Source organism: Acinetobacter sp. NBRC 100985 (assembly GCF_000241225.1).
Taxonomy (GTDB): domain Bacteria; phylum Pseudomonadota; class Gammaproteobacteria; order Pseudomonadales; family Moraxellaceae; genus Acinetobacter; species Acinetobacter venetianus.
In genome coordinates this window covers 56,941-151,941 of the sequence record NZ_BAEB01000025.1, presented here as the reverse complement: position 1 = coordinate 151,941, position 95,001 = coordinate 56,941, and the positions used below count along the sequence as shown (strand labels likewise).

The 95,001-nt window shown below is 38.1% G+C and carries 82 protein-coding genes, 1 tRNA gene, 4 pseudogenes, 1 CRISPR repeat array and 1 riboswitch (1 of these 89 only partly in view); of the genes and pseudogenes, 51 read left to right on the top strand and 36 right to left on the bottom strand.

Annotation, left to right across the window (positions count from 1 at the left end):
- The 5 genes and pseudogenes from ACT4_RS10580 to ACT4_RS10560 all read right to left on the bottom strand — a co-directional run.
- A pseudogene (locus ACT4_RS10580) lies at nucleotides 1-245 on the bottom strand (rod shape-determining protein RodA); the annotation flags it as partial.
- 165 nt (nucleotides 246-410) lie between these two features.
- Nucleotides 411-1,070 (bottom strand): hypothetical protein, encoded by a 660-nt coding sequence (locus ACT4_RS10575; RefSeq protein ID WP_004880138.1) that lies wholly within the window; start codon nucleotides 1,068-1,070, stop codon nucleotides 411-413.
- A 33-nt stretch (nucleotides 1,071-1,103) separates the two neighbouring features.
- Nucleotides 1,104-1,919 carry an NADPH-dependent 7-cyano-7-deazaguanine reductase QueF gene (gene queF / locus ACT4_RS10570; RefSeq protein ID WP_007482101.1) on the bottom strand — a complete coding sequence of 272 codons (816 nt, stop codon included), beginning with the start codon at nucleotides 1,917-1,919 and terminating at the stop codon, nucleotides 1,104-1,106.
- A complete protein-coding gene (locus tag ACT4_RS10565) occupies nucleotides 1,916-2,689 on the bottom strand; it encodes an ABC transporter permease (protein ID WP_007482100.1) in 774 nt (257 codons plus the stop codon). The genes queF and ACT4_RS10565 overlap by 4 nt, the downstream gene beginning before the upstream one ends.
- A complete protein-coding gene (locus ACT4_RS10560) occupies nucleotides 2,686-3,621 on the bottom strand; it encodes an ABC transporter ATP-binding protein (RefSeq protein WP_007482099.1) in 936 nt (311 codons plus the stop codon). The genes ACT4_RS10565 and ACT4_RS10560 overlap by 4 nt, the downstream gene beginning before the upstream one ends.
- Nucleotides 3,622-3,999: 378 nt before the next feature.
- Here ACT4_RS10560 and ACT4_RS10555 point away from each other — a divergent pair, with 378 nt between their 5' ends.
- Nucleotides 4,000-4,272, top strand: coding sequence for a hypothetical protein (locus ACT4_RS10555; RefSeq protein WP_004880128.1), 273 nt, complete (start codon nucleotides 4,000-4,002; stop codon nucleotides 4,270-4,272).
- A 48-nt stretch (nucleotides 4,273-4,320) separates the two neighbouring features.
- A CRISPR array of direct repeats spans nucleotides 4,321-4,828; the repeat unit is 28 nt; unit sequence TTTCTAAATCATCTAAACGATGACAAAC.
- Between the two features lie 409 nt (nucleotides 4,829-5,237).
- Here the strand turns inward: ACT4_RS10555 and ACT4_RS10550 are convergent.
- The 3 genes from ACT4_RS10550 to ACT4_RS10540 all read right to left on the bottom strand — a co-directional run bounded on the left by ACT4_RS10550 (nucleotide 5,238) and on the right by ACT4_RS10540 (nucleotide 6,850).
- Nucleotides 5,238-5,313 (bottom strand) — tRNA-Arg (locus ACT4_RS10550).
- Between the two features lie 125 nt (nucleotides 5,314-5,438).
- Nucleotides 5,439-6,017: a hypothetical protein gene (locus tag ACT4_RS10545; RefSeq protein ID WP_007482098.1), complete on the bottom strand. Its 579-nt coding sequence runs from the start codon at nucleotides 6,015-6,017 to the stop codon at nucleotides 5,439-5,441.
- Between the two features lie 140 nt (nucleotides 6,018-6,157).
- Nucleotides 6,158-6,850, bottom strand: coding sequence for a 3'-5' exonuclease (locus ACT4_RS10540; protein WP_007482097.1), 693 nt, complete (start codon nucleotides 6,848-6,850; stop codon nucleotides 6,158-6,160).
- A gap of 252 nt (nucleotides 6,851-7,102) precedes the next feature.
- Between ACT4_RS10540 and ACT4_RS10535 the strand changes: the two genes are divergently transcribed.
- From ACT4_RS10535 to ACT4_RS10505, 7 genes are all read left to right on the top strand, one after another.
- The gene (locus ACT4_RS10535; protein WP_007482096.1) at nucleotides 7,103-8,338 is read left to right on the top strand and encodes an alpha/beta fold hydrolase; all 1,236 of its coding nucleotides are present in this window, start codon (nucleotides 7,103-7,105) and stop codon (nucleotides 8,336-8,338) included.
- A gap of 253 nt (nucleotides 8,339-8,591) precedes the next feature.
- Nucleotides 8,592-9,845, top strand: coding sequence for a serine hydroxymethyltransferase (gene glyA, locus ACT4_RS10530; RefSeq protein ID WP_004880112.1), 1,254 nt, complete (start codon nucleotides 8,592-8,594; stop codon nucleotides 9,843-9,845).
- A 207-nt stretch (nucleotides 9,846-10,052) separates the two neighbouring features.
- A riboswitch (guanidine-I (ykkC/yxkD leader) is annotated at nucleotides 10,053-10,148 on the top strand.
- 48 nt (nucleotides 10,149-10,196) lie between these two features.
- Nucleotides 10,197-10,934, top strand: coding sequence for an urea amidolyase associated protein UAAP1 (locus ACT4_RS10525; protein ID WP_007482095.1), 738 nt, complete (start codon nucleotides 10,197-10,199; stop codon nucleotides 10,932-10,934).
- An 18-nt stretch (nucleotides 10,935-10,952) separates the two neighbouring features.
- On the top strand, nucleotides 10,953-11,597 hold the full coding sequence (locus tag ACT4_RS10520; RefSeq protein WP_007482094.1) for an urea amidolyase associated protein UAAP2: 645 nt from the start codon (nucleotides 10,953-10,955) through the stop codon (nucleotides 11,595-11,597).
- Between the two features lie 12 nt (nucleotides 11,598-11,609).
- Nucleotides 11,610-15,212, top strand: coding sequence for an urea carboxylase (gene uca / locus ACT4_RS10515; protein ID WP_007482091.1), 3,603 nt, complete (start codon nucleotides 11,610-11,612; stop codon nucleotides 15,210-15,212).
- A 301-nt stretch (nucleotides 15,213-15,513) separates the two neighbouring features.
- A complete protein-coding gene (locus ACT4_RS10510) occupies nucleotides 15,514-15,951 on the top strand; it encodes a CopG family ribbon-helix-helix protein (protein ID WP_034604949.1) in 438 nt (145 codons plus the stop codon).
- A gap of 81 nt (nucleotides 15,952-16,032) precedes the next feature.
- Nucleotides 16,033-17,064: an ABC transporter substrate-binding protein gene (locus ACT4_RS10505; RefSeq protein ID WP_007482089.1), complete on the top strand. Its 1,032-nt coding sequence runs from the start codon at nucleotides 16,033-16,035 to the stop codon at nucleotides 17,062-17,064.
- A 49-nt stretch (nucleotides 17,065-17,113) separates the two neighbouring features.
- On the opposite strand, the gene ACT4_RS10500 is transcribed toward ACT4_RS10505, so the two are convergent.
- From ACT4_RS10500 to ACT4_RS10465, 8 genes are all read right to left on the bottom strand, one after another.
- Nucleotides 17,114-17,443, bottom strand: coding sequence for a multidrug efflux SMR transporter (locus tag ACT4_RS10500; RefSeq protein ID WP_007482087.1), 330 nt, complete (start codon nucleotides 17,441-17,443; stop codon nucleotides 17,114-17,116).
- A gap of 18 nt (nucleotides 17,444-17,461) precedes the next feature.
- Nucleotides 17,462-18,337 carry a hypothetical protein gene (locus ACT4_RS10495; RefSeq protein ID WP_007482086.1) on the bottom strand — a complete coding sequence of 292 codons (876 nt, stop codon included), beginning with the start codon at nucleotides 18,335-18,337 and terminating at the stop codon, nucleotides 17,462-17,464.
- A complete protein-coding gene (locus ACT4_RS10490; protein ID WP_034604943.1) occupies nucleotides 18,334-19,350 on the bottom strand; it encodes an isopenicillin N synthase family oxygenase in 1,017 nt (338 codons plus the stop codon). Before ACT4_RS10490 ends, ACT4_RS10495 begins: the two co-directional genes overlap by 4 nt.
- A gap of 54 nt (nucleotides 19,351-19,404) precedes the next feature.
- Nucleotides 19,405-20,283, bottom strand: a complete 879-nt coding sequence (locus tag ACT4_RS10485; RefSeq protein WP_007482083.1) for an ABC transporter ATP-binding protein — start codon at nucleotides 20,281-20,283, stop codon at nucleotides 19,405-19,407.
- A gap of 2 nt (nucleotides 20,284-20,285) precedes the next feature.
- Nucleotides 20,286-21,221, bottom strand: coding sequence for an ABC transporter permease (locus tag ACT4_RS10480; protein ID WP_007482081.1), 936 nt, complete (start codon nucleotides 21,219-21,221; stop codon nucleotides 20,286-20,288).
- 174 nt (nucleotides 21,222-21,395) lie between these two features.
- On the bottom strand, nucleotides 21,396-21,650 hold the full coding sequence (locus ACT4_RS10475) for a YfhL family 4Fe-4S dicluster ferredoxin (RefSeq protein WP_007482079.1): 255 nt from the start codon (nucleotides 21,648-21,650) through the stop codon (nucleotides 21,396-21,398).
- Between the two features lie 3 nt (nucleotides 21,651-21,653).
- Nucleotides 21,654-23,018: a tRNA 5-hydroxyuridine modification protein YegQ gene (gene yegQ / locus ACT4_RS10470; RefSeq protein ID WP_007482077.1), complete on the bottom strand. Its 1,365-nt coding sequence runs from the start codon at nucleotides 23,016-23,018 to the stop codon at nucleotides 21,654-21,656.
- A 201-nt stretch (nucleotides 23,019-23,219) separates the two neighbouring features.
- On the bottom strand, nucleotides 23,220-23,645 hold the full coding sequence (locus tag ACT4_RS10465) for a hypothetical protein (protein ID WP_004880080.1): 426 nt from the start codon (nucleotides 23,643-23,645) through the stop codon (nucleotides 23,220-23,222).
- 466 nt (nucleotides 23,646-24,111) lie between these two features.
- Between ACT4_RS10465 and prfA the strand changes: the two genes are divergently transcribed.
- Together prfA and prmC are read left to right on the top strand one after the other, a co-directional pair.
- Nucleotides 24,112-25,200 (top strand): peptide chain release factor 1, encoded by a 1,089-nt coding sequence (gene prfA, locus ACT4_RS10460; RefSeq protein ID WP_007482075.1) that lies wholly within the window; start codon nucleotides 24,112-24,114, stop codon nucleotides 25,198-25,200.
- Nucleotides 25,200-26,018: a peptide chain release factor N(5)-glutamine methyltransferase gene (gene prmC, locus ACT4_RS10455; RefSeq protein ID WP_007482073.1), complete on the top strand. Its 819-nt coding sequence runs from the start codon at nucleotides 25,200-25,202 to the stop codon at nucleotides 26,016-26,018. Before prfA ends, prmC begins: the two co-directional genes overlap by 1 nt.
- A gap of 11 nt (nucleotides 26,019-26,029) precedes the next feature.
- Here the strand turns inward: prmC and ACT4_RS10450 are convergent, their stop codons facing one another.
- Both ACT4_RS10450 and ACT4_RS10445 read right to left on the bottom strand, forming a co-directional pair.
- Nucleotides 26,030-26,647: an FMN-binding negative transcriptional regulator gene (locus tag ACT4_RS10450; RefSeq protein ID WP_007482072.1), complete on the bottom strand. Its 618-nt coding sequence runs from the start codon at nucleotides 26,645-26,647 to the stop codon at nucleotides 26,030-26,032.
- A gap of 33 nt (nucleotides 26,648-26,680) precedes the next feature.
- Nucleotides 26,681-27,724 (bottom strand): AraC family transcriptional regulator, encoded by a 1,044-nt coding sequence (locus tag ACT4_RS10445; RefSeq protein ID WP_007482071.1) that lies wholly within the window; start codon nucleotides 27,722-27,724, stop codon nucleotides 26,681-26,683.
- A gap of 144 nt (nucleotides 27,725-27,868) precedes the next feature.
- Here ACT4_RS10445 and ACT4_RS10440 point away from each other — a divergent pair, with 144 nt between their 5' ends.
- Nucleotides 27,869-28,639: a 3-hydroxyacyl-CoA dehydrogenase gene (locus ACT4_RS10440; protein ID WP_007482069.1), complete on the top strand. Its 771-nt coding sequence runs from the start codon at nucleotides 27,869-27,871 to the stop codon at nucleotides 28,637-28,639.
- Between the two features lie 180 nt (nucleotides 28,640-28,819).
- A complete protein-coding gene (locus ACT4_RS10435) occupies nucleotides 28,820-29,395 on the top strand; it encodes a hypothetical protein (RefSeq protein WP_007482067.1) in 576 nt (191 codons plus the stop codon).
- 90 nt (nucleotides 29,396-29,485) lie between these two features.
- On the opposite strand, the gene ACT4_RS10430 is transcribed toward ACT4_RS10435, so the two are convergent.
- Together ACT4_RS10430 and ACT4_RS10425 are read right to left on the bottom strand one after the other, a co-directional pair.
- Entirely contained in the window at nucleotides 29,486-30,064 is a 579-nt protein-coding gene (locus ACT4_RS10430) for a flavin reductase family protein (protein ID WP_007482065.1), read from the bottom strand.
- Nucleotides 30,065-30,118: 54 nt separating this feature from the next.
- Nucleotides 30,119-31,138 (bottom strand): AraC family transcriptional regulator, encoded by a 1,020-nt coding sequence (locus ACT4_RS10425; protein WP_007482063.1) that lies wholly within the window; start codon nucleotides 31,136-31,138, stop codon nucleotides 30,119-30,121.
- Between the two features lie 277 nt (nucleotides 31,139-31,415).
- Between ACT4_RS10425 and ACT4_RS10420 the strand changes: the two genes are divergently transcribed.
- The 8 genes from ACT4_RS10420 (at nucleotide 31,416) to ACT4_RS10385 (ending at nucleotide 37,871) form a co-directional block, all read left to right on the top strand.
- A complete protein-coding gene (locus tag ACT4_RS10420; RefSeq protein WP_004880063.1) occupies nucleotides 31,416-32,432 on the top strand; it encodes a triacylglycerol lipase in 1,017 nt (338 codons plus the stop codon).
- A gap of 83 nt (nucleotides 32,433-32,515) precedes the next feature.
- Nucleotides 32,516-33,556 (top strand): lipase secretion chaperone, encoded by a 1,041-nt coding sequence (locus tag ACT4_RS10415; RefSeq protein WP_007482062.1) that lies wholly within the window; start codon nucleotides 32,516-32,518, stop codon nucleotides 33,554-33,556.
- Nucleotides 33,557-33,790: 234 nt separating this feature from the next.
- Nucleotides 33,791-34,519, top strand: a complete 729-nt coding sequence (locus tag ACT4_RS10410) for a HesA/MoeB/ThiF family protein (protein ID WP_171054803.1) — start codon at nucleotides 33,791-33,793, stop codon at nucleotides 34,517-34,519.
- Nucleotides 34,520-34,576: 57 nt separating this feature from the next.
- Nucleotides 34,577-35,875 carry an AarF/ABC1/UbiB kinase family protein gene (locus ACT4_RS10405; protein WP_007482058.1) on the top strand — a complete coding sequence of 433 codons (1,299 nt, stop codon included), beginning with the start codon at nucleotides 34,577-34,579 and terminating at the stop codon, nucleotides 35,873-35,875.
- A 56-nt stretch (nucleotides 35,876-35,931) separates the two neighbouring features.
- On the top strand, nucleotides 35,932-36,312 hold the full coding sequence (gene folB, locus ACT4_RS10400; protein WP_007482056.1) for a dihydroneopterin aldolase: 381 nt from the start codon (nucleotides 35,932-35,934) through the stop codon (nucleotides 36,310-36,312).
- The gene (locus tag ACT4_RS10395) at nucleotides 36,269-36,703 is read left to right on the top strand and encodes a 2-amino-4-hydroxy-6-hydroxymethyldihydropteridine diphosphokinase (protein ID WP_007482054.1); all 435 of its coding nucleotides are present in this window, start codon (nucleotides 36,269-36,271) and stop codon (nucleotides 36,701-36,703) included. The genes folB and ACT4_RS10395 overlap by 44 nt, the downstream gene beginning before the upstream one ends.
- Before the next feature lie 39 nt (nucleotides 36,704-36,742).
- Entirely contained in the window at nucleotides 36,743-37,294 is a 552-nt protein-coding gene (locus ACT4_RS10390) for a DUF2799 domain-containing protein (protein ID WP_007482053.1), read from the top strand.
- Between the two features lie 118 nt (nucleotides 37,295-37,412).
- Nucleotides 37,413-37,871, top strand: coding sequence for a hypothetical protein (locus ACT4_RS10385; protein ID WP_007482051.1), 459 nt, complete (start codon nucleotides 37,413-37,415; stop codon nucleotides 37,869-37,871).
- A gap of 50 nt (nucleotides 37,872-37,921) precedes the next feature.
- On the opposite strand, the gene coq7 is transcribed toward ACT4_RS10385, so the two are convergent.
- A complete protein-coding gene (coq7, locus tag ACT4_RS10380) occupies nucleotides 37,922-38,557 on the bottom strand; it encodes a 2-polyprenyl-3-methyl-6-methoxy-1,4-benzoquinone monooxygenase (protein ID WP_007482050.1) in 636 nt (211 codons plus the stop codon).
- A gap of 3 nt (nucleotides 38,558-38,560) precedes the next feature.
- The gene (locus ACT4_RS10375) at nucleotides 38,561-39,880 is read right to left on the bottom strand and encodes an MFS transporter (RefSeq protein WP_007482048.1); all 1,320 of its coding nucleotides are present in this window, start codon (nucleotides 39,878-39,880) and stop codon (nucleotides 38,561-38,563) included.
- Between the two features lie 165 nt (nucleotides 39,881-40,045).
- Between ACT4_RS10375 and ACT4_RS10370 the strand changes: the two genes are divergently transcribed.
- From ACT4_RS10370 to ACT4_RS10335, 8 genes and pseudogenes are all read left to right on the top strand, one after another.
- Entirely contained in the window at nucleotides 40,046-42,766 is a 2,721-nt protein-coding gene (locus ACT4_RS10370; RefSeq protein ID WP_007482047.1) for an autotransporter assembly complex family protein, read from the top strand.
- 48 nt (nucleotides 42,767-42,814) lie between these two features.
- The gene (locus tag ACT4_RS10365; RefSeq protein ID WP_007482045.1) at nucleotides 42,815-47,320 is read left to right on the top strand and encodes a translocation/assembly module TamB domain-containing protein; all 4,506 of its coding nucleotides are present in this window, start codon (nucleotides 42,815-42,817) and stop codon (nucleotides 47,318-47,320) included.
- 134 nt (nucleotides 47,321-47,454) lie between these two features.
- Nucleotides 47,455-47,919 (top strand): DUF4124 domain-containing protein, encoded by a 465-nt coding sequence (locus ACT4_RS10360; protein WP_007482044.1) that lies wholly within the window; start codon nucleotides 47,455-47,457, stop codon nucleotides 47,917-47,919.
- Between the two features lie 97 nt (nucleotides 47,920-48,016).
- Complete coding sequence (locus tag ACT4_RS10355) at nucleotides 48,017-48,382, top strand: hypothetical protein (RefSeq protein WP_004880036.1); 366 nt, start codon at nucleotides 48,017-48,019, stop codon at nucleotides 48,380-48,382.
- Nucleotides 48,383-48,639: 257 nt separating this feature from the next.
- Entirely contained in the window at nucleotides 48,640-51,279 is a 2,640-nt protein-coding gene (locus ACT4_RS10350) for a bifunctional aconitate hydratase 2/2-methylisocitrate dehydratase (protein WP_007482040.1), read from the top strand.
- Nucleotides 51,280-51,347: 68 nt separating this feature from the next.
- Nucleotides 51,348-52,346 carry a hypothetical protein gene (locus ACT4_RS10345; protein ID WP_007482038.1) on the top strand — a complete coding sequence of 333 codons (999 nt, stop codon included), beginning with the start codon at nucleotides 51,348-51,350 and terminating at the stop codon, nucleotides 52,344-52,346.
- A 32-nt stretch (nucleotides 52,347-52,378) separates the two neighbouring features.
- Nucleotides 52,379-52,630 (top strand): annotated as a pseudogene (locus tag ACT4_RS10340) (AAA family ATPase); the annotation flags it as partial.
- The gene (locus ACT4_RS10335) at nucleotides 52,630-53,499 is read left to right on the top strand and encodes a DUF4435 domain-containing protein (protein ID WP_007482033.1); all 870 of its coding nucleotides are present in this window, start codon (nucleotides 52,630-52,632) and stop codon (nucleotides 53,497-53,499) included. The pseudogene ACT4_RS10340 and the gene ACT4_RS10335, both read left to right, overlap by 1 nt.
- Nucleotides 53,500-53,625: 126 nt before the next feature.
- On the opposite strand, the gene ACT4_RS10330 is transcribed toward ACT4_RS10335, so the two are convergent.
- Nucleotides 53,626-55,083: a DASS family sodium-coupled anion symporter gene (locus ACT4_RS10330; RefSeq protein ID WP_007482031.1), complete on the bottom strand. Its 1,458-nt coding sequence runs from the start codon at nucleotides 55,081-55,083 to the stop codon at nucleotides 53,626-53,628.
- Nucleotides 55,084-55,307: 224 nt separating this feature from the next.
- On the opposite strand from ACT4_RS10330, the gene ACT4_RS10325 reads away from it, so the two are divergent.
- The 6 genes from ACT4_RS10325 to ACT4_RS10300 all read left to right on the top strand — a co-directional run bounded on the left by ACT4_RS10325 (nucleotide 55,308) and on the right by ACT4_RS10300 (nucleotide 60,894).
- Nucleotides 55,308-56,291: an ion transporter gene (locus ACT4_RS10325; protein ID WP_007482029.1), complete on the top strand. Its 984-nt coding sequence runs from the start codon at nucleotides 55,308-55,310 to the stop codon at nucleotides 56,289-56,291.
- 269 nt (nucleotides 56,292-56,560) lie between these two features.
- Nucleotides 56,561-57,517, top strand: coding sequence for an ABC transporter permease (locus tag ACT4_RS10320; RefSeq protein ID WP_007482027.1), 957 nt, complete (start codon nucleotides 56,561-56,563; stop codon nucleotides 57,515-57,517).
- Nucleotides 57,507-58,463 carry an iron chelate uptake ABC transporter family permease subunit gene (locus ACT4_RS10315; RefSeq protein ID WP_007482025.1) on the top strand — a complete coding sequence of 319 codons (957 nt, stop codon included), beginning with the start codon at nucleotides 57,507-57,509 and terminating at the stop codon, nucleotides 58,461-58,463. The genes ACT4_RS10320 and ACT4_RS10315 overlap by 11 nt, the downstream gene beginning before the upstream one ends.
- Nucleotides 58,454-59,218, top strand: a complete 765-nt coding sequence (locus ACT4_RS10310; RefSeq protein WP_007482023.1) for an ABC transporter ATP-binding protein — start codon at nucleotides 58,454-58,456, stop codon at nucleotides 59,216-59,218. The genes ACT4_RS10315 and ACT4_RS10310 overlap by 10 nt, the downstream gene beginning before the upstream one ends.
- 9 nt (nucleotides 59,219-59,227) lie before the next feature.
- Entirely contained in the window at nucleotides 59,228-60,181 is a 954-nt protein-coding gene (locus tag ACT4_RS10305; protein WP_007482021.1) for a siderophore ABC transporter substrate-binding protein, read from the top strand.
- Nucleotides 60,182-60,276: 95 nt separating this feature from the next.
- The gene (locus ACT4_RS10300) at nucleotides 60,277-60,894 is read left to right on the top strand and encodes a DUF2238 domain-containing protein (RefSeq protein WP_007482019.1); all 618 of its coding nucleotides are present in this window, start codon (nucleotides 60,277-60,279) and stop codon (nucleotides 60,892-60,894) included.
- 87 nt (nucleotides 60,895-60,981) lie between these two features.
- On the opposite strand, the gene ACT4_RS10295 is transcribed toward ACT4_RS10300, so the two are convergent.
- The gene (locus ACT4_RS10295; RefSeq protein WP_007482017.1) at nucleotides 60,982-62,190 is read right to left on the bottom strand and encodes an MFS transporter; all 1,209 of its coding nucleotides are present in this window, start codon (nucleotides 62,188-62,190) and stop codon (nucleotides 60,982-60,984) included.
- 195 nt (nucleotides 62,191-62,385) lie between these two features.
- Here ACT4_RS10295 and ACT4_RS10290 point away from each other — a divergent pair.
- Nucleotides 62,386-63,176, top strand: a pseudogene (locus ACT4_RS10290) (DUF4198 domain-containing protein).
- A gap of 59 nt (nucleotides 63,177-63,235) precedes the next feature.
- On the opposite strand, the gene ACT4_RS10285 reads toward ACT4_RS10290, so the two are convergent.
- Nucleotides 63,236-63,931: an epoxyqueuosine reductase QueH gene (locus tag ACT4_RS10285; protein ID WP_034604937.1), complete on the bottom strand. Its 696-nt coding sequence runs from the start codon at nucleotides 63,929-63,931 to the stop codon at nucleotides 63,236-63,238.
- 371 nt (nucleotides 63,932-64,302) lie between these two features.
- Between ACT4_RS10285 and ACT4_RS10280 the strand changes: the two genes are divergently transcribed.
- Nucleotides 64,303-65,223: a LysR family transcriptional regulator gene (locus ACT4_RS10280; protein WP_004880015.1), complete on the top strand. Its 921-nt coding sequence runs from the start codon at nucleotides 64,303-64,305 to the stop codon at nucleotides 65,221-65,223.
- An 11-nt stretch (nucleotides 65,224-65,234) separates the two neighbouring features.
- Here the strand turns inward: ACT4_RS10280 and ACT4_RS10275 are convergent, their stop codons facing one another.
- Both ACT4_RS10275 and ACT4_RS10270 read right to left on the bottom strand, forming a co-directional pair.
- A complete protein-coding gene (locus ACT4_RS10275) occupies nucleotides 65,235-65,690 on the bottom strand; it encodes a DUF441 domain-containing protein (protein WP_004880012.1) in 456 nt (151 codons plus the stop codon).
- A gap of 125 nt (nucleotides 65,691-65,815) precedes the next feature.
- Nucleotides 65,816-66,253: an Rrf2 family transcriptional regulator gene (locus ACT4_RS10270; protein WP_034604932.1), complete on the bottom strand. Its 438-nt coding sequence runs from the start codon at nucleotides 66,251-66,253 to the stop codon at nucleotides 65,816-65,818.
- A 105-nt stretch (nucleotides 66,254-66,358) separates the two neighbouring features.
- On the opposite strand from ACT4_RS10270, the gene ACT4_RS10265 reads away from it, so the two are divergent.
- Nucleotides 66,359-67,237 carry an NAD(P)/FAD-dependent oxidoreductase gene (locus tag ACT4_RS10265; RefSeq protein WP_007482005.1) on the top strand — a complete coding sequence of 293 codons (879 nt, stop codon included), beginning with the start codon at nucleotides 66,359-66,361 and terminating at the stop codon, nucleotides 67,235-67,237.
- A gap of 49 nt (nucleotides 67,238-67,286) precedes the next feature.
- On the opposite strand, the gene ACT4_RS10260 is transcribed toward ACT4_RS10265, so the two are convergent.
- A complete protein-coding gene (locus ACT4_RS10260; RefSeq protein ID WP_007482004.1) occupies nucleotides 67,287-68,147 on the bottom strand; it encodes a hypothetical protein in 861 nt (286 codons plus the stop codon).
- Between the two features lie 446 nt (nucleotides 68,148-68,593).
- Between ACT4_RS10260 and ACT4_RS10255 the strand changes: the two genes are divergently transcribed.
- Nucleotides 68,594-69,154, top strand: a complete 561-nt coding sequence (locus tag ACT4_RS10255) for a TetR/AcrR family transcriptional regulator (protein ID WP_007482003.1) — start codon at nucleotides 68,594-68,596, stop codon at nucleotides 69,152-69,154.
- 121 nt (nucleotides 69,155-69,275) lie between these two features.
- Here ACT4_RS10255 and ACT4_RS10250 read toward each other — a convergent pair whose 3' ends face one another.
- Entirely contained in the window at nucleotides 69,276-70,055 is a 780-nt protein-coding gene (locus ACT4_RS10250) for a ferredoxin--NADP reductase (RefSeq protein ID WP_004880003.1), read from the bottom strand.
- A 118-nt stretch (nucleotides 70,056-70,173) separates the two neighbouring features.
- On the opposite strand from ACT4_RS10250, the gene tsaA reads away from it, so the two are divergent.
- Entirely contained in the window at nucleotides 70,174-70,878 is a 705-nt protein-coding gene (gene tsaA / locus ACT4_RS10245) for a tRNA (N6-threonylcarbamoyladenosine(37)-N6)-methyltransferase TrmO (RefSeq protein ID WP_171054802.1), read from the top strand.
- A gap of 10 nt (nucleotides 70,879-70,888) precedes the next feature.
- Here tsaA and ACT4_RS10240 read toward each other — a convergent pair whose 3' ends face one another.
- Nucleotides 70,889-72,151, bottom strand: a complete 1,263-nt coding sequence (locus tag ACT4_RS10240) for a DUF4010 domain-containing protein (RefSeq protein ID WP_007482000.1) — start codon at nucleotides 72,149-72,151, stop codon at nucleotides 70,889-70,891.
- 225 nt (nucleotides 72,152-72,376) lie between these two features.
- Between ACT4_RS10240 and ACT4_RS10235 the strand changes: the two genes are divergently transcribed.
- Complete coding sequence (locus tag ACT4_RS10235; RefSeq protein ID WP_004879999.1) at nucleotides 72,377-74,134, top strand: GspE/PulE family protein; 1,758 nt, start codon at nucleotides 72,377-72,379, stop codon at nucleotides 74,132-74,134.
- Between the two features lie 132 nt (nucleotides 74,135-74,266).
- Here ACT4_RS10235 and hemP read toward each other — a convergent pair whose 3' ends face one another.
- Nucleotides 74,267-74,437, bottom strand: a complete 171-nt coding sequence (hemP, locus tag ACT4_RS10230) for a hemin uptake protein HemP (RefSeq protein ID WP_004661888.1) — start codon at nucleotides 74,435-74,437, stop codon at nucleotides 74,267-74,269.
- A gap of 177 nt (nucleotides 74,438-74,614) precedes the next feature.
- On the opposite strand from hemP, the gene ACT4_RS10225 reads away from it, so the two are divergent.
- Nucleotides 74,615-75,529 (top strand): NUDIX domain-containing protein, encoded by a 915-nt coding sequence (locus ACT4_RS10225; RefSeq protein ID WP_007481996.1) that lies wholly within the window; start codon nucleotides 74,615-74,617, stop codon nucleotides 75,527-75,529.
- A gap of 1 nt (nucleotide 75,530) precedes the next feature.
- Here the strand turns inward: ACT4_RS10225 and ACT4_RS10220 are convergent, their stop codons facing one another.
- Nucleotides 75,531-76,088: a tetratricopeptide repeat protein gene (locus ACT4_RS10220; RefSeq protein ID WP_007481994.1), complete on the bottom strand. Its 558-nt coding sequence runs from the start codon at nucleotides 76,086-76,088 to the stop codon at nucleotides 75,531-75,533.
- A 21-nt stretch (nucleotides 76,089-76,109) separates the two neighbouring features.
- Entirely contained in the window at nucleotides 76,110-78,521 is a 2,412-nt protein-coding gene (gene mrcB, locus ACT4_RS10215) for a penicillin-binding protein 1B (RefSeq protein ID WP_007481992.1), read from the bottom strand.
- A 234-nt stretch (nucleotides 78,522-78,755) separates the two neighbouring features.
- Between mrcB and ACT4_RS10205 the strand changes: the two genes are divergently transcribed.
- The 5 genes and pseudogenes from ACT4_RS10205 (at nucleotide 78,756) to ACT4_RS10185 (ending at nucleotide 84,861) form a co-directional block, all read left to right on the top strand.
- Nucleotides 78,756-79,664, top strand: a complete 909-nt coding sequence (locus ACT4_RS10205; RefSeq protein WP_004879991.1) for an NAD(+) kinase — start codon at nucleotides 78,756-78,758, stop codon at nucleotides 79,662-79,664.
- Nucleotides 79,661-79,933 carry a YeaC family protein gene (locus ACT4_RS10200; RefSeq protein ID WP_007481989.1) on the top strand — a complete coding sequence of 91 codons (273 nt, stop codon included), beginning with the start codon at nucleotides 79,661-79,663 and terminating at the stop codon, nucleotides 79,931-79,933. The genes ACT4_RS10205 and ACT4_RS10200 overlap by 4 nt, the downstream gene beginning before the upstream one ends.
- 168 nt (nucleotides 79,934-80,101) lie before the next feature.
- A complete protein-coding gene (locus ACT4_RS10195) occupies nucleotides 80,102-82,876 on the top strand; it encodes a type VI secretion system Vgr family protein (protein ID WP_007481987.1) in 2,775 nt (924 codons plus the stop codon).
- A gap of 2 nt (nucleotides 82,877-82,878) precedes the next feature.
- Nucleotides 82,879-83,987: pseudogene (locus ACT4_RS10190) on the top strand (DUF2515 family protein).
- Entirely contained in the window at nucleotides 83,971-84,861 is an 891-nt protein-coding gene (locus tag ACT4_RS10185) for a hypothetical protein (RefSeq protein ID WP_007481981.1), read from the top strand. Before ACT4_RS10190 ends, ACT4_RS10185 begins: the two are co-directional and overlap by 17 nt.
- Nucleotides 84,862-84,981: 120 nt before the next feature.
- On the opposite strand, the gene ACT4_RS10180 is transcribed toward ACT4_RS10185, so the two are convergent.
- Entirely contained in the window at nucleotides 84,982-85,977 is a 996-nt protein-coding gene (locus ACT4_RS10180) for a glycosyl transferase family protein (protein ID WP_007481980.1), read from the bottom strand.
- Nucleotides 85,978-86,224: 247 nt separating this feature from the next.
- On the opposite strand from ACT4_RS10180, the gene ACT4_RS10175 reads away from it, so the two are divergent.
- Nucleotides 86,225-87,370: an acyl-CoA dehydrogenase family protein gene (locus ACT4_RS10175; RefSeq protein ID WP_004879976.1), complete on the top strand. Its 1,146-nt coding sequence runs from the start codon at nucleotides 86,225-86,227 to the stop codon at nucleotides 87,368-87,370.
- A 42-nt stretch (nucleotides 87,371-87,412) separates the two neighbouring features.
- Here ACT4_RS10175 and ACT4_RS10170 read toward each other — a convergent pair whose 3' ends face one another.
- Nucleotides 87,413-88,036, bottom strand: coding sequence for a hypothetical protein (locus ACT4_RS10170; RefSeq protein ID WP_034604927.1), 624 nt, complete (start codon nucleotides 88,034-88,036; stop codon nucleotides 87,413-87,415).
- A 265-nt stretch (nucleotides 88,037-88,301) separates the two neighbouring features.
- Entirely contained in the window at nucleotides 88,302-89,249 is a 948-nt protein-coding gene (locus ACT4_RS10165) for an alpha/beta hydrolase (RefSeq protein ID WP_034604925.1), read from the bottom strand.
- 194 nt (nucleotides 89,250-89,443) lie between these two features.
- Between ACT4_RS10165 and pheA the strand changes: the two genes are divergently transcribed.
- From pheA to ACT4_RS10145, 4 genes are all read left to right on the top strand, one after another.
- Nucleotides 89,444-90,553, top strand: a complete 1,110-nt coding sequence (gene pheA / locus ACT4_RS10160; RefSeq protein WP_007481976.1) for a prephenate dehydratase — start codon at nucleotides 89,444-89,446, stop codon at nucleotides 90,551-90,553.
- A 75-nt stretch (nucleotides 90,554-90,628) separates the two neighbouring features.
- Nucleotides 90,629-92,878: a bifunctional prephenate dehydrogenase/3-phosphoshikimate 1-carboxyvinyltransferase gene (locus ACT4_RS10155; RefSeq protein WP_007481974.1), complete on the top strand. Its 2,250-nt coding sequence runs from the start codon at nucleotides 90,629-90,631 to the stop codon at nucleotides 92,876-92,878.
- Nucleotides 92,879-93,155: 277 nt separating this feature from the next.
- Nucleotides 93,156-93,539 (top strand): hypothetical protein, encoded by a 384-nt coding sequence (locus ACT4_RS10150; protein ID WP_004879966.1) that lies wholly within the window; start codon nucleotides 93,156-93,158, stop codon nucleotides 93,537-93,539.
- 237 nt (nucleotides 93,540-93,776) lie between these two features.
- A protein-coding gene (locus ACT4_RS10145) for a formylglycine-generating enzyme family protein (RefSeq protein ID WP_007481973.1) crosses the window boundary here: on the top strand, nucleotides 93,777-95,001 show its 5' portion. Its footprint extends 206 nt past the window's final position; the window shows 1,225 of its 1,431 coding nt (coding positions 1-1,225); its start codon is at nucleotides 93,777-93,779; its stop codon lies off the right edge, out of view.

Genomic DNA, 95,001 nt, shown 5'->3' with positions numbered 1-95,001 from the left:
ATCTGAGCCAAACTGAACATCACGACAAAGCCAATAGCGAAACTAATTGCTTGTTTAGTGACTAGTCCAACGTCTTGAGCGGAAGCACTGTATAAAACAGTTAAACCAAGCATTGCATTTAGAATCAAAAATAGACAAAGCCAAGGATCAATATGTAGCTGTTGCCATCGGGAAGGCTGGGTGGCTGTACTTAAACCATCACGAGGGGCTTGACGTAAAAATTTGTATTGTGAACTTGGTGCCATGCGATTCTAAATCTAGTCAATCAACGCTTCGCGAATGCTAACATAAACGCTGATTTAGACAATGCAAATTTAGAAATTGTGACATTTATATTGACTTTATTCTTATAAAAATTGGTACAAAAAAGGCGGCCATTTTACAATGACCGCCTTTTTATAAATCACAGCTTATTTTTGAACCAATAACTGATCAAAGTGCTTGGTGAATACATCAAGTTCAGCTTGGCTGAGGCTTGGAATTAATTTCTTAATCACAATATGAACAGCTGTTTCAACACCACTTGTTGCAACGCTTGCTACACCACGTTTTACCATGCCGAGACCCAATGTTTTATTGAAGTCTGTCATAAAGTGTTGAATTAAAGCATCAGCAAAAGCTTTAAACTGCTTTGTTAAAGCTTCACGTTGTTCTTTGCCATTTCCAGCTGCGACTTCCGCAAAACTTTTCTTCATGTCTGCCACAAGGCTATCAGGAAGAACTGCACCGATACGTTGCTGACCTTCATTGTCAACGAACAAGCTTTTTTCCATGAATGCTAATGATTCTAAAACTTGCTCATTTGATGCTTTGCCTAAAAGCTGTTTCATCAAAGTTTCAACAATGCCGCGAATTTTAATCGCAAGTCCTTCAGTCGTATCTCGTTTTTCACTTGGTGGAAATTGTTGCACCAAATGAACGAGCATCGTGTCAATTAACTCATCTGTAAGTTGAAGAGAAATTTTGTCACGTAAAGGGTATTGTGGCTCTTTACTATCACGATTTGCTTGCGCAAGTTGAATATCCTGACTCAAACTTGCTGACGGAAGAATACCGAAATAACTGGTCATTGAAGAACGTCCTCTATATCAAATTTATTCGTTTTATTGTCGCGCCAAGCGAATTGGCTTGGGCATCCATGACAAATCTGATACTCGACAAGGATTAATATCTAAACCACCACGTCGAGTATAAGTTGCATAGACCATAAGCTTTTCAGGTTTCAAAAGTTGCCAAATATCAGAGAATATTTGTTCAACACATTGCTCGTGGAAACCATTATGCTGACGGTACGAGATAATATAAGCTAAAATGCTGCGATAACAAGGTTTTTTACCTTGAAAACGAATAAAAACAGTCCCCCAGTCGGGTTGACCAGTGACTGGACAGTTACTTCTTAACAGATGTGAATATAGCTCAATTTCAACATGATCATCAGTTGTTTGATCAAGTTGTAACAATGTTGAATCTGGATACTCAGATAAACGCTCAGGAATCAAATCATCAATACAAATACCTTTAGGTTTAGAAATTTCTAAATCATCGACTTGAAATAAATCTAATTTGATTTGAGCACCGGCAGCATTGGATAAATCACGTTCAACTGTTTCGATGAATACTTGCTTTGACTCGAATTGAGTGAAGTTCAAACTGTTAAAATACAGCTTAAGTGATTTAGATTCGATTAAATTGGGTGAGCTTGCAGGTAGTGTTATCCGACCAATCGCAACGTGAGGTAGTCCAAGTTGATTGAGCCATGAAATTTCAAAAACATGCCACCAGTCTTTACCTTGGGTGATACCCTCAATATGTGCATATTGCTTGCGCGATTCTGCACGTGCGATTGGAAATAAAACCTCTGGCTGATATTGAGTAGGGTATTGGGTGTCTTTCCCCAATAAAGAATGTTCAACACTCATTCACGCATTCCTGAACCACGAGCTAATAAATGATATGCAATTGCATAGAGGACAACGCAACAAAGGGTCACAACACCTAGAGAGAATGCAACATTCACGTCACTGTGACCTAGAATGCCGAAACGGAAGGCATTGACCATATACACAATTGGATTAACTAAAGAGACATTTTGCCAAAAAGGACTTAAAGCACTGATGGCATAAAAAACTCCACCTAAATAGGTAAGTGGTGTCAATACGAATGTCGGGATAATCGAAATATCATCAAACGATTTCGCATAAACAGCATTAATAAAGCCACCAAGCGAAAATAATAATGAAGTAATAATGACTGTATATATAGTCACAAAGAGGTTGTAAATTTCTAAATGAGTAAAGAATAGACTCATGATGGTTACGATCAAGCCAACCAACACACCTCGACAAACACCACCTATAACATAACCCCAAAGAATTAAATGTAATGGTACGGGGCTCATGATCAATTCTTCAATGCTCTTTTGAAATTTTGCACTAAAGAAGCTGGAAGAAACATTGGCATAACTATTGGTAATCACTGCCATCATAATTAAGCCAGGTACAATGAATTGCATGTAGCTAAAGCCACCCATTTCACCGATGCGAGAACCAACTAAATTACCAAAGATCACAAAGTACAAACTCATCGTGATCGCTGGTGGAAGTAAGGTTTGAGGCCAGATTCGCATAAAGCGACGAATTTCTTTAACAACTAAAGTCCACAGTGCTGTTTTTAATTGATTGAAGTTCATTGATCTGCTCCAGCAAGATTTTTCTCAACCATTTTTACGAACAATTCTTCTAAACGGTTCGACTTATTACGCATACTACTGACTTGGATGTTTTGCGATTGAAGTAATAAGAATAAGTCATTCATGCTATGAGCCTTATCCATTGTAACTTCTAATGTCACTGGGTCGATGAGATTAAATTTAAAACCAATAATGTTGAAATTGATGGATGTAATCGGCTCTGCTAGGTCAAATATAAATGTTTCTTCATTGAGCTGATTGAGGAAACCTTTCATAGTGGTATCTTCTTTAATGACGCCACGATCAATGATCGCAATACGGCGACACAACATTTCAGCTTCTTCTAGATAATGCGTTGTGAGAATGATTGATGTCCCTTTTTCATTCATTTCGATGAGGAAATCCCACATTGAACGACGTAACTCAATATCTACACCAGCGGTAGGCTCGTCAAGAATAAGAAGTTTTGGTTCATGCATCATTGCGCGTGCAATCATCAGACGGCGTTTCATACCACCAGATAACATACGTGATTGGATATTACGCTTATCCCATAAACCTAATTTTTCTAAGTATAGTTCAGCACGTTGTTCTGCTAACTTTTTAGGAATTCCGTAATATCCAGCTTGGGTCACTAAAATATCGAATGTTTTTTCGAATTGACCAAAGTTAAATTCCTGAGGAACAACACCAAGACATTGTTTTGCATGAGAGGGGTGGGTATCTAAGTTATGACCAAAAATCTCAACTGAACCAGATGTTTTTTTAGTTAAAGAACTGATGATACTAATCGTAGTCGACTTTCCTGCACCATTGGGTCCCAATAAGGCATAAAACTCACCTTCAGGTACAGTTAGATCAATACCTTTTAACGCCTGAAAACCATTACGATAAGTTTTGGACAAATCACTCAATACCAAAGCATCAGTCATGAACGTCTCACGTTGTTAAATATGATGGGTATTTTGAGTGATATAAAAAAATAAACCAAGTAGAAAAATAGGTTTATGGCGTGTTAAAAACAGAACGATTACAGAGGTGGGCAAACTATCTATTTTATTTATCTTAGTTGACCAAATCTGGATAGTCATCTGTGGTAAGCACTTTGAAAGAGAAGTTTAGATATTTAGCCTAAGCAATTATTAATAATCAACAGTGTGACATTTTTTTGCCAGATCGAGACTTGTGTGGTTATTTATGTTTTAAATGTGGTTTAACTTATTAATAATCATAGAAAATTAATTGAAATCACATCAATTATCTATAATGATAAATATTGATCATTTATTATTCATTCTAGGGGGTAGATCATGATTGATGTGCAATATTCTGAAAATGTCTCGATTCACCAGTTATCTGATAACACATTCTTATTAAAAATTAATGATGTAAAGGTTTATCAGTATTTACTGATGCAATGCGGAAAGGAATTTGGTTGGGAACGTTCGATACAGAAATCACAAAGTTTTTTAAATGGTGATATTGAATATCAAATTAATGTTTCGGAAATTCCTTTAGAAAATTTTGGGAAAGATTTTTTTATGCTAGAGCCAGAGTTTCTTAATAATATTGCTAAAAGCTAACTACTTGTTTTAAAAGTACTTAGCTAAAACATTTGATATTAGACAAGTCAGATGAATCATCTAAACGATGACAAACCGGTTGTTGAAATAGTCAAAAGGTCTACTGGATTTCTAAATCATCTAAACGATGACAAACTTCTAAAGATGATGAAGGCAAAACGACAACAGTTTCTAAATCATCTAAACGATGACAAACTTTTATTGGAACATCACAAACGGTTTTGATTTTTTCTAAATCATCTAAACGATGACAAACCTACTCCCACGGCTAAAGATTTTGCAATGGGTTTTCTAAATCATCTAAACGATGACAAACGGATCAACATTAATTGAAGGAAAAACCATATTTTTCTAAATCATCTAAACGATGACAAACGCTAGACAGTTAGTCTGGTCACGTGGATTAAATTTCTAAATCATCTAAACGATGACAAACAAGTAGCAGGTGTTTCAGCGGATGGGATAATTTTTCTAAATCATCTAAACGATGACAAACAATTGAATTACAAGATCGGTTCTACCGTTCTCTTTCTAAATCATCTAAACGATGACAAACTAGAGTTAAGTATAAACAAAACTTCTAAAATCAACTAGATAAGTTTTTAATGAATGAAAATACTTCAAAAAGAGCATGTGCTATTAATTAATTGATTTTATTGTTTTTTTTATGAGTTAGTCAAAAATAAAACTAGACATGTGATCTAAAAGTAAATGCTTAGGTAGATTGTTGATAAATTATATATGAACATTTTGGCGTTATTTTTATAAGAATGTAATTAAGCAAAGAGCATTTTCAATCGGAAGCTGAATTTTTTATATTGATTCATAAATAATTTTGGTATCACAATTTCGCTAAATTTGGATTGCCATAAAAATTGATAACTTAAAACAGGTTTAGGTTGCTGGGCGGATTCTTATCTTAGTCATAATTTTTATCATGAATTGGATTAAGTAAAATAAGAAGATGGTGCGCTCAGCGGGACTCGAACCCACGCCACAGGCTTCGGAGACCTGTACTCTATCCAGTTGAGCTATGAGCGCATGCGTGCCACATCATAGGCAAAAAATACATGCAGGTAAATATATAGCATGAAACAAAGATGCTTCTTGTTTATTAAAACATCAATTTTATTCTCAACTTATCGAGATGTTTAAGAATATCTCAATCATAAATGCTGAACTGAATAATTAATGAGTTTAAGAGTCTGATTCAGTTGTGCGGGTGGAATACGAGATTCTTGCAAAGAAGTAATCCACTGCATTTGACATGCTTTTAATTGCTGTACGGTTTTTATGGACTGAATTTTTTGTATTAGCGGACGTGCCATTAGTCCACAAAACGTTGTTAGTGTTTGGATCATAACTTGCTGAATTTCGATAAATGGTAATTTTTCTAATTCAATGGTTGTTTCAGAAGCTGGTGTTTTAACTTCTGAAATTTCTTTTGTTTGTTCTTTATCAATGGCCTCCGTATTTTCAGCTTCGATAATTTCTTCTTGTACGAAAGAGTGGTTTTCTTTAGCTTCAACTTTATTTGAACGAGTCTCTTGCTCAGCTAAAAGTCCCATGTCAATGAGTTGCTTTACTAGCTCAGAGGGTGCAATTCTTTCTTTGTAGTCTTTATCAAGATCTTTGAAATCATCATGGTCAATCAAAAGTAATAAACGGCGTTGACGTGCTGTCAAAGCGATATTGCGTTGTTGCAAGGCACTTTGCCCGAGTTCAGTTTTGAAAAAATGTGACATTTCTTAATCTCCCCCAACCAAGATTTAGATGGAGATTAAGATAAGGTTAAAAAATGACAATAATGTTAACAAATTATTAAATATCATTGTCTTGAATAGATTGTTTGGAAAACAGTTCCAAATGTTCTATGAGCAGGAGGTTATTTAATCAATTTTGCTTCAAGAGCTTTACGTAAATAGGGATCAAGATCATCCTGACGTAAAAGCCATTGAATGTAATCGGCAGGTAGATCTTGAATAGCTGTACCTTTGTGTTTTCCAAAAGTAATACTTTTAGGTACACGCGCTTCTTCTGAAGCAATATAGAGTTCTTCTATATTTTGAATATCTAATTGATGAATGATATGCATCAAAATATTGGCCGTTAAAATAATGTCAGCATCCGCACGATGTGCACCTTTTAACATTTCCCGCGCTTTGTCACTGCCTTTTGAAATTAAATAAATCAAAGACGAAATGTTATGAGCTTCTGCATTTTCCCATACGCGACGAGCCAAAGCCAAAGTACAAATAGGTTTTAGAGTTGATGTATCTACACCGCATCTAGCAATTGCAGCAATATCATAATCAACGTTGTGACCAATAATATATTGAGTCTCTGATGGAAGTTGAAATTCATTATAAAAAGGCTGATCGATTAAATCAGATTCTAAAATGTGATGTACCGCCATTGCAGCAAATGAGATCGGTTGTCCAACTTGGTAGAGTTGGTCAAAGATTTGTGACTTATCTAAACTTAATTTGCCAGCTTGAATTTCAATAGGCGCGTAAGCAATTTCAATAGGCAAACCATTTAATGTATGTGTTTCTGTATCTAAAATAATGGCTTGCATAAAAAATGGCTCGAGTTGAATTTAGAATTTTATTATCTTACAAGAAATTTACATAAGACAATCACTAAGAGAATGCATAACGATATTTTATATGTTCTAGTGTGCTTTCTGCCTAAATAAAAGTCAAAAAATGATGAAAATGAAAAAAGTACTTGAACCAAAGCAATATTGAGCGTAATTGTTATAAAGGTTAATGCCTTAGGAATTCAAACCTAAGGAAAACAATAAATAAAAGAGTTAAGGAAAAACTTCATGAAGATGAAATTACTTACGGCGGTTATGCTGAGTTCTAGCTTATTGCTTACAGCATGTGGTGGCGATGGTGATACATACTATTATTCTTCAAAACCTGATGTACCTGAAAATAATATTGCTGATCCAGTCGTTGGTATTCCCGTCCCTTATGTAAAGTCGGATTTCAGTGCAGTTGCTTCTGAAAGTTCAGTCATGACTTATAAAATGTTAGGACAGGATGGAAAAGTAACAACGGCTACGAGCTTAGTATTTGTTCCTGGTGGTCCTATGCCAGCTGGAGGATGGAAAATTGTTGTGTGGGCACATGGTACAACTGGTGTGGCAGATCAGTGTGCACCAAGTCGTAACGAAACGAATCCATATATTAAAGCAATGATTAGTCAATTTCTTGCGGAGGGTTATGTAGTTGTTGCACCAGACTATGAAGGTTTAGGCGAGCCAAGCGGACGAGAATTACATCCATTCTTAAATGTGAAAAGCGAGGCATATTCTATTACTGATGCTGTTGTTGCAGCACGTTCTTATTTAGCAGGACAAGGGAAAGTTATATCACGTCAATGGATGGCTGTAGGTCATTCTCAAGGTGGTCAGGCAGCGTTGGGTGCAGCTCAATATGCAAGTCGTGCAAAGTTGGACTATAAGGGGACTGTTGCTGTCGCTCCGGCATCAAATTTAGGTACGATTTTATATGGTGGAGAGTTATCTGTTAAAGATGCACCAGTTGCTCAGCAAATACCTGTTTATGCACAATTGGATACTTTTACAGCTTTGATTACAGCTGGTTTGAGAAATCTTCAACCAACATTTAACTATTCAAATGTCTTTAAATCACCAACAGATTTAATTGCGAGCAATGCAGAGTCAGATTGTTATGATGTTCTGGGAGGTAAATTTGCTGCTGCGATGCAAACCTATGCAGGTCAAAATGGTAATTTAACAAACTACCCGCGGACACAAGAAAATTTCATGTTATTACCGTTGGTGAAAACTTTCTTGGAGAGCGATTCGCAACCTGCACAGGTTAAGTTAGATCAACCTGTTACGATCTATCAAGGTGCTAAAGATACAACTGTGCCGATGGTTGCGACAAATGCGCTAGTTTCAGCTGCAACGCTGAAGGGTTCTCAGGTGCAATATATAACGAATGCTGATTGGGATCACGGTACAGCTTATGCCCTAAATATTCAAAACATCGTGAATGATGTGAAAACAGCTATGCCACCAATGAACTAATAAATTTCATGGTAGGGGAAGCCCAGTTTTCTATTGTCTTAGATAACTGGGCTTTAATGATTCAATAATTAAAAAATAGAATTGTATAAAAAAGAAATAATTGGTTTCTCAAAAAAGAAATAAATAGCCATGCATGAATAAAATTCACCAATAATTAAATAAATATCAAGCTCTGTAACAGCAAACTTCATGCTATAATTCGCACCAATCTTTAGCACGGCTTAAAAGCCCTAATTTATAGGACCCTCCGCTAATGTTTGCCAATATCTCTATTGCTGAATTTGATCCAGAATTAGCTCAAGCGATCGCTTCTGAAGGTGAACGCCAAGAAGCTCATATCGAGTTAATTGCTTCTGAAAACTATTGCTCTAAAGCTGTAATGGAAGCTCAAGGCTCAAAACTTACGAATAAATATGCAGAAGGTTATCCTGGCAAACGCTATTACGGCGGTTGTGAATATGTTGACGTCATCGAACAACTTGCCATTGATCGTGCAAAAGCGTTGTTTGGTGCTGACTATGCAAACGTTCAACCACATGCTGGTTCACAAGCAAACTCTGCTGTTTATTTAGCGCTTCTTAACCCGGGCGATACAGTTTTGGGAATGAGCTTAGCTCACGGTGGTCACTTGACGCACGGTGCTAAAGTAAGCTTCTCTGGTAAAACTTATAATGCGATTCAGTACGGCTTAAACCCTGAAACTGGCGAAATCGATTATGAAGAAGTAGAACGTTTAGCTTTAGAACATAAGCCACGCATGATCGTTGCTGGTTTCTCTGCTTATAGCCAAGTTGTTGATTGGCAGCGTTTCCGTGACATCGCGGATAAAGTAGGTGCTTATCTTTTTGTTGATATGGCTCACGTTGCAGGCTTGGTTGCTGCTGGTGTTTATCCTAACCCAGTTCAAATTGCTGATGTAACAACAACGACGACTCATAAAACACTTCGTGGTCCTCGTTCTGGTTTAATCCTTGCGAAAGCAAACGAAGAAATCGAGAAAAAACTTCAATCAGCTGTATTCCCTGGTAACCAAGGCGGTCCTTTGATGCATGCAATTGCTGCTAAAGCAATTTGCTTCAAAGAGGCGATGTCTGATGAGTTCAAAACTTACCAACAACAAGTTGTGAAAAATGCTCAAGCAATGGCTGAAGTGTTAATTTCGCGTGGTTATGATGTTGTATCTGGTGGTACAGAAAACCATTTATTCTTATTGTCTTTAATCAAGCAAGACGTAACGGGTAAAGATGCTGATGCTTGGTTAGGTGCAGCACATATCACTGTAAACAAAAACGCGGTTCCAAATGATCCACGTTCACCATTTGTCACTTCTGGTATCCGTATTGGTACGCCAGCAGTTACAACACGTGGTTTCGGTGAGTCGGAAGTACGTGAACTTGCTGGTTGGATCGCTGATGTGATCGACAGCAAAGGTGACGAAAAAGTTATCGCTGATGTGAAAGCAAAAGTTGAAGCTGTTTGTGCAAAATTCCCAGTATATGCAAACTAATGTGTATATCTAAAAAAGCGCCGTAAGGCGCTTTTTTTATGTCTAAAAACTTGGAAATAGAAGAATCAACCTTTCTCATTAAGCATCATCTTGGTGCCCATTTTTAATTAAACGCTCAAATTCTCACTAAAATTGATCATTTTGGTATTACTAAATATAAAAAACGTAATACTTATTTGGCATGTCTTTTGCTTCGTCTTATGAGAGATAAAAGTTGTCTAGGGTTCCGATGCTGATTGGCGTGACTGGTCCGAGAGATGACGGTTCGACAGAACTACACGGAGGGATAAAAGCCCGGGAGGTCAGGCATTTTGCCATAACGAGGTTTAAATTATCCACAAGAGGTTTGTTATGAGTCAATCGATCTATCACGACAATAAGACACTTTGGAGTGAAACATTACTGGGTGGGCATCATTGGTCTGGTCGAATTCAAAAAGGTACTGTTTTACAACTTGAAGCCCTAAATCAGAATGCAAATGTTTCATTATTCTGTGTAAATGCTGATGAGAAATTAGAGCGCTTTAATATGCCTGATAGTTTGAAAGCTCAACATACGGCATTTTTATCGACAGGGCATGTATTGTACTCTGATCTCGGACGAGTCATGGTATCAATAGTGAAAGATGATCATGGCTGGAATGATGTGTTTTGTGGACCAAGCACAGCTGAACAAATTGCTAAAAACTTCGGTAAAAAGAGCTTCCAAGATGCACGTAATGATATGCATCAAAATGGTTTAGAGAGTTTGTTGATTGAGCTAACTAAGTTCGGTTTATCCCAAGCTGATTTAACAGCAACCGTGAATTTATTTTCGAAAGTACAGCCTGATGACGGTGGAAAACTGTCTTATGTGCAAAATAACAATCTGAATCAAATCATTAAATTGAGATTTGATATGGATTGTTTAGTCTTTCTTTCTGCTGCACCACATCCATTAGATCAATCTGATCATTATAACCCCGCTGATATTCAGCTTCGTTTATTTAAAGCCAATCCCTTAACTGAGCATGATATTTGCCGAGACTCATGTCCGCAAAACCAACGTGGTTTTGCCAACAATCAACGTTATTACGCATTATCAAATTAAGTTTTGGGGGAATAGACAATGACAGCATTACAACAATTTGAAAAAACAGTTTTAGATCAAGTTTGTCCAGCAGGCGAGGCTTGGATGTGTGAGGTAAAACAAGGTCAATATTTCCGAATTATTGATTTAGAAGGAAATCAAGCCGTTGATACTTTGTTTATCAGTGCCGAAAATGCTGATGAGCGATATAGCGCGACAGATACGCTTGCGCAGAATCAGCAACTGTATTTGGAAAAAGGTACAACGCTCTATAGTAACTATGCACGCCCAATTGCCGTGATCGTCGATGATAATTGTGGTCGACATGACACCTTAGGCGGCGCATGTTCATGTGAAAGTAATACGGTTCGTTATGCACATGATAAATACCCGATGCATAGTTGCCGTAATAATTTTATGTATGCTTTGGCACAGCATCCTATTGCAAAAAAACATCAGCTCAATGTTCGTCATATAGGCCCGAATATTAATTTTTTTATGAATGTTCCTGTTACGGCTGATGGACATCTAAAGTTCGATGATGGTGTTTCTGCACCGGGTAAATATGTGGAAATTAGAGCCGAAATGGATTTAATCGTACTTATTTCTAATTGCCCTCAATTAAATAATCCTTGCAATGCCTATAACCCAACAAAAATTCAACTCGTCGTACGTGAAGCTTGAGGGGAATAGCATATGTTTAAAAAAGTACTTATTGCCAATCGCGGCGCTATTGCTTGTCGAGTAATTCGTACACTGCGTAAATTGGGCATTCAATCGGTTGCTGTTTATTCAGAAGCAGATCGTGATTCTTCACATGTTTCTATGGCAGATGAAGCGATTTTTATTGGTGATTCTGCTGCACAACAAAGCTATTTAAATATTGAGAAAATCCTTTCGGCAGCACTTGAGTCTGGTGCAGAAGCGATTCATCCTGGATATGGTTTCTTATCTGAAAACGCTGCATTTTGTGATTTATGTGAGCAACAAGGCATTGCATTTATTGGCCCAACATCACAACAAATGCGTGATTTTGGCCTAAAGCATACAGCACGTGAATTAGCAATTCAGAATCAAGTTCCTTTATTACCGGGCAGCCAATTACTTATTGATGAACAGGATGCAATTGTTCAAGCCGCTCAGATTGGCTATCCCGTGATGCTGAAAAGTACTGCGGGTGGTGGTGGAATTGGGATGCGTTTGGTTTGGAATGAAGTCGAGCTCAGAGATGCCTACCAGACGGTTTCCTATCTTGCGCAAGCAAACTTTAAAGACGCAGGATTATATTTAGAAAAATTTGTTCAAAATGCGCGTCATATCGAAGTACAAATTTTTGGTGATGGCAAAGGTCAAGTGCTAGCGTTAGGTGAGCGTGATTGTTCGGTTCAGCGCCGTAATCAAAAGGTGATAGAGGAAACACCAGCACCACATTTAAATCATCAACAACGTGAATATATTCAACAAATTGCCATTCAATTGATGCAGTCTGTACAGTATCGCTCTGCTGGTACAGTTGAATTTGTGATGGATACGGACACGCAAGAATTCTATTTTCTTGAGGTCAATACGAGACTTCAAGTGGAACATGGCGTAACTGAGCAAGTGTATGGCGTTGATCTTGTTGAATGGATGGTGACTTTAGCGAGTGGTGATTGGTTTGAACCAACGCACCAACTAGAATCAAAAGGGCACTCAATTCAAGTCCGTTTATATGCAGAAGATCCGATTAAGAATTTCCAGCCAAGTGCGGGTCTATTAACTAGCGTAAAGTTTGATGCATCGTCACGTGTTGAGACGTGGGTTGAAACAGGATCAAATGTTTCTTCATTCTATGATCCGATGATTGCCAAAATTATTGTGACTGCAAATGATCGAGATCATGCAATTCACGCAATGCAAAATAGCCTAAGTAATACTGAAATTGCAGGCATTGAAACTAATTTAGAATATTTACAAGAAATTATCCGTTGTGAGGTGTTCAATCAAGGAACTCAAACGACTCGCTTTTTAAATACATTTGAGTGGAAAACGCAAAAGATAGAGGTTCTACAATCTGGCATACAAACCGCTGTACAAGATGTGACGGGACGTTTGGGCTACTGGGATGTCGGTGTTCCGCCATCTGGGGCAATGGATGCATTAAGCTTAAATGTTGCAAACCAATTGCTGGATAATCCTTTTAATACAGCAGGCTTGGAATGTACTTTACAAGGTCCTACGCTTAAGTTTCATTGTGATAGCCAAATCGTTTTAACTGGCGGAGATATGGAAGCCAGTTTAGATGGTCAGATCATTCCAATGTGGTCAACCATCAATGTTCGCAAAGGGCAAGTTTTGAAATGCGGACGAATTTCCACGGGTTGTCGAAGCTATATTGGTATTAAAGGTGGTTTAAATGTTCCTGCTTATTTAGGGAGTTTAGCGACGTTTACTTTAGGGCAATTTGGTGGTCACGCAGGAAGAAATTTGCTGATCGGTGATATGTTGCCTGTCTTTGAAAGCAGTTTAGAAAATACGCATTCGCTAGATGCGGCTCAAATTCCTAGTTTTGGAACAAGTTGGGAAATTGCAGTGATGTACGGGCCACACGGTGCGCCAGACTTCTTTACGAAAAATGATATTTCCATGTTTTTTGAAAAAGAATGGGAAATTCACTTTAATTCGAGCCGTACAGGGATTCGCTTAGTTGGTCCTAAACCTGAATGGGCGCGTATCGATGGTGGTGAAGCTGGGTTACATCCATCGAATATCCATGATAATGCTTATGCAATTGGAGCGATTGATTTTACAGGTGATATGCCGATTATCTTAGGGCCTGATGGTCCGAGTTTAGGTGGCTTTGTTTGCCCAGCCGTTGTGATTAATGCTGAACTATGGAAATTGGGGCAGCTAAAAGCAGGGGATAAAGTGAAGTTTATTCCTGTAAGTTACCAGCAAGCTCAACAACTAGAACAGCAATATCAAACAGCATTGCAACATAAAACAACAGCGAATGTGAATTTCTCACCAGTTATTCAGGCAGAAGAAATCACTTTAGAAAATGCTGTTTTAGCAACATTGGCACAAGGTGAAGACAAACCTACTGTAACGTATCGACCTGCTGGTAATCATTATTTATTGGTCGAGTATGGGGATCTGGTCTTAGACCTCAATTTAAGATTCCGTATTCACGCTTTAATGCAGTGGGTAAAACAGCAAAATATTCAAGGTATTATTGATCTCACGCCGGGGATTCGTTCACTACAAATTCACTATAATTCGAGTATCTTAGATCAATCAGATTTACTGAAATTATTACAATCTGCTGAAGCCGAACTGCCTGATATTGAGAATATGCAAGTTGCTTCTCGAACGGTGTATTTACCATTGGCTTGGGAGGATTCACAAACTCAAATGGCGACTGAAAAATATACGCAACTCGTTCGACCAGATGCGCCTTGGTGTCCAGATAATATTGAGTTTATTCGCCGTATTAATGGTTTGGAGTCAAAACAAGCTGTTAAGGATGTCGTCTATAACACTTCTTATTTAGTGATGGGATTGGGTGATGTTTATCTCGGTGCGCCAGTTGCAACGCCACTTGATCCAAGACATCGATTAGTTACAACCAAATATAATCCTGCGAGAACATGGACACCTGAAAATGCTGTAGGTATCGGTGGTGCGTATATGTGTGTTTACGGCATGGAAGGGCCGGGTGGTTATCAATTTGTTGGGCGTACCACGCAAGTCTGGAGTCGTTATCGTCAAAATCCTAATTTTGAATTAGATAAGCCGTGGTTACTGAGATTCTTCGATCAAATTCGTTTTTATGAAGTGTCTGAAACTGAACTATTGGAGATGCGTGAAGATTTTAAAGCGGGACGTTTAAAGCTTAGAATTGAAGATGGTGTTTTAAATCTTAAGGAATACAATGCTTTTCTTAAAGAAAATCAGGCAAGTATTCAAGAGTTTAAGCAGGTTCAACAAGAAAATTTTGAAGCAGAACGCCGTAGATGGCATGAAGCAGGTTTAGCTGAATATGTTTCCGAAAGCATGGATGTTGTGCTTGATGATACTGAAATCAATATACCTACAGGTGGAATGGTTGTTGAATCACACATGCCGGGTTCAGTCTGGAAAATTGAATGTGCGGTTGGCGATATCATTGAGGAGGGTGAAACCCTTGCGGTGATAGAGGCGATGAAAATTGAAATTCCAATCATTGCACCAGCGAAAATGAAAGTCGATACCATCTTGATTGATAAAGCGCAAACGGTCAAAACAGGTCAAGCTTTGTTTACTTTAGCACCCGCATAATATTTGAAAAATATAATGATGCATGAAAAGCCCTATCATGAAACATAGGGCTTTTTTTTGCACATTTTTTAAACTTGATAAGTGCTTTTGAGCGTAAAAAATCCCATAAAAACTGGCATAGATACTGCATTAAATAATACGAATTAGAAAATTAGTATTACTGAGGTGGCGATGGATACCAAGCGAATCATGATTCAGTATTGCAAACTCGTTATGCATGTTTTGGTTGATCTTTTAGCAGTGAGAGCAAGTTTATATGTCAAACAAGAAAGACCAAGTGCAAAAAAGTAACTCAAGCAAACTGAAGGATAAACCGAAACTGACACGCATCAGTATTACGGTGCCTGAAAAGACCGTTGAAGCTTTGGATCAGAAGATCGTAGAAGAACATTACGAAAGTCGTTCTCAAGCAATCGTAGATATGATCAATCGCCATTTGATTCATCAATACACCACCGAGAACTCAGTCATGGTGGGAACTTTAACGTTGTTATATCAGCGCAATACAGCCAACATCCGCGTGCAACTCGCTGATTTACAACATGAGTTTCTTGAGCAAGTGATTAGTTCTTTGAGTATTCAGTTAGATGATCAAAAAATCTTAGAGGTTATGCTCTTGCAAGGAAAAAGTAATGATCTTAAACAAATTAGTCAGCAATTTATTGCATTAAAAGGTGTGATTAAAGGCCATCTTGAGCTGATGGATGCTGTTATGCCGCCACTGCAACAAAACGATTAACAGTGCGTTTGCTACGCATTATTTTTTAGTTAAAGGTTTTACGTATCAATGTCATAAAACATTCTCTAATGGGGTCACATTATGAAGCAAGCAATTACAACATTATCCATCTCTGTATTATTGGGTTTGGCTGTTACAGGATGCGATAATTCAGCCAAAGTACCTACGGCCGATAAAGCTGCTGATTCAACAAGTAGCAATGCAAATACACCGATTACTATTGGTTATAGTGATTGGCCGGGCTTTGTCGCATGGCAAGTAGCAATCGAAAAAGGCTGGTTAAAAGAAGTGGGCTTAAATGTAGATTTTAAATGGTTTGATTATTCAGCGTCTCTTTCTGCTTTTGCGGCTAATCAATTAGACGCAGTGTTGGTTACAAATGGCGATAATTTAGTGAATGCTTCTGGTGGAACCAAGGGCATGATGATCATGGTGACGGATTATTCTGCTGGTAATGATGTCATTATTGCCAAAGAAGGTATTAACTCAATTAGTGATCTAAACGGTAAGTCCGTTGCAACGGAAAAAGGTTTAGTAGATCACTTACTCCTTTCAACAGCTTTAGATGATTCTAAAATTCCTGCAACAGATGTGAAACTTGTTAATTCAGTCACCAACGAACTCCCGCAAGTATTCACCAGTAAGGATATTTCTGCGATTGCAGTTTGGCAGCCTGTTGCCAATCAAGCTTTAAAAGCAGTGGCTGGTTCAAAGATTATTTATACATCTAAAGACAAACCAGGTTTGATTTACGATACGCTTTCAGTGAATGCGAGCCATTTATCTGCTCATAAAGAGGATTGGAAGAAACTGATTCAAGTTTGGGATAAGACTGTAAAATATATTCAAGATCCTGCAACACATGCCGATGCGGTAAAAATTATGGCAAATCGTGTAGGTGTTGACCCTGCACAGTATGAACAATTTATTGATGGTACACATTTACTTGATCTTGCTGCGAATAAACAAGTATTTGCAAAAGGAGACGGTTTTGATTCAATCTATGGCTCTACTTACCATGTCAATAAATTCAATGTGAGCAATGGCATATATAAAGCAGAAGTGGATGCGGATGGATTAATTTATCCATCACTTGTGGAAGAATTAAAATAACAATATGCATAAAAAACCGTTCACGCAGAACGGTTTTTTTATAACTTTTTTAGATATGCGTACTTTTAGAAAATACATTAATCACAATAATTCCTGTGATCATCAAGCCTAGACCAATAAATGCAGCGGTGTCTAAGTGTTGTTTGAAAAAAATCCAACCTACGGCAGAAATAAGCACAATACCTGCACCTGACCAAATTGCATACGCAATGCCTACAGGTATCGTTTTCAGTGTAAGGGATAAAAAGAACAAGGCAACGGTATAACCTAGAATGGTAATGATCGAGGGAGCTAAAACGCTGAATCCTTGGGAAGCTTTAAGCGCTGAGGTTGCGATTACCTCAGCAACAATTGCTATAGCTAAAAATAGATAAGACATAAACCTCCAAAGCTCCACTCAAATTGTCGTTTTTGCATGTTTCAGTAAATGATTTTGCTCTTGAGCTAACCATTGTTGCCCTGAATTGGAACAAGCAGAGATATGATCAAAAACAAAATCAGGCTGATAAACATCAAGTTTAAAATATAGAAGATATTTGTCATCACCAATCATTTTTAATTGTGTAATGGTTTGATCTTCTAATAATTCAAAATGATCAAGTAAAATAGTTTGACCAATTTGAGTGGACTGCGTACTCCAGCAGATATTCGAACCATTCAATGTGATCGAAACTTCATAGCTTTCAATTTCACTGTTCAGATCATTCACCTCAGTTAAAGTAGCATATTGGTTTATTTGCTGTTGAATCTGAGGGAAACGTGATTGAGCATAAGCAATATGTTGATCTGTGATGATAAGTCCACCATCAACAGGATATATTTGCTCGGTTTTTAAACATTGCATTTGAAATAGTCGCAACCCGAAAAATAATCCTTTATTTGCTTGTTGACGCCAGTCTTCTACATAAGCATTAGACGGTGCAAACTCTAAGATAGAATTTCCAATCGGATAGAGTTTTGCTGGTTCAGGCCATTGAATATGATTCTGATAACTTTGCTGAATTTCCCAAGATAATAATGCTGTTTGGCTGTCCCATATTGTATCGCCAATCCAACCCTGACGTTCATGTAGTGCAGTTTGATTGCCGTCAGGAAGTCGGAGGTCAATGCTAAATGATTTTGATTGGAACCAATAAACAATCGTATTTTCATCCGTTAAACCATTGTAGAAGCTGATACTTTTACGTCTGAAACTTCCAAATAAATATCGGGGTAAGGTTAAGTCTGCGATGGGTGTTGGCTTTAATCGCTTTAATAATTGCACAAGGTTCATGACATTTCTCCTTGTTCATTCAAGCCAAAGGAGTAAAGCGGTCGTGCATTTTCTAAAACCAGCTCACCTGAAGCAATGCGTTGTTTTAGATATCTAAAAGTTTGCGCTGTTTGATTAAATAAATGCTCACCACCTTTCATGGGTGGATAATGAGGAACTTCATTTTTGATAATGGGTTGGATGATATAGTCGTAATTACAAGAGAAAAACAAAGGGAAAGAATAGCGTTCTTGTTTGACGCGTTTCACACGGTGTTTGGTTGCTAGGTAACGACCATTCGATAAGATTTCCATCATATCGCCGATATTCATCACCATCGTATTTTCAATCAGTGGAATATCAATCCATTCACCTTGTTTATCTAATACCTGTAGTCCTTCTGCCGTTGGAAAAAGCAGAGTAAAGCACTCGTAATCTGTATGAGCACCAATCCCAAACTGATCTTCGGCATTTGGATTGAAAGGATAGTGGATCAGTCTTAATTGACTCGGTGCATGCTTTAAATGCGCATCAAAATAGTCTTCTTCTAACTCCAAAGCCAGCGCAAATGCTTTAAAAAGTTGATGGCCAATTGCTTTGATATGTTGGTAGTAAGCTAAAACTTGTTCTTTAAATTGAGGATCATTAGGCCATTGTGTAGGACCGAGTAAAGGGCGGCGATTTTCAATTTCCTGATAGTCATAATTGATGTCATATGCTTCTTTTAAGTCATATACATTGGCTTTGAATTGTTCCTCTCCAATCGGCACATAACCACTGTGGTTTTTTGAAAGCCCGATATAATTTTGCATTTTTTGATTTTCATCTTGAGCAAAGTAACTTTCAGCGATTTCTTTGAGTTTATCAAAAAGTTCAGGCTGAAATTGTTCGCCTTGAATATACAGAAAACCGACCTCTTTGCACGCTCGATCCAGTGCTTGAACGACTTGCATCCGATCTTCTAAGCAATCGCTGTTTAGAAGAGAAATATCGATAAGTGGCAGGACATATTCATGGTTCATGATCTTCACCATAGGCTGGTCGTCCAGCAATAAATGAAGCGAATTGGGTCGTCCCAATTGCTATTTTTATTTCTGTGTACTGACTTGAGTCATGCGTGGAATTTTAGGTAAATCCTCTAAGGATGGATCAAGTTCTTCTTCTTGACTATGTACAAGTTGATTCACGCGATCACGTAATTGTTTGAACTCCGTTGAGTGAATTAAGTCGAAAGATCGAGGTCGAGGCAAATTAACTTCGATAACTTCTTTTATTTCACCGGGGTTGGCTTTTAATGCCACGATACGATCGGCCAATAAAATCGCCTCATCCATGTCATGCGTAACAAACATAATGGTGAGGTCAATGTTTTTCCATAAATCCATCAAATGTTTTTGCATCTTTTGGCGGGTGTAAGGATCAAGTGCGCCAAAGGGCTCATCCATTAATAATATTTTAGGTTCATTGACCAATGCTCTAGCAATCGCAACACGTTGTTTCATGCCACCTGAAAGCTCATGTGGAAATTGATTTTCATACTTATCTAAGCCAATGATGTTAATCCATTCTCGTGCCATTTCTTCTGCGCGAGTTCGGCTGATGCCTTTCATCATTGGGCCGAACATGACATTTTCTTTGACTGTTTTCCATGGGAAAAGGGTATAGCCTTGAAACACCATGCCACGTTCAGAGCTAGGCCCTTTGATTTTTTGACCTTCAACCAAAACTTCACCACTATGGAAATCATCTAATCCAGCGACAACACGACTCAGGGTGGACTTACCACAACCTGATGGGCCGATCACACAGATAAACTCTCTCTTATGAATGGTTAAATCAATTTTATTTAGGACAAGACGTTCACCATCGCCGTGATTGAATATTTGGCTCAGATTTTTGGTTTCTAGCATCACAGGACGAGTATAAATACTTTGGAAATATGCTTTTGAATCAAAATGCTCAGTCATATTTATACTCCTTTTTTCCATTTAAATAGACGCATTCCTAATTTCATTAAAATTAGATCGCAGACTAGACCAATCACGCCAATAATGAGGATTGCAGCATAGACGTTATCAAAGTTTTGATAGCGCGCTTGTTGTGTAATAAACCAAGTGATGCCAGAGGTTGCACCAATTAACTCTGAAACAATCAAGTATGTCCAAGCCCAACCGAGTAAGACACGTTGATCTCGATAGATATCTGGCAATGCGGCTGGAATCACCACATAGAATAGACTTTTGACTTTGTTTGTTCCAAGGGTATAACCCGCCTCAATTAAGCCGCGATCAACCATTCTTGTGGTATTGGCAATAATCAAGATCTGTTGAAATAAAGTCCCAATCACAATGATGGCAATTTTAGGTGCATCGTTAATCCCTAAAATAGCAACTGCAAGTGCGCCAAAAGCAGGGGCAGGGAGGTAGCGAAAGAACTCAACAAAAGGCTCTGTTAACTTGGAAATCGTGTTAGAAAATCCGCATAAGATTCCGAGTGGTACACCAATCAACGATGAAATGAAGAATGCAGTAAATACGATTTTGATACTGTGCCACAGACTTTGATGTAGCCAAGGTGCGTCTGCTTGCTGTGGTGGTGTCGTAAATGATGTAAATAATGCTTTTGCAACTTCATGTGGAGCAGGTAAATATATTGGGTTGACTAAAATCCCTGTTGGAGGTGTTTTAGCTTGATCAACCGCTTGTTGTGCTTCTGCATAGTAAGCACTTTTCTCAAGACGTGTTCCTACCTGTAAATAAGGAACACTTCCTGAATCAGTGATTTGAACTTGAGGATGCCAAATAAAAGGTAAATAACTGACACAGCTCCAAATAAGAAGTGGGATGATAAAAGATCCCAATCCTAAGAAAAGCTTTTTCCTTTTTGACAATACTGAATGATGCATAGGCAAACACCCGTAGTAATACTAATTTTAAAAAACGTAATACTATTTAGCAATTTTGATGCCAGTGTCTTGTGTTTAAATAGAAATTTAGCAGGGGAAAATATCAGAACTTAAAAAGAAGTGGTACTTTCAACCATGATGGAGGGAAAGCACCACAAAATTAATTTTAACTACTTAATTATTATATAAATTTAGGCTTTTAAATTTAATGAGAAGCGCATCTTTTGATTCTAAAAAGTTAGGGTCTGGATCGATACAGTTAATCGGACACACAGCAATGCATGTAGGCGATTCATAAAAGCCTACACATTCAGTGCAACGTTGTGGGTCGATTTCGTAAACTTTTGCACCTTCATAAATCGCTTCATTGGGGCATTCTGGGAGGCACATATCGCAATTGATACATGCCGTCGTGATTATGAGTGCCATGTCTTAGTTCGCTGCATAAGCCAAAGCAGAAGATTGTAATTGCTCTTTTGCATGAGGCAGGTTGCGAATTAATAAAGCATAAGCAATATCTATATCTTGTGACAGTGGAATCTCTACGATATGACCTGAGCCTTTAGCATTGTCGATTGAATTACCTTTTAGGTCACGCATATGCTCAAGCACAAAAGAAATATTGCCTTTTGGTGTCATCAATTCGAGCGAATCCCCCACGAGGAAACGATTTTTAACTTCAATACGAACATAGTCGCCGTGACGTTCCAAAACTTCACCGCAGAATTGTTGATAATCAAAATGTGATGAACCATCTTCATAGTTCTGATAGTCGCTGTGAATATGTCGACGTAAGAAACCTTCGGTATAACCTCGATTTGCCAAGCCTTCGAGTTGATGCATTAAGCTCTGATCAAAAGCTTTGCCTGATAAAGCATCATCAATTGCTTTACGATAAATCTGTGCAGTACGAGCACAATAAAAATAGGATTTCGTTCTCCCTTCAATTTTAAGCGATGCAATCCCCATATGCGTCAGACGATCTACATGTTGTACTGCACGGAGATCTTTTGAGTTCATAAAGTAAGTTCCATGTTCATCTTCTTCTGCGGCAAACATTTCTTCTTCATTGCGTTGAACTAAAACTGTTTGTGTAGTGTCTTCTGAACCCGAGTTTGAACAACATTGTTTAGGTTCGTCTAATTGCTGAACAGGGATGACATCACCATTGGCATCTTCTTTTGCATCATGGATTCTATATTCCCAACGACATGCATTGGTGCAAGCACCTTGATTGGCATCTCGCTTATTCATATAACCTGAAAGAAGGCAACGACCTGAATAGGCCATGCATAAAGCACCATGTACAAATACTTCTAATTCGATTTCAGGGACATGTTTTTGGATTTCTTCAATTTCCTCAAGTGATAACTCACGAGAAAGGATGACACGACTTAGTCCATAGTCTTTCCAAAATTTTACGGTTGCCCAGTTAATCGCGTTTGCTTGTACTGAAAGATGTATTTGCACGTCAGGGAAATGTTCACGCACCATCATAATCAAACCTGGATCAGACATAATCAAGGCATCAGGTTGCATCGCAATAATCGGTTCAATATCTCGAATAAAATTTTTCAGCTTACTGTTATGTGGTTGAATGTTGACAACAACATAGAATTTTTTACCTAAGGCATGTGCTTCATCAATACCGATTTTTAAATTGTCATGATCAAACTCATTATTACGAACGCGTAAACTATAACGAGGTTGACCTGCATAGACTGCATCTGCTCCGTAAGCAAAGGCATAGCGCATATTTTTAAGAGAACCAGCAGGCGAGAGTAATTCGGTATTCATGTAAAAACACAAAGGCATATAAAAAATAGGGGATTATTCTAGGAAGAACAAGAAAAGGATTCAACCAAGTATTTAAGTCAGGATTTTTAGCATTACATCCTTATTTGCCAATGCCAGTCTCACCTTTAAACAAGTCTAAATTTATAGAATCTCCAGAAATCTTGCTTAGATAATAAAAAAGCACCCGAAGGTGCTTTTGAATTAGTGATGACGGTGTTTACGTTTTTTCTTATATTTTTTAGATTGGTGATTGTCATAATAACGATCTTGACCAACTTGACGACCTAAAGCTGCACCACCAGCCGCACCCGCTGCTGCACCGATGTAACCACCTGTTGTTCCACCTAGATTTTTACCAACTGTATAGCCACCGACACCACCTAAACCGCCACCGATAGCAGCTTCGGTACGTGTACGTTTACTACTTGCAGCCGCTGCACCACCAGCACCACCAATCGCAGAACCAATCATAGCGCCGCTGTTTCCACCAACTTCTTTACCAATTGCAGTACCGACAACACTACCAAGCGCAGATGTTGCTGCTACACGTGTACCATTATCTGCATGAGCAACGGTCATCAGAGAGGTACTTGCTAAAATCGCACATAACCAAGCATTGGCTTTCATTTTTAACTCCACGTTCCTATTGAATAGGACATCTTTTGTAATGGGAGCAAATGTAACAAAGTTTGAGATGGAAAATGTGGAGATGCTTTCCTGAATTATTACGGTTTAGTGATTGGATTGTAGTGTTTTGTTGCTTTCGATGAGAAATAGAGCGATAAATCAATTCAAAACCCGAAGTAGATAACGATTTAATCTCGTTTGAAAATACAGAATTATAAAAATAGTAGGCAATGTTCTAACTTGGATATGTTATTTCAAATTTTACACTTCGCTTCAATAAATAAAACTGCTCAGAACAGATAAAACCAAGTGATTTGTGATGAAATGATGGTGGAATAGTAAGTTAGCAAACTTCTCTATGTTATTTAATCAGGAGAATCTGTAAACTATGCGCAATTTTTTGATTTTGCTCGTGCTTCCGCTGGTTTTGTTGCATAGAGTCTTTAGATTTTGAGATATTCCACCCATGAAAGCATCACTCCGTTTAAGATTAGATCAATTATGTGATCGTCATGAAGAGCTGACTGCATTGCTCGCAGATGTAGAAGTTATTTCGGACAATAAACGTTTTCGTAAACTGTCACGTGAACATAATGATTTAACAGAAATTACTGAGGTTTGGGCTAAATATCGTCAAGCTGAAGAAGACATCGAAACTGCTGAAATGATGAAGTCTGATCCAGACTTTAAAGATATGGCAGAAGAAGAAATAAAAGAAAATAAGTCGCTTTTAGTTGATCTCGAAGATCAATTGAATGTATTGATGATTCCTAAAGATCCAAACGATGCCAATGCTGCTTATCTTGAGATTCGTGCAGGAACGGGTGGTGATGAAGCTGCGATCTTTTCTGGTGACTTATTCCGTATGTATAGTAAATATGCTGAAACTCAAGGTTGGCGTATTGAAGTGCTTTCTGAAAATGAAGGTGAGCATGGCGGTTATAAAGAAGTGATTTGTCGTGTAGATGGTGAGGGCGTATACGGTCGCTTGAAATTTGAAAGTGGTGCACATCGTGTACAACGAGTACCTGCCACTGAGTCACAAGGCCGTGTTCATACCTCTGCATGTACAGTTGCGATTCTTCCAGAAGTAGATGTAGACACAACAGTGGATATTAACCCTGCTGATTTACGTATCGATACCTACCGTGCATCAGGTGCGGGTGGTCAGCACATTAACAAAACCGATTCAGCGGTGCGTATTACCCATATTCCGTCAGGTGTTGTGGTTGAATGTCAAGAAGAACGTTCACAGCACAAAAATAAAGCTAAAGCGATGGCACTACTCGTATCACGTTTAGAAAATGCAAAACGTGCTGCGGCTGATGCAGCAACTTCAGAAATGCGCCGTGACTTAGTGGGTTCAGGTGACCGTTCTGAACGTATCCGTACTTATAACTACCCACAAGGCCGTATGACGGATCACCGTATCAATCTAACTTTATATAAATTAGATGCGATTATGGAAGGTGATTTAACAGAATTGTTGGATAGCCTGCATCGTGAATATCAAGCGGATCAGTTAGCTCTGCTTGCACAGGAAAATGGCGGCTAATGAATATTGCTCAAGCATTAGAAATCAAAGGCGAAATTGATAGCTACGAACGCCAAGAAGCAGCATGGCTACTTGAGCATATCGTAGGAATCGGTGCTTTGGAGCTAAAGTTAAGGCTTGAGCAAGAGTTGACTAAAATACAAGAACAAGCTTATTTAGATGGGCTTGCGCGTATTGAACAGGGCGAGCCATTGGCTTATGTTACGGGTTCTCAGCCATTTTGGACGCTAGATTTAAAAGTAACCCACGATACTTTAGTTCCACGTCCTGATACTGAAATTTTGGTTGAAACGGTGCTGAAACTTCCAATCAGTACGAATGCCAATATTGTCGATTTAGGTACAGGAACAGGCGCAATCGCTTTGTCGTTGGCAAGTGAGCGTCCGCAATGGCAGGTTACAGCAACTGATGTTTATCTACCGACCTTAGACGTTGCAAAAGAAAATGCGACTCGACATGGTTTAACGCAAGTTAACTTTGCCTGTGGAGCTTGGTTTGAGGCTTTAGAATCGCAAACATTTGATTTGATTGTATCTAATCCACCTTATATCGATCCAGAAGATGTGCATATGCAAAAGCTTAAGTCTGAACCTGAGCGAGCATTAATTGCAGATAATCACGGACTAGCGGATATTGAAATCATTATTACTCAAGGTAAAGACTGGTTAAAGCCAAACGGTTGGATTGTGCTTGAACATGGTTATGATCAAGGACAGGCGGTACGTAATATCTTTGAGCAACATGGATTTAGTCAAATCCAAACCATTCAAGATTATGGCGCAAATGATCGCGTTAGTTTAGGGCAGAAATCAGATTAATCTTCAATATATTATTGAATTGCTTGCGCCAATTTAGCTTTACCTTGTTGCTCTAAACCATCCACAACACCGACTGCATCAACTTTATCGCGATTTTGACTGAGTTTAAATTTTCCAGTCATTTGCTGGATTTTAATTTCTATTCCAATGATGCCTTTGAGTTCTTCAGCGATATAGTCGCTTGGTGCATCAGACATTTTCCAAGGTTTCGGTTGTTTCGCCTCATGTGTTCGAGTCAGTTTTGCGAGAATACCGCGTAAGGATTTTTCATCTTCTAAAAAGCGAATAGCGCCATTGACGTGAACCACTTGATAGTTCCAAGTCGGTACGTGTTGATGGTGTTGTTGCTTGCTTGGATACCAGTTCGGTGAAATATAGCCTTGTTCACCTTGAAAAATGACAAGCACCTCTGTTCCATTTCTGATTTGGGTGTGTAGAGGATTATTTCTTGCAATATGTGCAACGAGAATAGCACGATGATGTTCAGGTTCACGGAGCAGCTTAAATGGTAAATGATTAGCCTCTAAGCCATTGGAGCTTTGGCTAACTAATGTCGCAAAGGGATAATTTTCAATGAGTTGGTAAAGCTTTTCATGATCTTTCTCTTCAAAAATCTCAGGAAGATACATTTTTAACCTCCATTTATTACGAATCCAAATTGCTTAAAAACTCTTTTTGTTGGGGGATGACTTACGGTAAGTACCTGGGCTTACTCCACTCCATTTTTTAAAAGCGCGATGAAATGCACTTGGATCATGGAAGTTCAGCTCATCACTAATACTTTGAATGGAATCATTGGTTTTGCTGAGGCGTTCAATTGCAATATCGCAGCGGATGTCATTTTTAAGCTGTTGATAGCTAACACCTTCTTGTTTCAAGCGCCGTTGAATCGTTGCCGTCGACATATTTAATTGTTGTGCGATATCTTTTAATTCAGCCCATAGTGAAGGCGGTTGCAACAGTAATTGACGACGAATCTGCAAGCTTAAAGAATTTTCATTTTTAAAACGTACAATTAGGTTATAAGGTGTCTGACTCAGAAAATCTTTTAATGCCTGTTTATCTTTCTTAATTTTATGTTTGAGATAATGTGCATCAAATTCGATTTTATTCTGTTCCCCATTGAACTGAATGTCTTCGCAGAAACGAACACGATAATCTTGTATTTCTACAGGTGGATGGCATCGAAAAGTCATACTTTGAAATGCGATACGTTGATCGCTCAACCAACACATCAAACTGTGCACTAACATTAAAAAAGTTGAATAGGTGAACATACGTTTAGGCTGTTCGTGATCGTGCAAAATCAAATAGGCTTTGTCACCTTGTTTAACAAGTTCACCATGAATATCATCTAAGATTAGACTGAGAAATCTTAGAATTTCTTTTATCGCTTGTTCTAATGTTTCAGCATTGAATGCGAGTTGAGCCAAAAGCTTATAACTGCCACGCCGCATGGGGTGTTGATCCATTCCCAAGAATTCATCATTCATGGTTTCTGCAAGTTCTATCCATAATTGTGCGCATTGAGTTACAGGAACACGCGCTTTGGTCGAGGTTAGCAATTCTGCTGAGATACCTGCACGATTGGCAATACTCACGATATTTAAACCACGACTTGCGGCAACACTTAACGCTTCACGGATTAAAGCATTAGAAATAGTATCTTTGGCCGAATTTATATCTAAAGGTAAGTTTTTGCTCATACAACAATGAAATACAGGAGAAAAAAATAGATTAAATGCTCAAAAGTTGCATTAAATTTGCTACTTTTTGGAATTGTATCGGAAAAAACTTCGCTTTACTCTGACTTATAAAAATTTATATCTTTAATTTGATAGGAAACGTAAATGAAAATTCAAGGAAAACATTTTGTCATTACTGGCGGTGGTTCAGGATTAGGTGCAGCTACAGCAGAATATCTAGTAGAAAAGGGCGCATCGGTAACGTTGGTGGACATGAATGCTGAAGTTGGAGAACAACAAGCTAAAGCACTAGGCGATCAAGCTGAATTCGTAAAATTAGATGTAACGGATGAGCAAGCCGCTGAACAATTTTTTAAAGATGTTGTAGAAAAGCATGGTGCACTACATGGTTTAGTCAATTGTGCGGGCATTGGCCCATCGGCGAAAGTTGTGGGGAAAGAAGGGGTTCACGATCTTGCGATGTTCTCTAAAACTTTACAGATCAATGTGACTGGTACATTCAATATGCTTCGCTTTGCTGCTGATGCTATGAGTAAAAACACTCTAGCTGAAGGTGATGAAGACCGTGGTGTGATTGTGAATACGGCATCTGTAGCTGCTTTTGATGGTCAGATTGGACAGGCAGCATATTCAGCTTCAAAAGGTGCAGTTGTTGCGATGACTTTACCGATCGCAAGAGAACTAGCACGTCATGCGATTCGTATTATGGTGATTGCACCAGGTATTATGGAAACGCCAATGTTGAAAGGATTACCGCAAAACGTACAAGATGCATTAGGGCAAATGGTTCCATATCCTTCTCGTTTAGGTCGCCCTGAAGAGTTTGCTCGTTTGGTTGCCCATATTGCCGAAAATTCTTACTTAAATGGTGAAGTGATTCGTTTGGATGGTGCTATTCGCATGGCAGCAAAGTGATAATTTCTATTTAAGTTTTACAAGCAGGTTTTGCTGATAGACCGTTGTAAAAAGAAATTTTACAACGGTCTCTATTTTAGGTTCCAGTGCTTAGACTTGCCCATTTGATTATTTCATTTTAATGTTAGGTAAAAGATTTTATGTAGCACAATAAAAATAATCGAGTTTTGGAGCTTATTAATGCAATCTATAAAAACTTTATCAGTCGCATTTACATTACTTTTAACAGGCTGCGTTGGTAATATGAATCCAACGGGTAATATGACTCGACCAAACTATCCATACTATACGACACAACAACCGATAGCCGTTAAAAATATACGTGTACCCGCTGGCACGACACTTGTGTATGAGAAATATGCGTTTAAAAAGGGTAAGCAAGAGCATCTATTACCTGAAGATAAGCTCACAGATATAAAATTACCAGAAGGAAAAACAATTGTTTGGGGAGGTGTACCTGTCACTCAAATTTCTCGATTTTTTAATACAGAAATGCGGGGTTACTCAGTATATGCAGATTTCAATCAGCTTGAACTCAAGCAGCGGACGCAATTTTCTAAGTTGTGGCAAAGTTGCAATGATGACTTAGGAATTACGGTCAAAGATATCCGCGATTGGTCGTTTAATAAAAATAATATCGCTGATGTAGAAAGTTGTAGCGTAAATTATCAACGATATTTCAAAGATGATGCTCAACAAAAGCAGTTTTTAGATACATTGTATTCTGAGTTAATGAAAGTTGATTCGCCATCATAACCGATGGTTTTACTAGGCTATTGCTTGAGATGAAATACTATTTCAGTGTTGGTATATAAAAGGGAAATGGAACTGCATTTCCCTTTTGAATTAGAGCTGAGCTTTTACTTCTTCACCAATCAAATAAAACGTTCCGCCAGCAATGTAATGCAGACTTCTTAAAGACTTATCGACATCTTCAAAATGCCAGTGTCCATCACGGAAAACGCGTGAATCTGCCCAAGCTGCAATGACTGAACCAATAAATAGATCATGGTTTTGTTGATTATGTGGTTCAGGGATTACTTTACAGACTAGCCATGCTATGCAGCCATCAACTAATGGAACTTCTAGATCATCTTTATAAAATAGCTCAGTTTTGCAGTCTGCTAACTTATGAGGATGATTAAACTTACTGATAGTGCCCAACTGATGCACCATATCAAGTTGAGCAAAACAAGGAACTTGAAGTGCAAAGTATCCACTTTGTTCAACCAACTGGCGCGTTTTGGTACTTTTATCCAATACCACAGTGACCTTCGCAGGTGTTAGCTCTAAAGCACATGCCCAAGCTGCCGCCATAACATCAGTGTCTTGCTTATGTTGAGCTGAAACTAGCACCGTAGGGCCATGATTTAAAAGACGATAAGCTTTAGGTAACTCAACCGCTAATAGATTTTGAGTGCTCATACACTTTCCGAATATTTCTGAACAAAACCATTGTTGCATAAAGATCGTTGAATTTTACTCAATTTCCCAACGTTTGTAGGCACGATTAAAACTTGAGGTAGATGAGTAGCCGAGTTTTTTTGCAACTTCTTCTTTCGTGATTAACGGATTTAATAATAACTTACGCGCTTTTTGTTTACGTACGTCGTCATATAGACTTTGAAAGCTGACCCCTTTCTCTTGTAGCATCCGCTGTAATGTTCTTTTGGTTAAATTCAACTTTTGAGCCACTTGATCAATGCTGAGCAATCCTTCTATTGGATCATCAATCAACCGTTTAACTCGATAAAGAATATCTTGTGTCGTAACTAACTCATCAAGTTCTTTTTGACAGAGCAATTTAAACTTTTCAGAGGTAAGAGGGTCAGACATACTCAAAGGTCGATCTAAAAATTCGGCAGGTGCTATTAAACGAGTATGTGGTTGTTCGTAACGTATTTCTTCAAAAGTAGTATTCAGAATTTTATTAAAACGAGAAAAGTAGGGCGGATATTTACATTGTAAATCAATGCTTGGTTTAAAATCAGGAATGAAAAATCTAACTAAGTGAACGAAGCCAGTTAAGAAAAAAATACAACTAAATTCATATGATCGAGTATCTGAAACATCAGTGAAGTTCAATAGAGATGGATCATAAATAATCGTATAGTAGGCTAGATGTTGTTCGATTTTGAAATCAAATTCTACAAACGAACATTGTAAGCTAACGAACTGATTAATCGTTTGAATTGCATCATAAGCATTTTTGGATATTGCGACAGTAAATCCAAGTAAGCCATGAGAACTGATTTTAATCTGTGTTCCTGCGTAAAATCCGATGCCTTCTTCTTGTGTCAGCTCGATTGTACGCTCAATAACTTTTTTAAACGAAGCGAGACTAATTTTATAACTTAGATCATTCAGCTTATCAATTTCTACACCAGTTCCCCAAAAAAGGGTTTCAACAGAAATATCCCATTGAGCCACGACCTCACTTAGTAAATGTGCATAAGAGCTACTTATAAAATGATGTTTATGATGACGAGGAAGACTCATGATAGTAACTAAATTCCATTTTTAAACTGATCCTGCGACTTTGAAAATAATCTAGCAATGTGAATTTGAAAATGTACATTCATCGGAATTTTCGGATTCGAGCATAATTTTGGCGTCTATTGTTATGAATTTGGCGCAGTTTGTTTTAGTCTAAAATTCACGCAATATTTGTAGGGAGTATAATTTTGCAGTTCATTTGTATGTTTGGAATGAATCCGCGTACAAATCGCACGGACTATATAGCTGTAATAAAAACGAAAAATGCTAGGAGCAAAACGTGAAGAAAAAATATTTAAGCGCTATGACGTTGATGGCGGGTATGCTGATGAGCAGTGGATCTGTAGTACATGCAGGTTTGTTCGACTTCTTATCACCAAAGGCATCATGGCAAAATTGTAATGTGGACTCATGTTCAGTCGGCGGTAGTACTTATGTTACCTCTAGTTATGCCAAAACAAAGTATCCAATCTTATTAGCACATGGTATGGCTGGTTTCTCTGCTGTTGGGCCTTTACAGTATTGGAATGGTATTACAGAGGACTTGGTTGGTAATGGTGCAAATGTGTTTGTCGCTCAACAAGCATCATTTAACTCATCAGAGGTACGTGGAGAACAATTACTTTTACAAGCAAAACAAGTTCTGGCAATTACAGGCGCTCAAAAGGTCAATTTGATCGGACATAGTCATGGCTCACAATCAGTTCGTTATGTAGCGAGCCTTATGCCAACTAAAGTTGCCTCAGTAACTGCTGTAGGTGGACCAACTAAAGGTTCTGATGTTGCTGATGTGGTTTATTCCATCACTCAATCACCAGTCGGACCGATAGCAGCACCTGTTGTTGCAGCCGCAGTGGATGCTTTCTTTTCTTTAGTGGGTATTGGGTCTGGTCATTATTATGATCAAGATGCAATCGCAGGACTGAATTCACTTACAACTGCTGGCTCAGCAAATTTCAATAGTCGTTTCCCAGCAGGTGTTCCAACGACTGCTTGTGGTTCGGGTACTGAACTTGTCAATGGTGTTCGCTATTATTCATGGGGTGGTACAGGGGTGTTAACTAATGTATTAGATCCTCTAGACTATGCTTTAGTTGCAACATCATTACTCATAAGTGGTGAGAATGATGGCTTGGTGCCACGTTGTTCAAATCACTTAGGCACGGTCATTCGTGATAATTATAATTTTAACCATTTGGATGAAGTGAATCAGGTGTTAGGCTTGGTTGGTTTCTTACAAAATCCAGTCACTCCTTATCGAACTCAAGCAAACCGTTTGAAGAATCAAGGTCTATAACTACTCAAATATAAGGGAGTATGGTTTTACTCCCTTTACCATATAACGGTTCACACAATTAATTATAAATAGAGCAAGGGATTATGAGCGGTAAATTTATAAATCATAAGACAATTGTATTTGGTGTTATCACGAGTGTATTGCTCTTGCTACTGCTGATTTACTATGCATTTAAACCAGAAGCTCAAACTCAAAACCAAAATATAAATACGCAGACAATACAGCCAAAAAACACAGTTTTAGAAAGTGCAACTGTAAACAATAAACAAGGAAAACTGCCAACCCTAGCAGCATCATTACAAGGTACAGAGATTGACTGTCCAATTCAGGTCGATGCAAATGGGAAACTCATTTTAACGGTTGGTATTCGTAGCTGTTTCGATTATTTCTTTTCTAGCTTAGGTGAAAAAACTGAAACAGAGCTTGTCGCAGATATACGACAATACTTACTCGCTACATTGCCTGAATCCGCTTCAAACTATGCAATTTATTTACTTGATCAATATGTTGCTTATATGCATGCACTACAAAACTTAAAACCAAATGCAGGCTTTAAATCTAATAATGTTGATGCTTTGCAAAAAGTCGTAGATCAAATGGCAAAAGTGCAACAACAGTTTTTTAATGCGGCTGAAATTAATGCTTTGTTTGGTAATGAAAGAAATCTAAATCAATTTAATCTTGAGCAAATGCGTATCCATGCCAATAAAAATCTAACGACACAAGAAAAGGCTACAGAGCTTGCGAAGTTGATTGATGAATTACCTCCAGCGTTGGCCGACGGAGTACGGGTTTCGATGCAATTCGCTGAATTGCAGCAACTTACGAAAGAAATCCAAGCAAAAGGCGGATCAGCTCAAGATTTAAGAAGTATGAGGGAAAGTTTACTTGGGCCTGAAGCAGCTGATCGTTTGGAAAAAGTTGATCAAGAAGAAGCAGTGTGGCAAACGCAAGTTAATCAGTATTTATCTGCGCGGGATCAAATTTTAAAAAGTGATGCAAATGATGCCAGTAAACAACAATCTATTGCCGAATTACGTAATAGTTCATTTGGGACGAAAGAGGATTTATTAAGAGCTCAATCCTATGAAGTGATGCATGATCAAAAAAGTAAAGGATCATAATCAATCATTATTTCTAGCTGTAAGTGCTCTCCATTATATTTCCCTGAAATGAGTTGTAGAAATGGAGGGTAACTCACTTCAATAAAAAATATGAATTTGCTGTTTATTCGTATTTTATGCAATTTAACTTTCATAAAAATGCGCTGACACTTAGAATCTAATCTGTTCGGAACAGGCTAGAGAATTGTTGTGTCAAACCATTTAGAAAACGAATTTGAGCTAAGTAATGATGAAATGCATCTTTATAGTCGTCAGATTTTATTAGATGGTTGGGACATTGAAGCACAAGAAAAACTCAAACTCGCCAATGTTTTGATTATCGGTGCAGGTGGCATAGGTTGTACAAGTGCTGAGCTTTTGGCACGAGCGGGTGTGGGTAAAATTACGATTGTTGATGCTGATACCATTGAGATGAGTAATCTTCAGCGACAGATTGCATTTACATTGAATGATCTAGGCCGTTACAAAGCAGAGATTTTGGCTAAGCATCTACAAACAATTAATCCGCATATACAAGTGAACTATCAAAATATACGTTTTGACCCAACGAATGCTGATGATTTAGTACAGCATCAAGATGTAGTTTTAGATGGTTGCGATAATTTTAGTACGCGTTATTTGGTCAATTCGATTTGTCGAAAATATCAAATCCCATTAATTAGTGCTTCAGCGATTGGTTTCGAAGGGCAGTTATTTATGGTTGATGCTGAGACCGCATGCTATGAGTGTCTATTTCCTAAAGAAAATCATGCAAATGAAGGATTAAGCTGTGCAGAGTCAGGTGTGCTGGCTACCACCCCTGTCATTATGGCGTCATTACAAGCACATCACACTTTATTGTTCTTAGGGCGTGGATTAACGCCACTTAAACAGAAACTTTTGCTTTGGAATGGTTTAAATCTTTCACAGCGTATTTTGCAATTTGAAAAAGATGCAAATTGTCCGGTTTGTCAGGCAACTTAATCGGTAAATGCCGTGAAATTTGATAAACTAAAACCATCTATGAGGCAATGAAAGATTATGAAAAGAAATATTTTATTCGATGGATTGCGTTCTGTTGCACGTATCGGTGAAACAGTGATGGTTGCAGCACAGGCAGGTGTAAAATACGCAACTGAAAAACCAAGTAACGCAAAACTTATGCGTGAGACTTTTGAATCATTGGGTTCTACTTATATTAAACTTGGTCAATTCATCGCAAGTACACCATCTTTATTTCCTCGTGAATATGTTGAAGAGTTCCAAGGCTGTTTAGATCAAACACCAACTTTGCCTTTTAGCTATATTCAACAAGTTTTAGCTGAAGAATTTGAAGGTAAGAATCTAAATGAAATCTTTAGCTTTATTGATGAAAAGCCTTTAGCATCAGCATCAATTGCACAAGTACATGCTGCTCGATTAGTTACAGGTGAAGATGTTGTATTAAAAGTACAAAAACCTGGTGTGGAAACGATTCTATACACAGATTTAAATGTAGTTCATTGGGCAACAAAACTCCTTGAAAAGGCAGTTCCTAAAATCAAATTTGCCTCTTTGTCTGAAATCGTTGATGAAATCAAAACACGTATGGTACGTGAAGTTGATTTTATCGAAGAAGCACAAAATCTTGATGATTTTGTACAGTACCTAAATGTTTCAGGTAATCAAGCTGCAACTGCGCCAAAGGTTTATCACCAATTCTCTACGCGCCGTGTTTTAACGATGCAACGATTGTATGGTGTGTCTTTAACTGATTTTGACGTCGTAAAGAAATATGCAAAAGATCCAACACAAGTATTGATTACAGCCATGAATACATGGTTTGGTAGTTTAATGTTATGTAAGAGTTTCCATGCAGATTTACATGCAGGGAATCTAATGTTGCTTGAAGATGGTCGCATTGGTTTTATTGATTTCGGTATTGTTGGTCAATTAAAGCCAGAAGTTTGGACTGCATGTATGGCATTTATGGATGCTTTGCAGCATACCAATTACACGACTATGGCTGAAAATATGCTCAAAATGGGGATGACGCATCAGAAAATTGATACCCAAGTTTTAGCTGATGATCTCGAGCGTTTATTTAGTGGTGTACTTTTAGCCGATCCTCAAGAGATTCTGACTTCAAATCCAGCTGATCTTAATGACATTATGATGGATATGATTGGGGTTGGTGAACGTCACGGTATTAAATTCCCGCGTGACTTTGCGCTATTATTCAAGCAAATGCTATATTTTGATCGTTTCATGCGTGTTCTCGCACCATACACCGATATTTATGCTGACCAACGTTTGAAAATGGTTCACAATATCGAACCTGCTTCATTCTTGAAGCACTAAAAATTCTTTTAAATCCCCCTTGTTTTAAGGGGGAAACTTTATGTGATGCTGAGTTAATGGACGCCATTATTATAGAAGGGCTAAAAGTTGATACGGTTGTTGGTTGTTTTAATTGGGAACGCCAAATCATTCAGCCTTTGATGTTGGATTTAACGATTCATAATGACTTGAGTCAGGCTGCTCAGTCTGATGAGTTGGAAGATACGCTGAATTATGCTCAAATTTGTGAGTTAGCTGCACAAGTGATCCAACAAGCACAACCCAAGTTAATTGAGCATGCTGCTCAACTGGTTCTAGAGAGTTTATTTAAGACTTTTTCTTCGATTGAATCTATTATTATCACTATTCGTAAACCTGCAATTATTGCTCAAGCAACTGCAGTAGGAATTCGCCTTGAACGCAACAGAAACGATTTTTGCGCTCGCACTGGCGAGTAATGTCCAACAACAACATCATTTCAGTTTTGCTTATGCTCAAATTAAGCAATTGGGTGATGTGAAATTTTCTTCTATTTATCAGATTCCATGTCGTGATGGTGTAGGTGCTGATTATTGGAACTCCGCTTGTTTATTAACAAGTACCTTGTCTGTTGAGGACATGATTGAGGCATTAAAAAAATTAGAATTAGAATCTGGGCGTATTCGGCCCTCGCATCATATTAGCTTAGACATCGATGTTATTGCTTGGGGCAAAGATTTGAACCATATGCAATTTAATCCAAAGAAGCTACCATTGGCAGTAGATGTGAAAATTCCTTTAGTTGAATTATGGCAAGATGATGCGCTGGAATATAATTCAGAGCTGCAATATCCTGTCATTACAATGTAATTTTATTGTTTGTAACACCATAATAATAGGAATAATTTTATGAAAATTATTTTTCAAATTTCATTTTTAAGTCTTTTACTGTCTGGTTGTGCAGCCATGAGTGTTGATCAATGTCAAACGGCAAACTGGGCAAGTGTTGGTGAAAAAGACGGTTCTGCAGGACGAGAGTCAAGATTAGATAAATACTATTCATCGTGTCAGAAAGCGAATATTGTTCCGAATCAAGCGCTTTATGAAAAAGGTTATAAGCAAGGTTTAAGTTATTATTGTCGTCCTGAATCAATCTTCTATGAAGCGATGGAAGGACGCGGTAATTATCAAGTTTGCCCAGTTGAAAAACGTGATGCGTTACGAGCATATTATCAAGTTGCTAATGAATACTACCAAGCAAATTCTGAATTTGATCGCTCACAAAATGATGTCAGTTATTATTTGAGCGAATTAGAACGTAAAGATTTATCATCAAAGCTTAGAGATGACTATAAAAAGCGTTTATACGATTTACGCTCAAATAGCAGCAGAGTTCAATATCGTTATCAAGATGCTGTAAGGAACCTTGAACGATTTAAAGCAGAACATGGATTGAATTAATCCAATCATAAAACCTATGGTGCTGCCATAGGTTTTTTTATAAATAGAACAATTGAAACACATACTAAAAGCTTAAGCAGTGTTTGAATATTCACATGAATTATTTAAAAGGAACGGCATGAAAATTAAATATCTGATATTGGGCTTAGTTACGTGTAGCGCGATGAACTCGGCGTATGCGATTGATGCCAAATATCGAGAATTACTAATCCAATCAGGTTGTACACAAGTGAGTGAAATGCAAGGTTGTGATATTTATAAAAGCAAAGAACAGAATGCAAAGGCGGGTTTCGTCACTCAACAACCTCAACAAACGATATCAAATCAAAGCACTCATCAAACAGATTGGGTTGCTCAAAAAGCTGATGGTTCAAAACTGGCAACCATCAAAACTGATGATGCAAAACGTGTATGGGTGAATAGCAAACGAGTGTTCTTTGTTAAAAAGGGCAAAGATCAGTTACAGTTCAAAAAAGATAAAATAACCTATGTGATTTTTACTGAGCAAAATAGATATTCGCAAAGTTATTGGCATAATCAAAAAGCAAACATGAATGGTAAGATTATTGTTAAATGATCTGTGATTGATTATAAAAAAGGGCGTTGTGTTGAAACGCCCTTTATCTTTTATAAATAGTAACTGGTTTTAGTCATGAGTTTAGAAATGGCTGTCATGGTGATACGAACAGGTACAGGTAAATCAACACCACCCGCATTGAGTGCTGTATCTCGATGATGAAGCTCATCTTCATTCATTTGTACTAAGATTTTACGTGAACGCTCATCATGTTCGGGTAATTGTTGAATATGATCTTGTAAATGTTGGCTGACTTGACGCTCTGTTTCTGCGACAAAACCTAAGCTATATTTGTCACCCGCGATTCCTGCAATTGCACCCATACCATAAGACAAACCATACCAAATCGGGTTAAGTAGGCTGGTGTGGCTGTCTAACTCTTTTAAACGATCTTCACACCAAGCAAGATGGTCTTGTTCTTCGATGGCTGCTTGTTGCATTTCTTCACGAACATGAGGGAGTTTTGCTGTCAATGCTTGTCCGTGATAAAGCGCTTGAGCACAGACTTCGCCACTATGATTAACACGCATTAAACCTGCAACATGACGAGCATCACTAACGCACAGTTGTGATGGTTCATGATCTGCTGGATTACCGCGTTGAGCACTCGTTGCACCAGGAACTAAGCTGCGTAATGCTTGGTCAAATGAGTTAATCAGCTTATCTAGACCTGTATACTGACGCATAAGTTAATCCTCTAAAGTGTTTGGAACATTTGCAATAAGTGGTTTTAGTCGTTTCAACAACCAAATGGAGAAAAATGCACTTAAAACAGCCGTAATAATAAATAAGATTTTAATATCAATTTTTAAAATGCTTAAGACTAAAATTGAGAAAATTGCAGATGAAACCATAAATACAGCATTTAAAATATTATTTGCTGCCACAACACGCGCACGATGAGAGCGCGGAGAATAAGCCTGCATCATGGCGTACAGTGGCACGATATAAAAACCACCACTAATACCCAGTAGAGTGACTGCTAACATCACGTGATAATAGACTAAACCTTGAGTAAAAATGTCGCCAAGATTGAGAAGCTCACCCGTGCGTTCAGGAACAAAAGCAAGGCTTGCAGCTAAATAAAGTGCAAATACAGTCAGACCAACAGCACCGTATGGCACCATCTTGATATTGATATCACTACCGCCAATCTTTCTGCATAGTAGTGAACCAACACCAATTCCTACAGAGAAAAAGGTCAGTAATAAGCTCACGACATTTTCAGAAGCATGTAAGTTTTGTTGAGTGAGTTGAGGAATTTGGGTGAGGTACGTAGCGCCATAAAACCAATACCAAGAATTACCCAGCAAAATAATAAAAACAACTGGAATGCCTTTGACGTATTTTAATGTCTGAAAGCTAGTACGGACAAAGTTCCAATCAATCTTTAAGTCTGGTTCAGCAACTTTTTGAGGTAAAATAAATCGGCTACATAAATAGCCTAAGCAGGCAATTGTGAAAACTGTGATACTAATCCACAATAAGTTTCCTTCAGACGAGGCGATGACAGCGCCACCTAAAATCATACCGAGTAAAATTGCAATAGAAGTACCCGACTGAAATAATGCATTACCAGACATTAATTCCTGAGGTTTTAGAATTTCAGGCAAGATGGCGTACTTAATTGGACCAAAGCAGGTCGAATGTGTACCCATAAGAAATAAAGCAAACAATAACAGCCACAAATTACCAAGTAAAAAGCCTGCTGTTCCGATGAGCATGATGACAATTTCTAATATTTTAATAAATCGAATAAGCTGAGATCTTTCATATTTATCAGCGATTTGACCTGCTGTCGCTGAAAAGAAAAAGTAAGGTAGAATAAAAAGAAGTGCAGCAAGATTATTTAAAGTGCTAATTGGGGCGCTTTGTTGCTGAATCCAACCATAGGTAATGACTAAGAGTAAAGCTTGTTTATAAACGTTGTCATTCAGTGCCCCAAAAAATTGTGTGAAAAACATCGGAACAAACCGACGTGATGTCATTAAGTGGTCATCTTGTTTCATCGTGTGTTCACTTCATTGTGTTTTATAAAAAAATGTGACTTACTGTAAAAATACTACAAAATGCATGTATGATACTTTCAATGTTTGATTGGATGAAAATCAACGATTTGAAGAACTTTTCACCCATCAAAAAAAGATAAATTAAAAATAAGTTTAGAGTTTCACATGCCATCTAAAGCTAAGTTTAAACAGTCAACACTGGTTCATTCTATGCATTTAATATTTAAAATGCAGGGCTTTCCTAAACTTATTTGTAGTAGTTTTTTAATTAGTTCTTGTATATCAGTTGCTTGTGCTCAAGAGCAGGTTTCTGATCTGTCGAAAAATGAAACAATTGAACAACCTACAACAACAGTTGATTCAGACACTGTACAAGAAACAACGACGTTTAATACCCAATTGGTCAATGCTTTACCAAGTTCGAATATCAATGTGCAAGACAGTTTGGACGCGTTAAAACAGCAAGAACAATCCGTAAATCAAATTAACGAATTGAAACCAATTCAGTTAGACGACAACTTAGAAGATTTACCAACGGTCACAGTTGATCAAAATATGGCAGACGAAATTTTTCGTGTTGCTGAAGAAGCAAAAAATGATGCGAAAAATTATCGTGATAATCCAACTAAAACATCCGATGTATTGGTGAATGATGCTTCGCAGGCGGAATTGACAGAGATTACCAAAGCACCTGTGAATATTGATCAATTGATGCAGGAAATCCAAACAGACAGCAAGATTGTTGTTGAAGCAAATGAATCAGGGCGAACACTACCTGAATTGCAAGTCAATGATGACAAGAAAGATGAAAAAGTTGGCTTCTTTAAAAGAATTTGGAATCGTTTACATCCTGATAATCTACTCAATGCTGAGAAAATACCCCGTATTTCAGCAGATGTTTCAGGTGCGCCAGCGATATTGGCAACGAATATCAAGGCTAAGCTTTCTACTTTTACTCAGGAGTCGTTTGAAGATTTTAACGTTGCATTACCACAATTAAGATCACTTACAAATCAAGCTGCACAAGCAGTAGGTTATTACAATGCTGAATTTAAATTTGAAAAAGTCAGTGATAGCAAGGTTAAAGTCAACGTCACGCCAAATGAACCAGTTAAAGTCAAAGAACAAAATATTGAGTTTTCTGGAGCAGGTGAGAATTTACCACAACTCCAAGTTCTTCGCTTAATTCCTGAGCAAGATGAAGGTGATATCTTCAATCACGGTAAATATGAAGAGACTAAAACTAAAATCGTCAGCGCTGCAACCGACAATGGTTTCTTTGATGCTTATTGGCGATTACACGATGTAAAAATTACTCAACCAGATAAGACAGCGGAAATTAACCTGAAATATGAGACTGGCGACCGCTATAAGCTTAAAAAAGTTGAATATCGGATGAGTGATCCGAGTAAGCCTTTACCACTAACACAAAAAGTATTGGATAGCTTAGCTCCTTGGAAAGAAGATGATGACTATGCTTTCTGGCGTGTTAACGCATTAGCAAACAACCTCACTAATACCCGTTATTTTAACTACACCTTGGTTGATACGATCAAGCCAGACCCGATTCAACCGCCTTTAGAATTAGCACCCGATTTACAGGCATTGGTTGATCAACAAAATATTCAGCAATCACAGCTGATGAGTAGCCAACAGAAAGCTGATTTGGCTCGGCAAAAAGTCGTTTCTGCTGAAGAAGTGACTCAAGATGTTGTGGATGAATCACAGTTCTCTGGTGGTGAGTCACAACAATACGCAATTGCACGTGCAATGCCACTCTCGCATGATCACGATGATGAGGAAGAGGAAAGACAAAAACTAGAAGAGCAAACGCGAATCGAGAAAAAAATCCCAGTTGTTGTGACATTGAACGCAGATCGTTTAAACAGCTTAGAAACAGGTCTGGGGTATGGTACGGATACAGGGGCACGTATTCGTAGCCAATATCGACGTGCGATTGTAAATAAGTATGGACATGCATTTGATGCCAATATTGAGGTTTCACAAATTCGTCAATCAATTGATGGACGCTATAGCATTCCTTACAAACATCCATTAAATGATTATTTTAACCTTGTTGGTGGTTATGAGCGTGAAGAGCGTGACGATATTGGTCCAGATGTCAATCTTCTTGTTGAATCTGCGGTATTGGGTGGTGAGCGTGTAATTAAAAACCCGCTCGGTGATTGGCAACATACGATGGGTGTTCGTTATCGTCTAGATCGACTCACTAAAAAAGGTGATGTTGATGTAAATGAGTTACCTGATGCATTTAAAGTATCAGGAATGGATTCAGAACAAGAATCTCTATTGTTTGGTTATGAACTATCTAAAACCAATGCCAATTCTCGTTTAAATCCAACCAAAGGCTTTAAACAGACCTACAAAGTTGAACTGGGAACTGAATCATTACTTTCTGATGCAAACATGGCGATCTTAACTGCTGGTTGGAGATTTATTTATTCACTAGGTGAAAACGATGACCATCAGTTTGTTGGTCGTGGTGATGCAAGTTATATTTTCACTGATGATTTTAATAAAGTACCTTATAACTTGCGTTTCTTCACAGGTGGGGATCAGTCATTACGTGGATTTGACTACAAGAGTTTATCGCCTGAAGAAGATGGTTATAAGATTGGTGGTCAGGCGTTAGGGGTTGGTTCCCTAGAATATAACTATCAGTTTAAAGATGGCTGGCGAGCAGCAATTTTTTCTGATTTTGGTAATGCTTATGATAAAGATTTTAATAATCCGACAGAATATAGTATTGGTGTTGGTATTCGTTGGAGATCGCCAATTGGCCCAATTCGATTAGATGTTGCATCAGGTATTTCAAATGATAACAATCCTATTCGATTACATTTCTTTATTGGCCCACAGCTTTAATAAACTTTAAAAAATCCTTTAAAAGGTCAAATAATTTTCAGGTTGATTATGACGGAAGTAGAACAGCAATTAACGCCTCCAATTGGACCTAAATCAGAACGGCATATTTTCCGTAGTATTGTGCTGATTATATTTATCACGCTTTTATTATTGGTAAGTTCAGTGCTAGTAATGATGTCTACAGATAAAGGTAGCCGCTTTCTGCTAGATCGTGTACTTCAGACTCAACAAATTATTAAGTATGAATATGAGGGTGGTAATTTACTTTCAGGCATTATTCTAAAAAATGTACTTGTACAACTGAAAGCAGTAAATGTCTCAATAGATCGTGCAGATGTATCACTTGGTTGGCGTGCGATTTTAAACAAAGAAATACACTTGAGTCATGCTGATATCAAGAATCTGGTCATTATTAATAAAAATCCACCATCAGGTAAGCCGTTTGCTTTTGATGCAATTAAATTACCTTTCGTTCTGCGTGTAGATGAAGCGACCTTAGATCGTTTAGAAATCAAAACAACAACATCAACTGTTGATTTTAATGATATTTATTTAAAAGATGCATTATGGTCAGGTACAAAGCTGAATTTTGAAGATTCACGTATGGATATGGGCTACTTAGCTCTACAAAATGCCACAGGTGAAATGGACTTTAGTGGTAAATATCCACTGAATGCCAAAGCTGATGTGATCATTCCTGCACTCAATAGTCTAGATATTAAAACCATTAAGCTTGTTGCGACGGGTACATTGGATACCTTAAAGGCAGGCATTGCAACACAAACGCCTGATATGTTGACAGGTTGGGTTGTCGTTCATCCTGTACGTGATCATGTGCCTATGAATGGTGAACTATTATTTAAAAACTATCATTTACCATTACTGAAAGAGCAAAAGCTATTTGCTAAAGATGGTGTTGCACGTTTTCGTGGTGATATTCAGAAATTAGTCATTAATTTAGATACTGATCTAAAGGGCGAGCAAATTCCAGAAGGTAAATATAATGCGCTCATGGATACAGACCTAAAAAATCAACTGAATATACGAGATTTTAATGGGCAACTCATGGATGGATCTGTTGCTTTAAATGGTTTGGTCAATTGGCATGAGCATGTTTCTTGGGATATTAAAGGCCGTTTAAGCCATTTGAATCCAAAAAATGAAACCGTACCCCAAGTTGCTCAAGACTTTTTACCACCGAATTTAGATGCGAATATTAGTTCATCGGGAACAATGGAAAAAGGTTTGGCATTAGTTGCTGAATTGGCTTTTGATAAATATGAAACATGGAATGTAAAGCTTAACCAAGCTGAAGCGAAGGACAAAAAGCCTCAACCGATGCTATTAGATGTTTCTTGGAAAAATATCGACCGTGCTGTTCCCTATATTGGTTGGTTAAGCAGTGATGAAGGTCAAACCAATATTGCCTTGAAAGAGGGTCAACAAGATATTTATCTATCGACAACTGTACGCCCGCATGAGCAAACAATATTACCAACAGGTAAGTACAATGCACGTCTTGATGTAAAAGGCAGTCTGTTAGATGTTGAAAACTTTAGTTATCAAGCTGCCAAAGGTAGCTTAGTTGGTCAAGCAAAAGTAAAACTCCCATCTGAAAAGCAACAACTTTCATGGCAAGCTCAACTCAAAGCAGAAGATTTTAATCCACAAACAGTTTCGGCTTCAGCACCCGTTAATTTGCTAAACGGTGAAATTAAAGCGACAGGATTTGCCAAGCCAAATCGACAAATTATTCAGTTAGAGCAGATTGATTTAAAAGGTCAGCTTGCTCAAGCGGGTAGTAATGAAACGATTGCTTTAAAAGGTAAAAGTACAGCCGCACTCATTTTCCACGATCAAAAAGCAGGTGGTGGTTTTAAAAGCTTTGCTGTGAAATACGATGGTTCATTAAATGCTTTAAATCAGGGTAATGGTTTATTAAAAATTGATATTGCTGGAACACCAGAATTTATTAAAGTGAATGAACTCAAACATGATGGCGTAGCAGGTAAACTGTTTGCTACAGGTTCAGTAAATCTAAAAGATAAATTAGGCTGGGATATTGATGCTTCATTAGTACGATTTAAACCACAGTACTTTGTTTCTAGTGTCAAAGGTGAAATTTCGGGTCATGTAAAATCACAAGGCGTTTGGTCAGATCAATTGAAACGTATTGATATTCGTCAGTTAAATGCAGCAGGTTTTATTAATAACAAACCTGTACGTGGTCGTGGAAATCTTACTTTATTACTTGATTCAAACCAAAAAGGCTTCTTGCCGCAACAGTTTGAAGCAAATGATCTGTTCCTTGCGTATGCTCAAAATCAATTGCAAGCAACAGGCAATGCTCAAAGCTTAAAAATCAAATTAAATGCACCTGCACTATATGAGCTATATCCAGGTTTGCAAGGACGTGCATACGGTAGTTTAAATATCCAATCGCAACCGCGTTTGAAAGCTACAGCAAATATTGCAGTTGATGATTTTGCATTCAATGATTTGGTAAGTACTAAGTCTTTGCGCATTCAAGGTGAATTACCGACATCTGAAACAACGCCTACTTTATTGACTGCAAAAATTGATAATTTGCGTAGTGGAAATAAAGAAATTGAAAATGCAGTTGTCAGTCTTGCTGGAACTCGAAAAGCACATCTATTAAAAGTTGAAAGTAAAAATCGCCAGTCAAATTTCTATGTTCAACTTGCTGGTGGCTTCAATGCAAATAATGATTGGTTAGGGCAATTGCAAAAAGGCAACTTTAGCTCACGTCGTGTCAACTTAGTGCAAAGTCAAAATGTGCCAATCATTTATACAACCTCATTGTCTGAACTGTATATCGGTCAGCATTGTTGGCAGAGTTCAAATAGTCAGTTGTGTTTAGATCAGGCAGCACGATTAAGTAAAGCCAAAGGCCATTTCTCTGTTGTCACGAAAAATCTTGAACTCAATGACTTTGCAGCATTTATGCCCGAAGGCTTAGCCGTTACTGGCCAGTTAAATGGTTATGCACGTGGCTCATGGGTAAATGGTAGTCGACCAAAACTTGATGCTAGTCTGGTCACACGTAAAGGTGAGATTGGTTTAGCTGCGGCTGATCCACAAGATATTGCAACGACAGTAACATATGACGAGTTAAGTCTGATTGCGAAAAGTGTGAATGATGGTTTGTTGTTCCGTGTTGATATGAAAACACCTGATATTGGCACAGGTTATGCCAATGTGATTATCAATCCATATCAAAATAATATGCCGATGCGAGGTGAAGTTGCATTTGATGATGTTCAACTAAAAGTATTCAAACCGTTCATTAAAGATGTTCGTTCAATGTCAGGTACATTGGCACTCGCTGGTAAGGTCAATGGAACACTGACTCAGCCTCAGATTACGGGTGAGATGCGATTAAAAAATGGTGCGATCAGTATGATTTCGTTACCTGTGAATCTTAGCAATATTCAGCTTTATTCATCGATTCGCCAAGACTCAGCAAGTATCGATGGTGCATTTAACAGTGGTCGTGGTGTAGGGCGTCTCAAAGGTAGCTTTGATTGGAAAAATGATCCGCATTTAGCCTTAACATTAAAAGGTGACAATTTACTGGTACGACAAGCACCAATGATCACTGCAATTGTGCAACCTGATTTAAGTTTGGATGTTTATCCATTCCAACAAAAATTAAGTTTAAAAGGTTCAATTGATGTGCCGCGTGCTCGTATCTCGATGCCAGAAAGTTCTGCGACTGTAGTTAATGTTTCACCAGATGTTCGCGTCGTACAGCAAGGTCAAGATTTATTAGCAACTTTGAAAGCAGCTAAACCTTGGGAAATCCGTGCAGATATGACAGTGACTTTAGGAAATCAAGTCATCTTCCAAGGCTTTGAAAGTAATATTCCTTTAGTCGGTCGTCTACATTTATCTCAACGTGGTTTAGAAACTGCAATGCGTGCCAATGGTGCAATTGGTGTAAGTCAAAAAGTTAAAATTGAAGCTTATGGTCAAAGCTTAGATCTTAATCGAGCAATTGCACGTTTTAATGGGCCATTAGCAAACCCAACTCTTGATATAGATGCGAATAAACCTGTCCAAGGCAGCATGGTAGGCGTACGTGTGACTGGTACAGCAACCGTTCCGAATGTACAGGTTTATAACGATGCAGGTTTATCTGAACAAGAAGCACTAAATGCATTGTTAACTGGTCGAATCAATGAGGGTAATACAGGCTTGAGTAATACCGAAGGCTTTAAGTCAGATGTAAATAATACGATTGCCGCTGCGGGTATTAGTATGGGGCTTGGTGGAACACGAGCGTTAACCAATCAAATTGGACGTACTTTCGGATTGAGTGGTTTAGCGCTTGATGCACAAGGAACAGGTGATGATACACAAGTGAGTTTAACGGGATATATCACACCTGATCTATTCATTCGTTATGGCATTGGTGTGTTCACACCAGTGAATAAACTAACATTGCGTTATCAAATGAATCGACGATTGTATTTGGAAGCAAGTCAGTCTTTAGAAAGAGCGATCGATATATTCTATAATTGGCGTTTCTAATCCATTTCAGTCAAACCTGCTTTATTTCGATAAAGCAGGTTTTTTGTTTGTGGTTATTTTTGCAAATAAATGTGATACAATTAATATAAGTAGTTGAAAATTAAAGAATAAATGACATTTTTTGGAGAAATGAGATGAAATCTGTCACTTTTAGTCAGGTTTTGGCAACTGTAAGTATTTGTATGCTGAGTAGTGTATTTCATGTGAATGCGAAAGAATATTACAAGTGGGTTGATGCACATGGTGTAACAACATACTCAGCAACGCCACCGCCAGCTAAAAAACAAGAACCTCAACTTGATCCTACACAGAAAAAAATAAATGCTGTGACATCTCCGACGACTGCTGTAATTCCACCTCAATCCAATAATGAGGTTAAAACCAACTCAACTACAGTGAAATCAACAGTAAATGCTCCAGCAAAAAATACCACTGTGAGTGCAAAAATAGAGGTGAATATTCCTTTAAAAAGCTGTAATGGGGTGAGATGTTGGGATACGAAAGGGAAGAATTACAACTTAGTTCAAGGCAATACTTATCTGTCATCGACTGGTGGTAAATGTCAAAAAACAGGCAACAATATGCATTGTAGTAAATAATTTGTATGCTTTTATTAATGGAAGCCATGTTTTAAAAACATCTTTTTTGCAAAATGACTGAGTTTCAGTATGATGTGTGCATTCGATTAGCCGCAGTATGATGATGAAAAAAGTTCTATTGATTGCATTGGGTTTAGCTTTGGTTGGTTGTGCTGAAAAAAAGCCGTTAACACCTGAAGAAAAATGGCATGGCTATTGCGTCAGTGTGGGGAATGCAGCACGTTCGATTACTTTAGATCGCCAAAATGGAATTGAACAGAAACAAGCAACAGAACATGCGGGTAAAATCGAAGATGAAACGACACGTAAATTCATTTTTGAAATTATTGAAAATGTGTATGCAATTCCAGCAGATCAATTGAAATCTGATCCAGAAGCATTACGTGAAAAGTTAAAGCAAGAATACACTGATAAATGTTTGGCAACACCACATGATAAATTGCCAAACTATAAATTATTCTAATGTTAAAATAGAAAGACAACGTTGTTGTCTTTTTTTATGCATTTAATTCATTGTTTTATTGGACTTTAAGCTACTACCAAAGCGGTATTTAAAACAGATGAACATTTCGCTATAAAATAATGGGCATCACGTAGAAATACGGTAGTTGCATTAACTTTTAACGCGAAGTCTAGTAAAATTTTGCTGTCCATATTACTTGTAAAGCTTGTATAAAGCTGGAACTTACAAGTAATTTTTTAAAGAAGAGGAATAACACCGTGCTAGAAGCTTACCGCCAACACGTTGCAGAACGTGCCGCACTCGGAGTCCCACCGAAGCCGCTTGATGACGCTCAAACTGCTGAATTAGTAGCATTATTAAAAAATCCACCAGCAGGCGAAGAAGCATATTTAGTTGATTTGCTTGAAAACCGTGTTCCAGCAGGTGTTGACCAAGCTGCTTACGTAAAAGCTGCTTTCTTAGCTGCGATTGCAAAAGGCGAAGCAACTTCTCCACTTGTTACTAAAGAGCGTGCTGTTTACTTACTCGGTACTATGCTTGGTGGTTACAACGTAGCACCACTTGTTGAACTTCTAGACAATGCTGAACTTGCAGAATTAGCCGCTGAAGCATTGAAAAAGACTTTACTTGTATTTGATGCGTTCCATGACGTTGCTGATAAAGCAAAAGCGGGCAATGCAAATGCAAAAGCAGTTTTACAATCTTGGGCTGATGCTGAGTGGTTCACTAGCCGTCCTGACGTAGCTGAAGAAATCAAAATCACTGTGTTCAAAGTAACTGGTGAGACAAACACAGATGACTTATCTCCAGCGCAAGACGCTTGGAGCCGTCCAGACATCCCATTGCACGCAACTGCAATGTTGAAAAACGAACGTGATGGTATCAACCCTGAAAAACCAGGTGAAGTTGGTCCTACAACTCAAATCAACGATTTGATCGCGAAAGGCAACCAAGTTGCTTACGTAGGTGACGTTGTTGGTACAGGTTCAAGCCGTAAATCAGCGACTAACTCTGTACTTTGGTTCTTCGGTGACGAACTTCCACACATTCCAAACAAAAAAGATGGCGGTGTGTGTTTAGGTGGTAAAATTGCTCCGATCTTCTTCAACACAATGGAAGATGCTGGTGCGTTACCTGTAGAAATCGATGTTTCTGACATGAACATGGGTGACGAAGTTACACTCAAGATCAATAAAGAAGCAGCGACAGTTACTGCATTCAAAAACGGCGCTCAAATCGCTGAATCAGAACTTAAAACACCTGTACTTTTAGATGAAGTACGTGCTGGTGGTCGTATTAACTTGATCATTGGTCGTGGTTTAACAGCTAAAGCACGTGAAGAGTTAGGTCTTCCTGCTTCTGACTTGTTCCGTCAACCAAAACAACCTGCTGACACTGGCAAAGGCTTCACTCAAGCTCAGAAGATGGTAGGTCGTGCATGTGGTCTTGCTGAAGGTCAAGGTATCCGTCCGGGTACTTACTGTGAACCTAAGATGACAACTGTTGGTTCTCAAGATACAACTGGTCCTATGACTCGTGATGAGTTAAAAGATTTAGCTTGCTTGGGCTTCTCAGCTGACTTAGTGATGCAGTCTTTCTGTCACACTGCTGCGTATCCAAAACCAGTAGACGTAACAACTCACCACACATTACCTGACTTCATCATGAACCGTGGTGGTGTATCTTTACGTCCAGGTGACGGTATTATCCACTCTTGGTTAAACCGTATGTTACTTCCAGATACAGTAGGTACTGGTGGTGACTCACATACTCGTTTCCCAATCGGTATTTCATTCCCAGCGGGTTCTGGTCTTGTAGCGTTTGCTGCTGCAACTGGCGTTATGCCACTGGATATGCCTGAATCTGTACTTGTTAAGTTCAAAGGTAAAATGCAGCCTGGTATCACTTTACGTGACCTTGTACATGCAATTCCTTACTACGCGATTCAAGCAGGTGACTTAACTGTAGAGAAGAAAGGTAAGAAAAACATCTTCTCTGGTCGTATCCTTGAGATCGACTTGTCAGAAATGGAAAATGACTTAACAGTTGAGCAAGCATTCGAGCTTTCTGATGCATCTGCTGAACGTTCGGCTGCTGGTTGTTCAATCACACTTTCTGAAGGCAAAGTTGCTGAATACCTACGTTCTAACATCACAATGTTGAAGTGGATGATCGCTGAAGGTTATGGCGATGCACGTACACTTGCACGTCGTGCTGAAAACATGCAGAAGTGGTTAGACAACCCAAGCTTGTTAAAAGCTGATGCTGATGCGGAATACTTAAAAGTTTACGAAATCGATCTTGCTGACATCAAAGAACCAATTCTTTGCTGCCCGAACGATCCAGACGATGCAAAACTTCTTTCTGACGTTCAAGGAGACAAAATTGATGAAGTATTCATCGGTTCTTGTATGACGAACATCGGTCACTTCCGTGCGGCTGGTCAATTGTTAGATAAAGTGCCAAGTGGTTCATTATCTACTCGTTTATGGTTGGCTCCACCAACTCGTATGGACGAGCATCAATTGATGGAAGAAGGTATGTACAACATCTACGGTCGTGCTGGTGCGCGTACTGAGATGCCGGGCTGTTCATTGTGTATGGGTAACCAAGCACGTGTAGCACCGAACACAACATGTGTATCGACTTCTACTCGTAACTTCCCGAACCGTTTAGGTCAAGGTGCAAACGTTTACTTGGCTTCTGCTGAGCTTGCATCTGTAGCTGCGGTTCTTGGTAAATTACCAAGCCCAGAAGAATATCAACAGTACGCGTCGCAAATCGACAGCGCTTCTGCTGACATCTATAAATACTTGAACTTCGATCAAATGGGTGAATATACCAAAGAAGCTGATCAAGTAGATACTAAGAAAATCCAAGCTGCTCAGTTAACTTAATTTGTTGAAAAATAAGTTTAATTGATACAAAATACTCTGCATAAGCAGAGTATTTTTTTGAGAGTCAAATGCATATTATAGATAAAATAGATATTAAAAATTTATGGGGAACTAATAATTTAATAATTAGTTGTTTCCAAGACTATAATTTTTTAATTGGTGAAAATGGAACAGGGAAAACGACAGTTATCAATCTCGTTGCTGCTGCTTTAAGAGCTGATTTTAAAAAATTAGATCAAATTGAATTTGAAAGTATAGAAATATCTTTAAAAACTAATTCCAGTAGGAAAAAACCATCAATTAAAGTAATGAAATCTAAAAAGAAAGATTTACCATTTTCAGATATAACTTATGAAATTAAACAATCACAAAGTGAGGATCCCGAGATATTTGATTTAGATGAACTGGAGTCAGAACGAATATATAGAGGTTTTAGCGTAAGAATGTTGCGTGAGATGAAATATAATCATTATTCGTCTTCTGTATATAATGCTATTGAAAAGCTGGTAAATGTAAATTGGCTTTCTGTTCATCGTAATGATGAAATTTATAATAAGGAAAATGATAATAGACCACCAATTGATGTTAAAGTTGATAATCTTAATGATAGTTTAGTAAAATTTTTCTCCAGTTTGTCAAAGAAATTTTCAGAAAAAATTATTGATTTTCAGAAAGAAATATTGTTATCTATTTTGACACCTGAAACTGAAGATAAAATTCTTAAATTTGGTAATGATATTAATGTTGATAAAGAAAAGAAAGCTTTAGAAGCTATTTTTGAAGTTCTAGGCGTAAAAGAAGTTAAAATTAAAGCAAAAATTCAGCAGCATTTTGATAGGTTTAATAAAGCAAATGAATATTTGCATGATCCTACTAATTCAGCAATAACTCCAAAACATTTTGCATCTTTACTAAATGTATGGAGAAGCCATGCATTGGTTGTGGAATATGAAGCATTGCAAGATATAAAGCATGAGATTTTTTCACAACAAAATAAATTTATTGATTTATTAAACCAATTGTTTGAGAAAAAAAAACTGTCAAGTTATCAGATAGAAATGAATTAGTATTTTATACATCAAATACTCTTAGAGAATTAAAATTGAATGAATTGTCATCTGGTGAGAAACAATTATTAATTATTTTGGGACAAGCATTGCTGCAAGAACAAAAGCAAACTATATATATAGCTGATGAGCCTGAACTAAGTTTACATCTAAAATGGCAGACTTCTTTGACAAATGCTATTACTACTTTAAATCCTAAAGCACAAATTATTTTTGCTACGCATTCTCCTGATATTGTCGCTGCGCAGCAAAATAAAGTAATTCGTATGGAGAATATACTGTAATGTTGTTCTCAAGAAGTAGCGAAGGATTGAGCAATATACATCTTTTTTATGGTGTAAAAGTAATGGTTTATATAGAAGGAGAAAATAACTCAGAGAAATATGATAAAACTTTTTATGAAATATTATTAAATAAATTAATAGGTATAGATTTAAATAAGTTTGAAATAGTTCCTTTGGGGTGTTGCTTAAATGTAAAAGAAAGATATGAGGAGATTTTATTAAATAATATTTCCAATTCTGTTTGTGTGTTGGATAGAGATTATAATTTTCTTAAGGAAAGTTTTATTTACAACCCTGATCTTTTAAAATTTACTTATGGGTACAGTTGGGAAAATGACTTTTGGTCAGATAAACTAATATATAAAGTCGCTGAAATTCTTTCAGGAATTAAGTTTTATAAGTTAGTGAACTTTAATGAGTTACTGGATAATACAAAGAAATGTGCAAAGAAGATTAGTTGTTATGATTTAATTTCTCAATTAAATTCTGAATGTGTTTTAGATAAATCTAAATCTTCTTTTGGGGTGAGGTTAGAATATGATTCATCTACCATGTCTATTATATCTATTGATGAGATAAGAAGAGTTCGTAGTAAGATCTCCCCAGATGTATTATCATGCTTGACTTCTAAAGGGATTCTAAAAGAAGCTTTAAAGATGTCTTCTAATAAGATTGTTCAAGGGCATTTTTGGCAAAAAATATCATTAGTAACCATAATTCAAGTATTAAAAATAATTGGAGTAACTTCAACAAATATTTCTGATCAATTAATATTTAATATTGCTCAGAGTGTATTTAATGGTGATGTTAATAATTTTATTGAGGTGGAAGCTAGGGATTATTATTTATCTAATTTTCAACTTTGTTAGTTGTTTTAGTAGCTAAATTTATTCCAAATTTTAATGTCCTGCAATAGCAGGACATTTTATATAATGACTATTATGTTTTATAGTATTTTTAAATCTTTCAATTGAATGAAATTAAGATCTCAAAAATCACCAATAACCCAACACTTTCCACCAGATACCGCCAATCACCACAAAGATCACAATATTGATGACACTCATGACAAAACCAGCTTTCCACCATTCACCAAGTGTGGTGTAGCCTGAGCCAAAAACCACAGGTGATGTACCCGTTGCATAATGGGTTAAGGTCATCATAATACTAGAAGCCGCTGCCATCATTAAGGCAAATAACATTGGTGGTGCACCCAATGCCAGTCCTGCCGTATAAAATGCAGCAAACATGGCGGTGATATGTGCCGTAGTACTGGCAAACATATAATGTGCATATAAATAGGCGAGCATTAACAATAAACAGGCAGGCATCCAACTTAGCCCCAATGAGCCGATACTACTTTCAAGTAAACCCGAAAACCAAGTGATCAAACCAAGCTTATTTAAATAAGTCGCCATCATCACCAAAGCAGCGAACCAAGTAATCGTATCCCACGCGCTTTTTTGCGTCAGAATATCATCCCAAGTCAAAACACCTGTAAGTAGTAATAATGCTAAACCGATGAAAGCAGTTGCTGTTGGATCAACAGTCCAAGCTGAACCCAATATCATGGCAGGAATACCTGCCCATAACAGCAACAAGATTCCAAAAACACCAAGCATAATGATTTCATCTTTACTCACTGAACCCATTTCTTTGAGTTTGGTTTTCGCAAATTGAGCTGCATTAGGTGTTTCTTTGACTTCAGGTGGATACATCCAATATATAATCAATGGCATGATAATTAAAGCAATCAGACCCGGAACTAACATTGCGATTGCCCATGTGCTCCAGCTTAATGAAATTTCGCTATTTGTCGCTTTAGCAACAAGATCAACCACCAATGGGTTTGGGGCTGTAGCTGTAATAAACATTGCAGAGGTAATTGTATTGGCTTGATAATTGACGAGAGATAAAAATTTCCCCATACGACCCTCAGTGCCTTTGGCTGGATCAGAGTCATAACTGGTAGAAATTGCACGTACAATTGGATGGATAATTCCACCACCGCGTGCTGTATTACTTGGCGTTACAGGAGCAAGGATCAATTCAGACAGTACCATACTGTATCCGATACCGATGGTTTTTTTACCCCAAACAGCGATAAATAAATAACCTAAACGTGCACCAAGACCAGTTTTCTGCAAGCCTTTCGAGATCATGATTGAAATACCAATCAACCAGATCAATGGATTTGCAAAGCTACTCAATGCATCTTTTATTGCGCCAGATGGGCTATCATTCGTTACGCCAGTGACGGCAACTAAGGTGATTGCAATGATTGCAATAGCACCAATCGGCATGGCTTTTCCGATAATGGCAGCAATCACACCAACAAACATTGCCAATAAATGCCAAGCATTTGGATCAACACCAGCTGGTACAGGAATGGCAAACCAAATAATCAATGTAAGAAATAAAGAAATAAGTGTAGGGATAGGTTTGAATCCCATTTGTTTTCCCCTTGTTATCATGGGTTTAATAAAATTTATAGTTCTTTATGAAAGTATCGTTAAAGAAGCAACCGTTAAGTTTCTATTATCAAAGCATAGGCTAGATCGATTCAAACAGAGTTTTGTTTATTGAGCGTTATAAATCAATCAATGCATAAATCACTTATCAAACAACCAAGCAACGTGTTACATTTTTAAAGGCTTGAGATAACTATAAGTAGGATATGACTAATTTTTCGTTACAACGATTACGCCTTTTTGTTTATAACAATTTGCACAATGATGACTATCAAACCACTTTTAGTCGATGTGTGAACTATTTCCTTATTTTTCTGATCGTTGGAAATGTCGCTGCGGTTATATTGGAGTCGATTACAGAAGTCTATATTGCTTATAGAAACTATTTTGATTTGTTTGAGATTACCTCGATCGTGATCTTTTCTGCTGAGTATTTCTTGCGATTTTGGAGCGTAGCGGAAAATGATCCTACGGATTCTGCATGGAGCCAACGCTGGAAATGGGCAAAAAGTGGTGGAGCAATCATTGATTTGATCGCCATTCTACCTGCGTACTTTAACTTCTTTGTACATATCGACTTACGTGTATTGCGTATCCTTCGATTATTAAGGCTGCTGAAACTTACGCGTTATTTTGTTTCTTTGCAAATCTTACTGAGAGTCATAAAACGTGAAAAAGGCTCGTTTCAAGCGGTCATTTTCATTTTAGTGATTATGATCGTCATGGCTGCATCTGGAATTTATGTGGTCGAAAATAAAGCTCAGCCTGAAGCGTTTAGCTCTATTCCAAAAGCCATGTGGTGGGCGGTTGTTACCTTAACAACGGTAGGCTATGGAGATGTAACACCTGTTACCAGTATGGGTAAGTTTCTCGGTGCTTTGATCACTATTCTCGGGGTTGGTATAGCGGCATTGCCAGCTGGTATTTTGGCTTCTGGTTTGGCAAATGAGTTGAATCAAAGAAATCAAAAATTAGAACAAGAATTTAGGGAGCTTTTACAAGCACAGGGGAATGATGTATTACATAATCAAGCTGAGCTTGAAAAACTAAGGCAGCGTGTAGGTTTACCTAAAGAGCAGATGCACGAGATTATTGTACAACTCATGCGTGAACATTTGCTTGAAGAGCAAGACAAAAAACAGGGAAAGAAACATTACTGTCCTTATTGCGGTGAAAATCTTGCTGAATAATTCAAAGATTTATCATAGAAATTTAGATCAGAATTAAGCTTAAAACTCTTAATCATTTTTATAGTTTATCAAGTTAAAAATTAGGCATTGCAGATGCTTAGAGCTTTTTATATTCAAAATAAAAGCTTTGAAAATTAAGTTTTACTTAATAGAAATTAAGATCCATTTAAAAAAGTTAACAATAATCTTTATCATTTGTGATAGTTTCTTATTATCTATCTTTTTTTAAGCTTATTTTAAGTTTACGCATCCTATGAAGTTCTCCCAACATGATTAAGCGGCGTTACCTGATTTTATTATTACTTCCACTGGCATTTATTTCTTTATTTGTCGGTGTGGGTGAGATGAGTCTTGCTGGTCTTTGGACTGGCAATCCTCAAGAGTGGCAGTTGTTTTGGACCAGTCGTTTACCCCGTTTGATGGCGATTATTGTGGCGGGTGCAGGTCTAAGTGTCTGTGGTTTGATTATGCAGTCGCTAAGTCGTAACCGCTTTGTCTCACCAACCACCGCAGGTTTATATGACTGTGCACGTTTAGGTGTACTGGTTTCGATTATTTTACTCCCAAGTGCTTCAATCTTTATTAAAACTGGTTTTGCGATAGTCGTAACGCTCATTGGTGCGATGGCCTTTATGAGTATTCTGGCGACTTTAAAGCATCGTGATACCGTTTTTGTTCCACTGGTGGGGATGATTTTTGGCAGTATCATTTCTGCATTTACCACCTTTATTGCGCTGCAACTGGATTTATTGCAGAACTTGGCAGGTTGGTTGCAAGGGGACTTTTCCACCATTTTAAATGGTCAATATGAGCTGATCTATCTCAGTGTGCCCATTCTGATTCTGATTTATATCTTTGCCAATCGTTTTGTTTTGGCTGGATTGGGACAGGATTTTGCGACGAATCTTGGACTGAATTATAAGCAGACCCTTTTTATTGGCCTACTACTGGTTTCGGTCATTACGGGTGTGGTGATTGTCACTGTGGGTGCGATTCCATTTCTTGGATTGATTGTACCTAATCTGGTGAGTCTATATCTGGGCGACAATATCCGTAGAACGCTTTCGCATACAGCATTGTTAGGTGCTTTGCTGGTTCTGATTTGTGATGTATTTGGTAGGGTGGTGATTTTCCCTTATGAAGTCTCTGTGAGTCTGATTATGGGTGTGGTGGGAAGCGTGATTTTCCTGTGGTTGCTACTCAGGAGATATCGTTATGCCTCATAAAACCAAGTTGATTGTTTTGACTGTATTGGTGGTTGCAACGATTGCACTGTACCTTGGCTGGAATTTAGGCGTGGCATGGCAATATGCCTTGAATCTACGTTTAAAAACAGTTGCTGCCATTATCGTGGCGGGTGTGGCGGTCGGTGTTTCGACTTTGGTTTTCCATACTATTGTGAATAATCGGGTAGTGACACCACAGGCGCTAGGATTAGATAAGTTATATGAACTTTCCAAGACTGCGATTATCTATTTCTTTGGTGCCGGTACGTTATTGTCATTGAACTTTGTCACCGATTATCTGATCAGTTTGCTGTTAATGGTGACCTTTGCCTTGCTGCTATATCGGTTCATTTTCCAGAAAGTTGCACAGCAAAATATCTATTTCCTCCTGCTCGTTGGTCTGATCTGCTCGACTTTATTCGACAACATGACCACGTTCTTTCAGGTTTTGCTGGATCCCGATGAATTTCAGATTGCAGCCTACGCTGGTTTTGCCAGTTTTAATGTGGTGAAAATGGAAACAGTGGGGCTATCCTTGCTGACCATTGTGCCAATTTTATTTTACAGCCTGAAGCATTATCACAAGCTCGATGTGATGGCATTGGGACGTGATCATGCGCTGAATTTAGGGCTGGATTATGACAAGACCAGCCGCTTGCTGTTGATCCTCGTGGTATTGGCATTGGCTTCTGCAACAGCGTTAGCTGGCCCAATGATGTTCCTCGGTTTATTGGTACTCAACATCACTCTGGAACTGTTCAAGACTCATCAACATCATATCTTACTGCTTGGCATTATTCTGGTCAGCATTCTTTGTCTGATGCTTGGGCAATTCATGGTTCTGCATGTACTGAATTTCAAAACAACGCTCAGTGTGATTATTAATTTTGTCGGTGGAATTTATTTCTTCTGGATCTTATTGAAGGAAAATAAAAAATGGCAATAGAGCTTAAGAGTTTAAGTAAAAGCTATCAACAGCAGCGTGTGGTAAATGCGCTTTCCCTGACGATTGCCAAAGGACAGTTTACGGCGTTTATTGGTCCAAACGGTGCAGGTAAAAGTACTGTACTTTCGATGATGAGTCGCTTAATTGAAGCAGATCAAGGTCAAGTTTTGCTGGATGGGCATGATCTGCAACAGATGAAAAGTGCTGACATTGCCAAAAAACTGGCGATTTTAAAACAGTCTAACCATACCGAGTTACGCCTTAGTATTGAAGATCTGGTTGCTTTCGGACGTTTCCCATATTCACAAGGTCGCCTAACGCAGGAAGACCGTGAGGTGATTGATCGCTCAATTGCCTATATGGATCTGGAAGCCTTGAGACACAGACAAATCAGCGAATTGTCGGGTGGACAAAGACAACGTGCTTATATCGCCATGATTCTGGCACAGGACACCGAATATATCTTGCTCGATGAACCCTTAAATAATCTGGATATGAAGCATTCTTCACAGATTATGCGGGTCTTAAAAGATTTGGCCGAGAATCATGGCAAATCAATCATTGTGGTGATTCATGACATTAACTTTGCTTCCGTCTATGCCGATCACATCATTGCCATGAAAGAAGGTGAATTGGTGTATCAAGGGCATCCACAACAGTTGATGGATGAACATATTCTGCAAGATATTTTTGATTTCCATATTCCGATCCAGCAGGTTCAGCAACATAAATTAGGTTTGTATTTTATTAGTTAGGAGTTCGTTATGCGTTTCAAAAAAACATTGCCAGTCATGATGCTGAGTGTGGCATTGGCTGCATGTGGTAATTCCAACACACCTTCGGCAAATCAGGACAGTAATACTACTGCTACACATGAAACCTTAAGTTTTAACAGCAAGGCAGGGCAGATTACCATTCCAGCGAATTTATCGCGTATTGCTGTACTGGATACCAGTGCTTTAAATACCATTCATGCTTTGGGCGCGGACGATAAAGTGGTTGCCTTGCCAAAAGGAACGCCGTTGCCGAAAGTCTTGCAAAATTTCAGTGAAGGTAAATATCTGGATGTAGGGACGGTGAAAGAACCGAATCTGGAAAAAATTGCAGCCAGTCAGCCTGAACTGATCTTGATGAGTGGCCGCATGGAAAATCTGGTTGGTCAAATCAACCAGATCGCGCCGACTTACTTTGTTGATGTGGATTACAACGATCAGTTCAATTCTTTTAAACAGCAAACCTTGAATATTGCTGAAATGGTGGGCAAGAAGCCTGAGGCAGAACAGCAATTACAGACTTTGGAAAAAGATATTGCTACATTAAAAGATAAGACCAAAGGTAAAACGGCTTTGGTGATTCTGGTGAATAACAGCAAGATTGCTGCCTATGGCCCAGGTTCACGTTTTGGTAATATTCACGACCTGTATGGATTTACACCAGCCGACCCTTCAATCAAGGTGGGATTGCATGGTATGGCGGTATCGCATGAGTTTATTGCCCAGAAAAATCCAGATTATCTGTTTGTGATTGATCGTGGTGCAGCAATTACTGAAAATCAGGAAGGTGCAAAGCGCGTATTGAATAACAAGATTATTAATGAGTCCAAAGCTGCGAAAAACGGCAATATTGTCTATCTCGATTCGAGTAACTGGTATTTAATGAATAATGGCTTGGATGGGATGAAAGCCATGCTGAAGGAAGTCGCGGATGCTTTAAAATAAAGCTTAATTCGCCGATTTTATAACAAAAACCCGCAGGACTTTCCACGGGTTTTTTATATGATGTCATGAGTAAATGAATCAATACTTTTTATAAAATGATGCGAATTTCTTTATTAGGTTTGGGAACAACGATTATAGCTATTGTTTTGATTATTTCTGGGATTAAGCCATATGATCGAATGACGTGGTTGATGGAAGTGATACCAGTCTTGATTGTGATGCCTGTGTTATTTATGAGCTTTAAAAAGTTTCCTTTGACGAACTTGCTATATAGTCTAATTTTTTTGCATGCAATTGTTCTTATTGTTGGCGGTGCTTATACCTATGCACGCGTGCCTTTAGGCTTTCAAATTGCAGACTGGTTTAATTTAGATCGTAATCCTTACGATAAAATAGGGCATTTCATGCAAGGTTTTGTTCCAGCAGTAGTTGCTCGTGAAATATTGATTCGAAATCATATTTTAGCCAAAGGCAAAATGCTGAGTTTTATTGTGATTTGTATTGTACTCGCGATAAGTGCAACGTATGAGTTGATCGAATGGGCCGCAGCATTGTTGTTGGGACAGGGAGCAGAAGAATTCCTCGGAACTCAAGGTTATGAGTGGGATACACAGTCTGATATGTTTTTTGCATTAATTGGCGGTAGTACCGCGTTGCTATTTTTATCGAAATGGCATGATTGGCAGATTTCTAACTTAATCAGTAAGCCTTAAATTTGATATTTAATGATGATCTTTTATAAGAAAAATAAGGCATTATGAGAAAAGGTCGTCTGCTGAAAAGAATCTATAGCTAACAAGCTACAGATTCTTTTTTGTATATTTTGCGACAGCTAGAGCGATTAATAAAATGATTAATCCACCTAGGCTTAAAACAAAACCCACCCAAATTGGTGCGAGCCAACCCATATTATGACTAAGCACCCAGCCACCTAGGAATGCACCAAGTGCGTTGGCTAAGTTGAATGCAGAATGATTCAGTGAGGCCGCTAGTGTTTGTGCATCACCAGCAATATCCATAAGATAGGTTTGTAAAGCACCACCAAGACCAATCACTGTAAAGCCTATCAGGAATAAAGCCAATATTGCTGAATATAGGTTTGACATCATAAAGCTGGCAAATACGAATGCGAGTGCTGAACTAATCAAAATTCCAATCATGGTTTTAAACAAGTCTTTATCCGCTAACCATCCAGCCACAAGTCCTCCAAATACCATACCTGTTCCCCAAATGGCTAATGCGATAGGAACGATTGAGATATTTGCTTCTGTGTATTCAGTCAGAATAGGAGATACATAACTATAAACTGAGAACATACCACCAAAACCAACTGCACCTACAGCAAGTGCCAACCACATATTGATATTTTTGAGTCCAGCAACTTCAGCACGGATACTTGCGGTTTTCTGTAGTGGAATGTTCGGTACAAATAGACTTACCCCAATCAGGGTGATGAAGGCAATAATTGCGGAAAACTCAAAACCCGCTTTCCATCCGAACTGCTGACCCAACCACGTTGCAATAGGCACACCAATCACATTGGCGATTGTTAGACCCATCATCACTTGTGCAATCGCAGTTGCACGACGTTGTTTACCTGCAAGCTCAGCTGCAACCAATGCTGCAACTCCAAAATAAGCACCATGAGGAAAACCTGCGATAAAACGAGAAACTAACATTGTCTCTGTAGTTGTCGCAAAAGTTGTAGCAGCATTCGCCAACCCATAGAACAGCATTAAGCTAAGTAATAACGTTTTTCGAGGAACTTTCGCGCCTAAGATTGCAATAATCGGTGCACCAACCATCACACCTAAAGCATAAGCGCTAATGAAATAGCCAGCGTGGGGAACACTCACATTCAGATCACTTGCGATTTCTTGAATCAATCCCATTGCCACAAACTCGGTCGTTCCAATACAAAAACTACCGACCGCAAGAGAAAAAATAACGAGAAATAATGAATAGTGTTTAGGTTGAGAAGAGAGTGTAGGAGAGCTTAGAGAGGACATAATGACTCTAAAATAATAAACCGAGCATATTATATTCGAGCTTAGAAAAGAAAAGTGAAAAGGAACGTAATTTTTAACAGTGAAATAAACTAAGGAATGAACCAATTAAATATAATGATAATTATTTGCATTTGTGTATAATAATGCTGAATTAAATGCGATCAAATTTATAAGTTTTTAGGGTGGAGATAATTTATGAGAACTATATTGGCTAGTTCATTACTGATGCTTTCAGTTTCTAGTTTTGCACATGAACCTTATGTTGCACCATTGGCCTATAACACTTCACAAACGCAGGTTGCGATTGTTTCAGGTTATGCAGAAGAGGCATTGAATAGTGAATATGCACTGAAAGATGCAAAGTTTGAAATTATAAGTCCTAATAACGATAAGAATTTGATTGAACCTGAATCTAAATTAGGCTCTACAACGGTATTTGATCTTAAGCTTCCAGAGGCAGGGACTTATACGGTTAAAACAAGCGCGACTTATCTATTGAAATACGTTCAGGATCAAAAAGAATGGAAAATGTTCTTTGATATGCCTGCGGATCAAGCACCTAAAAAAGCTGAGCGTGATTATGTAATCCCTGCTGATTTAAAAGCGAAGAAATATACGCCAATTGAAGTGAAGCGTGAATGGACATTATTCACTTATGTATCAAAAGAAAAAATACCCCAATCCAAGCAATGTCAGCGCCTATTCAAGTTGAGTTTTTGACGCATCCGAATGAAATAAAGGCTAATCAAGCAGTAAAAATTAAAGTATCAAAAGACAATCAAGTATTAGCAAATGCCAATGTTGTGATTCGATCTAAAGGTGCTACAGATGAGCAATCTAAGAATTTGAAAACTTTAGCAGATGGAACAGCAGAGCTTATTTTTCCAAAAGCAACTGAGTATTTAGTTGAAGTCAGTGAGACAGTAGATTCTATGAAAAAGCCTAGCAATCAGTTGTATACCATCATTAGTTTGTCTGTAAATTAAAATAAAAAGGCTGATCATCGCGATCAGCCTTTTTAGGGTATTTGGCTGATGATTGAGTATTATTTACTGGAAGTATTTTGATCTTCATCCATTGCATTACTATAAAATTTCACACCTAATTGAATTCGATCACGACCGTTACTCATACGCCAGCGATTGCTGTCTCTAAGCGAATAGACACAGCCACAGTATTCTTGTTGATAAAATTCTTCTCGTTTGCTGATCTCTAACATGCGTACAGCACCGCCATGCTTGCGCCAGTTATAGTCCCAATATTGAATATTGGGGTAATGAGCAGCTGCACGAAGCCCACAATCATTGATTTGCTGCATATTCTTCCAACGAGAAATGCCTAAAGAGCTACTAATTAAGCTAAATCCATGTTCGTGAGCGTAGAGTGCTGTTCTCTCAAAACGCATATCGAAACACATGGTACAGCGAATGCCTTTTTCTGGTTCATTTTCCATTCCTTTTGCTCGGGCAAACCAGTTATCGGTATCGTAATCACAATCGATAAAAGGGATATTGTGCTTTTCGGCAAAACGGATATTTTCTTCTTTACGAATCAAATATTCTTTGACTGGGTGAATATTAGGATTATAGAAAAAGATAGAGAAATCGATACCAGACTCTATCAGTGTTTCCATGACTTCGCCTGAACATGGGGCACAGCATGAATGCAACAGCAATTTGTCATGGCCTTTCGGTAAGCTGAGTTTTTGGCGTTCAAGCGTCTTTTGGCTTTGACGTGTCATGGTTTTATAAGGTCTACAGAAATCCAGCTGATAGTTTAAAAGGTTTAATGAATGATAGGGCTTGGATTGAATGAAATGTTTTCAGTTCAAACTGAAATTTTTTTAACTGCCGATACTTGCTGCGTACTTAGCCGTCTTATCGTTTAGTATTTTCAACTTTGTGGTGATTAAATAAGTGACATTTCAAGTAATTAAATTTCATTTAATAAAATAACAATTAAATAGAATTCATGTTGAGACAGTCTCATTAATGCTGTGTTAAGATGAAAACAATTCAATTATTAAATTAAAGAGCAGCAGCTTATCCTTTCTATCTGTGCATTTAATAGATTTAGATTAAAGGAAAGTTGTTGTTTTTCTGGTTGTTATTCATGTTAGAACTTCGTCATTTAAAAACGCTCCTTGCTTTAAGAGAGCATGGTTCATTGGTCGCAGCGGCAGCAGATTTATGTCTAACGCCTTCAGCAATTTCACATCAATTAAAAGAACTTGATCATTGGTATGGCGTTGAGGTGGTCAACCGCCGTAGTCGTCCTGTGGCTTTCTCTAACGTAGGACAAAGACTGCTTAAACTGGCGGATGATGTATTACCGCAAGTTCAAATTGCACAAACTGATATTACGCGTATTGTGCATGGTCAAACTGGACGTATCATTTTTTCATCTGAATGCCACAGTTGCTTTGATTGGTTAATGCCTTTGCTTAATCAATACCGTCAACAATATCCTGATGTTGACCTAGATTTTGCAGCAGGTTTTGAATCAAATCCACATGAATTATTACAGAATGCAGAGTTTGATTTGCTTATTACCGCTGATCCAATTGCTTTGAAAGGGATTGAATATTTTCCAATTTTTGAATATGAATCACGTTTAGTATTATCAACTACACATCCATTAGTGCGTGCTGAAAAGGTTTCGATTCAAGATTTAGCAGAAGAAACCTTGATTACCTATCCTGTCGATAAGCATCGTTTGGATATCATGGCGCACCTGTTTATTCCTGCAAATATTCATCCAAAGCACATTCGGACGACCGATTTGACTCAAATGCTGATTCAATTGGTTGCAAGTGGACGAGGTATAGCGGCTTTACCTGATTGGGTGGTGAATGAATATGAACAAAAAGGATGGGTGGTCAGTCGCCGTTTAGACTGTGTATCGCCAAAAGGTTTAAGACGTACACTTTATGCGGGCTATCGTACAGAAGACACAGAAAAGAGCTATTTTGAGGGCTTTTTAAAGCAGTTGGAAAAGTTCTCACAAAAGCGCGCAGTTTATTATGAACGCTGATCGTGCTTAAACTAAGACTTACCAATCAAAACCGATAATATTCCTGCTGCGATGAGAGGGCCAACTGGAACTCCTCGTAGTAGGGCAACGCCTGCAACAGTCCCGATTAATAAACCCGCGACGACATCTGGTTGATTGCTCATGAGCTTCACTCCACGGCCACCCAACCATGCCACTAATAGTCCGACAGCGATCGCGAGAAGTGACTTCCAGCTTACAAAAGATTTTAGAATACTTTCACCGCTTAGTTTGCCACTTGCGATTGGCGATAGTACACCAATGGTCAAAATGATGATGCCGACATTAAGCCCATGTTGCTGTATAAGAGGGAAAAACTGATCAAGAGGTGTAAGTTTCACGAGAATCAAAACACCAGCAGCCACAGTCACGGCTGTATTATGACTAAAGATTCCACAGCCTAAAAGAATCAACAATACAAGTAAGTTAACGTCAAATTGTGAAAACATAGCGGAAGAAATTAAAACAAAGTTGAATTGTATTGTAATTCTCAACTCGATGCAGATAAATTTGGCGAATTTTTACATTGAAAAATATGTTTTGATGAAGTTGGTTTTATCTAGCGTATCTGCAATTACTTAAAAGATTCCTGAGTACAAATCTGATCAAACCCCAATGCCAGATCGGCAAGTGTCGTTGCCTTGAGTTGGGTAAGTAAGATCGTTTGCGCTTGATTCATTGCATCATCTAAAGCAGCATTTACGACTCTTTCGACAGCACAATCTGGATTTGCTCTTTCATTGCCCATTGCAAAAATAGTTGGCTCGCCAACCGCATTATAAATATCAAAAAGCGTAATTTTACTTAGGTCTTCAACCAATAACCAACCGCCTTTAGGACCTTTTTCAGAATGAATAAAGCCTGCTTTTTTCAAGCCAGCCATAGTCCTTCGAATCACCACTGGATTGGTAACTAGCATTTGCGCTATTTCATCAGAAGTATAAGTCTTGTTATTTCTTGCCATGTGTAAAAGCACATGTAGCATCCGTGAAAGCTTGCTGTCAGTTCGCATGAGGTAGGATTGTAAAAGTAGGAGTTGTCTTAATGTAACATCAAAAGTTGCAAAATAAAAAGAATAGTATTAACGTAACTTTAAAAGTTACTTATTGGTGTGATTATGATTTATGATGTAGCAATTATTGGTGGAAGCTATGCGGGTTTAGCAGCTGCATTACCTTTGGCTAGAGCGAGACGAAATGTTGTCATTATCGATGCAGGAGAAAGGAGAAATCGCTTTGCCGAATTTTCTCATGGTTTTTTGACTCAAGATGGTACGTCTGCAAGTGAAATTGCGCATATTGGCAAACAGCAATTAATGAAATATGAAACTGTGAATTGGCAGCAAGGCAAAGTAAAGCGAGTTGAAACGAAAGATGGGCATTTCCATGTTTGTATTGATGGCGTTCAATCCTTAACAGCAAAACGTTTGATCATAGCCACAGGTATAAAAGATCAATTACCCGAAATTAAGGGAGTTTCAGCGCGATGGGGAACCAGTATTTTTCATTGTCCATATTGTCATGGCTATGAGTTAAATAACGGAAATATAGGAATCATTGCATCTTCTGAACATGCTATCCATATGTCGATGATGTTGGTTGATTGGGGGAATGTCACTTTATTTTTAAACGATCAACCTATTGATATGGAAACAGAGCAAACATTGCTAGCTCGTAATATCAATATCGAAAAAAGAAGGATTAAAGAGATTAATGGTGAATGCAATATCGTTTTAGAAGATGATAGCTCGGTTGCTTTAGATGGGACGTTTGTGAGTACACGATGTCTAATTGATCAAGAGTGGATTGTCCATCTAGGATGTGAGTTAGAACTGAACTCTATGGGAGAAATGATTAAAACCAATGCATTGCAAGAAACTTCAGTTACTGGTGTTTTTGCTTGTGGAGATGTTGCGCGTTTAGGTGGTTCTGTTTCATTGGCTGTAGGAGATGGAACAATGGCGGGCGTAGCAGCACATCGATCACTCTTGTTTTAAATGACAAGGTCACTTCTATATTGAGTTTGGAAATGACCTTGATCTAAAACTAAGCCAGTTTTCGGAAAGTTTCATATTGATAAGTTGCAATTTGCTCATCCCAAAATTGCTGCCATAAATCACAGTATTCCAAACAGATTTGACGAATTGCTGTGTAATCTGATTCTACGCATGCTTGAGCGAGTACAAACCATAAATCATCTTCATGATCATCATCTGCAGCTTCAGCTGTTTCATCATGTGATACGCCGTGTACATAGTAGTAACCGCCATCAACATCAAATCCAACAGCTTTGGTTGCTTGACGTAAAGCTGGGCTAAATAAAATAACTTCTTCTTCTGCTACAGCAAGTAGAGCCGAAACAGCTTGGTAACGATCAAATGAACGTTCTAAATAGTTTCGAACTTGTTGTGCAATAATAGACGGTTGGTAATTATTCCGCTCAGATTGCGATAATTCAAAATCATCAAGCACATCTTCAAACAATGGATAGTGCGCATATTGAGGATTACCAGAGTAATAGCCATCTTTATCAACTGTAGGACGGAAACCGAATTCATCCAGAATGTTAAGATTTAATAAAAAGCGAGGATACATCTTCGAACCCGATAAAAGACGTGGTTCGAGTTGCTTGGTTTGAAATTGTGCCATCAATAAAGCATCTGTGAACACTTGGACAATAGCATGTCGATATTCTAGATGGATATGTTTTAAGGTTTCTTTATCGATCAAACCATCATTTAATAGCTGGATTGCAGGGTGTTTTGAAACAGGATGATTTGAAATTTCTGCGCGTAATTCTTTCAGAAAATTCAGGTTCTTATTCCATAAGGTTTCAGAAATACTATTTTTCATTCCGTCTATAGCTTTCTGTCTAGGGTTGTCAAAATCTTCGAATTTTTTTGGCATAGTCTTCTACTCAATGAATTAATATTATTGCTTTTTCCAATTATATAGTTTCGATTTGCTTTGGTTGCTTATGAATATAACTATTAGATCAACCAAATACCTTTTTATTGGATAATTTAAATATAAAATGATTTTTTTGTGAAATCAATTTATTAAACAATCTGAAAAATTAAAATAAACTTTGTAGATTTAATCTATTTTTAAGAAAAGGTGAGGTAGTTCACTTAATATTTTAATTTTTTAAGAATCGAAAGATTTTTTTACAAATTAGCTTGTTTGTGTGTGACTTTTTGCTTAATTTATATAGATGTAGATAAGGTATTTTTAGCTATTTTCTGTAATACTCATAAAATAATATGAAGGAACATGGTTGCCAGAATTATCCAGCTTTAACCGTGTCTAAATAATACATTAAGTTGTTTTTAAAATTCTAAAAGGATAATAACATGTCAAAAAAAGAAGATATTATTGAAACGGCTCTTAATCTCTTTAATCGCCATAACTATAGCTCGGTTGGGGTTGATCGAATCATTAGCGAGTCAGGTGTAGCAAAGATGACTTTTTACAAGTATTTCCCTTCAAAGGAAAGCTTGATAGAAGAGTGCTTATCACGTCGTAATAAAAGCATCCAAGCTGCAATTGAGTATGAAGTAAGTTTACAAAAAGAAGATGATTATCTTGGCAAAATTAAGGCAGTCTATTTTTGGCATTTAGCATGGTTTAACTCAGATGACTTCCATGGGTGTATGTTTCAAAAAGCCTCATTAGAAATATTACAAACCTATCCTTCTATTATCAAACCGATCGTTGAATATAGGGAGTGGTTAATGGGTTTGGTTGAATGTTTATTTGAAAAGGCAAAGGTCTATCAACCTCATGTATTAACATCGATGTATATTAATATTTTGGATGGGATGACTGCATATGCAAAAGTGAATAAAGATCATCATCAAATTGAAGAGTGTTGGTATTATATTGAGCGATTAATATCACTCGATGCTGCTTAATTATTAAGTTAATACTTAATAATATATTAAAGCTTTTTAAATTTTAATATTTATTTAAGTGGCTATGAAGTTTTAATAAATAAAAACCGAGGTATAAACCTCGGTTTTTTTATGATAGGTATTATTTTTCAACGAATGCGCGTTCGATTACATAATCACCCATTACACCCATACGTGGTGATTCTACTAAACCATGTTGATCTAATAGCGCTGCAACGTCTTTCAAGAAAGCAGGGCTACCGCAAAGCATCGCACGGTCAGTTTCACGATTGAAACGTGGTAAACCAATTTTTTCAAAAAGTTCACCAGACTCGATTGCTGTCGTTACGCGGCCTTGAGTGTGGAATGGTTCACGAGTAACTGTTGGGTAATAGACCAATTTATCTTTGATACCTAACTCTTGGAAGAATTCATGGTTAGGAAGCTCGTTTAAAATTAAGTCTTGATATGCGAGTTCAGAAACGTAGCGCGTACCGTGTACCATGATTACTTTTTCAAATTTTTCGTAAGTTTCTGGATCACGTAGTAAAGCTAAGAAAGGCGCAAGTCCAGTACCAGAAGATAAAAGGTATAAATTCTTACCTGGTAATAAATCATCGTGTACTAAAGTACCTGTAGGTTTTTTAGAAATAAGGATTTCATCACCCACTTGAACTTTTTGTAAAATAGAAGTTAAAGGACCGTCTTGTACTTTAATAGAGAAGAATTCTAGTTCTTCTTCATAATTCGCACTCGCGATCGAATAAGCACGCATTAAAGGCTTACCATTCACTTCAAGTCCGATCATCACAAACTGACCATTTTTAAAACGTAAGCTAGCGTCGCGTGTAGTTTTAAAACTGAAAAGTGTGTCATTCCAGTGGTGAACATCAGTAATGCGTTCAACGTTAAAAGCAGCCATTAAAGGTCTCGATCACAGTTAAAAGAAACAGATTGCTATTCTAATCTAAAAACATTCTCGATAAACTGAATATATTTAATTGTGTTTATCAGAAAAAGTGATGATTAACTCTGTTGTTATGCCGATCATTGGGTATATGCATTCACCTTATAACGAAAAATTCGGCATACCGAGACAGCCCAACCTAGTCCAAGTCGAGTCCTACATTGATATGATTGAGCCATACAATGATATTTTAGCTTTCGAGGGGATCGAAGAGTTTAGTCATTTATGGTTACTATGGCAGTTCCATGAAAATAAAAATAATGATAACTCTTTGAATCAAATGTCTAAATTTCGTCCTCAAGTACGACCACCACGGCTTGGCGGGAATCAAAAAATAGGTGTTTTTGCAACGCGAAGCATGTATCGACCTTCGCCAATAGGTTTATCTGTTGTGCGATTTTTGCGTGTTGAAAAGCAAGGAAAGACACTTCGGCTGTATGTAACTGGAAGTGATTTATTAAACGGCACGCCTATTTTAGATATCAAACCTTATATTCAATATTCTGATGCAATTGCAGATGCCGTGAGCGGATACGCACAAGATGTGCCTAAACGTAAAAACATTGTTTGGTCAGAATCAGCTCAAATACAGCAATTTGATTTGATAAAAGCTGATGCTTCAATCAAAAAAAAGCTAGAAGAACTGGTTGAAGTTTTATCTTTAGATCCGCGCCCTGCATATCATGACGACGAAGAGCGAGTATATAAGATGAAATTTTCAGAGTGGGATGTAAACTTTAAAATTGTAGATGACCGAATCCTTATTTTAAGCCTTTAATATCGAAGACTTAAATTCCAAACCACAATAGGATAGCCAAAATACCCATATGTACAATTTGTGCTGGAACAAATGCCAGTGCATAACGGTAGCCACCAGTTAGGCTAGCATTGATGCTTTTAGAAATAGAATGTGCGAGTAAGCCAACCATTAAGGCGATCAATAAAGGCATTGATTGAGCTGTCTCTGGTTCACCTTGTACCACAATTGCAGCGATCGCAGCATGTATTTCGAATAGGGATGCGATCACTGTACCCAGTATAAGTCCTGTGCTCCCTAACCATAGGTTCAGTGCATAAATTGCAACTTGGATACCTGATAACGCAAGTGTGATAATCACAGCATTTTTAAAACTAAACATTTTTGAGTCTGTATCAATCACATGATCTATCGTGTCAGATCGGCGCATCAGATACCAAGACCAAATGAACAAAATAACAGTTGCGATCAAAGTCGGTAAGAAAATGAGTTTTAACCATGCAAAACTGATACTTGCAACAATGATTAACATTTGAATGAGTGTTGAAACACAAGACATTAGTGCTGCACCAGCATTAACAATTGGATCAGCATTTTTATTGCGTACTTCCATGCCTAAATTGGCGACTGTTGCGGTACTTGAGACAAAGCCAGAGGCTAAAGATGAAAGTGCCAATGCGTTTTTTGAAGAAAGTAATCTTTTGGCAATATGTGCTAAAGCTTGAACAAAAAGAATAAGGCTCAGTAATTTTAGGATCGTATATGGATTTAATACAGGACCCCAAAAAGCTTGATCAGGAACGAGTGGTAATCCAATTAAAACTAAAGAAAGAAGTAATACACCATCGCGTAGTTCATTTTCACTGATCCATTGATTGGCAATGCCATGTAGAGATTCTTTTGCCATGAGTAAAATAGTTAATAAAACGGCGAGTCCAGCAGCTAATGTGATATTCCAGATGCATACCGCGCCAATAAAATAAGTCATGATAAAAGCAAGTTCAGTGGTTACACCTGGGTCTTCTTGCTGGTTTTTAAGAGAAGCGATACTCATTGCCCCAACTAAAAGTGCGCCAACAATGCCAATAACAAAATTGAATAGAAAGCACAGCGTTCCTAATAAAGCTGCAATGGCAAAAGTTCTAAAACCTGCAAATGTTTTGCTTTTATGTTTGCCTTTACTTCGTTCGCGTTCTAAACCAATAAGTAAGCCACAACCTAAAGAGACTGCAAAAATCATGATCAACTGGTTAAATAGTGTATCTTGTAGCGATAATGTGATGACATCATTCATATGTAATCTCTTTGATTATTTACTTATTTTAAAATCGGCTAAGGCTTCAAACTTTGTTGATGATGTTCTATGACTGGATAACAAAAAATTAGTCAAATTTCTGTGATGAGTAATTCGTTATCTATATGTTTTTATAATGCATTTAACGCAAAATAAACAGTAAAAATGATCTAAATTTTTTCAAGAAAACTCTGTTATAGTATAGTGCTTAATTGGGGTATAACAATGACGTTTAACTTTGAAATCGATATATTTTGGTGTTTAGAACAATTACAAAAAGACGGACGTATTACAGAGCGTGACAAGTTGTTAATTCAAACAACACACCGTCAAAAAGATCAGTTGAAATGGCATCCATTACAATGGATTGCGAGTTTTAATCTAAAAGATCAAGTAAATCCTGCTACAAACTTAACACTAAATCGCTTATGCCAATGGCTTGCTGAAAAAGCACAAATTCCTTTATATGTGATTGATCCACTAAAAGCCGACGTGACTGCATTAACCAGCGTTATGTCACAAGAATTTGCTGTACGTAACCATATTTTGGCGGTAGAAGTTCATGCTGAAAAACTTCTGATTGGTACAAGCCAACCGTTTTCATTGGAATGGAAAAATAACTTAGAACGAAGTTTAGCGCCGAAAAAGATTGAAGCAGTTTTACTGAGCCCAGAACAATTACAGCGTTATTTGGTGGAATATTACCAAGTGAGTCGTGCTGTTAATTCATCACAAAATGCAAATCTGTATGATCGTGAAAATAAAGGGGTTGAGGCATTATTACAATTAGGGGATACACAAAACCCTGATGCAAATGATCAGCATATTGTCAAACTTGTAGATTGGGTGTTGCAATTTGCTTTTGAACAAGGTGCTAGTGATATTCATTTGGAGCCAAGGAAAGACAAAGGGAAAGTTCGTTTCCGTATCGATGGTGTATTACATACTATCTATAACATGCCTGCAAATACGCTTACGGCTGTGATTTCGCGTATTAAAATTTTAGGACGTATGAATGTCGCGGAAAAACGCAAACCGCAAGATGGCCGTTTAAAAACAAGGACACCTAAAGGCCAAGAAACAGAATTACGTCTTTCTACTTTGCCAACAGCTTTTGGTGAAAAGCTTGTAATGCGTATTTTTGACCCTGAAGTGTTGGTACGCAGTTTCCAACAACTTGGGTTTGAAGGTCATTTGTTACAAAGCTGGCAATCGCTCACTCAGCATAGTCATGGCATCATTCTGGTGACTGGGCCTACGGGTTCAGGTAAGACTACGACTTTATATTCATCCTTAAAACAGTTGGCAACAGAACAAGTCAATGTCTGTACGATTGAAGATCCGATCGAGATGTTAGAGCCAAGTTTTAACCAAATGCAGGTCAATCCAAATATTGAACTTGGTTTTGCAGATGGTGTGCGAGCTTTAATGCGTCAAGATCCTGACATTATTATGGTAGGTGAGATTCGTGACCATGACACTGCGAATATGGCAATTCAAGCAGCATTAACAGGACATTTGGTCTTATCAACCTTGCATACCAATGATGCACCATCAAGTCTTACCCGTTTACATGATCTGGGTGTTCAGCCATTTTTAACTGCAGCGACCATTTTAGGTGTATTAGCACAGCGTTTGGTACGCCGTTTATGCCCACACTGTAAGCAAGAAACACAAATGAATGAGCAAGAGTGGGAACATCTCACCTTTGACTACATCATGGAAATGCCAACGACAATGTATAAGGCTGTAGGCTGTGAAGTTTGTCGTCAAACAGGTTACAAAGGTCGTGTGGGTATCTATGAGTTTATGCCTGTGAGCTTGGAGCTAAAATCATTGATTAGTGCAAATGGCACGCTTGATGAGTTAAGAGCGAGAGCGAAGAAAGAGGGCATTGAACCTTTGAGAATTGCAGGTGCGCGTAAAGTCATTGAAGGAGTCACGACTTTAGAAGAAGTATTAAGGATTGTACCTTTAAGTTAATTGTGAGTTAAATGATCGATATGGTTTTCAAATGTGGAGATCATATTGATAAAATTTTAAGCAAAACAAAAAGAGCAGTACGCGCTGACATACTGCTATTCCCACGTTTATTCTTATTCGGTTATTATTATATTACTTCGTTAAAATCAAACGGTTATTTCGAGTTAACCGTAAACGATATTCTTCACCTGCATGCATAATTCTAATTTCACGTCCTAAAGCAAAAAGGTTATTTGAATGTAGCATTGGTAGCGATTGAGCTGCATCAGTGCTGCGAGTAAATAAGTTAAATGGTGCGTTCATTTGTTATGCTCCGTGGTGTATTTCTTAATGTTTTAAATGATAATCATTATCGAATAGGCCTGTCAACGGAAATTTTTATAATTTACAAAATGATTTATTTATTTCCTAAAATGGCATGGGAAAGATTGTTTTAATTACTTAAAATCAACTGGAAAAGATGAGAGATTTTAGACTGTTATGGCAAAAGCTACAGTTGATGTTGCAATCGCAATTTTATTACACAAATCCAAAGTATTAGTGGGTTGGAGACAAGCGAATCAGCATCAGGGAAATAAGCACGAATTTCCTGGTGGAAAGGTAGAAAAGGGGGAAACACCTGAACAAGCTTGTAGACGAGAAATTTATGAGGAGGTTGGAATTGGTTTAAAAGATTGGCATAAATTTGATGAGATATCTCATGAGTATGATGACATTATCGTAAATTTACATTTATTCCATACTTATGTACCTGATGAATTACTTAACTTAATTCATCAGCCGTGGACATGGTTTAATCGTGATCAACTCGCAGAACTAAACTTTCCAAAAGCAAATGCTGCAATTTTAGATCGTTTGATTTGGCCACATTTGATAAAAATAAATCATGAATTATCCGCTTTACCACAACAAGCAAGTTTATTTTACTGGCGGCCAGAATTAACAGATATAAAGAAAATTGAACAACAATTGCTTGAATTAGATGATCAGCAGTTAGCTAAGCTAGTCATTAATTTTGATATCTGGCAGCACTTATTAAATACAGAGTTGAAAGGCAAAATCACAACCATTCATCTAAAACAATCTCAACTTATGAGTTTATGTAAAGGTGATCTAAATATTGGAAAACGTTTTTTAGCTGCATGCCATGATGCGGTATCAATTCAACATGCACATCATTTAGGTTGTGATGCAATCCTGCTTAGCCCTGTAAATGCGACAGCAACACATCCAGATACGAAGGTTTTAGGCTGGGATAATTTCTCTGAATTGGCGCAGAAAAGTGATATTCCAGTTTTTGCACTTGGTGGTATTGCGCCAACAGATATAGAACAAGCCCAGAAACATCACGCTTATGGGCTTGCGGGAATAAGTCAATTTAATTCAATTGTATAAACTAAAGTGACTGAATTGCTTTCTTGGCTTCTTGTGCTTTGACGGGATGATTACGTGCTTGACTCGCACGTAATACGATTAACCAAAGTTGTTTTTTCATCGCATTGCTTTGAGCATAGCTTAAACCACGACGTGCTAAGGCTTCTGCATTTGCATATTCCTTATTCTGTTCGGCAATTAAGCCTAGATACAAATAGGTTTCAGAAGCTTGTGGGGCGATGCGTTGTGCTTGAAGTGCATAACGCTCAGCCTCAGCATATTTGCGTTGTTTAAAGGCTGTTTGAGTCTTTTGCATCAAGTTTCTAAAAGCTGGAAGTTGGCTTCCGTCATTAAACTTCTGTTGAACTTTTTGCTCAGGAACTATCACAGGCACATTTTGACGTTTAATTTCTTTCTGCTCATAAGGCGTAATTTTGACGCCAGAAGAAGGTTGTTCAACTTTCTTCTTTTGAGTCTTATTTTGCGTTGAGTGTGTTGGTGGTTTGGTTGTTCTTTCAGGTGCAGCTGTACAGCCTGCAAGAACTAATGCACCAATAATCAATGTAATTTTCTTCATCATACTAAAAACATCCTTGTAGATTTAGTTGTCACCGTTGTAACTACCGCTTGAAATAACGCGGCTTGGAGCTGTGTGATTGTTCAGGTCAGCATCCATTTGGTTTTCACTTTCTCGAATATAGTTAGTGATGCCATCATTGTGATCATAATCCTGATTTTCATCAGTTTGAGGAATATAAGTCGGCTCAACTTGATAATGTGATTGACCACATACTGTTGCACGACGTGGAACGGTTTGTCGTAATAGTGGAATATACATTGCACCATCACAGCCTTGAGCAGATAAATCGCCAGTTGCGCTATCAATCCATTGCCACTGAACATTATCTGTTTGACGTAGGTTGACTGGTTCTTGACGTAGCTGCTTCATCACATTAATCCAAACAGGTAAAGCACCTGATGAACCCGTTAAACCTGTCACTTTGTTATCATCCAACCCTAACCATACAACTGCAAGATTATTACCAGAGTAACCAGCAAACCATGAGTCACGGGTATCGTTAGTTGTACCTGATTTACCTGCAAGATTGAGTGTTTCAGGAAGGCTGTTATAGGCTGAGCGACCTGTACCTGAACGCATGACTTGTTGTAAACCATAATTCAGAATATAGGCAGCAGCTGGATCAATGGTTTGTTGAACGTTTAAACCATAACGATCAAGTAGGCGACCTTTAGCATCAACAACTGTACGGATCGAGCGTGGCGGATATTTAAAGCCACCCGTTGCAAAGTTGCCGTATACGCTCAGGACTTCCATCGGTGACATATTCACAGCACCAAGGTAGATAGAAGGGTAGGCTGGAATATCCGAGCTAACACCGAATTGTCGCAATTTATTACTAAATGCAGCAAGACCAAATTCATTCGCCAAACGAACTGTTGATAGGTTATATGAGTTTGCTAGCGCTTGTTGCATTGGAACAACACCGTGTTCACCGCCACTATAGTTCTTTGGTGTCCAACTCTTATCGCCATCAATAGGAATATTTACAGCGCTATCTTCAATCGGGCTAGCCCATGTATAGCGACCAGACTCAATCGCATTGAGATAAATAATAGGTTTCAATAATGAACCTACTTGGCGTTTGGCATCTAAAGTACGGTTAAAGCCTGTAAAGTCTTGGGTTGAACCAACTGCTGCAATGATTTCACCATTTTCTGGATGTGCAACAAGCACAGCACCTTGTAGGTTCTTTAAGCGAGCAGGATTATTCTTTGCTAAACGTTCAACTGTACTCTTGAATGAGTTTTGAACCTGTGTTTGTGCGATAGGATCAAGTGTTGTAAAAATTCTTAAACCTTGATTGGTAATGTCACTTTCTTGATATTCAGTACGCAATTGACGACGAACGATGTCAAGGAAATCAGGGAATTTTGCTGGCCCTAAAGTTGGCTTACTTACTACATTTAAAGGACGAGCAATTTCATCTTGGTATTCTGCTTCAGTGAGATAGCCCATCACTAACATGTTATTGAGCACGACATCACGACGTTTTTTTGCTGATTCAGGATTACGCCAAGGGTTGTATAAAGAAGGACCTTGAACTAAGCCGACTAAAAAAGCTTGTTGTGAAACATTTAACTCACGTAAGGGTAAACCAAAATAAAACTGTGAAGCCAAACCGTAGCCATTAATTGAATAGTTACCATTTTGACCGAGATTTACTTCATTTAAATAAGCCTCAAGGATTTCATCTTTGCTGTAGTGCAACTCAATTAACAAAGCCATTAATGCTTCATTCACCTTACGCTTCAATGTTTTTTCAGGTGAAAGATAAAAATTCTTGACCAACTGTTGAGTTAATGTAGAACCACCTTGACGTCGACCACCTGTGATATTGCTAACTACTGCACGGGCAGTACCACGAATCGAAATACCATGATGATGATAAAAATTACGATCTTCGGTTGAAATTAACGCTTCTATGAGTGTTTTAGGGACTTTGTTTAATTTAATCAGAACACGGTCTTCATTATGCTGAGGATAAATTCCCCCAATCAATAATGGCTCTAAGCGTGCGATCCCCGTATTTGATGGCTTGGTTGAGCGTACATCACTCACTTGACCATCATTGAAAGCAAGTTCTAATACTTGTTCAGGGTCGGTACTATCACCATAGTCAAAACCGCGTGTATGAACATACATTTGGTTGCCTTGAACAACATAGCTACCTGATTTGTCGTAATTCGCTGTGTTTTTGTAGCCGAGCAATTTCAATTCTTGGGTGAAATTATCTTGAGTGATTGGTGCATTCGCATAGATCTCTAAAGGCCGAGCAAATACCTTTGCAGGGATATCCCAACGCTTACCTTCAAACTTGTCCCGAATGATATTATCTAAACGGATCAAATAGATACTAAAGGCAATAAAAACACCGATCACTAAAATTGAAAATAAAAGTGCTAGAAAACCAATACCACGTTCAAACTTCATAGATTTGCGTTAAAACCAAAACAATGGTGGTAATGATGCGATAGCTTGTCAGTAATTTGCAATCATAAAACTGTGAATAAATAGCAACATGCAATAAAAACTTTAAGAATTCGTTGACATTAATCGTATAAAAAAACAACGGATAGACATTTTTATACTTTTTAATCAATCATCAACGCAACATTGATTGTTAATGATATGATAGTCAGGAATCGCAGCGGAGCTGAATTATTCGTGCAAATTTCCCATAAATCCTTTCGAAATATTGGTCTAATTGGGCGACCAGATAAATATTCTGTAGTAGAAACGTTATGTTTAATTCATGATCATTTGATCACTTTAGGCTTAAATCCAGTTTTTGACCAAGAAACTGCAAAACTTGTACCTTATAGTCATGGTCAAACAGTAAGTCGTAACTTGCTGGGTGAAGTTGTTGATCTAGTGATTGTTGTTGGCGGGGATGGTTCTCTATTACATGCTGCGCGTGCGTTGGTTCGCTACAGTACGCCTGTCATTGGTATTAACCGTGGTCGTTTAGGTTTTTTAACTGATATAAAACCTGCTGAAGCCATTTTTAAACTTGATCAGGTATTACAAGGTCAATTCCAGCTCGATCGCCGTTTCTTATTAGAAATGGAAGTTCGGACGAATGGTGAAACGATTTATGATGCAATTGCACTCAATGACGTGGTATTGCATTCGGGTAAATCAGTACACATGCTTGATTTTGATTTGAATATCGATGGCCAATATGTGTATCGTCAGCACAGTGATGGTTTAATTGTTTCAACACCTACTGGTTCAACAGCTTATGCGTTGTCGGGTGGTGGGCCGATTCTACACCCAAGCATGGATGCAATTGCTCTTGTTCCAATGCACCCTCACACATTGTCATCTCGTCCAATTGTGGTTGGTGGTCAAAGTGAAATCAAAATTACAATTCGTGAGAATCGTGTTTTGCCAATGGTAAGTGCTGATGGACAACACAGTGTTGCACTAAATGTTGGTGACACCGTGCATATTCGCAAACATCCGTTTAAACTTAGCTTATTACATCCGCCTGGTTATGACTTTTATATGGCTTGCCGTACTAAACTGGGTTGGAATCAAGATTTTGAATCTTTTCAACAGGATGAATCATGAATATTGAACAAATGCTCGCTATTTTAAATCCTGAGATTGTTGAGCGCTTAAAAACTGCTGTTGAAATTGGTAAATGGCCAAATGGTGTGGCTTTGACAAAAGAGCAACGCGAAATTTGTATGCAAGCTGTTTATGCTTGGGAAATGGAAAATTTACCGAAAGAACAGCGTAGTGGTTATATTGACCGTGGTACGAAAGAAGAAGGTGAAGAGTGTGATGATGATCATCACAAAGATGAACCTGAATTTAAGCCGATTCGGTTTGTTTAATTTAAAAAGCCCAGTGATGACTGGGCTTTTTTCTGTGCAGTTAAATAACAATTCAATTAATCAATATAATGTTTAAATGGTTGCAATAAAGTAACATTAAAAATATAGACAGATTAGTCTATGGTTTATAGAATGCGCGAAATTTAAGTCAATATTAAATAACAAGAGATGTTGAATAATATATTTCGCGCATTAGATCAATTAGGCATCACCCCACAAAAACGTGCCATCCATATTCAATTTTCCAATCCGATATTAAATGCTCAGGTCTTTTTACAACGTATAGATGGGCAACATGAAATCAATCAAGGCATTCGTGCTGAACTGATTTGCTTATCTACTGATGCTACGATTCCATTAAAACAATTCATTGGTAGCAAAGTCGCAGTTGACCAAGTCACCGACTCAGGACAATTATTCCGTACCACAGGGATTATTATTCAAGCCCTACAAGGCCAATCCGACGGTAGTTTAAGCCTCTATAAACTCACACTTGAAGACCCCACCACACTTTGGAAAAAACGCCGCAATAGCCGTGTGTTTATGAATAAAACTGTGGTTGAAGTTATTGAGATTGTCTTTAAAGAATGGCAACAAAAAAGCCCACTCTTCGCTGCGAGCCTAAGCCTTGATTTAAGCGGACTCAGTCAGAACGATGACATCTGTCCCTTTATCATGCAACACAACGAAACGGACTATGAGTTCTTAACTCGACTACTACGTAGTGAAGGCATCAACTGGCTGATTGATGAAGCACAACTGATCGTACCGAACAGCAGTGCAGCGATTCAACCGCAAAAACTCCGTCTGATTGATGACAATAGCCAATACCAAGCTTTAGCACGTCGCCAGATTCGCTACCATCGCAGTAGTGCCACAGAACAATACGACAGTATGACCAGTTTGATAGGACAACGCTCACTGCAACCCAACAGTGTACATATCCAACGCTGGCAAGCTGATGCACTGGAACAAGAACAGGGTGCAGGCAGCGTTCAAAGTACCCATCAACATAGTGCACACTACGACAATGCCAGCCTCGGCTTAGAAGATGCATGGCACTTTAGCCCAGCCTGGATGCAAGACCTCAATGGAGAAGATGGAGCAACCGCATCAGGCAACTCACAAATCGAAAAGTTTAACCAAAACTTAGGACACTATTACGACCTACAATCCAAATACTTCACCGCTCAAAGCACGGTACGAGATACACAAGTCGGCTACTGGTTTCAACTCATCGAACACCCTGAAATAGACCAACACAGTGGATCAGACCAAGAATTTCTGATTACAGGCAAAAGCTACTATAACCAAAACAACCTTCCCAAAGACTTGAATCAGCAAATTAACCAATTGCTACAACAAAGCCATTGGCAAAATACCACTACCAAAACCAATACAGAAGAACGCCAAGCCAATACACTGACCTTACAACGCCGTAGTATCAAAACAGTCCCTGAATATCATCCACAGCAACACCGGCCCACAGTACACCCTCAACGCGCTAAAGTGGTTGGGCCAAGCGGCGAAGAAATCCATGTGGATGAATGGGGGCGCATAAAAGTCCGCTTTCTGTTCACAAGAAATGAAGACCATGAACATGATGGAGGCGCAGGCACCAATGACAACGACACCGATTCAGCTTGGGTCGATGTTCTGACCCCATGGGCAGGAGAAGGCTATGGCGCACGCTTCCTCCCCCGCATTGATGAAATCGTGGTGATCGACTTCTTTGATGGCAACATTGACCGACCGTTTGTGGTTGGGCGCATTCATGAGGCACAACGCAGCCCGACCAAGTTTGACAATGCAGGCAAGCTCCCAGACACCAAGAAACTGGCAGGGATCAAATCTAAAGAAGTCCAAGGAGAAGGTTTTAACCAATTGCGCTTTGATGACACTACAGGTCAGATCAGTGCGCAACTGCAAAGCAGTCATGCTGCCAGTCAACTCAACCTCGGCAAACTGAGTCACCCTAAAGCAACCGCAGAAAGCGAAGACCGTGGAGAGGGATTTGAACTGCGCACTGACCAATGGGGTGCAGTACGAGCAGGTGAAGGCTTACTCATCACCACTCATAGCCAAGCGCAAGCTGAAGGTGACCATCTTGATGCCCAACCTGCCAAGCAACAGCTGGAAGGCAATCAAAACAATGCCAAAGCCTTGAGTGAAGTGGCGAAGAACCAACAGACGGATGAGATTGAGTCAATTGAACAGCTAAAAGACTTTGCTAAGCAGATTCAAGAAAAAATCGCCCAATTTAAAAAATCATTATTGTTGTTGAACTCGCCAGCAGGTATTGGTCTGAGTACGAATGAAGATATTCATTTATCAGCAGATGGGCAAATCAACCATTTTGCGGGCGACAGTATCAATTTAAGTACACAGAAAAATCTGATTACGCATGCACAAAACCGAATCAGCTTGTTTGCCGCGCAGAGTGGGATTAAGCAGGTCGCTGCTAAAGGCAAGTTTGAAGTTCAGGCACAGTCAGATGGAATGGATTTGCTTGCTAAGCAAGGGATTCAGATTATTTCGACCGAAGACCGCATTGAGATCACTAGTCCGAAAGAGATTGTGATTACAGCGGGTGGTTCTCAGATTAAGTTGGATGGTTCAGGTATTTTCCCGACCACAGGTGGAAAGTTTGAGGTGAAGGCCGGGCAGCATTTGTTTAAAACAGGTCAGGCATTAGGTGTAAATATTAAAGGGTTACCAGCCTTAGAGTTATTTAATGAACAGTTTGCATTAACACTTCCTTCGGGGGAGCCTTTTAAAGAAATGGATTATAAAGTTAGTTCTGGTGATGAAACTTTTATGGCACAGACCAATAAGAAAGGATGGACTAAGCGTATCCATTCACCACAAGAAAAAGAGCTTAAGCTGGAGTTGAATTGGATCAATTTACAAGTTGACCCTGACATTAATGGAGATCAGGAGTAAAAATGACTGGAAGTTTAGAGTGGCAAAGCAATACCAATACGACTGAGAATAGTTGTAAAGAAGTACAGTGTGACTGTTCTACTTTTTGGGAGATTTATCAACAGCAAGCCATTATGCGTTTGTCAAACTTACAGGATCAAAAGACCAATACTTATAAGTTAGAACCAGGCTATGAAGCCCGAGCACGTCGTATAGCCTCTGTATATGCAAAAATATATTTAGAGCAAGAGATTTCGGGAAATAAACAGTTAAAAGGGCGCTACTATTGGATGGGTCTAGGGGCTTTTGCATCTAAAACAGTCGCTGCTGTTTTTAAACATGGATTAACAAGAAATGGATATAAGTGGATACCTTTAGGTTTTGTACGTGATCCAGTACATTCATTTGCTAAAGGTAACTTATGGCTATTTATGGATATAGCCCCATGGCATTACGGATGGAGTGCTTCATCCTTCTCATTTAATCAATGTAAAGTTCAGAGAAATGTTTCTAATTATAGGCATATTAAAAAGGAGGTTATGAATTTACCTTGGTCAAATTGTCTCCCTGTTATTAGCAACTTACAGTGCACAAATGAGATAATGATTGGATTTGCTAAATTACCGGCTATTGAGCAAGTTTTCAAACAAAGTCTTGCAGAACAAAAAAATTTAAAACCTCTGCAAAAGATCTTTTTTTACATCTTTTGACTATTGCTGTGCAAGAACAGTCAAATATTTTACAGGAAGTTGTATGGAAAGATTGGAAAGTACAAGGTCAAGCTATTATTCAACGTACGACAGGAACACCAGAAAGTACATTAGTTTTATCTAGTGACTATGACTCGGATGTGGTTAGGAAAAATAAACTGGGACAATATACGGGGCGACTTGAAAACGAATTATCTCAATTACCTGAAAGTGCGTATAGTGAGCCAATCGATGGAACAAAAGTCGAGAACTATGATAGCCGTATGAAATGGATTCAGAAAGCAGCTGAAAAATATCATCGCCTTATGCAGAATGAAAAAGGTCGTAAATTCTTGGAAAAGGAGCTAACGATCATTGCCGGTTGGGGGAATAGTAAAGCTGGTTTTAAAGTGGGGAGTGATAGTAATGATGGAAAAATTTAAAGTATTATTTTTCTTAGTATTTTTTACTTTATTCGTATCCGCTTGTCAGCCTACCATCAATTTAAATGAGAATTCAGAAATGAATAGTCCACAAGAGTATATTTTGCATTTTGGAGCACAAGGGGTTCAGGATTTTTCAAAATATAGCAAAGAAGATGTAGATCATCAGCCTGCAGGAATGAGCTTCCACTCATTAGATTTTTCACCACCGAATTTAGGTAAGGTGAAAATTGAAAATGGAGCGAACAGTTTAATATTGGATAACGTGTTTTCAGTTTTAGGTAGTCAACTTTCTTCAAAATCAGAAGATGGAATCCAAATTTTGGATATTAATGCAGGTTTAACTAAAGAAGAATTTGTTTCCCCTGAGCAAGCGTATGCTGCTTATGTTAATTTGATGAAACGTATTAATCAGGCGGGATGGAAAAATTATTTTTATCGTTTTTCTCCTCGAATTGCAAAGGAGGATAACTTAAAATATGTAATGGGAAACGGAGAGGTAATAGATCCTGCTTATATTTTCACTTTTGATGAGTGGAAAAAAGTAATAAGTCATGTTCCTGCAAAATCAATTGGCTATAGAGTCTATGCTAATGACATACTTTTAGATATTACATTACAACAAACATCTATAAGTGAATCGAATCAAGAACAATATATGTTGCGCTATAGTTTTCAAACAATTCGATACGATGAGCTTAATAGTATTTCAGATTCAGATGAAATGACAGCTAACGAGCTTGAACAAGCATTTCAAAGTTCTCTTATCGAAGATAAGCAATCACGAACTAAAGCAGAACAAGAAGCGAAACAGAAGGGATATAAAATAGATGAAAACTATCAAGATCCTCAAGTTTGGAATTATGTGAAATAATAGATATAGTTAATTTAAAGTGTGCTAGCTCAAACTCAACCTGACAGGAACACTAAAAAATGGGTACCCGTCGGATCAGGTTTGAGCTAGTGCATATAAATCATTTTGGATTGCTTTTTATTAGGAACGACTATTCCATAACTCTTTCGCCATTTCCATCGCTTCATCATAACTATTTACAGCACCCATGGTATACAACGCGATTCCCATGGTTTCGATGACTGCCAATTCGCCATATTCATGAGACTGTTCGCCAATCCAAACTGCTTTAAATACAGCAAGGTCTAGTTCTTCTTCAATAGGGCTGCGATCTGGTGTTAATTTTGGCAATTCGTGCTCATATAATTCGCCGCTTTTAATTCCACAAATTAACGTTTTGGCATCAGGATTACGTTCAAACTCACCACCTTCACCTTTAATGACAGCACTGTTTTTATAACCTAAACGAAAAGCAGTTTGCTGGTGTGAGCTACGATAAGCTGGATGGAAAATTGCTTGTAAAGTCGCTTTAGCATCAAAAGGATTAATCAATCGAGCAAGCGTATGAATTGGAGAGCGAAGCCCCATCACATTACGTAGTGAAATCAACTCACTGAGAATTGGCGAAATGACTTCAAGCGGTAAAAATGCAAAATTGTGTTGAGCAAGCTGATTTTGTACATCATGTTCACTTTGGCAAATCGTATAGCCCAAGTACTCTAAGACTTGTTCAGTATAAACGCGGTTGATAGTGTGGCCTGATGCACCATGCATCACAATTTTGTAACCATGATGAGAGAGAGTAAGTGCGGCTAATAAGAACCACGGATAATGTTTGCGTTTACCAGCGTAGGAAGACCAATCTAGGTCAACTTCGAGTGGTTTAAATGAGAGTTGATCACGAGTAGCTTGAACAAAACCTGCAAGCTCATCTACAGACTCTTCTTTTACGCGAAGTAACATGAGAAAAGCACCGAGTTGCACATCAAGTACTTCATTTTTAAGGATCATGCTGAATGCTTGATAGGCTTCATCATAACTGAGTGAACGAGAGCCAGTTTTACCTTTACCTAAAATACGAACATATTGCGCAAAAGGATGTTCTTCGGTTTTATAAATATTTCGTTTCGTGTTCATGATCGTATTTAAAGCGATAGCTAAGAATTAAAACCAATATGACATAAAAGTGACGTATTTAGCGTAAAAAATGAAAGAAGCTGTTTAATCAGTAAACAATTGTCGTTATGAAAAGCGTATTGCAAACAAAATTATTGACCGAATGAGTCTAGTGATTTGATGCAAACGGGACATGACATCTCGAAAAAAAGTTATTAGCATGACGGCGAACTTATTTTTAAAACAAAGAAAGCGAAAGGAAATAATGATGTTAGCTTACGATGCAGATTTGGAACTCTTCCGTGATAATTTTAAACGCTTTATGAGCGAAAATATTGCTCCCCATTACGACCAGTGGGAACGCGAAGGCATTATGCCGCGTTCAGTTTGGACATTGTTAGGTGAAAATGGATTTCTGTGTGTAGATGTACCAGAAGAGTACGGTGGCTATGGTGTTCCTACCCATTATTCATTGATGTTAGTTGAAGAGTCTGCACGTGCAGGCTATTGCGCATTATCAACAGCTATTTCATGTCATTCTGAAATTGCTGCGCCATATATTCAACACATTGCTACAGAAGAACAGAAAAAGCATTGGTTGCCAAAAATGGTTTCAGGTGAAGTTGTTGGTGCAATTGGGATGACGGAACCAGGTGCTGGGTCTGACTTACAAGCAATGCGTACTAGTGCAATTTTGCAAGATGATCATTATATTCTTAATGGCTCAAAAACTTTTATTTCAAATGGTCAACATGCTGATTTAGTTGTTCTTGCAGTGAAAACAGACCCGCAAGCGCGTGCTAAAGGTGTGTCTTTGATGCTCGTAGACACACATCTTGAAGGCTTTAAAAAGGGAACGAACTTAGACAAGATCGGTTTGCATTCACAAGATACATCTGAATTATTCTTTGATAACGTCAAAGTACCCAAAGATCAATTGCTTGGGAATGCTGGATCTGGTTTTGCTTATTTAATGCAAGAATTACCGCGTGAGCGTACTGCAATTGCTTCTACAGCACTTGGTGCAATTCGTGGTGCAATTGATTTAGCGACGGCTTATGTCAAAGAACGCCAAGCGTTTGGTCAAGCAATTGCGCAATTCCAAAATACGCGGTTTGTTTTAGCTCAAGCAAAAATTGATGAATTGGCAACTGCTGCATTTTATAACCAAAATGTAGAGCTCTACATGGAAGGTAAATTAGATGTGGAAACAGCCGCTGCATTAAAGAGCTTTAGTACTGATATGCAAATGAAAGTAGCAGATAATTTACTACAGTTATTTGGTGGTTATGGTTATATGACCGAATATCCAATTTCACGTTTCTTCATTGATGCACGTATCCAACGTATTTACGGTGGAACAAATGAAATCATGAAAGAGATCGTAGCTCGTGGATTGATTGGTAAAGCCTAGTTAACTTAGATCAGCCTGTTCAAAAGAGCAGGCTGGTTTTGATTATTTTGATGAAAGAATAACGATAGGATAATTCTGCTGCTTAGGTTGTTTTTGCAGTGCTTGATTTATTTTAATTAGAAAAGCATCAGCTTTATCTTGATTTGGCCAATGATCATTGTATTGACTTCTCTTTTGAATATTTACACCACAACCCGTGATTTCCATGTTCTTGGGATTAAAAGACCAATCGTTAGGATCTTTTAAAAGAACATCTAAGCGATCATCGCAACTTTTCCATAACTGAGCAAACTCATTGTTTATCGCTGGGGCAGCGTCTACGACACGGTAAGCAGTAAAGCCTTTAAACTCGGAATTGAAGAACTGTAAAAAAGTTGTGACTGGCATTCCTCCCCAGATCATTGCTGTATTTGGTGCAAGTTCTATTTCAGTCAAATTTCTCTCATCTAATGCTTTGTATTGTTGATCTATTTGTTTTGAATCCATCAGTTTATAGGTGAGTTTACTTTGTGAGGGAACGATTAAATGTCGAACGTGGGTTGTTGTGGTTGTATAAAAATAAGGGGAAGCATCCCGGCCACAGCCGTTTGGGTTATAGCAGCCAATACAGCCTGTTAAACCTAAACTACTTAGTACAATCATTGGAAATGAGATTATTATTTTCATTTTTACTATTTGGTCTTTTAAAATTTGATTATAACCAATTCAGCAAGAATGAAAATTTGGATTTAAATGTTTTGTTAAAAGCATTTAAACACTCAATGTTTTTATCATTTTTAGTGTGTAATTGGCCGTTGGATCAATTGGTCATTCTGTTGCATAGATAATGAAGTAAGTTGAGTTATCGCTACAATTACAACCCGCATTAGGCAACCACTACACGCAGTTAAATCGATATTCACTAAACTTAGTCAATTAAAGCCGAAAAATTTTACTCATTGTTTTCTTGTACCGGTTCATCAAACAAATTCGCACAACTTTCTAGCTGACAACCAGCAAGCATGATTGCTTTTGGTAAGCTTGCGTACATGTTTGTTAAATGTTGTTCAGCAGGGTGTTTGAAGTCCCAGTATAAAAACTGTTGGGTACGTAGGTTTTTGAAGTTTTGATAAAAGTGACTCTGCTTTTGCTGTGCTTGAAGATCAGGAGTTGCATTTTTGCGATGTTCATGTGTTCCAACAGTTGTCATTAGCATCATCGATGCAGTTTTATCTTTTTTATTTAACCAATCATTTTGTTTTTCTAAGAGCACATAGTCATCAAACCATAACGAAGGGCTAGCAGCAATGTATCGTTGAAAGCTTTGTGGCTGAGTAAATATCGCATGAAGTACAAATAACCCACCAAATGAGTGTCCAAATAGGCTTTGTTGTTTTGTATTTACGTTGATTCGTGACTCGATTTCAGGTTTGAGCTCTTTTTCAATAAATTGAAAAAATTGATCTGCTCCACCGTATTTGTATTTGGCTTCAGATTGAAATTTTGCAGAAGCTTTCGGGGTATAGTCTAAAGCGCGTTTTTGAACATCAAATGTACTTTGATTAGGATAACCAATCGCGATTACAGCTACAGGACTTAAACCTAATTTATTAGCACCAGCACCAACGGATTTTGCTATGTTAGTGGCACTATCAAATGCAGCATTTCCGTCCAGTAGATAGAGTACTGGAAAGCCATCTTTTGGCGTGTCCGTTGTAGGAACAGCAACTTGGATTAAATATTCATGTGAAGTGTATTTAGACTTCAATACAAAGCTTTGTTTATTTTCAGTCTTTGTGAATGAATCATTTATTTTTTCATTCACGGAAGTTGCTTCAGCAGATGCCGAATGAATGCTTGTAATGATAGCGAAAGACAAAATACTAAAAAGTTTGAACATGACTAAGTTCACAACAATAAAATTTAAAAGAATTTAATATATAATGAAAATCATTATCAATAAAGAATCTTTATAAAAAGAGTTAAAACTCATCGTGTTTAATGCGTGAAAGTATTGCTATACTAAGCCGAATAAACAATTCAACGATGAATTGTAATCCATTCTTATAGATGATTTTGCTGAGGCTGCATTCAATGGTAAACGATGGACAAAACACATCGACTTCACTTAATTTAGAACAAATTCGCGACGATATTGATAGTGTTGATCAACAAATCCAAGAATTACTTAACCGTCGTGCTTCTTTAGCTGAAGCTGTAGCGAAGGCAAAGTTTGCAGCTGAAGATAATCCGTTGTTTTATCGTCCTGAACGTGAGGCACAAGTCCTTCGTAAAGTGATGGAGCGCAATCAGGGTCCACTTTCTGATGCGACAATGGCTCGCTTATTCCGTGAGATTATGTCTGCTTGTTTAGCACTAGAAGCACCGCAAAGTATTGCTTTCTTAGGGCCTGAAGGGACTTATACACATTCAGCTGTATTAAAACATTTCGGTAAAGATGCAGTCGTTCGTCCATTGCCAACGATTGATGAAGTATTCCGTGAAGTTGAAGCAGGTGGAGCACATTATGGTGTTGTACCTGTAGAGAATTCTTCCGAAGGAATTGTGAACCATACCCTTGATTGTTTTAAAGCATCAACTTTAAATGTCATTGGTGAAGTGGAATTACGAATTCATCATCAGTTTTTAATTTCTGAAAATACACGAAAAGATAGTATTAAGCAGATATATGCGCATCAACAAACATTAGCGCAGTGCCGCAAATGGTTAGATGCGAATTATCCGGGTGTTGAGCGTGTTGCTTTAAACTCAAATGCGGAAGCTGCGCGTCGTATTCGTAATGAATGGCATTCAGCTGCAATTGCATCTGATATTGCAGCAAGTATGTACAATCTTGAGATTTTACATAGCAATATTGAAGATAATCCCGAAAATACCACACGTTTCCTTGTGATTGGTCGTGAGAAGATTCCACAAAGCGGTAATGATAAAACGTCATTACTCATTTCTGCACATGATCGTGCAGGCGCTTTATTGGAAATTCTTGCTCCATTTGCTAAACATCAGATTAGCTTGACCAGTATTGAAACACGTCCTGCTTTACCTGAAAAATGGGCTTATGTGTTCTTTATTGATCTTGAAGGTCATATTGATCAAGCAAATGTTGCTGCGGCCTTAGATGAAATTCGTCCAATGGTGAAAGAACTTCGTGTACTCGGTTCTTATCCAATCGCAGTTTTGTAATCAATTTTTATCACATAGCTAGATGAGCTATTCATCTAGCTATCCCAAAGTCGTCTTATTGGGCAAATCTCTTTTATGTCTGAACCATTGTTTAAAAAAGTTGCATTTATTGGGCTTGGGCTGATTGGTTCTAGTCTCGCTCGTGTGATCGTGGCAGAAAAATTAGCATCTGAAATTGTTGCTTCAACACGTTCAAAAAAAACCTTAGAAGATGCCAAAGCATTAGGTCTCATTCAAAATGGTTACGCAACACCTGAAGAAGCAGTCCAAGGTGCAGATTTAATTGTTTTAGCATTACCAGTTCGTGCAACTCAGAAAGTACTTGAACAGATCAAGCCTTATTTAGTTGACCATGCAATTATTACTGATGTGGGTAGTACTAAAGGTAATGTCGTAGATGCTGCAAAAGCAGTATTTGGTGAAGATTTACCCGTTGGATTCGTTCCAGGTCATCCAATTGCTGGTGCTGAGCATACTGGTGTTCATGCGGGTAAAGTTGATTTATTTGCCAATCATAAGGTGATTTTGACACCGTTGCCGACCAGTGCGGGTTGGGCAGTTGAGAAGTTGATTCAACTTTGGTCTGCGGCAAAAGCAGAAGTCATTTGCATGGATGTGAAAAAGCATGATGAAGTGCTTGCTCATACGAGCCACTTACCACATCTCATGGCATTTAATCTTGTTGAGCAGCTTGCAAATCGTGAAGATAATTTAGATATTTTCCGTTATGCTGCTGGAGGTTTTAGAGACTTCTCCCGTATTGCAGCAAGCGATCCGCAGATGTGGCACGATATTTTCTTTGCCAATAAAACTGCAATTCTAGAAGCCGTAAACGGTTTTGAACAACAGTTGCTTGTTTTAAAGAAACTGATCGAACAAGAAGATTCTCATGCATTGATGGGCTTGTTGGGTCATGCTCAAGCAGCTCGTCAGCATTTTAACCATATGTTAGCCAAAAAACCTTTGATGGAGAAAAACAAGGTGACACAGCAATTTACCATTTTGCCAGGAAAGAAAACATTTACAGGTAAATTCACCGTGCCAGGTGACAAATCTGTGTCACATCGCTCGATCATGTTTGGTGCGATTGCTGAAGGTACAACACACGTTACTGGTTTCTTAGAAGGTGAAGATGCACTCGCTACACTTCAAGCTTTCCGTGACATGGGGGTAAGTATTGAAGGGCCTAAAAATGGTGAAGTGACAATTCATGGTGTGGGGATGCAAGGCTTAAAAGCACCTGCAAGTGCCTTGTATATGGGCAACTCAGGTACGAGTATGCGTTTGCTCTCGGGGATGTTGTCAGCGCAAAAGTTTGATTCTGTCATGACGGGTGATGCATCATTGTCTAAACGTCCTATGGAGCGTATTGCTAAGCCTTTACGTGAAATGGGTGCACAAATTCAAACAACTGGTGAGAAAGGTACTCCACCAGTCAGTATCACGGGAAGCCAAGCATTAAAAGGTATTCAGTACGATTTACCTATGGCTTCGGCTCAAGTGAAATCGGGTATTTTATTGGCAGGTTTATGGGCTGAAGGTGAAACTTCAGTTACAGAACCAGAACCAACACGTGATCACACTGAACGCATGTTACGTGCATTTGGTTATGATGTGAAAACCGTAGGTAATAAAATCTCACTTGTTGGGGGGGGGAAGTTAGTTGGTACAAATATCCAAGTGCCTTCTGATATTTCATCAGCAGCATTCTTTATGGTTGGCGCTGCAATAACTGAAGGTGCTGATGTGGTGCTGGAAGCTGTTGGAATTAACCCAACGCGTACAGGTGTCATTCAAATCCTAAAACAAATGGGTGCTGACCTAACTGTTGAAAATGAACGTATTGCAGGCGGTGAGCCGATTGCAGATATTCATATTAAAGGTTCAAGAACATTGAAAGGCATTCATATGCCAGAAGATCAAGTACCATTAGCAATTGATGAATTTCCAGCATTGTTTATCGCAGCAGCTTGTGCTGAAGGTCGGACTGTTTTAACAGGGGCTGCTGAACTTCGAGTTAAAGAGTCAGATCGTATTCAAGTGATGGCAGATGGCCTGAAAATCATGGGTATAGACTGCACACCAACTGAAGATGGAATCATTATCGAAGGTAAAGGTAAATCTGGTGACTGGTCTGCAATTTTCGCGGGTGGCGAGATTGAATCGCATCATGATCATCGTATTGCAATGAGTTTTAGTATTGCGGGCTTACGTACTTCGGGTGAAATTATCATTCAAGGAACTGAAACGGTCGCAACAAGTTTCCCTACATTTACTGAGTTAGCAAACACTGCTGGTTTGGATTTACAGGTAGTGGATCAATAATCTAATTTTGTAAAGATAAAGGCAGCAATTCATGTATTGAGTTGCTGCTTTTTTATTTATAGATTATAAAACTAGATGTTTAATTGATCATTAAGGCCCAAAATCACCCGTTTTTAGATGTACATATCTAATTGGGTCGAAATTTGTCAATTTACTAAAAGAAGTTAGACAATCAGCTAATCAATTAAAGACAATTGTATATATAATAATTCTTACCGTACGAGTCGGTTTTACTCTGTGATCCAGAGCTAAAAACATAAAAATTAGAGGGAATACCATGAAAACGTTGCAATTCATAGCAGATTGCCCAAAACATGGGGTGGTTGATCATCCACCAAATGAATGCTATATCACTCAAGAATATGTTGCTGCGCTATTGTATAAACAATTAGAACAATATGGCTTTGATGCACATCATATTCGTCATGAACATGAAAAAATTGAAGTTCGTATTGATAATCATCAATTACCTCTTTCTATCCTTTGTTCTGAACAGGATGCCGAAGGGCATATTTTATGCGAGATTACTGCAAATCCTCAGCGTGAACTGGCTTGGTTTGAAAAAATTGAAACACAGAGTATTATTCGCCAGTTAGCGCAAGCTGTTGAAAATAGTTTAAAAGCTGAGCATAGTTTTTCTGATTTTGTATGGAAATCATAAATACACATACCTAATTTTTTATATCAAAGTGGAGAACAAATTTGTTGATCCGCTTTTTTATTAAATATTGATAAGAAATACTTATTTTTGTAGTGACATTATTTAATAAAAGTTAACAATTAAAATAATAATAATGTTTGAATTTTGATCTATTTTTCTATTAATTTAAAAATGCTTTTTAACAAAGAATTACTCAACCTTCTCCTTTTCTTCATAATACTTTTTAAGAGAATTCATATGACCTTTATACGCACGAATTATCTAAAAGGCTTTAGTGTATTATTCATTTCCTTACTTGCGGCATGTAATAGCGATGATAAAAATACGACAAGCAACTCTTCTAACCAAAAGCTAATAGATGAAACAATTTTATCCCTACAGAATTTAAGTCAAAATTTAGTATGGCAAGAAAATCAATGTGATAGTGTTTATTCTAAAGTGATAAATGATGCGAACATTGCTGAAAAATCGGCTTTGGAGTTAAGAGCAAAGCTTAATGATACAAATAATTTAAGTATGTTCTTGGATCAGCAGATTATTCCAAAATTGACTCAGCTCACTGATGAGTCAACTACATTAAGAGCTAGATGTAATGCTCCAGATTATGACGGAACAGGGGTGAGTATTGAAAGGCCTGCGATGTTAAGAGAAATGTTAAGTGAATGGCAAGGGACTATAAATTTATTGATTCATCAAATAAATAACCCGCCAAATATGAATCCTGAAATTAAATTAGCATCTTTAACAAATACAAACATTACTAAAGCAACTTCAGCAAAATCCAAATTCAAAGATTGCTCAGATAGTTTTTGTCCAGAAATGACAGTTATTCCTTCTGGAAGTTTTTTGATGGGGGGAAATATAGAAGAACAAGAACAACAAAATGTGCCTGCCCAATCGCGACCGTATGAATTACCTCAGCATGCAGTGATAGTCGAGAAGCCATTTGCTATGTCTACATATGAAACTACTATTGCCGAGTTTCAGGCTTTTCAAAAAGAAACAGGATGGGAGGTACAAGGTTGTCGCAATTGGGAGTCACGTGATGGTGTTTTTAATATGTGGTATCGAGATGATTTAAATCCGACTAACGCTGGTATGAACCAAACACCACAAGATCCAGTCGTGTGTGTACGTCGTGAAGATGGGAGAGCTTTTGCCGAATGGTTATCCAAAAAAACAGGACAAACCTACCGCTTACCAACAGAGGTTGAATGGGAGTATGCAGCTCGTGCAGGAACTTCGACTGCCTTTTATTGGGGGGATGATTTGAATCTAGACCAAGCTTGCAAATATGCGAATGTGCTAGATCCAACTACAGTGTCCGCATTGCCACAAACAAGCTCTTGGAACTTATTCAATTGCACCGATGGTTATGCATTTACTTCACCTGTTGGAAAGTTTCTACCAAATAACTTTGGTTTATACGATATGACAGCAAATGCACGTGAATGGGTAGATG

Coding starts and splice junctions, on each gene's coding strand:
- ACT4_RS10575 (WP_004880138.1), bottom strand. CDS start 1,070: ATGACCAGTTATTTCGGTATTCTTCCGTCAGCAAGTTTGAGTCAGGAT.
- queF (WP_007482101.1), bottom strand. CDS start 1,919: ATGAGTGTTGAACATTCTTTATTGGGGAAAGACACCCAATACCCTACT.
- ACT4_RS10565 (WP_007482100.1), bottom strand. CDS start 2,689: ATGAACTTCAATCAATTAAAAACAGCACTGTGGACTTTAGTTGTTAAA.
- ACT4_RS10560 (WP_007482099.1), bottom strand. CDS start 3,621: ATGACTGATGCTTTGGTATTGAGTGATTTGTCCAAAACTTATCGTAAT.
- ACT4_RS10555 (WP_004880128.1), top strand. CDS start 4,000: ATGATTGATGTGCAATATTCTGAAAATGTCTCGATTCACCAGTTATCT.
- ACT4_RS10545 (WP_007482098.1), bottom strand. CDS start 6,017: ATGTCACATTTTTTCAAAACTGAACTCGGGCAAAGTGCCTTGCAACAA.
- ACT4_RS10540 (WP_007482097.1), bottom strand. CDS start 6,850: ATGCAAGCCATTATTTTAGATACAGAAACACATACATTAAATGGTTTG.
- ACT4_RS10535 (WP_007482096.1), top strand. CDS start 7,103: ATGAAGATGAAATTACTTACGGCGGTTATGCTGAGTTCTAGCTTATTG.
- glyA (WP_004880112.1), top strand. CDS start 8,592: ATGTTTGCCAATATCTCTATTGCTGAATTTGATCCAGAATTAGCTCAA.
- ACT4_RS10525 (WP_007482095.1), top strand. CDS start 10,197: ATGAGTCAATCGATCTATCACGACAATAAGACACTTTGGAGTGAAACA.
- ACT4_RS10520 (WP_007482094.1), top strand. CDS start 10,953: ATGACAGCATTACAACAATTTGAAAAAACAGTTTTAGATCAAGTTTGT.
- uca (WP_007482091.1), top strand. CDS start 11,610: ATGTTTAAAAAAGTACTTATTGCCAATCGCGGCGCTATTGCTTGTCGA.
- ACT4_RS10505 (WP_007482089.1), top strand. CDS start 16,033: ATGAAGCAAGCAATTACAACATTATCCATCTCTGTATTATTGGGTTTG.
- ACT4_RS10500 (WP_007482087.1), bottom strand. CDS start 17,443: ATGTCTTATCTATTTTTAGCTATAGCAATTGTTGCTGAGGTAATCGCA.
- ACT4_RS10495 (WP_007482086.1), bottom strand. CDS start 18,337: ATGAACCTTGTGCAATTATTAAAGCGATTAAAGCCAACACCCATCGCA.
- ACT4_RS10490 (WP_034604943.1), bottom strand. CDS start 19,350: ATGGTGAAGATCATGAACCATGAATATGTCCTGCCACTTATCGATATT.
- ACT4_RS10485 (WP_007482083.1), bottom strand. CDS start 20,283: ATGACTGAGCATTTTGATTCAAAAGCATATTTCCAAAGTATTTATACT.
- ACT4_RS10480 (WP_007482081.1), bottom strand. CDS start 21,221: ATGCATCATTCAGTATTGTCAAAAAGGAAAAAGCTTTTCTTAGGATTG.
- ACT4_RS10475 (WP_007482079.1), bottom strand. CDS start 21,650: ATGGCACTCATAATCACGACGGCATGTATCAATTGCGATATGTGCCTC.
- yegQ (WP_007482077.1), bottom strand. CDS start 23,018: ATGAATACCGAATTACTCTCGCCTGCTGGTTCTCTTAAAAATATGCGC.
- ACT4_RS10465 (WP_004880080.1), bottom strand. CDS start 23,645: ATGAAAGCCAATGCTTGGTTATGTGCGATTTTAGCAAGTACCTCTCTG.
- prfA (WP_007482075.1), top strand. CDS start 24,112: ATGAAAGCATCACTCCGTTTAAGATTAGATCAATTATGTGATCGTCAT.
- prmC (WP_007482073.1), top strand. CDS start 25,200: ATGAATATTGCTCAAGCATTAGAAATCAAAGGCGAAATTGATAGCTAC.
- ACT4_RS10450 (WP_007482072.1), bottom strand. CDS start 26,647: ATGTATCTTCCTGAGATTTTTGAAGAGAAAGATCATGAAAAGCTTTAC.
- ACT4_RS10445 (WP_007482071.1), bottom strand. CDS start 27,724: ATGAGCAAAAACTTACCTTTAGATATAAATTCGGCCAAAGATACTATT.
- ACT4_RS10440 (WP_007482069.1), top strand. CDS start 27,869: ATGAAAATTCAAGGAAAACATTTTGTCATTACTGGCGGTGGTTCAGGA.
- ACT4_RS10435 (WP_007482067.1), top strand. CDS start 28,820: ATGCAATCTATAAAAACTTTATCAGTCGCATTTACATTACTTTTAACA.
- ACT4_RS10430 (WP_007482065.1), bottom strand. CDS start 30,064: ATGAGCACTCAAAATCTATTAGCGGTTGAGTTACCTAAAGCTTATCGT.
- ACT4_RS10425 (WP_007482063.1), bottom strand. CDS start 31,138: ATGAGTCTTCCTCGTCATCATAAACATCATTTTATAAGTAGCTCTTAT.
- ACT4_RS10415 (WP_007482062.1), top strand. CDS start 32,516: ATGAGCGGTAAATTTATAAATCATAAGACAATTGTATTTGGTGTTATC.
- ACT4_RS10410 (WP_171054803.1), top strand. CDS start 33,791: ATGCATCTTTATAGTCGTCAGATTTTATTAGATGGTTGGGACATTGAA.
- ACT4_RS10405 (WP_007482058.1), top strand. CDS start 34,577: ATGAAAAGAAATATTTTATTCGATGGATTGCGTTCTGTTGCACGTATC.
- folB (WP_007482056.1), top strand. CDS start 35,932: ATGGACGCCATTATTATAGAAGGGCTAAAAGTTGATACGGTTGTTGGT.
- ACT4_RS10390 (WP_007482053.1), top strand. CDS start 36,743: ATGAAAATTATTTTTCAAATTTCATTTTTAAGTCTTTTACTGTCTGGT.
- ACT4_RS10385 (WP_007482051.1), top strand. CDS start 37,413: ATGAAAATTAAATATCTGATATTGGGCTTAGTTACGTGTAGCGCGATG.
- coq7 (WP_007482050.1), bottom strand. CDS start 38,557: ATGCGTCAGTATACAGGTCTAGATAAGCTGATTAACTCATTTGACCAA.
- ACT4_RS10375 (WP_007482048.1), bottom strand. CDS start 39,880: ATGAAACAAGATGACCACTTAATGACATCACGTCGGTTTGTTCCGATG.
- ACT4_RS10370 (WP_007482047.1), top strand. CDS start 40,046: ATGCCATCTAAAGCTAAGTTTAAACAGTCAACACTGGTTCATTCTATG.
- ACT4_RS10365 (WP_007482045.1), top strand. CDS start 42,815: ATGACGGAAGTAGAACAGCAATTAACGCCTCCAATTGGACCTAAATCA.
- ACT4_RS10360 (WP_007482044.1), top strand. CDS start 47,455: ATGAAATCTGTCACTTTTAGTCAGGTTTTGGCAACTGTAAGTATTTGT.
- ACT4_RS10355 (WP_004880036.1), top strand. CDS start 48,017: ATGATGATGAAAAAAGTTCTATTGATTGCATTGGGTTTAGCTTTGGTT.
- ACT4_RS10345 (WP_007482038.1), top strand. CDS start 51,348: ATGCATATTATAGATAAAATAGATATTAAAAATTTATGGGGAACTAAT.
- ACT4_RS10335 (WP_007482033.1), top strand. CDS start 52,630: ATGTTGTTCTCAAGAAGTAGCGAAGGATTGAGCAATATACATCTTTTT.
- ACT4_RS10330 (WP_007482031.1), bottom strand. CDS start 55,083: ATGGGATTCAAACCTATCCCTACACTTATTTCTTTATTTCTTACATTG.
- ACT4_RS10325 (WP_007482029.1), top strand. CDS start 55,308: ATGACTAATTTTTCGTTACAACGATTACGCCTTTTTGTTTATAACAAT.
- ACT4_RS10320 (WP_007482027.1), top strand. CDS start 56,561: ATGATTAAGCGGCGTTACCTGATTTTATTATTACTTCCACTGGCATTT.
- ACT4_RS10315 (WP_007482025.1), top strand. CDS start 57,507: ATGCCTCATAAAACCAAGTTGATTGTTTTGACTGTATTGGTGGTTGCA.
- ACT4_RS10310 (WP_007482023.1), top strand. CDS start 58,454: ATGGCAATAGAGCTTAAGAGTTTAAGTAAAAGCTATCAACAGCAGCGT.
- ACT4_RS10305 (WP_007482021.1), top strand. CDS start 59,228: ATGCGTTTCAAAAAAACATTGCCAGTCATGATGCTGAGTGTGGCATTG.
- ACT4_RS10300 (WP_007482019.1), top strand. CDS start 60,277: ATGATGCGAATTTCTTTATTAGGTTTGGGAACAACGATTATAGCTATT.
- ACT4_RS10295 (WP_007482017.1), bottom strand. CDS start 62,190: ATGTCCTCTCTAAGCTCTCCTACACTCTCTTCTCAACCTAAACACTAT.
- ACT4_RS10285 (WP_034604937.1), bottom strand. CDS start 63,931: ATGACACGTCAAAGCCAAAAGACGCTTGAACGCCAAAAACTCAGCTTA.
- ACT4_RS10280 (WP_004880015.1), top strand. CDS start 64,303: ATGTTAGAACTTCGTCATTTAAAAACGCTCCTTGCTTTAAGAGAGCAT.
- ACT4_RS10275 (WP_004880012.1), bottom strand. CDS start 65,690: ATGTTTTCACAATTTGACGTTAACTTACTTGTATTGTTGATTCTTTTA.
- ACT4_RS10270 (WP_034604932.1), bottom strand. CDS start 66,253: ATGCGAACTGACAGCAAGCTTTCACGGATGCTACATGTGCTTTTACAC.
- ACT4_RS10265 (WP_007482005.1), top strand. CDS start 66,359: ATGATTTATGATGTAGCAATTATTGGTGGAAGCTATGCGGGTTTAGCA.
- ACT4_RS10260 (WP_007482004.1), bottom strand. CDS start 68,147: ATGCCAAAAAAATTCGAAGATTTTGACAACCCTAGACAGAAAGCTATA.
- ACT4_RS10255 (WP_007482003.1), top strand. CDS start 68,594: ATGTCAAAAAAAGAAGATATTATTGAAACGGCTCTTAATCTCTTTAAT.
- ACT4_RS10250 (WP_004880003.1), bottom strand. CDS start 70,055: ATGGCTGCTTTTAACGTTGAACGCATTACTGATGTTCACCACTGGAAT.
- tsaA (WP_171054802.1), top strand. CDS start 70,174: ATGCCGATCATTGGGTATATGCATTCACCTTATAACGAAAAATTCGGC.
- ACT4_RS10240 (WP_007482000.1), bottom strand. CDS start 72,151: ATGAATGATGTCATCACATTATCGCTACAAGATACACTATTTAACCAG.
- ACT4_RS10235 (WP_004879999.1), top strand. CDS start 72,377: ATGACGTTTAACTTTGAAATCGATATATTTTGGTGTTTAGAACAATTA.
- hemP (WP_004661888.1), bottom strand. CDS start 74,437: ATGAACGCACCATTTAACTTATTTACTCGCAGCACTGATGCAGCTCAA.
- ACT4_RS10225 (WP_007481996.1), top strand. CDS start 74,615: ATGGCAAAAGCTACAGTTGATGTTGCAATCGCAATTTTATTACACAAA.
- ACT4_RS10220 (WP_007481994.1), bottom strand. CDS start 76,088: ATGATGAAGAAAATTACATTGATTATTGGTGCATTAGTTCTTGCAGGC.
- mrcB (WP_007481992.1), bottom strand. CDS start 78,521: ATGAAGTTTGAACGTGGTATTGGTTTTCTAGCACTTTTATTTTCAATT.
- ACT4_RS10200 (WP_007481989.1), top strand. CDS start 79,661: ATGAATATTGAACAAATGCTCGCTATTTTAAATCCTGAGATTGTTGAG.
- ACT4_RS10195 (WP_007481987.1), top strand. CDS start 80,102: ATGTTGAATAATATATTTCGCGCATTAGATCAATTAGGCATCACCCCA.
- ACT4_RS10185 (WP_007481981.1), top strand. CDS start 83,971: ATGATGGAAAAATTTAAAGTATTATTTTTCTTAGTATTTTTTACTTTA.
- ACT4_RS10180 (WP_007481980.1), bottom strand. CDS start 85,977: ATGAACACGAAACGAAATATTTATAAAACCGAAGAACATCCTTTTGCG.
- ACT4_RS10175 (WP_004879976.1), top strand. CDS start 86,225: ATGTTAGCTTACGATGCAGATTTGGAACTCTTCCGTGATAATTTTAAA.
- ACT4_RS10170 (WP_034604927.1), bottom strand. CDS start 88,036: ATGAAAATAATAATCTCATTTCCAATGATTGTACTAAGTAGTTTAGGT.
- ACT4_RS10165 (WP_034604925.1), bottom strand. CDS start 89,249: ATGTTCAAACTTTTTAGTATTTTGTCTTTCGCTATCATTACAAGCATT.
- pheA (WP_007481976.1), top strand. CDS start 89,444: ATGGTAAACGATGGACAAAACACATCGACTTCACTTAATTTAGAACAA.
- ACT4_RS10155 (WP_007481974.1), top strand. CDS start 90,629: ATGTCTGAACCATTGTTTAAAAAAGTTGCATTTATTGGGCTTGGGCTG.
- ACT4_RS10150 (WP_004879966.1), top strand. CDS start 93,156: ATGAAAACGTTGCAATTCATAGCAGATTGCCCAAAACATGGGGTGGTT.